The 108,638-nt window shown below is 44.7% G+C and carries 90 protein-coding genes, 2 tRNA genes, 1 rRNA gene and 2 pseudogenes; 65 read left to right on the forward strand and 30 right to left on the reverse strand.

Translation table 11 applies throughout. The features are described 5' to 3' along the window. The 6 genes from rrf to der all read left to right on the forward strand — a co-directional run. Window positions 1-100: ribosomal RNA gene (gene rrf / locus KG118_RS15115) — 5S ribosomal RNA — on the forward strand; the annotation flags it as partial. A 181-nt stretch (window positions 101-281) separates the two neighbouring features. Further along, window positions 282-863 carry a DUF177 domain-containing protein gene (locus tag KG118_RS15120; RefSeq protein WP_117712271.1) on the forward strand — a complete coding sequence of 194 codons (582 nt, stop codon included), beginning with the start codon at window positions 282-284 and terminating at the stop codon, window positions 861-863. A 12-nt stretch (window positions 864-875) separates the two neighbouring features. Further along, window positions 876-1,061, forward strand: coding sequence for a 50S ribosomal protein L32 (rpmF, locus tag KG118_RS15125; RefSeq protein WP_004288267.1), 186 nt, complete (start codon window positions 876-878; stop codon window positions 1,059-1,061). Window positions 1,062-1,181: 120 nt separating this feature from the next. Then, complete coding sequence (locus KG118_RS15130) at window positions 1,182-2,186, forward strand: beta-ketoacyl-ACP synthase III (RefSeq protein WP_117712269.1); 1,005 nt, start codon at window positions 1,182-1,184, stop codon at window positions 2,184-2,186. Window positions 2,187-2,275: 89 nt separating this feature from the next. Further along, a complete protein-coding gene (gene era / locus KG118_RS15135; protein ID WP_117712267.1) occupies window positions 2,276-3,157 on the forward strand; it encodes a GTPase Era in 882 nt (293 codons plus the stop codon). A gap of 45 nt (window positions 3,158-3,202) precedes the next feature. Beyond that, entirely contained in the window at window positions 3,203-4,516 is a 1,314-nt protein-coding gene (der, locus tag KG118_RS15140; RefSeq protein ID WP_117712265.1) for a ribosome biogenesis GTPase Der, read from the forward strand. A gap of 120 nt (window positions 4,517-4,636) precedes the next feature. Here the strand turns inward: der and KG118_RS15145 are convergent, their stop codons facing one another. After that, entirely contained in the window at window positions 4,637-5,407 is a 771-nt protein-coding gene (locus KG118_RS15145) for an ABC transporter ATP-binding protein (RefSeq protein ID WP_117712263.1), read from the reverse strand. A 63-nt stretch (window positions 5,408-5,470) separates the two neighbouring features. After that, window positions 5,471-6,214: an MlaE family ABC transporter permease gene (locus KG118_RS15150; protein WP_117712262.1), complete on the reverse strand. Its 744-nt coding sequence runs from the start codon at window positions 6,212-6,214 to the stop codon at window positions 5,471-5,473. Window positions 6,215-6,419: 205 nt separating this feature from the next. On the opposite strand from KG118_RS15150, the gene lptB reads away from it, so the two are divergent. The 5 genes from lptB (at window position 6,420) to KG118_RS15175 (ending at window position 11,967) form a co-directional block, all read left to right on the forward strand. Then, entirely contained in the window at window positions 6,420-7,178 is a 759-nt protein-coding gene (gene lptB, locus KG118_RS15155) for an LPS export ABC transporter ATP-binding protein (protein ID WP_117712260.1), read from the forward strand. Between the two features lie 5 nt (window positions 7,179-7,183). Then, window positions 7,184-8,965 (forward strand): tetratricopeptide repeat-containing sensor histidine kinase, encoded by a 1,782-nt coding sequence (locus KG118_RS15160; RefSeq protein ID WP_117712258.1) that lies wholly within the window; start codon window positions 7,184-7,186, stop codon window positions 8,963-8,965. Between the two features lie 81 nt (window positions 8,966-9,046). After that, window positions 9,047-9,694, forward strand: coding sequence for a response regulator (locus KG118_RS15165; protein ID WP_117712256.1), 648 nt, complete (start codon window positions 9,047-9,049; stop codon window positions 9,692-9,694). Window positions 9,695-9,778: 84 nt separating this feature from the next. Then, complete coding sequence (locus KG118_RS15170) at window positions 9,779-10,141, forward strand: hypothetical protein (protein ID WP_117712254.1); 363 nt, start codon at window positions 9,779-9,781, stop codon at window positions 10,139-10,141. 32 nt (window positions 10,142-10,173) lie between these two features. Next, on the forward strand, window positions 10,174-11,967 hold the full coding sequence (locus tag KG118_RS15175; protein ID WP_117712252.1) for a fasciclin domain-containing protein: 1,794 nt from the start codon (window positions 10,174-10,176) through the stop codon (window positions 11,965-11,967). A gap of 95 nt (window positions 11,968-12,062) precedes the next feature. Here KG118_RS15175 and KG118_RS15180 read toward each other — a convergent pair whose 3' ends face one another. After that, complete coding sequence (locus KG118_RS15180; RefSeq protein ID WP_117712251.1) at window positions 12,063-12,311, reverse strand: RNA recognition motif domain-containing protein; 249 nt, start codon at window positions 12,309-12,311, stop codon at window positions 12,063-12,065. A gap of 569 nt (window positions 12,312-12,880) precedes the next feature. Here KG118_RS15180 and tig point away from each other — a divergent pair. The 12 genes from tig to KG118_RS15240 all read left to right on the forward strand — a co-directional run bounded on the left by tig (window position 12,881) and on the right by KG118_RS15240 (window position 29,375). Then, window positions 12,881-14,236 carry a trigger factor gene (tig, locus tag KG118_RS15185; RefSeq protein ID WP_117712249.1) on the forward strand — a complete coding sequence of 452 codons (1,356 nt, stop codon included), beginning with the start codon at window positions 12,881-12,883 and terminating at the stop codon, window positions 14,234-14,236. Between the two features lie 133 nt (window positions 14,237-14,369). Next, the gene (gene clpP, locus KG118_RS15190) at window positions 14,370-15,032 is read left to right on the forward strand and encodes an ATP-dependent Clp endopeptidase proteolytic subunit ClpP (RefSeq protein ID WP_005658378.1); all 663 of its coding nucleotides are present in this window, start codon (window positions 14,370-14,372) and stop codon (window positions 15,030-15,032) included. Between the two features lie 2 nt (window positions 15,033-15,034). After that, complete coding sequence (gene clpX / locus KG118_RS15195; RefSeq protein WP_117712247.1) at window positions 15,035-16,279, forward strand: ATP-dependent Clp protease ATP-binding subunit ClpX; 1,245 nt, start codon at window positions 15,035-15,037, stop codon at window positions 16,277-16,279. A gap of 174 nt (window positions 16,280-16,453) precedes the next feature. Beyond that, window positions 16,454-18,637: a DNA helicase RecQ gene (gene recQ / locus KG118_RS15200; protein ID WP_117712246.1), complete on the forward strand. Its 2,184-nt coding sequence runs from the start codon at window positions 16,454-16,456 to the stop codon at window positions 18,635-18,637. Between the two features lie 106 nt (window positions 18,638-18,743). Then, window positions 18,744-20,219: an IMP dehydrogenase gene (gene guaB / locus KG118_RS15205; RefSeq protein ID WP_117712244.1), complete on the forward strand. Its 1,476-nt coding sequence runs from the start codon at window positions 18,744-18,746 to the stop codon at window positions 20,217-20,219. Between the two features lie 177 nt (window positions 20,220-20,396). Beyond that, window positions 20,397-21,953 (forward strand): peptidylprolyl isomerase, encoded by a 1,557-nt coding sequence (locus KG118_RS15210; RefSeq protein WP_249671499.1) that lies wholly within the window; start codon window positions 20,397-20,399, stop codon window positions 21,951-21,953. Window positions 21,954-22,010: 57 nt separating this feature from the next. Then, window positions 22,011-22,853 carry a peptidylprolyl isomerase gene (locus tag KG118_RS15215; RefSeq protein ID WP_117712241.1) on the forward strand — a complete coding sequence of 281 codons (843 nt, stop codon included), beginning with the start codon at window positions 22,011-22,013 and terminating at the stop codon, window positions 22,851-22,853. A 15-nt stretch (window positions 22,854-22,868) separates the two neighbouring features. Beyond that, on the forward strand, window positions 22,869-24,236 hold the full coding sequence (locus KG118_RS15220; protein ID WP_118323410.1) for a peptidylprolyl isomerase: 1,368 nt from the start codon (window positions 22,869-22,871) through the stop codon (window positions 24,234-24,236). Further along, on the forward strand, window positions 24,221-25,846 hold the full coding sequence (locus KG118_RS15225) for an OstA-like protein (protein WP_117712238.1): 1,626 nt from the start codon (window positions 24,221-24,223) through the stop codon (window positions 25,844-25,846). The genes KG118_RS15220 and KG118_RS15225 overlap by 16 nt, the downstream gene beginning before the upstream one ends. A 4-nt stretch (window positions 25,847-25,850) precedes the next feature. Then, entirely contained in the window at window positions 25,851-26,141 is a 291-nt protein-coding gene (locus tag KG118_RS15230; protein WP_117712236.1) for a hypothetical protein, read from the forward strand. A gap of 42 nt (window positions 26,142-26,183) precedes the next feature. Further along, complete coding sequence (mutL, locus tag KG118_RS15235) at window positions 26,184-28,076, forward strand: DNA mismatch repair endonuclease MutL (RefSeq protein ID WP_117712234.1); 1,893 nt, start codon at window positions 26,184-26,186, stop codon at window positions 28,074-28,076. A gap of 108 nt (window positions 28,077-28,184) precedes the next feature. After that, on the forward strand, window positions 28,185-29,375 hold the full coding sequence (locus KG118_RS15240) for an OmpA family protein (RefSeq protein ID WP_117712295.1): 1,191 nt from the start codon (window positions 28,185-28,187) through the stop codon (window positions 29,373-29,375). 74 nt (window positions 29,376-29,449) lie between these two features. Here the strand turns inward: KG118_RS15240 and trpS are convergent, their stop codons facing one another. After that, a complete protein-coding gene (gene trpS / locus KG118_RS15245) occupies window positions 29,450-30,544 on the reverse strand; it encodes a tryptophan--tRNA ligase (protein ID WP_117712232.1) in 1,095 nt (364 codons plus the stop codon). Window positions 30,545-30,806: 262 nt separating this feature from the next. Here trpS and KG118_RS17585 point away from each other — a divergent pair, with 262 nt between their 5' ends. The 14 genes from KG118_RS17585 to tsf all read left to right on the forward strand — a co-directional run bounded on the left by KG118_RS17585 (window position 30,807) and on the right by tsf (window position 45,228). Then, on the forward strand, window positions 30,807-30,932 hold the full coding sequence (locus tag KG118_RS17585; protein ID WP_262898366.1) for a hypothetical protein: 126 nt from the start codon (window positions 30,807-30,809) through the stop codon (window positions 30,930-30,932). Between the two features lie 378 nt (window positions 30,933-31,310). After that, window positions 31,311-34,538, forward strand: a complete 3,228-nt coding sequence (gene carB, locus KG118_RS15250; RefSeq protein WP_117712293.1) for a carbamoyl-phosphate synthase (glutamine-hydrolyzing) large subunit — start codon at window positions 31,311-31,313, stop codon at window positions 34,536-34,538. A 486-nt stretch (window positions 34,539-35,024) separates the two neighbouring features. Next, window positions 35,025-35,654 (forward strand): HAD family hydrolase, encoded by a 630-nt coding sequence (locus tag KG118_RS15255; RefSeq protein ID WP_117712230.1) that lies wholly within the window; start codon window positions 35,025-35,027, stop codon window positions 35,652-35,654. A gap of 44 nt (window positions 35,655-35,698) precedes the next feature. After that, window positions 35,699-36,259: a sugar O-acetyltransferase gene (locus KG118_RS15260; RefSeq protein ID WP_117712228.1), complete on the forward strand. Its 561-nt coding sequence runs from the start codon at window positions 35,699-35,701 to the stop codon at window positions 36,257-36,259. Window positions 36,260-36,389: 130 nt separating this feature from the next. After that, window positions 36,390-36,467, forward strand: a tRNA-Val gene (locus KG118_RS15265). 27 nt (window positions 36,468-36,494) lie between these two features. Beyond that, window positions 36,495-36,569: transfer RNA gene (locus KG118_RS15270), tRNA-Val, on the forward strand. Between the two features lie 158 nt (window positions 36,570-36,727). After that, window positions 36,728-38,074, forward strand: a complete 1,347-nt coding sequence (purB, locus tag KG118_RS15275; protein ID WP_117712227.1) for an adenylosuccinate lyase — start codon at window positions 36,728-36,730, stop codon at window positions 38,072-38,074. A gap of 134 nt (window positions 38,075-38,208) precedes the next feature. Continuing rightward, window positions 38,209-39,693 carry a pseudouridine synthase gene (locus tag KG118_RS15280; RefSeq protein ID WP_117712225.1) on the forward strand — a complete coding sequence of 495 codons (1,485 nt, stop codon included), beginning with the start codon at window positions 38,209-38,211 and terminating at the stop codon, window positions 39,691-39,693. A 29-nt stretch (window positions 39,694-39,722) separates the two neighbouring features. After that, the gene (gene asnS, locus KG118_RS15285) at window positions 39,723-41,126 is read left to right on the forward strand and encodes an asparagine--tRNA ligase (protein WP_117712223.1); all 1,404 of its coding nucleotides are present in this window, start codon (window positions 39,723-39,725) and stop codon (window positions 41,124-41,126) included. Window positions 41,127-41,282: 156 nt separating this feature from the next. Then, window positions 41,283-41,774, forward strand: coding sequence for a DUF4488 domain-containing protein (locus KG118_RS15290; protein ID WP_117712220.1), 492 nt, complete (start codon window positions 41,283-41,285; stop codon window positions 41,772-41,774). Between the two features lie 465 nt (window positions 41,775-42,239). Beyond that, a complete protein-coding gene (gene rplM / locus KG118_RS15295; protein WP_004288303.1) occupies window positions 42,240-42,701 on the forward strand; it encodes a 50S ribosomal protein L13 in 462 nt (153 codons plus the stop codon). 6 nt (window positions 42,702-42,707) lie between these two features. Then, a complete protein-coding gene (gene rpsI / locus KG118_RS15300; RefSeq protein ID WP_004288304.1) occupies window positions 42,708-43,094 on the forward strand; it encodes a 30S ribosomal protein S9 in 387 nt (128 codons plus the stop codon). 177 nt (window positions 43,095-43,271) lie between these two features. Beyond that, complete coding sequence (gene rpsB, locus KG118_RS15305) at window positions 43,272-44,108, forward strand: 30S ribosomal protein S2 (protein ID WP_005658322.1); 837 nt, start codon at window positions 43,272-43,274, stop codon at window positions 44,106-44,108. 127 nt (window positions 44,109-44,235) lie between these two features. Beyond that, entirely contained in the window at window positions 44,236-45,228 is a 993-nt protein-coding gene (gene tsf, locus KG118_RS15310; RefSeq protein WP_117712217.1) for a translation elongation factor Ts, read from the forward strand. An 89-nt stretch (window positions 45,229-45,317) separates the two neighbouring features. Here the strand turns inward: tsf and KG118_RS15315 are convergent, their stop codons facing one another. Continuing rightward, window positions 45,318-45,677 carry a translation initiation factor gene (locus KG118_RS15315; RefSeq protein WP_117712215.1) on the reverse strand — a complete coding sequence of 120 codons (360 nt, stop codon included), beginning with the start codon at window positions 45,675-45,677 and terminating at the stop codon, window positions 45,318-45,320. Window positions 45,678-45,845: 168 nt separating this feature from the next. Here KG118_RS15315 and KG118_RS15320 point away from each other — a divergent pair, with 168 nt between their 5' ends. Genes KG118_RS15320 through ispF form a run of 3 tightly spaced genes read left to right on the forward strand, consistent with a single transcriptional unit; the run spans window position 45,846 to window position 47,645 of the window. Further along, window positions 45,846-46,502, forward strand: coding sequence for a redox-sensing transcriptional repressor Rex (locus KG118_RS15320; protein ID WP_117712213.1), 657 nt, complete (start codon window positions 45,846-45,848; stop codon window positions 46,500-46,502). After that, a complete protein-coding gene (locus tag KG118_RS15325) occupies window positions 46,502-47,119 on the forward strand; it encodes a fumarylacetoacetate hydrolase family protein (RefSeq protein WP_117712211.1) in 618 nt (205 codons plus the stop codon). Before KG118_RS15320 ends, KG118_RS15325 begins: the two co-directional genes overlap by 1 nt. A 46-nt stretch (window positions 47,120-47,165) precedes the next feature. Beyond that, complete coding sequence (ispF, locus tag KG118_RS15330) at window positions 47,166-47,645, forward strand: 2-C-methyl-D-erythritol 2,4-cyclodiphosphate synthase (RefSeq protein ID WP_117712210.1); 480 nt, start codon at window positions 47,166-47,168, stop codon at window positions 47,643-47,645. A gap of 40 nt (window positions 47,646-47,685) precedes the next feature. On the opposite strand, the gene KG118_RS15335 is transcribed toward ispF, so the two are convergent. From KG118_RS15335 to KG118_RS15350, 4 genes are all read right to left on the reverse strand, one after another. Beyond that, window positions 47,686-49,044, reverse strand: a complete 1,359-nt coding sequence (locus KG118_RS15335) for a glycoside hydrolase family 28 protein (RefSeq protein WP_117712208.1) — start codon at window positions 49,042-49,044, stop codon at window positions 47,686-47,688. Between the two features lie 29 nt (window positions 49,045-49,073). After that, window positions 49,074-49,925 (reverse strand): exodeoxyribonuclease X C-terminal domain-containing protein, encoded by an 852-nt coding sequence (locus KG118_RS15340; RefSeq protein WP_117712205.1) that lies wholly within the window; start codon window positions 49,923-49,925, stop codon window positions 49,074-49,076. Between the two features lie 37 nt (window positions 49,926-49,962). After that, on the reverse strand, window positions 49,963-51,018 hold the full coding sequence (locus KG118_RS15345; RefSeq protein WP_117712202.1) for a porin: 1,056 nt from the start codon (window positions 51,016-51,018) through the stop codon (window positions 49,963-49,965). A gap of 83 nt (window positions 51,019-51,101) precedes the next feature. Next, entirely contained in the window at window positions 51,102-51,575 is a 474-nt protein-coding gene (locus KG118_RS15350) for an HU family DNA-binding protein (RefSeq protein WP_117712200.1), read from the reverse strand. Window positions 51,576-51,851: 276 nt separating this feature from the next. Between KG118_RS15350 and mnmA the strand changes: the two genes are divergently transcribed. The 9 genes from mnmA to KG118_RS15395 are packed head-to-tail and all read left to right on the forward strand — an operon-like array spanning window position 51,852 to window position 61,236. Beyond that, complete coding sequence (gene mnmA / locus KG118_RS15355) at window positions 51,852-52,940, forward strand: tRNA 2-thiouridine(34) synthase MnmA (protein ID WP_187120014.1); 1,089 nt, start codon at window positions 51,852-51,854, stop codon at window positions 52,938-52,940. A gap of 30 nt (window positions 52,941-52,970) precedes the next feature. Then, window positions 52,971-54,341 (forward strand): S8 family peptidase, encoded by a 1,371-nt coding sequence (locus KG118_RS15360; RefSeq protein WP_117712197.1) that lies wholly within the window; start codon window positions 52,971-52,973, stop codon window positions 54,339-54,341. Between the two features lie 41 nt (window positions 54,342-54,382). Beyond that, window positions 54,383-55,630: an exodeoxyribonuclease VII large subunit gene (xseA, locus tag KG118_RS15365; RefSeq protein WP_117712195.1), complete on the forward strand. Its 1,248-nt coding sequence runs from the start codon at window positions 54,383-54,385 to the stop codon at window positions 55,628-55,630. Window positions 55,631-55,637: 7 nt separating this feature from the next. Beyond that, complete coding sequence (gene xseB, locus KG118_RS15370) at window positions 55,638-55,853, forward strand: exodeoxyribonuclease VII small subunit (protein ID WP_117712289.1); 216 nt, start codon at window positions 55,638-55,640, stop codon at window positions 55,851-55,853. A 52-nt stretch (window positions 55,854-55,905) separates the two neighbouring features. Further along, on the forward strand, window positions 55,906-56,925 hold the full coding sequence (locus KG118_RS15375; protein WP_117712193.1) for a branched-chain amino acid aminotransferase: 1,020 nt from the start codon (window positions 55,906-55,908) through the stop codon (window positions 56,923-56,925). 3 nt (window positions 56,926-56,928) lie between these two features. Continuing rightward, window positions 56,929-57,735: an MBL fold metallo-hydrolase gene (locus KG118_RS15380; protein WP_117712191.1), complete on the forward strand. Its 807-nt coding sequence runs from the start codon at window positions 56,929-56,931 to the stop codon at window positions 57,733-57,735. A gap of 9 nt (window positions 57,736-57,744) precedes the next feature. Beyond that, complete coding sequence (trmB, locus tag KG118_RS15385) at window positions 57,745-58,503, forward strand: tRNA (guanosine(46)-N7)-methyltransferase TrmB (RefSeq protein WP_117712189.1); 759 nt, start codon at window positions 57,745-57,747, stop codon at window positions 58,501-58,503. A 48-nt stretch (window positions 58,504-58,551) separates the two neighbouring features. Then, window positions 58,552-59,652: an Mrp/NBP35 family ATP-binding protein gene (locus tag KG118_RS15390; RefSeq protein ID WP_117712187.1), complete on the forward strand. Its 1,101-nt coding sequence runs from the start codon at window positions 58,552-58,554 to the stop codon at window positions 59,650-59,652. Between the two features lie 36 nt (window positions 59,653-59,688). After that, window positions 59,689-61,236: a Gfo/Idh/MocA family protein gene (locus KG118_RS15395; RefSeq protein ID WP_117712185.1), complete on the forward strand. Its 1,548-nt coding sequence runs from the start codon at window positions 59,689-59,691 to the stop codon at window positions 61,234-61,236. A gap of 134 nt (window positions 61,237-61,370) precedes the next feature. On the opposite strand, the gene KG118_RS15400 is transcribed toward KG118_RS15395, so the two are convergent. From KG118_RS15400 to KG118_RS15450, 11 genes and pseudogenes are all read right to left on the reverse strand, one after another. After that, complete coding sequence (locus KG118_RS15400; protein ID WP_117712182.1) at window positions 61,371-63,260, reverse strand: TlpA family protein disulfide reductase; 1,890 nt, start codon at window positions 63,258-63,260, stop codon at window positions 61,371-61,373. Between the two features lie 148 nt (window positions 63,261-63,408). Then, window positions 63,409-64,676: pseudogene (locus tag KG118_RS15405) on the reverse strand (sugar MFS transporter). 12 nt (window positions 64,677-64,688) lie between these two features. Further along, complete coding sequence (locus KG118_RS15410) at window positions 64,689-65,633, reverse strand: ROK family protein (protein WP_117712287.1); 945 nt, start codon at window positions 65,631-65,633, stop codon at window positions 64,689-64,691. 5 nt (window positions 65,634-65,638) lie between these two features. Next, complete coding sequence (locus tag KG118_RS15415; protein WP_187120013.1) at window positions 65,639-67,267, reverse strand: CehA/McbA family metallohydrolase domain-containing protein; 1,629 nt, start codon at window positions 67,265-67,267, stop codon at window positions 65,639-65,641. 19 nt (window positions 67,268-67,286) lie between these two features. Beyond that, a complete protein-coding gene (locus KG118_RS15420; protein WP_117712179.1) occupies window positions 67,287-68,897 on the reverse strand; it encodes a sulfatase family protein in 1,611 nt (536 codons plus the stop codon). 29 nt (window positions 68,898-68,926) lie between these two features. Then, the gene (gene hepC / locus KG118_RS15425; RefSeq protein WP_117712177.1) at window positions 68,927-70,927 is read right to left on the reverse strand and encodes a heparin-sulfate lyase HepC; all 2,001 of its coding nucleotides are present in this window, start codon (window positions 70,925-70,927) and stop codon (window positions 68,927-68,929) included. A gap of 28 nt (window positions 70,928-70,955) precedes the next feature. Beyond that, window positions 70,956-72,233 carry a DUF4995 domain-containing protein gene (locus KG118_RS15430; protein WP_117712175.1) on the reverse strand — a complete coding sequence of 426 codons (1,278 nt, stop codon included), beginning with the start codon at window positions 72,231-72,233 and terminating at the stop codon, window positions 70,956-70,958. 212 nt (window positions 72,234-72,445) lie between these two features. Next, on the reverse strand, window positions 72,446-74,116 hold the full coding sequence (locus KG118_RS15435; protein ID WP_117712173.1) for a RagB/SusD family nutrient uptake outer membrane protein: 1,671 nt from the start codon (window positions 74,114-74,116) through the stop codon (window positions 72,446-72,448). Between the two features lie 18 nt (window positions 74,117-74,134). After that, window positions 74,135-77,275 (reverse strand): SusC/RagA family TonB-linked outer membrane protein, encoded by a 3,141-nt coding sequence (locus KG118_RS15440; RefSeq protein ID WP_117712171.1) that lies wholly within the window; start codon window positions 77,273-77,275, stop codon window positions 74,135-74,137. Between the two features lie 23 nt (window positions 77,276-77,298). Beyond that, on the reverse strand, window positions 77,299-79,539 hold the full coding sequence (locus KG118_RS15445) for a surface glycan-binding family protein (RefSeq protein WP_117712169.1): 2,241 nt from the start codon (window positions 79,537-79,539) through the stop codon (window positions 77,299-77,301). 251 nt (window positions 79,540-79,790) lie between these two features. Continuing rightward, window positions 79,791-83,855: a hybrid sensor histidine kinase/response regulator transcription factor gene (locus KG118_RS15450; protein ID WP_213388563.1), complete on the reverse strand. Its 4,065-nt coding sequence runs from the start codon at window positions 83,853-83,855 to the stop codon at window positions 79,791-79,793. A 170-nt stretch (window positions 83,856-84,025) separates the two neighbouring features. Here KG118_RS15450 and KG118_RS15455 point away from each other — a divergent pair, with 170 nt between their 5' ends. After that, the gene (locus KG118_RS15455) at window positions 84,026-85,210 is read left to right on the forward strand and encodes a heparin lyase I family protein (protein WP_117712166.1); all 1,185 of its coding nucleotides are present in this window, start codon (window positions 84,026-84,028) and stop codon (window positions 85,208-85,210) included. Here the strand turns inward: KG118_RS15455 and KG118_RS15460 are convergent. From KG118_RS15460 to KG118_RS15480, 5 genes are all read right to left on the reverse strand, one after another. Then, the gene (locus KG118_RS15460; protein WP_117712164.1) at window positions 85,180-86,418 is read right to left on the reverse strand and encodes an ABC transporter permease; all 1,239 of its coding nucleotides are present in this window, start codon (window positions 86,416-86,418) and stop codon (window positions 85,180-85,182) included. The two genes, KG118_RS15455 and KG118_RS15460, sit on opposite strands and share 31 nt — an antisense overlap. Beyond that, window positions 86,418-87,599, reverse strand: coding sequence for an ABC transporter permease (locus KG118_RS15465; protein ID WP_117712162.1), 1,182 nt, complete (start codon window positions 87,597-87,599; stop codon window positions 86,418-86,420). Before KG118_RS15465 ends, KG118_RS15460 begins: the two co-directional genes overlap by 1 nt. Before the next feature lie 44 nt (window positions 87,600-87,643). Beyond that, window positions 87,644-88,630 carry an HlyD family secretion protein gene (locus tag KG118_RS15470; protein WP_117712160.1) on the reverse strand — a complete coding sequence of 329 codons (987 nt, stop codon included), beginning with the start codon at window positions 88,628-88,630 and terminating at the stop codon, window positions 87,644-87,646. Between the two features lie 39 nt (window positions 88,631-88,669). Then, a complete protein-coding gene (locus KG118_RS15475) occupies window positions 88,670-90,157 on the reverse strand; it encodes a TolC family protein (protein WP_117712159.1) in 1,488 nt (495 codons plus the stop codon). 189 nt (window positions 90,158-90,346) lie between these two features. Continuing rightward, window positions 90,347-91,225, reverse strand: a complete 879-nt coding sequence (locus KG118_RS15480; protein WP_117712157.1) for a hypothetical protein — start codon at window positions 91,223-91,225, stop codon at window positions 90,347-90,349. A 202-nt stretch (window positions 91,226-91,427) separates the two neighbouring features. Here KG118_RS15480 and mdh point away from each other — a divergent pair, with 202 nt between their 5' ends. The 9 genes and pseudogenes from mdh to KG118_RS15525 all read left to right on the forward strand — a co-directional run bounded on the left by mdh (window position 91,428) and on the right by KG118_RS15525 (window position 99,887). Continuing rightward, window positions 91,428-92,369, forward strand: coding sequence for a malate dehydrogenase (gene mdh, locus KG118_RS15485; protein WP_117712156.1), 942 nt, complete (start codon window positions 91,428-91,430; stop codon window positions 92,367-92,369). 236 nt (window positions 92,370-92,605) lie between these two features. Then, window positions 92,606-93,178, forward strand: a pseudogene (locus KG118_RS15490) (S41 family peptidase); the annotation flags it as partial. Window positions 93,179-93,743: 565 nt separating this feature from the next. Next, window positions 93,744-94,277, forward strand: coding sequence for a UpxY family transcription antiterminator (locus KG118_RS15495; protein WP_004292395.1), 534 nt, complete (start codon window positions 93,744-93,746; stop codon window positions 94,275-94,277). A 55-nt stretch (window positions 94,278-94,332) separates the two neighbouring features. After that, the gene (locus tag KG118_RS15500; RefSeq protein WP_117712154.1) at window positions 94,333-94,815 is read left to right on the forward strand and encodes a UpxZ family transcription anti-terminator antagonist; all 483 of its coding nucleotides are present in this window, start codon (window positions 94,333-94,335) and stop codon (window positions 94,813-94,815) included. Window positions 94,816-94,852: 37 nt separating this feature from the next. Next, entirely contained in the window at window positions 94,853-95,488 is a 636-nt protein-coding gene (locus tag KG118_RS15505) for a sugar transferase (protein WP_115615955.1), read from the forward strand. Between the two features lie 88 nt (window positions 95,489-95,576). Beyond that, a complete protein-coding gene (locus KG118_RS15510; RefSeq protein WP_117712153.1) occupies window positions 95,577-95,870 on the forward strand; it encodes a nucleotidyltransferase family protein in 294 nt (97 codons plus the stop codon). A 131-nt stretch (window positions 95,871-96,001) separates the two neighbouring features. Further along, a complete protein-coding gene (locus KG118_RS15515) occupies window positions 96,002-97,546 on the forward strand; it encodes a lipopolysaccharide biosynthesis protein (protein WP_117712149.1) in 1,545 nt (514 codons plus the stop codon). A 125-nt stretch (window positions 97,547-97,671) separates the two neighbouring features. Then, window positions 97,672-98,799, forward strand: coding sequence for a glycosyltransferase family 4 protein (locus KG118_RS15520; RefSeq protein ID WP_158561001.1), 1,128 nt, complete (start codon window positions 97,672-97,674; stop codon window positions 98,797-98,799). 11 nt (window positions 98,800-98,810) lie between these two features. Continuing rightward, on the forward strand, window positions 98,811-99,887 hold the full coding sequence (locus KG118_RS15525; protein ID WP_117712145.1) for a glycosyltransferase: 1,077 nt from the start codon (window positions 98,811-98,813) through the stop codon (window positions 99,885-99,887). A gap of 37 nt (window positions 99,888-99,924) precedes the next feature. Here the strand turns inward: KG118_RS15525 and KG118_RS15530 are convergent, their stop codons facing one another. Genes KG118_RS15530 through KG118_RS15540 form a run of 3 tightly spaced genes read right to left on the reverse strand, consistent with a single transcriptional unit; the run spans window position 99,925 to window position 100,950 of the window. Then, complete coding sequence (locus tag KG118_RS15530) at window positions 99,925-100,338, reverse strand: N-acetylmuramoyl-L-alanine amidase (RefSeq protein WP_117712143.1); 414 nt, start codon at window positions 100,336-100,338, stop codon at window positions 99,925-99,927. Then, complete coding sequence (locus KG118_RS17670; protein WP_158561000.1) at window positions 100,335-100,442, reverse strand: smalltalk protein; 108 nt, start codon at window positions 100,440-100,442, stop codon at window positions 100,335-100,337. Before KG118_RS17670 ends, KG118_RS15530 begins: the two co-directional genes overlap by 4 nt. 37 nt (window positions 100,443-100,479) lie before the next feature. Beyond that, window positions 100,480-100,950 (reverse strand): HU family DNA-binding protein, encoded by a 471-nt coding sequence (locus tag KG118_RS15540; RefSeq protein ID WP_117712142.1) that lies wholly within the window; start codon window positions 100,948-100,950, stop codon window positions 100,480-100,482. Between the two features lie 202 nt (window positions 100,951-101,152). Here KG118_RS15540 and KG118_RS15545 point away from each other — a divergent pair, with 202 nt between their 5' ends. After that, on the forward strand, window positions 101,153-101,371 hold the full coding sequence (locus tag KG118_RS15545; RefSeq protein WP_117712283.1) for a DUF4248 domain-containing protein: 219 nt from the start codon (window positions 101,153-101,155) through the stop codon (window positions 101,369-101,371). Between the two features lie 133 nt (window positions 101,372-101,504). Here KG118_RS15545 and KG118_RS15550 read toward each other — a convergent pair whose 3' ends face one another. Then, window positions 101,505-103,295, reverse strand: a complete 1,791-nt coding sequence (locus KG118_RS15550) for a DUF3987 domain-containing protein (protein ID WP_233514902.1) — start codon at window positions 103,293-103,295, stop codon at window positions 101,505-101,507. A gap of 8 nt (window positions 103,296-103,303) precedes the next feature. Further along, window positions 103,304-103,957 carry a BT4734/BF3469 family protein gene (locus KG118_RS15555; RefSeq protein ID WP_117712139.1) on the reverse strand — a complete coding sequence of 218 codons (654 nt, stop codon included), beginning with the start codon at window positions 103,955-103,957 and terminating at the stop codon, window positions 103,304-103,306. Between the two features lie 113 nt (window positions 103,958-104,070). Between KG118_RS15555 and KG118_RS15560 the strand changes: the two genes are divergently transcribed. The 5 genes from KG118_RS15560 (at window position 104,071) to KG118_RS15580 (ending at window position 108,278) form a co-directional block, all read left to right on the forward strand. Continuing rightward, complete coding sequence (locus tag KG118_RS15560) at window positions 104,071-104,274, forward strand: helix-turn-helix transcriptional regulator (RefSeq protein WP_117712138.1); 204 nt, start codon at window positions 104,071-104,073, stop codon at window positions 104,272-104,274. A 99-nt stretch (window positions 104,275-104,373) separates the two neighbouring features. Further along, complete coding sequence (locus KG118_RS15565) at window positions 104,374-105,120, forward strand: glycosyltransferase family 32 protein (protein ID WP_117712136.1); 747 nt, start codon at window positions 104,374-104,376, stop codon at window positions 105,118-105,120. Next, on the forward strand, window positions 105,120-106,136 hold the full coding sequence (locus KG118_RS15570) for a glycosyltransferase family 2 protein (protein WP_117712134.1): 1,017 nt from the start codon (window positions 105,120-105,122) through the stop codon (window positions 106,134-106,136). The genes KG118_RS15565 and KG118_RS15570 overlap by 1 nt, the downstream gene beginning before the upstream one ends. After that, window positions 106,129-107,196, forward strand: a complete 1,068-nt coding sequence (locus tag KG118_RS15575; RefSeq protein ID WP_117712132.1) for a glycosyltransferase family 4 protein — start codon at window positions 106,129-106,131, stop codon at window positions 107,194-107,196. Before KG118_RS15570 ends, KG118_RS15575 begins: the two co-directional genes overlap by 8 nt. Continuing rightward, entirely contained in the window at window positions 107,196-108,278 is a 1,083-nt protein-coding gene (locus KG118_RS15580; protein ID WP_117712130.1) for an EpsG family protein, read from the forward strand. The genes KG118_RS15575 and KG118_RS15580 overlap by 1 nt, the downstream gene beginning before the upstream one ends. Window positions 108,279-108,638: the final 360 nt, after the last annotated feature.

A 108,638-nucleotide genomic window follows, 5' to 3' on the forward strand; every position in this document is an offset into this window, starting at 1 on the left:
TAGCACCGGGGTTCCACCTCTTCCCATTCCGAACAGAGAAGTTAAGCCCGGTCACGCCGATGGTACTGCGTAACAGTGGGAGAGTAGGTAGTCGCCGTTTTAGAAGAAGCCTCCGTATCGGATGATACGGGGGCTTTATTCGTTTTAAGAACTTGGTTTCGGCAGGTATTGCCGGACAGAATGGGGTGAAATGAATATAAAAAAGTGAATATTTTACCCTAAATGCTACATAATGAGGATAATTATTTGTATCTTTGTCGCCCGAATAAATAAAAGAAGCTTTGGGAAAGTTTGATAAATACAAAATAGATTTGAAAGGTATGCAGGCAGATTCATGCAAATATGAATTTGTATTGGACAACCTTTTCTTCGCTAATATTGATGGCCCGGAAGTACAGAAGGGCAAAGTCAATGTTGTTTTGGTTGTAAAGAAAACGTCTCGTGCTTTCGAATTGAACTTTCAGACAGACGGAATAGTGTGGGTTCCATGCGACCGCTGTTTGGATGATATGGAACAGCCTGTAAGCTCCACAGATAAGCTACTGGTGAAGTTCGGACATGAATACGCTGAGGAAGGTGATAACCTTATCGTAATCCCCGAGGAAGAAGGGGAAATCAATGTAGCGTGGTTCATGTATGAGTTTATAGCGTTGGCTATCCCGATGAAGCATATACACGCTCCGGGTAAGTGCAACAAAGCGATGAGCAGTAAATTGAGCAAGCATCTGCGTACTACTCCGGATGATGAAATGGACGAAGAAGGTTTTGTACCGGAGGAGAGCAACGAACTTGTAAACGATGATACGGAAACTGCGGTAGACCCGCGTTGGGACGAATTAAAGAAAATATTAGATAACAATTAAAGATTAAAGAAAATGGCACATCCTAAGAGAAGACAGTCAAAAACAAGAACTGCAAAGAGAAGAACTCATGATAAAGCAGTAGCTCCTACATTGGCTATTTGCCCGAATTGCGGTGAATGGCATGTATATCACACTGTATGTGGTGCATGTGGCTACTATCGTGGTAAGCTGGCAGTAGAGAAAGAAGCTGCGGTTTAATTAGCAGTTTGACTAAAACTTATACTTGAATATCGGGCGTCTAAAAAGATTTGTAGCATTCAATGAACAAAACTTTTTAGACTGCCGTTGTTTAAGTGTCCTTATAAGTAAACAAGATTAATGGAAAAAATAAATGCAGTAATTACAGGAGTCGGTGGATATGTACCTGATTATATCTTGACGAACGACGAGATATCGAAAATGGTGGATACCAACGATGAATGGATTATGACCCGTATCGGAGTTAAGGAAAGACATATTCTGAACGAAGAAGGGCTGGGCACATCATATATGGCGCGTAAAGCTGCAAAGCAGTTGATGCAGCGCACCGGTTCCAATCCGGATGATGTTGATCTGGTGATTGTCGCTACTTCTACTCCGGACTATCAATTCCCCTCTATTGCATCTATCTTGTGTGACAAGCTCGGACTGAAAAACGCTTTTGCATTTGATATGTCGGCAGCTTGTTGCGGTTTCCTCTATATGATGGAGACAGCGGCGAACTTTATCCGTTCGGGTAGATACAAGAAAGTGATTATCGTAGGCGCAGACAAAATGTCGTCGATTGTGAACTATACAGACCGTGCCACTTGCCCTATTTTCGGTGACGGTGCAGCGGCCTTTATGTTGGAACCGACTACTGAAGAACTGGGCGTTATGGATGCCATGCTGAGAACGGACGGAAAGGGATTACCTTTCTTGCATCTGAAAGCCGGCGGTTCTGTTTGTCCTCCTTCTTATTTTACGATAGATAATCATATGCATTACCTTTATCAGGAAGGTCGCACGGTATTTAAATACGCAGTGTCCAATATGTCGGATATAAGCGCCGCAATCGCGGAAAAGAATAATCTGACAAAAGATACTATTGACTGGGTGGTTCCTCATCAAGCCAATCTGCGTATTATCGATGCTGTGGCACACCGCCTCGAAGTTCCCCACGAAAAGGTGCTGATAAATATCGAACGCTATGGCAATACAAGCGCCGGTACGCTTCCGCTCTGTATCTGGGACTTTGAAGAGAAGTTGAAAAAAGGTGATAACCTTATATTTACGGCATTCGGCGCAGGATTTACATGGGGGGCCGTTTACGTGAAATGGGGCTATGACGGCAAAAAACAGTAATGTGAACGTTACTGACAAAATATGATAAAAAGACGCATCCTATTTCGATTCGATGCGTTTTTTTGTCTCAATTCAAATACGTGAAGATTATGCATAAAGCAGGTTTTGTCAACATTGTGGGAAATCCCAATGTAGGTAAGTCTACATTGATGAATGCACTGGTAGGTGAGCGTATTTCAATAGCTACCTTCAAGGCGCAAACCACCCGTCACCGGATTATGGGTATATATAATACGGATGATATGCAGATTGTGTTTTCGGATACGCCGGGCGTACTGAAACCTACCTATAAATTGCAGGAGTCTATGCTGAACTTCTCCACTTCGGCACTGACGGATGCGGATGTGTTGCTGTATGTGACGGATGTGGTTGAAACACCTGACAAGCATAATGATTTTGTGGAGAAAGTGAGCCATATGGAAGCGCCGGTACTGTTGCTCGTTAACAAGATTGACTTGAGCAATCAGGAGAAGCTGGTGGAACTGGTGGAGGCATGGAAAGAGCTGTTGCCGAATGCGGAGATTATCCCTATCTCGGCTGCCACCAAGTTTAATGTGGACTACGTGATGAAGCGGATAAAAGAACTGTTGCCCGATTCGCCTCCTTATTTTGATAAGGACCAGTGGACGGACAAGCCTGCCCGTTTCTTTGTAAACGAGATTATCCGCGAAAAGATATTGTTGTACTATGACAAGGAGATACCTTATTCGGTAGAGGTCGTTGTGGAACAGTTTAAGGAAGAAGAAAAGAAGATACATATCAATGCTGTGATATACGTTGAACGTGATTCGCAGAAGGGTATCATTATCGGTAAGCAAGGAAAGGCTTTGAAAAAAGTAGCTACCGAAGCTCGCCGCGATTTGGAGAGGTTCTTCGGGAAGACAATATTCTTGGAGACATTTGTGAAGGTTGATAAGGATTGGCGTAGTTCAGACAAGGAACTGCGTAATTTCGGTTATCAGCTGGACTAATATTCATACGACTGTGACAGTCGCAAAAAAACAAAGAGTGTACCTATGGGAAATTTAGTTGCAATCGTAGGACGCCCCAATGTGGGAAAGTCTACATTATTTAATCGTCTGACCAAAACAAGGCAGGCTATTGTAAACGAAGAGGCGGGGACAACACGCGACCGCCAATATGGAAAATCCGAATGGCTGGGACGTGAATTCTCGGTTGTGGATACCGGTGGCTGGGTAGTGAACTCGGACGATATTTTCGAGGAGGAGATACGCAAGCAGGTATTGATGGCGGTGGATGAAGCGGATGTGATTCTGTTTGTGGTGGATGTGATGAACGGGGTTACTGATTTGGACTTGCAGGTGGCTTCCATCTTGCGCCGTGCCAAGAAACCTGTGTTGCTGGTTGCGAACAAGACCGATAATAATGAATTGCAATATAATGCTCCTGAATTTTACAGTCTGGGCTTGGGAGATCCGTATTGTATTTCTGCCGTGACCGGTAGCGGTACGGGCGATTTGATGGATCTTATCGTTGAGAACTTTAAGAAGGAGTCTGATGAGATTTTGGACGAAGATATTCCTCGCTTTGCGGTGGTGGGTCGCCCGAATGCCGGAAAGTCGTCTATCGTAAATGCTTTTATCGGTGAGGATCGCAATATCGTGACGGAAATAGCCGGGACGACACGTGATTCAATCTATACGCGATACAATAAGTTCGGTTTCGACTTCTATCTGGTGGATACGGCAGGTATTCGCAAGAAAAACAAAGTGAGTGAAGATTTGGAATACTATTCGGTAATCCGTTCTATACGTTCCATCGAGAATTCGGATGTATGTATCTTGATGCTGGACGCTACGCGTGGTATCGAAAGCCAGGACCTGAATATCTTCTCGCTTATCCAGAAAAACTCCAAAGGATTGGTAGTGGTTGTGAACAAGTGGGATTTGGTGGAAGACAAGACTGTGAAAGTGATGAAAACTTTTGAGAATGCCATTCGCACCCGTTTTGCTCCTTTTGTGGACTTTCCGATAATTTTTACTTCGGCACTGACGAAACAGCGTATCTTGAAAGTACTGGAAGAAGCGCGCTCTGTGTACGAGAACCGTATGGTGCGCATACCGACCGCTCGCCTGAATGAAGAGATGCTGCCGCTGATTGAGGCTTATCCGCCTCCTGCCATCAAAGGAAAGTATATCAAGATTAAATATATCACGCAGTTGCCGAATACGCAGGTTCCGTCTTTCGTTTATTTCGCTAATCTGCCGCAATATGTGAAGGAACCGTACAGACGCTTCCTTGAGAACAAGATGCGCGAGAAATGGAATCTGACAGGAACTCCGATAAATATATATATAAGACAGAAATAAGTCTCTTGCAGACGCTCAAAACGTACTTAATGAATTTTTAGGCACGAATTTCATAGATTTCACGGATTTGCTCTATTATTCCGTGAAATCTATGAAATTCGTGCCTAAAAATTATCGCCTTTAGCCTTCGATGTTCTGTATCTCCACTTCTTTTACCTTGCGGAAGAGGTCGGAGGCAAAAATAAAGTTGTTCAGACGCTCGTTGGTGGAGGTAAAGATGTCGTCTTTGCTGCCTTCCCACTCTTTATGGCCTTCATAGATGTAGATGATTTTCTCTCCGATGCCCATTACGGAATTCATGTCGTGGGTATTGATTAGCGTAGTCATGTTATATTCGCGGGTGATGTCCTGTATCAGTTCGTCGATGACGAGAGATGTTTTGGGGTCAAGACCGGAGTTTGGCTCGTCGCAGAACAAGTATTGCGGGTTCAGGGCAATGGCCCGTGCAATGGCTACACGTTTCTGCATACCTCCACTGATTTCACCGGGGAACTTGTCTTTTGCCTCGATAAGGTTTACACGTTCCAGGCAAAACATGGCACGGCGTGTACGGTCGCGCAGGGTGTCCGAACTGAACATATTGAGGGGGAACATCACATTGTCCAGTACCGTCATCGAGTCGAACAAGGCGGCGCTCTGAAATATCATTCCCATTTCGCGGCGCAGGGCTTTCTTCTCTTTCTTGCCCATCGTGAGGAAGTCGCGGTGGTCGTATAGCAATTCTCCCTTTTCGGGGGTCAGCAAGCCTACGATGCACTTCATCAGTACGGTCTTTCCCGAACCGCTTTGCCCGATGATGAGGTTCGTCTTTCCGTTTTCGAATGTGGCATTGATGTCTGTCAGCACCTCTTTTTCTTCAAATGACTTGCAAAGTCCTTTCAGCTCAATCATTAGTATGGAATTATCTATTTTGAATTATCAATTATGAATTTAGCACTCACAAGCGTCATGGTTTTATCCCATTAACAGTTGTGTCAATATGAGGTCGGCAAACAGAATCAGTACGCTGCTGCATACTACCGAGTCCGTAGATGCTTTGCCCACCTCAATGGAACCTCCCTCGACCGTATAGCCGAAGAATGCCGACACGCTGGCAATGATGAAGGCAAAGAACAGCGACTTGATAATGCCGCACCAGATGAACCATTCTACGAACATATATTGCAACCCGTATTCTAAATCGACGGCCGACATGATGCCACCGAACCAGCACGTGCAAAACGCACCTATGATTCCGGCGAATATACTGAACGTTACCATCAGAGGGATTGTTGACACCATTGCCGCTATTTTGGGTAATATCAGGTAGTTGGCGGAGTTGACCCCCATAATTTCAAGAGCGTCTATTTGCTGGGTGACCCGCATCGTTCCAAGCTCGGAAGCGATGTTAGACCCCACTTTGCCTGCCAATATCAGGCACATAATGGAAGATGAGAACTCCAGCAACATGATTTCGCGGGTGACATATCCTACCGTCCAGCGCGGCATGAAGGGACTCTCTATGTTCAGCTTGATTTGTATGGTGATAACAGCTCCGATAAAAAACGATATTAGCAATACGATGCCGATGGAGTTTACTCCAAGCTGCTCTATTTCATTGATGTATTGGCGGAAGAACATACGCATACGTTCCGGGCGTGCAAAAACGCGGCCCATCAGTATCATATATTTCCCGACTGTTCTAAGTGCTTTAATCATGACTCGTAAGTATTTGTCTGCAAATGTACACTATTTCGGCTTATTTTTGCTACATTTGCGCCAGTTTCACCACAGATTACGCCGTATGGCACAGTATTTTTTCATAAAACAGGATGAGAACATTGTAATTTGCGGGAGAAACGGTAAACTTGCAGATTGATATCAATCTGTGTAAATCTGTATAATCCTGTGGTGATATAGCGTTATGGAAGAAGAAAGCAAAATGGTACTCCGGACAGAAGATTTGGTGAAAAAGTACGGTAAACGTACGGTAGTGAGCCATGTTTCTATCAACGTAAAGCAAGGGGAAATCGTTGGATTGCTGGGCCCGAACGGGGCCGGCAAGACTACTTCATTCTATATGACCGTAGGATTGATTACTCCCAATGAAGGACGTATCTTCTTGGATGACTTGGATATTACGAAATATCCCGTGTACAAGCGTGCGCAGACGGGTATCGGCTATCTGGCACAGGAAGCGTCCGTATTCCGCCAGATGAGTGTGGAAGATAATATCGCCGCTGTATTGGAAATGACGGACAAACCGCTGGATTACCGGAAAGACAAACTGGAGAGCCTGATTGCGGAGTTCCGCTTGCAGAAGGTTCGTAAGAATAAGGGCAACCAGTTGTCCGGTGGTGAACGCCGCCGTACGGAGATTGCCCGTTGCCTTGCCATCGACCCGAAATTCATCATGCTGGATGAACCGTTTGCCGGTGTAGACCCTATTGCCGTAGAGGATATCCAACAGATTGTATGGAAACTGAAAGACCGGAATATCGGTATCCTGATTACCGACCACAACGTGCAGGAGACATTAAGCATCACCGACCGCGCTTATCTGTTGTTTGAGGGGAAAATCTTATTCCAAGGTACACCGGAAGAACTTGCCGAGAATAAGATTGTACGTGAAAAGTATTTGAGTAACAGCTTCGTACTTCGTCGTAAGGACTTTATGGTATAGGTAGAATGAAAAGGGTGCTGTTGTTTATAGGAGCGGTATTTCTTTTTGTTTCAGCTATAGGACAGAATACTGCGGAAATTAAGCGTATTCTTGAAGTTACGGATTCGCTTTACTCACTTGGTAAGGTAGATTCCGCACTGGCTGTTTGCCGGGAAGCGGTTCCGCTGGTTCGGCAAGAAAAAAATGCCGGTGTGATTGTTTCATTCTACACTTCGCAGGGAGTATATCTGCGGTCATCCGGTATGCTGCCGGATGCGGTGGAGTCTTATGATACTGCGTTGGAATATGTGGACCGGCTGGATATGGCTTCGGAAGATGACAGGCAGAGCGCCGTGGTGTTGTATAATAACCTTTCGACCCTGCACATGGATATGAAGTCGCTTGATAAGTCCGAAACATATGCGTTGCGGGCGGCCGTATTGGCTGACAAATGCACCGATAAGTCTTTCCGTGCACAGATTTATACAGTAACTTCTTCTGTTTTTATTGTCAGGAAATTGTATGATAAAGCGAAAGAGTATTTGTTGAAGGCGATAGAATTGTCACACGAAGAGGAACTGTTTGACGGGGAACTGAACGCCCTTACCTATTATATGCTGGTTCTGCAGCGAACCGGTAGTCCGCAAAGCGAGATAAACCGCTATGCCGGAAAAGCCGACTCTATCCTTCCTCAGGTAAAGTCGGTGATGACCCTGATAAATTATTATCAAATACTGTTTGTAATCCGGCAGGATGGCAAACAGTATCGGGAAGTTATTGCCATCGCCGATAAACTGCTGAGTTTGGATGGAATTAAAAACTATCCTTTCCTTTTGTACGATATTTATAATAATCTGCATTCGGCGTATAAGAATGTACATGATTATGAAAATGCTTATACGGTCCTAACACAGGCGCAGGAGTTAAACGACTCTCTGTTTCAGAAAGAAAAGGCGAAACAGCTGGAAGAGCTTTCCGTAAAATATGAAAGCAAGGAGAAAGAACTTGAGATACAAAAGTTGAATGAGGAGAAACGGGGGGCACGGCAACGTCTGTTCATTGTTTTAGGCGGTTTGGTATTTGTGTTAGTGCTTTCGGGGTTGTTTTTCGCTTATTTCGTACAGCGGCAGAGGTTGCGTGTAGAGCGTCAGAAGCGGGAGATGGAGGCTCAGCGGCATGAGTTTGAACAGTTGCAGCGTGCCACGGAACAGAAACTGACCCGTAACTATCTGGATAAACTGGAGAATGAACACGCGCGTTTGGCAAAAGAATTGCATGACGGTGTCTGCAACGATTTGTTCTCTATGGAAGTGAACGCCGCTTCGGACCCGGTTGCACCAACGAAGGACTGGATTGCGAATCTGCGGAGGATAAGGGAAAATATCCGCCTTGTTTCCCATGAATTGCTTCCGCCCGTATTCCGGGAAGCTACCATCAATGAAGTAATATCCAACTACTTGGAAAGTCTTTCCACACCGGAATGTCCGATACGTTTTGAGACCCTTCCGGAAGATGTGGAATGGACGGGGTTGCCGGATGCAATGTCATTAAATATTTATCGAATTATTCAGGAGGCGGTAGGCAATTCGCTGAAGCATGCCCGTGCCTCCCGTATCTCGGTTGTGATGGAGTGGAAGTTGCCCAATCTGGAAATCAGGGTGTCTGACAATGGAAACGGGGCTGCAACGGACAGGCCGGGCATAGGAATACAGACGATGAAAGAACGGGTGACCGCTTTAAAGGGGACTTTCACAATGAAATCAACCCGGTCGGGAACTACGATTATTGTACTTATTCCTGTTTTTTGACGCAAAAACTACGGTTTCCCGTAGGGTATATGTCGGCGTGTATGTCTAATTTTGTCAAAGATAATATAAAACAGACTGCAAATGAAGTTCGACATAGTTCTGATAGATGACCATTCTTTAGTGTTGGAAGGGCTGAAAACTCTATTGAGAGATATTGCCGACGTAAACAGTGTTTGTACGGTGACGAACGGCACTGAATTACTGAATCTAATAAAATCACATACATTCCATATATATATTACAGATCTTGAATTACCGGATATTGACGGCTTCGAACTGATACGCAACATAAAAGAGAATGATCCTCAGGCTAAGATTGTGGTTTGTACCATGCACGAGGAGATATGGATTGTGAATAAGCTGAAGCATCCGAATATCAACGCCGTTGTCTTCAAGTCTTCGGGAACCGAGGCTCTGCGTGAAGCGGTACGTGCTGTTATGCTGGATGAAAACTATTATTGCCAGCGTTATCAACAACTATATAAAGAGAAAAGCCGGACGGAGGATGAAACGGAGTTGCCGGATATGCTGCCCACTTCACGCGAGTTGGATGTCCTGAAGGCAATAGCTCAGGGCATGAATACCCATGAAATCTCCCGGCATCTTTTTATTTCTGAAAATACAGTTGAATGGCATCGGAAGAACCTGATGTTGAAATTTGCTGCGCGTAATGCGACCGATTTGGTTATTAAAGCATTAACTAAAGGTTACCTGACGATTCCACTTTAACGCTACATACGGAATAAGCCCTGCCGCTTGTAGGTAGTTTTGAGAAATTTGAATGTAGGGCTGTACTTAAAACCATTAAATATCATGAAGAAAGTTGTTTTCGCATTTGGAATGTTGTGTCTGTTTCTGATGACACAAAGTGCTTGTTCGGGTAAAAGTGCTAAGGCGGAACAGATTACGGAACAGTTGGCCGGAGAAAGTGCTGCTTCGCAAAATGAACTTCTGGATAAAATCCTCGGTCTGATTGAGGATGGTACGGATAAAGTAAAGGATTGTTCCGATCCTAAAAAGGCATTTACTATTATGGCAGAAACCAGTAAGGCCATTGATAAAGCTTGTGAAGATGCCGGTACTTCTTTGCCGGCTTGGAAAAAAACGCTTAGCGATGATGACTTGAAACGGTATGAAGATGCCACAGCTAAATTTCAACAAACGGTGAAAAAATAAATTGCACACGGATTACTAAAAATGAGAATATTATGAAAAAACTTTATTATTATGTAATGAGTTTGGCTTTTCTGTTCGCACTCACTGCTTGTAGCGACGATGATGAGCCTACTCCGGCTCCTCCACCATCCAAAGGGGCGGAAGCTGTGAATAAGATTGTAGAAGTGCTGGAAGAGGAAGCCGAGATCAGCACCTTTGTGGAAATTCTGAAATCGGTTGATGTTGCCAATCTTGAAGAGGATAAATTGACTGTTTTTGCAGTACGCAATGCTACCCAGACACGGGCATCGGGAGAGGTCTTGGATTCTGCATCCATTAAACGCCATATTGCAGTGGGCAGTTATCAGAAAGCGGAACTGAAAGACGGTATGGTACTGAAGAGCATAAACGGTGAAAGTCTCCATGTGTCGCATTCCGGTGACGGAGGAGTGTATATAAATGGAGTACCTATAGAGGGTGATGCCATAGCGGCAGGTAACAGTTATGTGTATATTATTCCGGAAGTCCTGACGGAACAGTTGGAAAAGAGATATACCACTACGATTGAAGTACAGGAGTTGTGGGCTGATAAGGAGAACCCGCTTACACCGCTGGCGGGAGTTACTGTGACGGTGCAAGACGGATCCGGCACTCAGCTGGGCGAGTGGACTACCGGTGCCGAGGGAACTGTCGTGATTAAGCACGATGCGGATTCCATTATGTATCAGATAAAGAAGGAGGGATATTCCGAGGGACATGACGGTTATTTGCTGAAAGGCCTTAATGCAAACGGTGATTATGCCTATGCAGACCTGAATGGTGACGGCAAATATGATGCACTCGATAAGGTGGCATCTTTCCCTTACCCGTACTTCCTGAGCTATAAAGATATGGAAGATACGAAAACGACACAAACGTGCTATATGCTGGCTATAACGCCTGAAACGGATTTGGCAAAAATAGCGACTGAGTGGGATGCGGCAACTGAGGAATATTTTAAGAAGGTTCTTGAACTGGAGTCGGCTTTGGTTACCGGTTCTGGTGGGTTTGCCTATACGGAAGAGGAATTTGTATTCTACTCAAATCCTGTTTGGAATATAGCTTATGATATGTTGGATAAGGGGGCGGAATATGCGAAGCAACTTGCCTCCATGGAAGTGGAAGCACAGGAGCTGCTTACCGACATTAATGTGGATATGGCCATAATCCGTTGTCATCTATATGGATATTACGGACAATTACTTGGCGACAAGGTTAGTTTGCCTGTTGAGCAGTTAATTCAAGACCTTAAGAAAGCGAGAGACGAATATCCTTCTGCCGGTTCACACGCCGTGACCCTTTTGCTGGCAAAGGTGTATGCGGATGAAGAACGTTGGAATGAGGCTTTGGAGTGCTGTGAACGTATAGCGAACAGCGGTGAGTATCAGTTGACTAATCTTGGCTATCCCACAGAAAAAGAAGCAATATGGAGCGGGCATAAATATATGACCGGTGATGGTAGCGAAGTTCGAACTCCCTTACTCCTTTATCGCGAAGTTTATTTGCTTGCTGCTGTAGCTAATTACGGACTGGGTCGTCAGGCTGAGGTCGCCAAATATATCGAATTGCTGAAAGAACTTTTTCAGGAGGATGCTGGGTTTGCTTCTACTCCTGAGAGCTTAGCAGATATGGCACAAAGGCTGTTGCAAGGTCACGGCGGTTGGGTATATCCTTATTATAGGATACTGAATACTCCTATATCATCTGTAAACAACGGCTTTGATGCGTCAAAAAACTATCTTCTTCCTATCCCTCAACAAGTGTTGGATGAAAATCCGAATATAATGCAGAACCCCGGTTATAATTAAGAGACTCTCTCTTATCTTTCTATAAATAAGAAGGAGGATGTGTCAATCTAAATCTCGACACATCCTCCTGTTTTTTCTCCTTTTAATCTATATGATTAGAATTTCGGAGGTCTTGCTTCTTTTACTACCATCTGGCGACCGAAGAATTCAGCGCCATCGAGTTCAGAGATAGCCTTGGCGGCAGCAGCGCTGTCTTCCATTTCTACGAATGCAATGCCTCTGAAACGTCCGGTTGCACGGTCCATGATAAATTTAACAGAAGATACTGTACCGTAATCTTCCATAACCTTCTGCAGGTCATCTTCCTTAACACGGTAGTTAAGGTTTCCAACATAAATGTTCATAATGAAAAATGTAAATAAATAAAAATAAATAAAACTCTCTTTGGAAAGACAGCTGAATAATAAAAAGATAACAACGACAGAGAGTTTACAAATACGTTTTTTCAACGGAAGTAAAAACCATGTAATGGAAATCGAGAAACTAATGTGCCATCATTCCGCGACAAAGGAACACATTAATTTCGGAACCGCAATACTTTTTCTCAATTATTTTTATTTTTCTTGTTTCAAAGCACAAAAGATAATTCTTTGATTTATGCCTTTAAATAATTTATTTACTTGGTAGCTGTCGTACCATAGTAGGGTACGACAGCTACCAAGCTAAGGTACGACGACTACCTAACAGTGGTACGAAAGATACCACCCGGTGGTATTCTCGCTACCCAACAGTGGTATCGGGAATATTGCCCGGAGGTATCTTGTATAAGAATCGGGATGGAAAAGTTTTTGGTGGGTGGGGAGGCAGAGGAAATAATTGCCTGTGTTTTTTGATAATTGAAAGATTAACGCTAATTTTGCACGCTCAAATTGGAGAATGAAATAAAGTATAAATCAAATAAATAATTGTCAGAATGAACGTTTCATTGCAAAACATTGATAAAGTAAGCGCCTTGCTTACTGTAAAGCTTGAGAAAGCAGACTATCAGGAAAAGGTAGACAAATCATTGAAGAACTTCCGTCAGAAAGCTCAAATCCCCGGTTTCCGTAAAGGTATGGTTCCGATGAGCCTGGTAAAGAAGATGTATGGTAAGTCGGTATTGGCTGAAGAGGTTAATAAGCTTCTTTCTGATTCCGTATATAAGTATATTCAAGATAACAAAGTGAATATACTTGGCGAACCTCTGCCTAACGAAGACAAGCAGAAGGAAATCGACTTCGATACAATGGAAGAGTTTGAATTCTTGTTCGACATAGCTTTGGCTCCGGAATTCAAAGCTGAGGTTGCTGCTGATGATAAGGTAGATTACTATACGATTGACGTAACCGAAGAAATGGTTAACAACCAAGTAAAGGCTTACACACAACGTAACGGCAAATACGAAAAGGTAGATGCTTACGCTGACAACGATATGCTGAAAGGTTTGCTCGCCGAATTGGATGCGGAAGGCAATACCAAAGAAGGCGGTATTCAGGTAGAAGGTGCTGTGATGATGCCGGCTTATATGAAGAACGATGAGCAGAAAGCTATCTTCGCTAATGCTAAGGTAAACGACGTGCTCGTATTCAACCCTCATACTGCATGGGACGGTAATGCTGCCGAACTTGCTTCTCTCTTGAAGGTTGACAAGGAAGTTGCCCCTGAAATGAAATCTAACTTCAGCTTCCAGGTAGAGGAAATCACTCGTTTCGTGGAAGGCGAACTGAATCAGGAAATCTTCGACCAGGTGTTTGGCGAAGGTGTTGTCAAGACCGAAGAGGAATTCCGTGCTAAGGTAAAAGAAATCATTGCTAACCAGTTTGTAGCTGACAGCGATTATAAGTTCCTGTTGGATGCTCGCAAGATGTTGATGGAAAAGGTTGGTAAACTGGAATTCCCGGATGCATTGCTTAAGCGTATCATGCGCCTGAACAACCAAGACAAGGACGAAAAGTTCGTAGAAGACAATTACGACAAGAGCATCGAAGAGCTGACTTGGCATCTGATTAAAGAACAGTTGGTGAAAGCTAACGACATCAAAGTTGAACAAGACGACATCCTCAACATGGCAAAAGAATCTACCCGTGCACAGTTTGCACAGTACGGTATGTTGAGCGTGCCCGATGAAATCCTCGACAACTACGCCAAAGAAATGTTGAAGAAGAAAGAAAGCATCGAAGGATTGGTGAACCGCGTTGTTGAAACGAAGTTGGCTTCAGCTCTGAAAACTCAGGTAAAGCTGGAAAACAAGAACATCTCAGCTGAAGAGTTCAATAAAATGTTTGAATAAGATTTTGACGGATAACCGTTGACTTTTATAAAGAAACACAGAGTTTGACAAACTATAACTCTGTGTTTTTTTGTGTCTCTGTGTTCTTTTTCGTTTCTTTGCATTCACATTAAAAATTAAAAACAGAAAGAAAATGGATGATTTTAGAAAATACGCTACCAAGCATTTAGGAATGAACAGCTTGGTGCTGGACGACGTGATTAAGTCACAAGCCGGGTATTTAAATCCCTATATCTTGGAAGAACGCCAACTGAATGTAACCCAGCTGGACGTGTTCTCCCGCCTGATGATGGACCGTATCATTTTTCTCGGTACACAGATAGACGACTACACGGCCAATACTTTGCAGGCCCAGTTGTTGTATCTGGACTCCGTAGACCCGGGTAAGGACATCTCTATCTATATCAACTCACCGGGCGGCTCGGTATATGCCGGACTGGGTATCTATGACACCATGCAGTTCATCAGCAGTGATGTCGCTACCATTTGTACCGGTATGGCTGCCAGTATGGCTGCCGTGTTGCTGGTGGCCGGTGCGGAAGGCAAGCGTTCTGCGCTGACCCACTCGCGTGTGATGATTCACCAGCCGATGGGCGGTGCACAAGGACAGGCTTCGGACATTGAAATCACAGCACGCGAAATTCAAAAATTGAAGAAAGAACTTTATACTATCATAGCCGACCACTCGCATACTTCTTTCGACAAGGTGTGGGCTGATTCTGACCGCGACTACTGGATGACGGCACAGGAAGCTAAAGAGTACGGTATGATAGACCAAGTCTATACGAAGAAATAAATATGGCAGACTCTAAACGAAACAAAAACAGATGCAGTTTCTGCGGGCGTTCGGAGGATGAAGTCGGTTTCCTCATAACGGGGATGAACGGTTACATCTGTGACAGCTGTGCTACTCAAGCCTATGAGATTACTCAGGAGGCTTTGAGTGCCGGGAAAGGCGATGGCGCAGCGAAACTGAACCTGAAAGAACTTCCTAAACCTGTAGAGATAAAGAATTTTCTCGATCAGTATGTTATCGGGCAGGATGATGCAAAGCGTTTCCTGGCGGTATCTGTGTACAACCATTATAAACGTCTGTTGCAGAAAACGGGCGATGATGATGTCGAGATTGAAAAATCCAATATTATCATGGTGGGCAGCACCGGAACCGGCAAGACCTTGCTTGCCCGTACCATTGCCAAACTGCTCCATGTTCCTTTTACGATTGTAGATGCAACCGTATTGACGGAAGCCGGTTATGTAGGCGAGGATATTGAAAGCATTCTTACCCGCCTTTTGCAAGTGGCCGATTATAATGTGGCGCAAGCGGAGCAAGGCATTGTGTTTATAGATGAGATAGACAAAATTGCCCGTAAGAGTGACAATCCTTCCATCACCCGTGATGTGAGCGGTGAAGGCGTGCAGCAGGGATTGCTGAAGTTGCTGGAGGGCTCAGTTGTGAATGTTCCCCCTCAGGGCGGGCGCAAGCATCCCGACCAAAAGATGATTCCGGTGAACACCAAGAATATTTTGTTTATTTGCGGTGGTGCATTTGACGGCATCGAGAAGAAAATAGCGCAACGGCTCAATACTAATGTCGTAGGATATGGTGCAGTGCGCAGTACGGCTGCCATTGACAAGAATAATATGATGCAGTACATTGCTCCGCAGGATTTGAAGTCATTTGGTCTGATTCCTGAGATTATCGGCCGCCTGCCGGTACTGACTTATCTGAATCCGCTGGACCGTACGGCATTGCGTGCCATTCTGACGGAACCGAAGAATTCCATAATCAAGCAATACATCAAACTGTTTGAGATGGATGGAGTGAAGCTGACTTTTGAAGATGCGGTGTTTGAATACATCGTAGACAAAGCTATTGAATACAAGCTGGGAGCTCGTGGTTTACGTTCCATAGTAGAAACTATTATGATGGATGTGATGTTTGAAATCCCTTCCGAACACAAAGATAGCCTTGTAGTAACTTTAGATTATGCCCGTCGCCAGTTGGAAAAAGCCAATATGGCAAGGCTTCAAAGTGCTTAAAATCAAAAGGTAATACAAATAAAGCTGACTTTTTTGTGTTTTATTGAAAAATATTCGGCGGATTATGCTTGAAATTTAAGAAGTTGTTTATAACTTTGTTAGAGTTCTTGAAAACAAAAATGCCTTATAGTGGGCATGATTAATTGCTTAACTCAATAAACAACCTAATGAATCATGGCAGGGAAGAAGATTAATTTGATAGACCAGCTGAAGAACTACTTCGGGTTCGACACTTTTAAAGGAAATCAGGAAGCAATCATACAGAACCTGTTGGCAGGTAACGATACTTTCGTATTGATGCCCACCGGCGGTGGAAAGTCTTTGTGCTATCAGTTGCCTTCTTTGTTAATGGACGGTACGGCTATCGTGATTTCTCCTTTGATTGCCTTGATGAAGAATCAAGTCGACGCGATGCGTAACTTCAGTGAGGAGGACGGCATAGCCCATTTCATTAATTCTTCCCTCAATAAAAGCGCGATAGACCAAGTGAAGTCTGACATTCTTGCCGGAAGGACGAAATTGCTGTATGTGGCTCCGGAATCTTTGACAAAAGAAGAAAACGTAGAGTTCCTGAAAACAGTGAAGATTTCCTTCTACGCTGTAGATGAAGCCCATTGTATCTCAGAATGGGGGCATGACTTCCGTCCGGAATATCGCCGTATACGTCCCATTATCAATGAAATCGGAAAAGCTCCGCTTATAGCATTGACCGCGACCGCTACACCGAAAGTGCAGCACGATATCCAGAAGAATCTGGGTATGATAGAGGCACAAGTGTACAAGTCGTCGTTCAATCGCCCGAACCTTTATTATGAAGTACGTCCTAAGACTGTAAATGTGGATAAGGACATCATCAAGTTCATCAAGAACAATCCGGAGAAGTCGGGCATCATCTATTGCCTGAGCCGGAAGAAGGTGGAAGAACTTGCTGAAATACTTCAGGCAAACGGCATTAATGCCCGTGCCTATCATGCCGGGATGGATTCGGCCACACGAACACAGAATCAAGATGATTTCCTAATGGAAAAGATTGATGTAATTGTGGCTACCATTGCTTTCGGTATGGGTATTGACAAGCCTGACGTGCGTTATGTGATTCACTATGATATACCGAAAAGCCTGGAGGGATATTATCAGGAAACCGGACGTGCCGGCAGAGATGGAGGCGAAGGACAGTGTATTACGTTTTATACTAATAAAGACCTGCAGAAACTGGAAAAGTTTATGCAAGGCAAGCCTGTTGCAGAGCAGGAAATTGGCAAGCAGCTTCTGTTGGAAACAGCTGCGTATGCCGAATCGTCCGTTTGCCGCCGAAAGACGTTATTACACTATTTCGGTGAGGAGTATACGGAGGAAAATTGTGGAAATTGTGACAACTGTTTAAATCCGAAAAAACAAGTGGAAGCTCAGGAATTATTGTGCACCGTAATAGAAGCGATTCTTGCGGTAAAAGAAAATTTTAAAGCAGACTATATTATAGACATAATACAAGGAAAAGAAACTTCTGAAGTGCAGGCGCATCTGCATGAAGATTTGGAAGTGTTCGGCTCCGGTATGGGAGAAGAAGACAAAACTTGGAATGCTGTTATCCGCCAGGCATTGATTGCCGGTTATTTGACTAAGGAAGTTGAAAACTATGGTTTGTTGAAGGTGACAGAGGAAGGAAAGAAGTTCCTGAAGCATCCTAAGTCTTTTAAGATTACGGAGGATAATGATTTTGAGGAAGTGGAAGAAGAAGCACCGGCACGCGGTGGTGGCGCTTGTGCGGTAGACCCTGCACTCTACTCCATGCTGAAGGACTTGCGTAAGAAACTCTCCAAGAAATTGGAAGTACCACCCTATGTTATATTCCAAGATCCTTCTTTGGAAGCAATGGCAACTATCTATCCGGTGACTTTGGATGAGTTGCAGAATATTCCGGGCGTGGGAGCCGGCAAGGCAAAACGCTATGGTGAAGAGTTCTGCAAGCTGATTAAACGTCATTGTGAAGAGAATGAAATAGAACGTCCTGAGGATTTGCGTGTCCGCACCGTAGCCAATAAGTCTAAGATGAAAGTGGCTATTATCCAAGCTATTGACCGTAAGGTGGCTTTAGATGATATCGCCATGTCGAAAGGTATAGAATTTGAAGAGTTGCTGGATGAAATAGAAGCTATTGTTTATTCCGGTACGAAATTGAATATCGACTACTTCTTGGAAGATATTATGGACGAAGACCACCTGCTGGATATATACGATTATTTTAAAGAATCTACTACGGACGATATTGATGATGCCTTGGATGAATTGGGCGATGATTTCACGGAAGAAGAAGTACGTTTGGTACGTATCAAATTTATCTCTGAAATGGCAAATTAGTCTCCGGACTGTGATTTAAAAAAAGAAAAAAAATATTGCGTGTAAATATACGAAATGGAATAAAAACCGTATATTTGCACGCAATAAATTTTAAACGCATAGCCCTATGTCATTTATTGCTGATAAGATTGTAATGGACGGATTGACTTATGATGATGTTTTGTTAATCCCTGCTTACTCTGAGGTACTTCCTAAAACAGTCGAGCTCTCGACTAAGTTTTCACGCAACATCGAGTTAAAAATCCCGTTTGTAACAGCCGCAATGGATACTGTTACCGAAGCGAAAATGGCTATTGCCATCGCTCGCGAAGGCGGTATCGGTGTTATTCATAAGAATATGTCTATTGAGGAGCAAGCTCGTCAGGTTGCTATTGTAAAACGTGCTGAAAACGGTATGATTTATGATCCGGTAACTATCAAGAGAGGCTCTTCGGTTGCTGATGCTTTGGGGCTGATGGCAGAGTATAAAATCGGTGGTATTCCGGTGGTGGACGATGAGAAACGTTTGGTGGGAATTGTTACCAATCGTGACCTTCGCTTTGAGAAAGACCACAACAAGCGCATTGATGAAGTGATGACTAAAGAAAACATTGTTACTACTAACCAAACAACCGACCTGGAAGCTGCCGCTCAAATTCTGCAAGAACATAAAATAGAAAAACTGCCGGTTGTTGATAAAGACAATAAGCTGGTAGGTTTGATTACTTATAAGGATATTACCAAAGCCAAAGACAAACCGATGGCTTGCAAGGATAGCAAGGGGCGTCTTCGTGTAGCTGCCGGTGTTGGTGTAACGGCCGATACGTTGGAACGTATGCAGGCGTTGGTTGATGCCGGAGCGGATGCTATTGTGATTGATACGGCTCATGGACATTCTATGTTTGTAATTGAGAAACTGAAAGAAGCCAAGAAGCGTTTCCCGGACATTGACATCGTAGTGGGTAACATTGCTACCGGAGAGGCTGCGAAGGCATTGGTTGCCGCCGGTGCCGACGGAGTAAAGGTCGGTATCGGTCCGGGCTCCATCTGTACCACTCGTGTGGTAGCCGGTGTGGGCGTTCCTCAGCTGTCTGCCGTGTATGATGTGGCTAAAGCGTTGAAAGGTACGGGCATTCCTTTGATTGCCGACGGTGGTCTGCGCTATTCCGGTGACGTTGTGAAGGCTTTGGCTGCCGGAGGTTATTCGGTAATGATTGGTTCTTTGGTTGCCGGAACGGAAGAGTCTCCGGGCGAAACGATTATTTTTAACGGACGTAAATTCAAGTCTTATCGCGGCATGGGCTCTTTGGAGGCTATGGAACATGGTTCTAAAGATCGTTATTTCCAAAGTAGTACAAGTGATGTGAAGAAGCTTGTTCCGGAAGGCATTGCAGCCCGTGTCCCTTACAAGGGAACTTTGTATGAGGTGATTTATCAGTTGACCGGAGGCTTGCGTGCAGGTATGGGGTATTGCGGTGCAGCCAATATTGAAAAGTTGCATGATGCTAAATTCACCCGTATCACCAATGCCGGTGTGCTTGAGAGTCATCCGCATGATGTTGCTATCACCAGTGAGGCTCCGAACTACAGCCGCCCTGAATAGAGAATTTTCATTCATGAAGATAATATGCCCGGAGAGTAAACTGTACTTTTCGGGCATTGTTTGTTTCTTCTTAATACACTTGTTGCGTGCATTTGATATACTTGCTATTTGTTTTTGATATACTTGAAACGCTTTTTTGATGTACATGCTATTTGATTCCGCTTATTTTAATAAAATATGATGAAGATGAGAAGTTTTTGGATGATGCTTTTTCTGTGGTTGAGCTGGAATGCTTCCTCTCAATCGGATTTGGTGTTGATGCGTATCAATGGAAAGGATGTGATGCGTTCAGAGTTTGAGTATAGCTACAACAAGGATAAAGTATCGCTTACTCCCAAACAGACTATGCCGGAAAAATATGTGGAGCGGTTTGTGAATTTCAAACTGAAAGTAGCCGCTGCCGAAGCTGCCGGATTGGATACGGTTCTTGTTCTCCGCGAGAGAGTGGAAAACTATCGTAATCGATTGATAGAATCATATCTGACCGATACAATTGCAGCGGAGCGTGCAGCCCGGCAGTTGTATGATAAAATGAAAGCCGGCCATCGCGTTGGACAGGTGCGTGTGAAGCATATTTTTAAATATCTTTCTCAGACAATCTCCGGTCATGCGCTTCGTGATGCAGTAGCCCATATGGATTCCATTTATGAATACCTCCGGAGGAATCCTGCGAGTGAGGTTTTTGATGCCTGTGTAGAGCGCTACTCTGATGATAAACATACATTTTGGGTAAGTTGGTTGCAGATGCCGATGGAGTTTGAAGATGTCGTTTTCGATTTGTCGGCGGGAGAAATATCGCAACCTTTTTTTACTCCGCAAGGTATTCATATTGTAAAGGTCCTTGAACGGAAAGGAATACCTCCTTTTGAGGACGTGAGGGAAGAAATAATGGCTCGTCAGGCGCAACGCCACGGACCGGACCGGGGAGCGAAGGCGAAGGTTGAGAAATTAAAGAAAGAGTATCAATACATCCCCGATAAAGTTGGTATGGATGAGCTGGTGAATTCAGGACGAACAAGCCGCACACTGTTTACGTTGGCAGGTAAAAACTATACGGGGAATGATTTTGCCCGTTTTGCTGCAGCATATCCGGCGGGCGTTCGCAAACAATTGGATGCTTTTATAATGAAAACTGTATTCGATTATGAGAATACACGTTTAGAACAAAAATATCCGGACTTTCGTCGGTTAGTGCAAGGTTACAAGGAACAGCTGATGTTAAATAAAATCACAGAAAAAGAAGTCTGTGAACGGGCTGCAACGGATGAGGCCGGATTGAAAAACTACTTTGAGAAATATCGTTCAAAGTATCAGTGGAAAGAACCACGTTATAAAGGCGCCGTCCTGCATGGTGTAAGTAAACGTGTTGTCAAACAAGCGCGTAAGTTCTTGAAAAGCTTGCCGGAAGAAGAATGGAAGGATGCAATCCGTCTGACTTTTAATGCCGGTGCGCAACCGCAGATACGGTTGGAACAAGGGACGTTTGCTCCCGGTGACAACGTGTATGTTGATGATGTGATATTCAAAGGGAAAGAGGCAATGCCTGTGGTGTCATTTCCTTTTACCGTTGTGCTGGGTAAGAAAGTGAAAGGTCCGGAAGACTATCTGGAAGTGAAAGACCGGCTTGTCACAGATTATCAGAGTTATTTGGACAGCCAGTGGATAGCTCGTTTGCGCGCTTCTGCTAAGGTTGAAATAAACCAAGAGGTTTTAAAAACCGTTAATAATCACTGATGCAACCGATTAAAGCCGTATCTTCGTACCTTAAAATATAGTAAATATCAGTTGGTGATGCGAACAACCTGTTTGGGGCTTTTTATTCTTCTTTTCTGTGGGGCATGCAAGGAACAGCACGACCATGGAGGGCGGACACCGTTGGTGGAATTGGATGGCAACTTCCTTTACTACGAGGACTTGCAGACGGTACTTCCTGCGGATTTGTCGAAAGATGACAGTCTGTTGTTTGCGGAGCATTACATTCGTAACTGGGCGGAAGATGTGCTGCTGTACGAGAAAGCGCAAAGCAATATTCCTAATAGCGGTGAGATTGACAAGTTGGTGGAGAACTACCGGAAAGCGTTGATTATGCATACCTATCAACAGGAATTGATAAATCAAACCCTTTCCGAAGAAATCTCGGAAACAGAACTGACCGATTATTATGAGAAACATCAGGAACTTTTCAAGGTAGAGCGTCCTTTGATGAAGGGATTGTTTATCAAAGTCCCTCTGACGGCTCCCCAGCTGAGTAATGTTCGCCGTTGGTATAAGACGGAAACCCGCGAAGCCGTAGAGCATCTGGAGAAATACAGTTTGCAGAATGCTGTAAAGTATGAGTACTTCTATGACAAGTGGGTACCGATAGCCGAAGTTATGGATTTGATGCCGCTGCAAGTGCCCGATGCGGGAGAATACCTGAATAAGAACCGCCATGTGGAATTAAAAGATACAGCTTTTCATTATTTTCTGAACGTAAGCGACTATCGTGCGGCGGGCGAACAGGAACCGTACGAGTTTGCCCGTACCCAAGTGAAGGACATGATGCTGAATATGAAGCAGGTGGAGTTTATGAAACAAGTGAAAGAAGACTTGTATCAACGTGCTGAGAAAAGAGACAAGATTAAATATTATTAGTATAAGACACCAAGAATGAAAAAGTGTATGAACTTTAAGTTTGTAGTTTTATTTGCCTTGACGCTGTTAGCCGGTTCTACCGTTTATGCACAAGACAATGTGATTGACGAGGTTGTATGGGTAGTAGGCGACGAGGCTATATTAAAGTCTGAAGTGGAAGAGGCGCGTATGAGTGCTTTGTACGAAGGACGTAAATTCGACCGAGACCCTTATTGCGTGATTCCGGAAGAAATAGCCGTACAAAAGTTATTCCTGCATCAGGCGGCACTCGATAGTATTGAAGTTTCCGAAGCCGAGGTTATCCAGCGCGTGGATTATATGACGAATATGTATATTACCAATATCGGCTCTCGCGAAAAAATGGAAGAGTACTTCAATAAGACCTCCAGCCAGATTCGCGAGACTTTGCGCGACAACGCCCGCGAAGGTTTGAAAGTGCAGAAAATGCAGCAGAAGCTGGTTGGTGAAATTAAGATAACGCCCGCCGAGGTGCGCCGTTATTTCAAGGATTTGCCTCAAGACAGTATTCCCTATATCCCGACTCAGGTAGAAGTGCAGATTATCACTCAACAGCCGAAAGTCCCTTTGGAAGAGATTGAAAACGTAAAGAAGCGTTTGCGCGATTTTACGGAACGTATCACGAAAGGAGAAACCAGTTTCTCTACGTTGGCGCGTATGTACTCTGAAGACCGTATGTCGGCAATCCGGGGCGGAGAAATAGAATTCTCCGGTAGAGGTATGCTCGACCCCGCTTATGCCAGTGTGGCTTTCAACTTGCAAGATCCCAACAAAGTGTCTAAAATCGTAGAATCGGAATATGGTTTTCACATCATACAGCTGATAGAAAAGCGTGGAGATCGTATCAAGACACGTCACATCTTGTTGAAACCGCATGTGCCCGAAGAGGCGCTTACGGCAGGTATGGCACGTTTGGACTCCATAGCCGATGATATTCGTAACGGAAAGTTCTCTTTTGAGGAGGCTGCGTCGGTACTTTCACAGGACAAGGACACGCGCAACAATCACGGTCTGCTTCCTAATCCCAACAATAACACTTCTAAATTCGAGATGCAGGAATTGCCGCCTGAAATAGCCAAAGTGGTGGACAAGATGAAAGTAGGGGAAATCTCCGAAGCATTCACCATGATTCCGCAGAAGACCGGAAAAGAGGAGTGCGTCATTGTGAAGTTAAAGAGCCGTACCAACGGCCATAAGGCAACCGTTGCCGACGATTACCAGAACCTGAAAGAAATTGTTTTGGAGAAACGCCGTGACGAAATGCTGGACAAGTGGATTCGTGAAAAACAGAAACACACTTACGTCCGTATTAACGAAAATTGGAGAAACTGTACATTCAAGTATCCGGGATGGATAAAAGACTGATATTTGGTTTGATATGCTTGTTCGGCGTTTGTTTGTTAAGTGCGCAGGACAGGAAAAGTGAGCCTGACAAGAAAAAGAAACGTGTAGATTTGCTTTATGCCGATGAGGCGCAGGCGGATAAACAGTTGCGTCCCGATGTGCAGGTACTGATCGGTTCTGTCCGGATGAAGCATGACAGTATGTATATGTTTTGCGACAGTGCTCTGATTTACGAAAAAATCAATTCCGTAGAAGCATTCGGCAATGTCCGTATGGAGCAAGGGGACACCTTATTTATATATGGTGATTACTTGTATTACGACGGTATGTCGCAACTGGCCATGTTGCGCGAGAATGTCCGTATGATTAACCGCAATACAGAGCTTACTACGGACAGCTTGAACTATGACCGTCTTTATAATTTAGGATATTACTTTGACGGCGGTACGCTGACCGATGAAGAGAATGTGCTCACTTCCGAATGGGGCGAATACAGTCCGGCAACCAAACTGGCTGTTTTCAACCATGAGGTGAAGCTGGTAAATCCGAAGTTTGTCCTGACCTCCGATACCTTGAAATACAGTACGGAGTCCAAAATCGCAACAATTTTGGGCCCTTCCGACATTGTTAGCGACAAAAATCATATTTACTCGGAGCGTGGAGAATATAACACCGTTTCCGAGCAGGCGGAATTGCTGGATCGTTCTGTTTTGACAAACGAAGGCAAGAAACTTACGGGTGACAGCCTTTTCTACGACCGCAAGTTGGGATATGGCGAGGCTTTCAACAACGTCCAGATGAATGATACGGTCAACAGGAATATGCTTACCGGCAATTATTGTTTCTACAATGAGCTGACGGGCAATGCCATTGCCACCCAGCGTGCCGTTGCCGTAGACTACTCTCAGGGTGACAGCCTTTTCATGCATGGCGATACCCTGCGGCTGGTAACTTATAATATGAATACCGACTCCGCCTATCGTGAGATGCGCGTCTATCATAAAGTGCGTGCTTATCGTACGGATGTGCAGGCGGTATGTGATTCTTTGGTCTACAACTCCAAAGACTCTTGTATGACGATGTATACAGATCCTATCCTGTGGCATGGTGCGCAGCAGTTGCTCGGTGAGGAGATAAAGGTCTACATGAATGACAGCACCATTGACTGGGCTCACATCATCAATCAGGCTTTGGCTGTGGAGCGGAAAGATTCCGTCCATTACAATCAAGTGACAGGAAAGGAGATGAAAGCCTTTTTCGAGAATGGAGATATGCGTCGTGTAGATGTGAACGGTAATGTCTTGATAATCTTCTATCCAGAGGAAAAAGACAGTACGATGATTGGTATGAACTATGCCGAGGGCAGCTTTCTGCGTATTTATCTTAAGGACCGCAAGATGGAAGAAGCCGCATTGATAGGCAAGTCCAATGGTATATTGTATCCCATGGATCAAATACCGGCGGACAAGATGAGGCTGCCTTCATTTGTATGGTTTGATTATATCCGTCCGCTGAACAAGTACGACATCTTTGAGTGGCGAGGTAAAAAAGCGGGTGAAACATTGCAGAAAAGTGACCGGAAACCTTTAACTTCGCCAAGAGATATGCATATAAAACGAACTAAAAAATAACGCTATGGGAATGTTTACAATGCGTAAGCCGCGAGGTTTTCACCATTCATACATCTATGTGAATGAACGGAAAGAGAAGCTGGCTAAAATGGAAGAAGATGCCAAGCGCGAATTAGGTATGTTGCCGGAAAAGGAGTTTTCGCCCGAAGATATCCGGGGAAAGTTCGTCGAAAGCACCACCCACCTGAAGCGCCGCAAGGAAAGCGGACGTAAACCTGTTCATTTGGGGATAATACTGGTGGTCATTGCTTTGCTGATATACCTGTGGTATGCCATAACCAACGGTATCATTTAAGTTCCTATATCTTAACTTTATATTTTATACTTTATACTTATCATGAGCGATATCATTCATTTGCTGCCCGATTCGGTTGCAAACCAGATTGCTGCCGGAGAGGTGATTCAACGTCCGGCATCTGTCATCAAAGAATTGGTAGAAAATGCGATTGATGCAGAAGCCGGAGAAATACATGTTTTGATTACGGATGCCGGGAAAACCTGCATTCAGGTCATTGACGATGGAAAGGGAATGTCCGAGACTGATGCCCGCTTGTCCTTTGAGCGCCATGCCACATCCAAGATACGCGAAGCCTCCGATTTGTTTGCCTTGCGCACAATGGGATTTCGCGGAGAGGCGTTGGCATCTATTGCTGCGGTGGCAGAGGTGGAGTTGAAAACCCGTCCGGCTAATGAGGAATTGGGCACGCGCTTGGTGATTGCCGGTTCTAAGGTGGAGAGTCAGGAGGCCGTATCTTGTCCTAAGGGAAGTAACTTTTCCGTAAAGAACCTCTTCTTCAATATTCCCGCCCGCCGCAAGTTTCTGAAAGCAAATTCAACGGAATTGAGCAACATCCTGACCGAGTTCGAGCGTATTGCTTTGGTGCATCCGGATGTGGCTTTCTATCTGTACAGCAATGATACCGAACTGTTCAACCTGCCCGTCATGCCGTTGCGCCAACGTATTCTTGCCGTATTCGGTAAGAAGTTGAACCAGCAATTATTGTCGGTAGATGTAAATACGACGATGATAAAAGTTTCCGGTTTTGTTGCGAAGCCGGAAACATCCCGGAAGAAAGGTGCGCATCAGTACTTTTTCGTAAACGGGCGTTATATGCGTCACCCATATTTCCATAAGGCGGTTATGGATGCCTACGAACAGCTGATTCCCGCCGGGGAACAAATATCCTATTTTATCTATTTTGAAGTAGACCCTGCCAACATAGATGTGAATATCCATCCTACAAAGACGGAAATCAAGTTTGAGAATGAACAGGCTATTTGGCAGATACTCTCGGCTGCCGTTAAAGAATCGCTTGGAAAGTTCAATGCCGTGCCGTCCATAGACTTCGATACGGAGGGTATGCCCGATATTCCGGCGTTTGAACAAAACCGTCCTATCGAACCGCCTAAGGTGCACTATAATGCAGATTTCAATCCTTTTAAAACCTCGTCCGCCTCTTCCTATGGCGGTGGAGGAAACTATTCCCGTCAGAGTGTGGAGTGGGAGGGCTTGTATTCCGGTTTGGAGAAAGCGAGCAAGATGAACGAACCTGCCGAGGAAGAACCGTTTGATTTTGAGGAGGCAGCTTCCGCCGTAACAGAACCGGTTGCAGCATCCCCGCAATCTTCTCCTTTGTATTCGGGTGAGCCTTCTACTATGGAGAAAGGTGCGCAGCACTTGCAGTTCAAGGGACGTTTTATACTTACTTCCGTAAAGTCCGGTTTGATGCTTATTGACCAGCATCGTGCGCATATACGTGTGCTGTTCGACCGATACATGAATCAGATTTGCCAGAAACAGGGGGTGTCTCAGGGAGTGCTGTTCCCGGAGATAATCCAATTGCCGGCTTCCGAAGCGGCGGTGCTGGAAAGCTTGTCGGATGATTTGGCGGCGGTAGGTTTCGACCTCAGCCCTTTGGGAGGGGGCAGTTATGCTATCAACGGTATTCCTTCCGGCATCGAGGGACTGAACCCCGTAGAACTGGTGCGCAGTATGGTGCATACCGCTATGGAGAAAGGCAATGATGTGAAGGAAGAAGTCCAGACCATCCTTGCGTTGACTTTGGCGCGTGCGGCGGCTATCGTTTACGGGCAGGTGCTGAGCAATGATGAAATGTCCAATCTGGTAGACAGCCTGTTTGCTTGTTCCACGCCCAACTATACGCCTGACGGACGTACGGTTCTTTCTACCATTAAAGAAGAAGATATTGAGAAACTGTTCCTGAAGTGATAATTTAAAAAAAATTTCCTCTTTTCAGAACCTTTTAGTTTTGCCGGTGTTAATTAATCAGTTTGAATGATAAAGAATTTAATTAACCAACTTAACTATTTTAGGTATATGAAAAAGATTCTAATGTTGCTGGCGTTGGCCGGCGTTTCTTCTGCCGCTATGGCACAGCAAAAACCTGTTGTTGTAGAACAGGTCGATATTATTCAGGTACAGGATAAGTACCAAGTGATAACAAATCCATTCTGGAGCAACTGGTTCTTCTCCATCGGGGGCGGTGCATCGGTGATGTATGGAGATAATGATCAGCAATTGGGCGATTTCGGTAAGCGCATCAGTCCTACGATGAATATCTCTGTCGGCAAATGGTTTACTCCGGGGCTGGGATTGCGTTTGCAGTATAGCGGTCTTCAGGCAAAAGGTTTCACGATGGATCCGTTTGCCGATTATGTAAAGGGTACTCAACGTGAAAACGGTTCGTACAAACAGCGTTTCGATTATATGAACTTCCACGGTGATGTAATGTTCAACCTGAATGCCCTGTTTGGCGGTTACAACCAGTACCGTGTATATGAAATCATCCCCTATTTGGGAGCCGGTATCACTCATAACTATACAAAGCCTCACCGCAAAGCTCTATCTGTAAATGCCGGTATTATCAATCGCTTCCGCGTTTCGAATGCAATAGATATTAATCTGGAGCTTAGTGCAATGGGCGTTGAAGATAAATTCGACGGAACAGTTGCCGGCAAGGGTTATGACGGTGTGTTCAGCGCTACTCTCGGTTTGACTTACCACTTCCCGAAACGCGGGTTCAACCGTCCGATGCCGCAGTTGATTTCCGCTCTTGAATTGTCTGCCATGCAGCAACAGATTGCCGAGATGGCTGCCGCCAACCAACAGTTGGAGTCAGCTCTGACCGCTGCACAGAACAGACCGGTAGAAGTTGCCGAAACCGAAGTGGTCGTTACCGATCCGAATATCGCACCGCGTACCGTATTCTTCAAGATTGGTTCTGCCGAGTTGTCACCTCGTGAGGTTATGAACATTTCTTATCTAGCAAAACAGATGCAAGAGTTCCCGAACGCAACTTACACTGTAAACGGTTATGCCGACTCTGCAACAGGTACTCCTGAGTTCAACAAAGAGTTGAGTTTGAAGCGTGCACAGGCTGTAGTGGATGTTTTGGTAAAAGATTACGGTATCTCTGCCGACCGCTTGACGATTTCTGCCGACGGTGGTGTTGACAAGTTCGGACAACCGATTCTGAACCGTGTAGTATTAGTGAAATCTGCCAACTAACAGATAAATAGAAAAGAACAAGGGCTGTATCCGGCAACGGGTACAGCCCTTATTCTTATGCTTTGTGATGAATATTATTCCGCGCTGAATTTCTTTATCTGTTCTGCAATGAGTTCCGCATCATCGAAGTAGTTAATCTTCATGGCGCGACGCACATCATCCAGCGTTGCTGCGGCTGTTTCACGTGCCGTTTCACAGCCTTTCTTCAGCATATCGTAGATGGCGGGAATATCTTTCTCGAATTCCTTGCGGCGATTGCGAATCGGTTCCAACGTTTCCTGCATGATGTTGTTGAGGAAACCTTTCACTTTCATGTCGCCCAAACCGCCGCGTTGATAATGAGCCTTCAATTCTTCCAAAGAAGGATAGTCGGGCAGGTAACGTTCAAAGTGTTCGGGACGGCAGAAAGCATCCAAATAAGTAAATACGGTATTGCCCTCAATCTTGCCCGGGTCTTGTACACGCAAGTGGTCGGGGTCGGTGTACATACTCTTCACTTTCTTCTGAACCTCGTCGGCGGTATCGGAAAGGTAGATACAGTTGCCCAAAGACTTACTCATCTTGGCTTTTCCGTCCGTTCCCGGCAGACGCAGGCAGGCTGCATTGTCCGGCAGGAGGATTTCCGGCTCTACCAGTGTGTCGCCGTAGATGAAGTTGAAGCGGCGTACGATTTCACGGGTCTGTTCAATCATCGGTTCCTGGTCTTCGCCGACGGGAACGGTAGTGGCGCGGAACGCTGTAATGTCCGCAGCCTGGCTGATGGGGTAGGTGAAGAAACCTACCGGAATGCTTGTTTCAAAGTTACGCATCTGGATTTCCGTCTTTACCGTCGGGTTGCGTTGCAGGCGCGATACGGTGACAAGGTCCATATAGTAGAAAGTCAGTTCGCACAGTTCCGGTATCTGCGACTGGATGAAGATGGTGCTCTTCATCGGGTCCAGTCCGCAAGCCAAATAGTCGAGGGCCACCTCAATAACGTTCTGACGTACTTTTTCCGGATTCTCCATATTGTCTGTTAATGCTTGCGCATCGGCGATGAACACGAATGTCTTGTCATACAGTCCGGAGTTCTGCAACTCCACTCTTCGTCTCAATGAGCCTACATAATGTCCGATGTGCAGGCGTCCTGTGGGGCGGTCGCCCGTGAGGATGATTTTTTCTTTTGCCATATCTGTATTTATTATTCTTATTCTTTCCTTATAAAACTCTGTCCGTTGTAACGGAATGCAAAGATACCATTATTTTCATCTAATGCAGTGCATTGCTGTGAAAATTAGAGGAGGAAAGTAGGTGGAAAGTTGCGGAAATGGTACGAATTGGTATCCGAAATGCCGTTTTTAGCATATTTCTTTGTGTTTTAGCCGTTTGTAGACAACACTTTTTTGGCAGTTCATTGCATATAATCTAATTTTCGCGCATTAAAAAAAAATTATGAAATTTAAAAAATTACTCCGTTTTTTGGCAGTCATTGCGGCGGCTGTGATTGGAACACCGCTGCAAGCGCAAGAAATGCCTACTACTGCCAAACTTCACGCAAACAGACATCAAGACCATTAGCGACAATGCGCTCCACATCAAGGGCGGCAACCGATGGGACTTGGCAAAGATGACTCTTTGGAAGATGCCATTCGGGAGCTTGCGGACAATGCCCGCTCCGGCAACCCGGAAAAATAAGAAATTTATTCTTTTGATTAATTTGCTCAAATCGTAAATAAGTCGTTTCTTTGCAAAAATTTTAGAGACAACTATGCAACCGCAGGAAAAGAGAAGTACATACAACCTACGTTCGAATGAATTTCATTCGCTGGCTGACGGTTTCTCTTTTTCCGAAAACAATATTTTTAGTTCTTTGGTAATGCGTTAATCCTTATTCGGGTAACGCATTTTTTTTGTGCCGGGACGTAAAGAATGAACTTATATAGACAACAAGAGAATATGGAAAAGAATTTGAAGAAAGTGCTTGTCTTGGGCTCAGGTGCGCTCAAGATTGGTCAGGCCGGGGAGTTTGACTATTCCGGTTCGCAGGCTTTGAAGGCTTTGCGTGAAGAAGGTGTGGGTTCGGTATTGGTAAATCCGAATATTGCTACAATCCAGACATCGGAAGGTATTGCCGATAAAGTTTACTTCTTGCCGGTAACTCCTTATTTCGTAGAAGAAATCATCAAGAAAGAACAGCCGGACGGCATCCTGTTGGCTTTCGGCGGACAGACTGCACTGAACTGCGGTACGGAGCTTTACCTGAACGGAACTTTGCAGAAATATGGCGTACGTGTGCTGGGTACTTCGGTAGAGGCTATCATGTACACGGAAGACCGTGACCTCTTTGTGAAGAAGCTGGATGAAATACCCATGAAAACTCCGAAGAGCCACGCTGTGGAAAGCATGGAAGACGCCTTGAAGGCTGCCCGCGAAATCGGCTACCCGGTAATGGTGCGCTCGGCATACGCTTTGGGCGGCTTGGGCAGCGGTATCTGTCCGGACGAGGAAGCATTCATCAAGCTGGCCGAAAGCTCTTTCACTTTCTCCAAACAAATATTGGTGGAAGAATCCCTGAAAGGCTGGAAGGAAATAGAGTTCGAGGTAATCCGCGATGCCAACGACCACTGTTTCACTGTGGCAAGCATGGAAAACTTCGACCCGCTGGGCATCCATACCGGTGAGTCTATCGTGGTTGCCCCCACTTGCTCGCTTACCGACGAACAGGTGAAGATGTTGCAGGAACTTTCTACCAAATGTATCCGTCACCTCGGCATCGTGGGCGAATGTAACATTCAATACGCGTTCAATGCCGAGACCAACGACTACCGCGTAATTGAGGTGAACGCCCGTCTGTCCCGCTCTTCTGCATTGGCATCCAAAGCCACCGGTTATCCGCTCGCTTTCGTTGCCGCCAAGATTGCATTGGGCTATACGCTCGACCAAATCGGCGAAATGGGTACTCCAAATTCCGCTTACGAGGCTCCGCAACTGGATTATCTGATTTGTAAAATCCCTCGTTGGGACTTGACGAAGTTTGCGGGTGTGTCTCGTGAAATCGGTTCAAGCATGAAGTCGGTGGGCGAAATCATGTCTATCGGCCGCTCTTTCGAGGAGATTATCCAGAAAGGTCTGCGTATGATAGGTCAGGGTATGCACGGCTTTGTGGGCAATGACGATGTGGAATTCGATGATTTGGATCACGAACTGTCTCACCCCACCGACCTGCGTGTGTTCGCCATCGCCCAAGCTTTGGAAAAAGGCTACACAATCGACCGTATCTTTGAACTGACGAAGATTGACCCTTGGTTCCTCGGCAAGCTGAAGAACATCGTAGACTATAAGAATAAACTCTCGCAATATAATAAGGTGGAAGATATTCCGGCCGACGTGCTGCGCGAAGCGAAAGTGCTCGGTTTCTCCGATTTCCAGATTGCACGTTTCGTGCTGAGCCCGGAAGGCAATATGGAGAAGGAAAACCTTATGGTACGCGCCCGTCGTAAGGAACTGGGTATTCTGCCGGCTGTGAAACGCATCAATACCATTGCTTCCGAACATCCGGAACTGACGAACTACCTCTATATGACGTATGCCGTACAGGGTTATGATGTGAACTATTACAAGAATGAGAAATCGGTGGTTGTGCTGGGTTCGGGTGCTTACCGCATCGGCTCTTCCGTAGAGTTTGACTGGTGCTCGGTGAACGCCATCCAGACTGCACGCAAGCTGGGTTACAAATCTATCATGATTAACTATAACCCCGAAACAGTGTCTACCGACTACGATATGTGCGACCGTCTGTACTTCGACGAACTGTCTTTTGAACGTGTGCTCGATGTTATCGACCTCGAACAGCCGCGCGGCGTAATCGTGTCCGTAGGCGGGCAGATTCCCAACAATCTGGCCATGAAACTCCATCGCCAGTCCGTTCCCGTGTTGGGTACTTCTCCTATCTCCATTGACCGTGCAGAGAACCGTAACAAGTTCTCGGCAATGCTCGACCAGCTCGGCATCGACCAGCCGGCTTGGCAGGAACTTACCAGCCTGGAAGACGTGAAGGGCTTCGTTGAGAAAGTGGGTTATCCTGTATTGGTTCGTCCGTCGTATGTGCTCTCCGGTGCTGCGATGAACGTATGCTACGATGAAGAGGAGTTGGAGAACTTCCTGAAAATGGCAGCCGAGGTTTCCAAAGAATATCCGGTAGTGGTTTCTCAGTTCCTGCAGAATACGAAGGAAATAGAGTTTGATGCTGTGGCTCAGAACGGTGAGGTTGTGGAATATGCCATCTCCGAGCACGTTGAGTTTGCCGGTGTACACTCCGGTGACGCTACGCTGGTGTTCCCGGCACAGAAGATTTACTTCGCTACGGCACGCCGCATCAAGAAAATCAGCCGTCAGATAGCGAAGGAACTCAATATCTCCGGTCCTTTCAACATCCAGTTCTTGGCACGCAACAACGAAGTGAAGGTTATCGAATGTAACCTGCGTGCTTCACGCAGCTTCCCGTTTGTATCTAAGGTGCTGAAGCGTAACTTCATCGAGACCGCCACGAAGATTATGCTGGATGCTCCTTACTCCCGTCCGGATAAATCGGCGTTCGACATCGACTGGATTGGCGTAAAGGCTTCCCAGTTCTCATTCTCCCGTCTGCACAAGGCAGACCCGGTATTGGGCGTGGATATGTCCTCTACGGGTGAAGTGGGCTGTATCGGTGACGACTTCTCCGAAGCATTGCTGAACTCCATGATTGCTACCGGCTTCAAGATCCCGCGTCCGGAGAAGGGTGTGATGTTCTCTTCCGGTGCAATGAAGTCAAAAGTGGATTTGCTGGATGCAAGCCGTATGCTCTTTGCCAAAGGATATAAGATTTACGCTACGGCAGGTACAGCCGCGTTCCTCAACGCGCACGGCGTGAATACCGAAGCTGTGTTCTGGCCCGATGAGCGTGCAGATGCGGAGAACAATGTAATGACTATGATTGCCGAGCATAAGTTCGACTTGATTGTAAATATTCCGAAGAACCACTCCAAACGCGAGTTGACCAACGGTTACAAGATTCGTCGCGGAGCTATCGACCATAACATTCCGTTGATTACAAATGCCCGTCTGGCAGGCGCTTTCATTGAAGCATTCTGCGAGATGAAGATGGAAGATATTCAGATAAAGAGCTGGCAGGAATATAAATAAGCCGGTTGATATGTTATTGTAATAGAGAGGGGTTGTGTCAAAATGTAAAAGTCCTATCATTCTGTCATTCTGAACGCAGTGAAGAATCTCTTCTCTGCATACATAAGAGAGGAGCTTCTTCGTCGCAAGCTCCTCTGAATGACAGAATGATAGGACTTTTACATTTTGACACACCTCTCTCTTTTTTGTATGGAGGTAAACAGGTGTTCTTGTCGAGGTATGTTCTCAATACGACTGAAGCACCTTCCCTATACGACTGAATGAACGTCCCACTATGATTGAAAAGGGTGGGACATCAACCATTCAGTCACTCAGCTACTTACCTTATCCTATATTAATTCCTTAACTCCCGAATATGAATAAAGCAAGTCCGTGCTTAGCCTAAAGAAAAGAAGTAAAACTTTTCATATCCGTTGAATAATCAGTATTTTTGCGGTATAATGAGTGGGAATGCCTGATAGGGACTCCTTAAATGACAATTTGCGTATGATAAAGAATATATTATTTGATATGGGCGGTGTGATATTCCGTCAGAATTCGGAGGAGGCTTATCGTCGCTTCCGGTCAATGGGAGTGAATACGGATGATTATATGGGAGAATACGGGCAGAAAGGTTTTTTCTTGGACGTTGAAACGGGAAAGATTGATGCTGACGAGTTTTGCCGGAGAATGGCTGAGGCTGTCGGACGCGAGTCTGTCAGTTGGGAGGAGGCACAGTATTGCTGGTTGGGCTTTATACGTGATGTTCCGGTGGACAGGCTGCGCAATCTGTTGAAGCTGAGGGAGGAATACCACATCTGTTTGCTCAGTAATACTAATCCGTTTATTATGGCTTTTACCCGCAGTGATAAGTTCAGTGACGAGCGCAAGCCGATAGGCGATTATTTCGATACGCTCTTTTGCAGTTATGAGATGCAGGCTTACAAGCCCAATCCGGATATTTATCTTAAAGCGCTGGCCGCTGACGGCATGAAGGCGGAGGAGACGATATTTGTGGATGACAGCTTGAAGAATGTCAAGGCTGCGGAAGCGCTTGGCATACACGGGTTGCACGTGGCTCCCGATGAGGACTGGATGGAAAAGCTGACAGAGTTGTTGCGGGTGTGCAATGGATAATAGCGGGACTGCAAATAAAAAAAGAAACTATTTAGATTGACGATATGAATGAGGTAGACAAAATGCGCAGTTCGCAATTGGCGAATACCGCTTCTCCGGAAATTCAGGAGAGATTCAAGCGTGCAAAAAAACTGTTGTTGAGGCTGAACGGCATGAGCGGCTATGATGAAGAATGCCGGAGCGTATTGGAAGAACTGATACCCGGTATTCCCGCTTCTGCCACTGTCTGGCCGCCTTTTTGTTGCGACCACGGTGACGGAATCCGTCTTGGAGAGCATGTTTTTATTAATTCCAACTGTACTTTTCTGGACGGAGGCTATATTACTATCGGGGCATATACGCTGATAGGACCTTGTGTGCAGATTTATACGCCCCAGCATCCGTTTGATTATTTGGAGAGGCGTGTGGAGCAAGAGCACGCTTATCCGGTGACGATAGGTGAGGATTGCTGGATTGGCGGCGGTACTGTTATTTGTCCCGGGGTGACAATCGGCGACCGTTGCATTATTGGTGCGGGGAGTGTGGTGACTAAAGATATTCCGTCCGATTCTGTGGCTGTTGGTAATCCGGCAAGGGTAATCCGTAAAAATGAAACAAAAAAGTGATAAGGCTAATTGCTTGAAACTCAATAATGGTTGGCATTGCTTGAAAAAAAACTTGAAAAATAGACGACCAAAGTTTTGGTAGTTTCAAAATAAACCGTACCTTTGCATCGCTTTTGAAACGAAAGTGTAAGGGCGTTTAGCTCAGCTGGTTCAGAGCATCTGCCTTACAAGCAGAGGGTCGGCGGTTCGAATCCGTCAACGCCCACCAAATTCCAAGCACTTTCGTTCATCAAAAGGGCGTTTAGCTCAGCTGGTTCAGAGCATCTGCCTTACAAGCAGAGGGTCGGCGGTTCGAATCCGTCAACGCCCACTTTTAAGTTGTTTGTACTTTTATAGCTTTGTGTGTGGTGCGCAAGGCTATTTTTTTGTCCTGTAACTTCATTTTTGTAATTTATTTCTTCTTTATACCTTATTACTCAGAAAAAAGCCGTAATTTTGCACCCCGATAATTATCTATAAATACGACGTATGGAACTTGATTTACTTACCGCAATCTCTCCGATTGACGGTCGATACAGGGGCAAGACAGATGCTTTGGCTGCCTATTTCTCAGAATTCGCACTGATAAAATACCGTGTACAGGTTGAAGTGGAATATTTTATAACCTTGTGTGAACTGCCTTTACCTCAGCTGAAAGGGGTGGACAAGGGCGTGTTCGAGACATTGAGGAACATCTACCGTAACTTTTCCGAAGCCGATGCCGGACGCATCAAGGATATTGAAAGCGTGACGAATCATGACGTGAAGGCTGTGGAATATTTCCTGAAAGAAGAATTTGACAAGTTGGGCGGAATGGATGATTACAAAGAATTTATCCACTTCGGGCTGACTTCACAAGATATTAACAATACTTCTATTCCATTGTCTGTGAAAGAGGCTTTGGAACAGGTGTATTATCCTCAAATAGAGGAACTGATAGCTCAACTCCGTGCGTATGCGGAAGAGTGGGCGAATATCCCGATGCTTGCCAAGACGCACGGGCAGCCGGCTTCTCCCACTCGTCTGGGAAAAGAGGTGATGGTGTTCGTGTACCGTTTGGAACGTCAGTTGGCTGCGTTGAAGGCTTGCCCGGTAACCGCTAAGTTTGGTGGCGCTACGGGCAATTACAATGCGCATCACGTGGCTTATCCGGAGTATGACTGGAAAGCCTTCGGCAATAAGTTTGTCGCAGAGAAGTTGGGCTTGGAGCGTGAAGAATATACGACTCAGATTTCCAACTATGACAATCTGTCCGCCATCTTCGATGCGATGAAGCGCATCAACACGGTGATGATTGACATGAACCGTGACTTCTGGCAGTATATCTCTATGGAGTATTTCAAACAAAAGATTAAAGCCGGAGAGGTTGGTTCAAGCGCAATGCCGCATAAGGTAAATCCGATTGACTTTGAAAATGCCGAAGGTAATCTGGGCATAGCAAACGCTATTCTTGAGCATCTGGCTGTGAAGCTGCCGGTGTCACGTCTGCAACGCGACTTGACGGATTCTACCGTATTGCGTAACGTGGGTGTTCCGTTCGGGCATATTGTAATTGCCATTCAGAGTTCATTGAAGGGATTGCGCAAGCTGTTGCTGAACGAACCGGCTATCTGCCGCGATTTGGATAATTGCTGGAGTGTTGTGGCCGAGGCTATTCAGACAATCCTGCGCCGTGAGGCATATCCGCATCCTTATGAAGCGCTGAAGGCGTTGACGCGTACTAACCAGGCTATCACAGAGGCTTCCATCAAAGAATTCATAGAAGAATTGAATGTAAGCGAAGATATTAAGAAAGAATTACGTGCAATTACCCCCCATACATATACGGGGCTTTAAGAAGTGAAAAGAGAGTCCGGAGGTTCTCAACTTTTTTAATCCGGAATTTGTTTATAAGCTGAAATAAAAGAAAGGTAATTAGAGATAAAGAATGGCCGTGAGGCCAGTAGGTTTAATTTTATTCGAATAAAACAATGAGTACAGAAAATGAAACTTGGCGTGATGCTTCTTCCTCAGAGGAGAACTCAGGCGCCGGCCGTGATGGTAACCAATTTAACAGAGAGGGAGGTTATAACCGCCCGTCTTACAACCGTGAAAATGGCGACCGCCCTTATCGTCCGAGATTTAATAGTGAAAATGGCGATCGTCCGCAACGTTCTTACAGTAGTGACCGCCCTTATCGTCCTCGCTTTAACCCGAATGCGGAGAATGGCGACCGTCCGCAGCGTTCTTATGGCAACAACGATCGCTCTTATGGCAACAATGCCGGTGGCGACCGTCCTTATCGTCCTCGCTACAACAGCGAAGGTGGCGACCGTCCACAACGCTCTTATGGCAACAATGATCGTTCTTATGGCAATAATGCCGGTGGCGACCGTCCTTACCGTCCTCGCTACAACAGTGAAGGTGGTGACCGTCCTTATCGTCCTCGCTACAACAGCGAAGGCGGCGACCGTCCGCAACGCTCTTATGGCAACAATGCCGGTGGCGACCGTCCTTACCGTCCTCGCTACAATAGCGAAGGTGGCGACCGTCCGCAGCGTTCTTATGGCAATAATGCCGGTGGCGACCGTCCTTACCGTCCTCGCTACAACAGTGAAGGCGGCGACCGTCCGCAACGCTCTTATGGGAACAGAGACAGCTATAGCCGTCCCATTCGCCGTACGGGAGACTACGACCCCAATGCCAAATATAGCAAGAAGAAACAGATAGAATATAAGGAACAGTTTGTTGACCCGAACGACCCGATTCGTCTGAATAAGTTCCTTGCTAATGCAGGTGTATGCTCGCGTCGTGAGGCGGATGAATTTATTACAGCCGGAGTGGTGTCTGTAAACGGAGTGGTGGTTACTGAACTGGGTACTAAGATTAAGCGTGGAGACGAAGTGAAGTTCCACGACCAGGCGGTCAGCATCGAACGTAAGATATATGTCCTGTTGAATAAGCCGAAAGATACGGTGACAACTTCCGATGACCCGCAGGCACGCCGTACTGTAATGGATTTGGTGAAGGGCGCTTGTGATGAACGTATCTATCCGGTAGGTCGTCTGGACCGTAATACTACGGGTGTGCTGTTGCTGACAAATGATGGCGACTTGGCTTCCAAGCTGACTCATCCCAAGTATCTGAAAAAGAAAATATATCATGTGCACTTGGATAAGAATCTGACTAAAGCCGATATGGAACAGATTGCAGCCGGTATTCAGTTGGATGACGGTGAAATCCATGCAGATGCTATCAGCTATACTGATGATTTCAAGAAAGATGAAGTGGGTATAGAAATTCACTCCGGCAAGAACCGTATCGTGCGTCGTATTTTCGAATCGCTGGGATATAAGGTTGTGAAGCTGGACCGTGTATTCTTTGCCGGCTTAACCAAGAAAGGCTTGCGCCGCGGCGAATGGCGTTACCTCACAGAGCAAGAGGTGAACTTCCTGCGCATGGGCTCTTTCGAATAATATATATAATAAGGTATAATAACTGTTTTATGGAAAAGATTAGTAGAACAAAGATTGTTGACCTGTTGAAGCGTGAAGACTTTGGCGCTATGGTCAACGTGAAAGGCTGGGTTCGCACCCGCAGAGGTAGTAAGCAAGTTAATTTTATCGCGCTGAACGACGGTTCTACAATAAATAATGTGCAGATTGTGGTAGATTTGGCAAACTTCGATGAAGAGATGCTGAAAGATATTACCACAGGCGCTTGTTTGAGCGTGAACGGCGTGCTGACTGAATCGGTAGGCTCCGGTCAGAAAGCTGAAATCCAAGCTCGTGAAATCGAAGTGTTGGGAACTTGCGATAATACATATCCTTTGCAGAAAAAAGGGCACTCTATGGAGTTCCTTCGTGAGATAGCCCATCTGCGTCCGCGTACGAATACATTCGGCGCTGTGTTCCGCATTCGTCACAATATGGCTATTGCCATTCATGAATTCTTCCATAAGAAAGGGTTCTTCTACTTCCATACGCCTATCATTACGGGCTCTGACTGCGAAGGTGCCGGGCAAATGTTCCAGGTTACTACGATGAATCTGTATGATTTGAAGAAAGACGAAAACGGTTCCATTATCTACGATGACGACTTCTTTGGCAAACAGGCGAGTCTGACGGTTTCCGGTCAGTTGGAGGGTGAGCTTGCCGCTACGGCATTGGGTGCTATCTATACATTCGGTCCTACGTTTCGCGCCGAGAATTCCAATACTCCCCGTCACTTGGCAGAGTTCTGGATGGTTGAGCCGGAAGTTGCATTCAATGACATTACCGACAATATGGACTTGGCGGAAGAATTCATCAAGTTCTGTGTGCAGTGGGCTTTGGATAACTGCGCCGATGATGTGAAGTTCTTGAACGATATGTTTGATAAGGGCTTGGTAGAGCGTCTGCAAGGTGTCTTGAAAGAAGACTTCGTTCGTCTGCCTTATACGGAAGGTATCAAAATTCTGGAAGAAGCCGTTGCAAAGGGGCATAAGTTCGAGTTCCCCGTATACTGGGGCGTTGACTTGGCTTCCGAACACGAACGTTATTTGGTGGAAGAACACTTCAAGCGTCCGGTTATCCTGACGGATTATCCGAAAGAAATCAAGGCGTTCTACATGAAACAGAATGAAGATGGCAAGACGGTACGCGCCATGGATGTGCTCTTCCCGAAGATTGGCGAGATAATCGGCGGTTCCGAGCGTGAGGCCGACTATACCAAACTGATGAACCGCATTGATGAACTGCATATCCCGATGAAGGATATGTGGTGGTATCTCGATACCCGTAAATTCGGTACGTGTCCGCACTCCGGTTTTGGGCTGGGCTTTGAGCGTCTGTTGCTGTTTGTAACCGGCATGACTAATATTCGTGACGTGATACCCTTCCCGCGTACTCCGCGTAATGCAGAGTTCTAACTGCCGGGAAGTGACATAAAATATCCTAAACGGAGAAGCCCGCATAAATTTGATTTATGCGGGCTTTTTTTATGCAATAATTTGTTATATTCTCAAAATAAATCTTTATATTTGTGTCAATAGGAATGACATAACGTTAACCAATATCATACGAATATGAAAAAGAATTATTTCTTTACCATGCTGGCAGCGGTGCTGCTCGCGGTAACAGGAGTCCGGGCGCAGGATAAGGCAGCTTTTGAACCTGCGCATCTGCAAGGTATTTGGCAGTTGTGTCATTATGTGTCTGAGAATCCGGATATTCCCGGAATGCTGAAGCCGAGTAATACATTTAAGGTACTGAGTGATGACGGACGTATCGTTAACTTCACGATACGCCCGGGTACGGATGCCATTATCACAGGATATGGCACGTATCAGCAAATATCGGGCAATGCTTACAAAGAGAGCATCGAGAAGAATATCCATCTGCCCATGCTGGATAATAAAGACAATGTCCTTGAATTTGAAATGGGTGAGGGAGGTGTGATGTATCTGAAATATTTCATTGCAAAAGATTTGAACGGAAATGAACTGAACACGTGGTTTCATGAAACATGGAAACGGGTGAATATGCCGCCGGTATTCCCGGAAGATATTGTCCGGTAGCAGGTTTTCAAGACTATTCAATGCTTCTTACATAGTTCCTGATTACACAATTCTTGAAAAACGCTGCCTATAAGCGTTTGCATATATAAGCGGGCGTTTTTTGGATAGGTGGTGTCAAAATGTAAAAGCCCTATCATTCTGTCATTCTGAACGCAATGAAGAATCTCTTCTCTGTATACATAAGGGAGGAGATTCTTCGTCGCAAGCTCCTCTGAATGACTGGATGATAGGGCTTTTGCATTTTGAATTCAACCTCTTTCTTTTTGTTGTATATCAGCCAAGTGCAATTTAAAAAAAAGAAGAAAACGTTTGCCAGTTATAAGAAAATCCGTACCTTTGCAAGCCGATTATTATCTCATAAGGATAAGCATTTAATTCATAGCGAGTTAATCTCCCTTTGTCCGAGGTGGTTAATTCGTGGTGAAGCAAAACATTTAGTAGTAACATTTAAAAAAACAATTAAGAGTGGATACTTTAAGTTACAAGACCATTTCTGCAAACAAAGCTACAGTGACTAAAGAATGGGTCATTGTTGACGCTACAGACCAAGTATTAGGTCGCCTGGGCGCAAAAGTTGCGAAACTGTTGAGAGGAAAGTATAAACCAAACTTTACTCCTCACGTAGATTGTGGCGATAATGTAATCATTATCAATGCCGACAAAGTAAAATTAACCGGTAACAAGTGGAATGACAAGGTATATCTGTCATATACAGGCTATCCCGGCGGTCAGAGAGAAATCACTCCTGCTCGTTTGCAGGCAAAACCGAACGGTGATGACAAGTTGCTGAGAAAAGTAGTAAAGGGTATGTTGCCTAAGAATAAACTGGGTGCTCAATTGTTGGGCAATATGTACGTTTATGCAGGCAGTGAGCACAAACATGAAGCTCAGAGCCCGAAAATGATTGATATTAACGCACTTAAATAAGAGATAATGGAAGTAGTAAATGCATTAGGCAGACGTAAAAGTGCAATTGCACGTATTTTCGTAAGCGAAGGTACTGGAAAGATTACTATTAACAAGAGAGACCTCGCAGAGTACTTTCCATCAAGCATTCTTCAGTATGTAGTTAAACAACCGTTGAACAAGCTGGGTGTTGCTGAAAAGTACGACATCAAAGTAAACCTCTGCGGTGGTGGTTTTACCGGTCAGTCTCAGGCATTGCGTCTTGCAATTGCTCGTGCACTGGTGAAAATCAATGCTGAAGATAAGGCTGCTCTCCGCGCTGAAGGTTTCATGACTCGTGATCCTCGTTCTGTTGAACGTAAGAAACCGGGACAGCCGAAAGCTCGTCGTAGATTCCAGTTCAGTAAACGTTAAGAGTTAGAGAACGGTTGGGGCGGACAAGTTGCTTAATTCTCGACTTTCACCTCTCAACTCTCAACTGAAAAAGCGTTTAGTATCTAAACTACCGGGACTCTTCATTTGGATAGGCTACCCGGCGGTTGGTTTAGAAAAAACAAAAAAGAAAGTAAACGATTTAAAGATTAAAACAAAATGTCAAGAACAAATTTTGATACATTATTGGAAGCCGGTTGCCACTTCGGCCACTTGAAAAGAAAGTGGAACCCTGCAATGGCTCCTTATATCTTCATGGAACGCAATGGTATTCATATCATTGACCTCAACAAGACGGTTGCTAAAATAGACGAAGCTGCTGAAGCTTTGAAGCAAATCGCTAAGTCAGGAAAGAAAGTCCTGTTTGTTGCTACTAAAAAACAAGCTAAGCAGGTGGTTGCCGACAAGGCTGCATCTGTAAATATGCCTTATGTAATCGAGCGCTGGCCGGGTGGTATGTTGACTAACTTCCCGACAATCCGTAAGGCTGTGAAGAAGATGGCTACTATCGATAAATTGACTAACGATGGTACTTATTCTAACCTCTCTAAGAGAGAAATTCTGCAAATCTCTCGCCAACGTGCTAAATTGGACAAGACTTTGGGCTCTATCGCTGATCTGACTCGTCTGCCGTCCGCTTTGTTCGTTATCGACGTAATGAAAGAGAACATTGCAGTTCGTGAAGCTAACCGTTTGGGTATTCCGGTATTCGGTATCGTTGATACTAACTCCGATCCTACAAACATCGACTTCGTTATTCCGGCAAACGATGACGCTACTAAATCGGTAGAAGTTATCTTGGATGCTTGCTGCGCAGCTATGCAGGAAGGTTTGGAAGAACGCAAGGCTGAAAAGGTAGATATGGAAGCTGCCGGTGAAGCTCCTGCCAACAAAGGCAAGAAGAAAGCTACAAAAGCAAGACTCGATAAGTCTGACGAGGAAGCAATCAACGCAGCCAAAGCTGCCGCTTTCATCAAGGAAGACGAAGAGGCTTAATCATAGAACTGAGAGTTGAGAATTGAAAGTTGAGAGTTACTTTACGGCAATTCTCAATTCTCTATTCTCAGCTCTTTTTCGCTTTTTAGAACGATATTTATTAACTAAAATATAAAGGAAAGATATTATGGCTGTAAGTATGGCTGATATAACCAAGCTCCGTAAAATGACCGGTGCTGGTATGATGGACTGCAAGAATGCATTGAATGATGCTGAAGGCGATTTCGACAAGGCAATGGAAATTATCCGTAAGAAGGGACAGGCTGTTGCCGCTAAGCGTTCAGACCGTGAAGCTTCTGAAGGTTGCGTTTTGGCTAAGACTACTGGTGACTTTGCAGTTATCATTGCTTTGAAGTGTGAAACTGACTTCGTAGCCCAGAATGCTGACTTCGTGAAACTGACTCAGGAAATTCTTGATCTTGCTGTTGCCAACAAGTGTAAGACTTTGGATGAAGTGAAAGCGTTGCCGATGGGTAGCGGTACTGTACAAGATGCAGTAACTGACCGTAGCGGTATTACAGGTGAAAAAATGGAACTCGACGGTTATATGACTGTAGAGGGTGCAACTACCGTTGTTTATAATCACATGAACAGAAACGGTCTTTGTACTATCGTTGCTTTCAACAAGAATGTTGACGAACAGTTGGCTAAGCAAGTAGCTATGCAGATTGCTGCCATGAATCCGTTGGCTATTGATGAAGACGGTGTTTCTGAAGAAGTTAAGCAGAAAGAAATCGAAGTTGCCATTGAAAAGACAAAAGCTGAGCAAGTGCAGAAAGCTGTTGAAGCTGCTTTGAAGAAAGCAGGTATTAACCCGGCTCATGTAGACAGCGAAGATCATATGGAAAGTAATATGTCTAAGGGCTGGATTACAGCTGAAGATGTAGCAAAGGCAAAAGAAATTATCGCTACTGTTTCTGCTGAGAAGGCTGCAAATCTGCCTGAACAGATGATTCAGAACATTGCTAAAGGTCGTCTGGGTAAATTCTTGAAAGAAGTTTGCTTGCTGAATCAGGAAGATATCATGGATGCCAAGAAGACAGTAAGAGAAGTGCTGAAAGAAGCCGATCCTGAATTGAAGATTGTTGACTTCAAGCGTTTCACTTTGCGCGCTGAATAATTCGGTACAAATAAAAATATATAGAAACGGTCGCATGGAGGTATCCATAGCGGCCGTTTTTTGTTGAAATTTTCAGGTATAAGGTGTGTTCATCCCACCGGCTTAGTCTGTGTATACCCTTCCTTCTTCAGCAACTCCAGTACTTTCTGTTTGAAATCACCTTGTACAATGATTTCTCCGTCTTTGGCGCTCCCGCCCACACCGCATTTGCTTTTGAGGAATTTGCCTAATTCTTTCAGGTCGTCTTCCATGCCGACAAAGCCGGTGATAAGGGTTACGACTTTACCACCCCGGTTTTTGCGGTCCAGTTGTACGCGCAGACGTTGTTGGGAGGGTTGGGGAGTGGTTTGTTCTTCGTCATCATCTACCTCGTATTTAAAGTCGGGATTGGTGGAGTACACTACATTCAGTCTGTCTTTCCAGTCGTTGTCTTTGGAATTTTTAGCCATATATATCTATTTTATATTCTGTGAAAAGGAGTTCAAAAATACGGTTTTGCAGGGAACTTTGCAATCATAGGTAGAAATAATGTTAACCTTTTGTCATAGATATGTTACAGATTAGAAAAAAAGCACTACTTTTGTCAGTCATAATATTGAGAACTTAAAGGGAAGACTATGAACAATCAGTTACAAAAGAAAGACTCCATGAAAGTGCCGGAACCTACCCTGCGCCGTCTTCCGTGGTACCTTTCCAATGTAAAGTTGCTTAGAAAGAAAGGGGAGCGTTTCGTTTCTTCTACTCAAATCTCCAAAGAAATCAATATTGATGCTTCTCAGATAGCAAAAGATTTGTCGTATGTCAATATCTCAGGCCGTACGCGTGTGGGGTATGATGTAGATACGCTGATTGCTGTGCTGGAAGATTTCCTTGGATTTACCAATATACATAAAGCTTTTCTTTTCGGTGTCGGAAGTTTGGGCGGCGCGTTGCTGCGTGACTCCGGTTTGAGCCATTTCGGTCTGGAGATTGTGGCGGCATTCGATGTGAACCCTGAACTGGTAGGGACAACCCTGAACGGTATTCCTATCTACCACTCCGATGACTTTGAGAAGAAAATGCGCGAGTACGATGTCAATATCGGTGTACTGACAGTGCCAATCGAGATTGCACAGAAGATAACGGACACTATGGTGGCAGGCGGCATTAAAGCTGTTTGGAACTTTACCCCGTTCCGTATACGGGTGCCGGAAGATATAGTAGTCCAGAACACCTCATTATATGCACATCTGGCAGTTATGTTTAACCGTTTGAACTTTAACGAAATCAAGTAATGAAGATTATAGCAGTAGGGATGAACTATGCGCAGCACAATAAAGAGCTGGGGCATACTCAGGTAAACCGGGAACCCGTTATCTTCATGAAGCCCGATTCGGCTATTCTTAAAGACGGCAAGCCATTCTTTGTTCCCGACTTTTCCAATGAAGTTCATTATGAAACGGAAGTTGTAGTGCGTATTTGCCGGTTGGGCAAGAATATTGCTCCGCGCTTTGCGCACCGCTATTATGATGCGGTGACAGTAGGCATTGACTTCACCGCACGCGACTTGCAACGGAAATTCCGTGAAGCCGGCAATCCGTGGGAACTCTGCAAAGGATTCGATAATTCGGCGGCTGTCGGCACATTCATTTCTTTGGAACAAGCCGGCGGTGACTTACAGCAACTGGATTTTCATCTCGACATCGATGGCAGCGAAGTGCAGCGTGGCAATACGGCGGATATGCTTTTCAAGATAGACGATATAATAGCCTATGTCAGCCGTTTTATGACCTTGAAGATTGGTGACTTGCTGTTTACAGGTACGCCTGCCGGTGTAGCACCTGTCAGTATCGGGCAACATCTGCAAGGTTATTTGGGGGAAGAAAAATTACTCGATTTCTATATTCGCTGATTCCGGCGGGTGCTTGCGGACACATCCATTCTATAATTAAGAAAAAATGAAGATACGTGTAGGCTTTGGCTTTGATGTTCACCAATTGGTGGCAGGTAGAGAACTTTGGTTAGGCGGCGTGCGTCTGGAACATGAGAAAGGTCTGTTGGGGCACTCGGATGCCGATGTGCTTATACATGCCATTTGTGATGCACTGTTGGGAGCGGCTAATATGCGCGATATAGGTTATCACTTTCCGGATACGGCAGGTGAGTTTAAGAATGTGGATAGCAAGATATTGTTGAAAAAGACGGTGGAGCTGATAGGAACCAAAGGCTATTCTGTCGGCAATATTGATGCGACCGTCTGTGCCGAACGCCCCAAGCTGAAAGCTCATATTCCCGCCATGCAGCAAACCCTCTCCGCAGTAATGGGGATTGATGAAGATGATATCTCCATAAAAGCCACCACTACGGAGAAACTGGGCTTTACCGGACGCGAAGAAGGTATGTCGGCTTATGCGACCGTATTGATAACGAAAGGATAACCGACTCTCTTCAGTCGCTTTGGGCAAGGGCAACCCCGTTTCAGGGAGCGGCTACTTTTTCTCCGTTTACCACCACATTGTCCAGTGTCAGGTTTACGACATTCTCCATTTGTATGGCTTTGGGCGCTTTCTTTACGCTGATGTTCCGCAGGGTGATGTTGTACAGTTTTGCCTCGGGCAGTCCGTTTGCCATGAGCGCCACGCTGTCTACCCGGTTGCAGGTTACGTCTTCGATGCAGATGTTGCGGAACAATGTAGGGTGATTGCCGCCCCGGTATCCATGATAGTTTGTACGGAAATTAATTACTCCCCACAGGCAGACGTCCGCCTCAATGCGTCGCATATTCAGATTTTCGAAATAGCCGCCTCTGTCCAGATTGGATTTGAAGTAGATACCGTTACGGCAACTGTCTATCTTGCAATCTTCGATATAGATATTCCGCACTCCGCCCGACATTTCGCTGCCGATGGTGATGGCCCAGCGTGCAAAGTGGCAGTTGCGTATAATGACGTTCTCCGTGGCCTGGCCGATGCGCCACCCGTCTTGGTCGCGTCCCGATTTGATGGCGATACCGTCATCGCCTACGTTGAAGTCCATGCCTTCTATCAGTACATTGGTGCAAGATTCCGGGTCGCAGCCGTCATTGTTGTAGTTATTGCTGTCTATGTATACATTCCGTACGGTTACGTTGTCACAGAATACCGGGTGGATAATCCAAAAAGGAGAATCGTATATCTTTAAATCTTCCACCAGCACATTCTTGCAGCCATAGAACTGTATCATGCAGGGGCGCAGATAATGCCCCTCTCCGAATACGCGCTTGTATACCGGGACGGAGTCAATACCCATTTGGCGCAGACGGTTCACTGCGGGACCTTGTATGGCGTGCCAGTCATTGAAGGTTACCGAGCCGTTGCCGTCGATGACACCTTTGCCGGTTACTGCAACGTTTGTACATTGGTAAGCGTAGATGAAGGGGGAATAGTTGAAACATTCCGTCCCTTCCCATTTGGTCAGCACCATGGGCAGATAGTCTGCGGCTTCGGTAGAGAATTCCAGACGTGCACCCTCGGCGATGTGCAGGTTTATGTTGCTTTTCAGTGTAATGGCTCCTTTGATGAAGTAGTTTCCGGCGGGGATGAGTACGGTTCCGCCACCATTTGTATTACACAGGTTGATAGCTTTGAGAATAGCGTGCCGGCTGTCGAAGGTGGTATCGTCCTTTGCTCCGTAATCGGCTACGTTGTAAACCGTATCGGCAAATGTGGGTGGTATGATATTTTTTAGTATTTCGGGTACTTTGGCCCATTCTCCGGCTTCCTTCCGGGGAGATGTAGTGGTGCATGCTCCTATCGTCAATAAAAGGGACAGGCACCAGAGTGCAGATTGTTTTTTCATGGTATTACAATATTTAAAATGGTATTATATTATTGGTGGAGCTTCACGTAATTCAGCCGTGTCCATTTGTTCTTGCCGATGGTATATGTGTTGGCAACGCGTGCCGAGACTATATGTATTACTTCGTCTGTCCGGTAAGCGTGCTCCACAGCGGGCAGTTGGCACGAGTGCCGGCTTGCGGTTCGGGAGTTGACGCGGAAGGTTACAAGATTTCCGGAAGCATCTTTCAGCCTTAATACTTGGCGGACATAGAAATAAGGAGTCGTACCTCTGACTTGCGTCTTGTAGGGGTCATCCTCCAGACGGACACTGAGAACAGTCAAAGTAAGATTCTCCACTTTCTCCCCTTCCTTGCCGAGGAAACGTCCGGCGGGAGGTTGCTTGGCTTTCCGTTGCAGGATGTCGATGTGGACGGAATGGTATATTCGGGCGATTTGCGCGAAACGTTCCTGTTTGGGTATCTGGGGAGTAAACTTGAAAGCTATCCAAGTGAGATAACCGGGATCCACTTGCAGGATTTCGTGCAGATAATGCCCGCGATATTTGCCGAATGAGATAATATCGTCACCCCTGTTCTGCATCCGCTTGGCGTTGTATTCCACTAAGAGCAGGGGGCGCAAGGAGTAATAGCACAGGGTGCTTGCTATCCGTAAGGTTTCGTGTATGTCCTCGTTCAGGTCGAACAGATAAAATATGGACTGCCTTTCGGGCAAGGGAGAATAAATCCATAGGGAATACCGGGGATGTCCCGCCCTCGGCAGGACCACAAGATAAGCGCCCGCCTCTTTGAAAGAAGCTTTCTTCAAGTTGTATTCATTTAACTTTTGATACAACGAGTCTTGCTCTGTGGCAGTGATGCCCGGAATAAGCGGATTTGCCATACATCGATTTGCTTATTCCAAATATACGGAATTTTATTTAGAATCGCACCATTAATTCCAGTACAATTTTGTCTTGTTCGGATTCTTTTGCAATGCTGTTTTTGGCGTAGAAGTATTTCTCGTAATTCAGGCGCAAGTCTGTGCGGAATGCTTTGCTGAGGCTGAAAGTGATGCCGCCCGTCAGGCGTTGGCGTTTGTAGTCGGTGACGGTTAGTGCGCCGGTTTCTTCATCGGTGGTTTTGGCGTCGCTTTGATCCGTCATCATGTCGTAACGCAAGAGGAAGGACATTTTATTGAAAACTTTTCGCAGGGGCAAATCGTAGTTGATGAATATATTCACCGCCTGTACGTCTCCGAAGGCATTGTCCGAATACTGCTTGTACAGATACTCGCCTTCGATGTGGAAACGGTTGAACTCATAGTAAGCGCCGATGTCGTACGATTGTACCCGTACTTCTTCCGGCTGGATGCTTTGTACGCTCAGTGTCAGGTTCAGACCTTTGGTGAAAAGGAACCGGGCCTTGGCGGAGTAGTTTATTTCTTTGTGCCATTCCTTCTGGTTGGTCAGTCCCGAACCGTTGTAAAGCCCGCCTTCCACCGTTATGGGGAGGTCGGTGGGCAGCGTATATCCCAGTGTGATACCCACGTCGCGCACGTTGCCCACCTGTTTGGCGATGAATGAACGGTTGGCGAAGTACTGCTGGTGCGGCGAGCGGTGGGCGTCGATGGTAAACGGTACGCGCATTTGTCCGGCGGTCACCGTCAGCCCCTTGACAGGAAAGAGACGTGCATAGGCATCCAGCATCTTGATGTTCCCTTCGTCCGACAAGTCGATTTCGGCTTTGTAGGCAACAATCGGCAATACATTGCCGGTGAAGCTGACACGTGCGTTGCGCACTTCAAAACGTCCGGCTCCCATTGTGGTCTGGTATTCGTATTTGGCGCGGATTGTTCCATGTATTTCGGGCAGGTAATCCTTTGTTTCCAGTTTGTCCTTGTCTATCTTTTTTCCGTCCTCGTTGTTATAGGAACTTTGGGCTTTTGCTGCGAATGGCAGTAAAGCAATGAGTAGCATCAATGCGCTTTTTTTCATAATTTGTTGTTGTCGATTTATTTACGGCGGCAAAGATACAGTCATATGTGTTGTGTTTTTATGTCATACGTGTTTCGTTTCTATTACAAAAGACCTTGTTCTTCCATTTTTCGCTCTTCTTCCAAAATCTCGGGTGTCAGTAACTCTGCCGGGAGGTAACTGCTGAGAGGGATACGGAATGCTTTGGTCTTTTTGAGGCGTTGCATCAGGTTGCGGTCCGGCACGAAGTATAGTTTGGACACCTGTACTTTGCCGGGGGTAACATCTGCCGGATGTTCGTAGCCTTCACTGCCCAGTGCGAGGTGGAACGAGCCGAATTCGCGTATTGTGACCGATTCTCCTTTGCTCAGTTCTGTTTCTATCACTTCACTGATAGCGGTCAGCACGCCTTCCACTACGCCGCGGCTGAAACCGCCCCGCATGGCAACGAGGTGTCCCAACTCTTTTTCGTTTACTCCGCCGCGTTTTTGCAGCTTGTGGGTTACGGCATACCAAAGTCCGCTTTTCTTCTTGTTGAGCAGGTTCTTTTTTTGTCTTACAAGGTATGGAATTGACATGGTTTTCTTTCTCCTTTCATTATTTTTTATCGTTATTTGCGGGGATGCCGGTCTTGTTCTTTTCCCCTTATGGCGGAAAACTTACGAGTTGTACAACCGGGGCATGACGAGTTGTACAACTGGAACGTGACGAGTTGTACAACCCGTAAATCTTTCGTAGGTACAAATGTAAGCAAAGAAAAGGAGAATAGCGGTTTTCTTTTGTGAAGGCATGCTAAAAAGCCGTACCTTTTCTCTGTCTTCTACTTGAAAACCCGTATTTTTGCAAGCTAAACGATGAATATCCAAGATATGAACAAGGCAGAGAAGCGAGTGTTGGTTGGCATGAGTGGTGGCATTGACAGTACTGCCACCTGTTTGATGCTGCAGGAACAAGGTTACGAGATAATCGGCCTTACGATGTGGGTGTGGGGAGACGAACCGTCAGAGGCTCGCGAACTTGCACGGAGTATGGGCATTGAACACTACGTGGCGGACGAACGCGAGGCTTTCCGCAATGTGATTGTACGGAACTTCATCGATGAATACCGGCAAGGACGGACGCCTAATCCCTGCGTGATGTGCAATCCGCTGTTTAAGTTCCGTATTCTTACGGAATGGGCGGACAAGCTGGGTTGCAGGTATATCGCCACCGGACACTATACCCGTCTGGAAGAATTGAACGGGAATATATACATAGTGGCGGGAGATGACGACAAGAAAGACCAGTCTTATTTCCTCTGGCGATTGGGGCAGGATGTTTTGAGACGTTGCCTTTTTCCGTTGGGAGCATATACAAAACTGCAGGTGCGCGACTACTTGCGCGGCAAGGGTTATACGCTGAAAGCCGAAGAAGGGGAGAGTATGGAAGTTTGTTTCATTAAAGGAGATTATCGGGACTTCTTGCGCGAACACTCTCCGGAGATGGACAACGAAGTAGGGCCGGGATGGTTTGTCAATTCGGAAGGGGTGAAGCTGGGCGAGCATAAAGGCTTTCCTTACTATACCATCGGGCAGCGCAAGGGACTGGAAATAGCTTTGGGCAAGCCTGCCTATGTCTTGAAAATCAATCCGCAAAAGAATACGGTGATGCTGGGCGATGCCGAACAGTTGAAAGCGGAGTATATGCTGGCGGAACAGGATAGTTTGATTAATGAGGCGGAGGTCTTTGGAAGCAAGGAACTGACGGTTCGCATACGCTATCGCAGCAAGCCGATTCCTTGTTCGGTGAGACGTCTGGAAGACGGACGCCTGCTGGTGCATTTCCGGTCGGACGCATCCGCCATTGCTCCCGGACAATCTGCCGTGTTCTATATAGGGAAACGGGTGGTAGGCGGTTCGTTCATCGCTTCGCAGCGCGGCATCGGTATGTATTTGAATGATTAAGAACTAAAAAAATAGAAAGTAAGAGAGATAATGAGAAAGAGATTGTTGATTCTTTCAACTTTAGTGTTGCTTGCAGCAGGCGCTTCGGCACAACAGGATACGTTGAAGTATCGTATTAGTTTAAGAGACAAGGCGGCCACCGCTTATTCGTTGGAACGTCCGGAACAGTTCCTTTCACAAAAGGCTATTGAAAGGCGCCGGAAACAAAATCTGGCAATTGATTCCACCGATTTGCCCGTTTGCCGCAAATATGTCGATGAGATACGCAGGCAGGGGGTAAATGTGATTGTCACCGGTAAATGGGAGAATTTTGTCACAGTTTCCTGCAACGACTCTGCCTTGATAGACCGTATTGCGGCATTGCCGTTTGTACGCACTGCGGAGAAAGTGTGGACCGCCCCGAAAACAAAGGGAGAGATGATGTCTGCAACACGCGATTCGGTAGTCAATACCCCCAAAATATATACTGACAGCATTTATGGCCCCGCCATTACTCAAATCCAGTTGAGCAATGGAGACAAATTGCATGATGCCGGGTTCAAGGGACAAGGAATGACGATTGCCGTAATTGATGCCGGATTCCATAATCTGGACAAGATAACGGCGATGCAGAATATCCGCGTTTTGGGAACGAAAGATTTTGTCAACCCTCAGGCGGATTTGTTTGCCGAAAGCAGTCATGGGATGAGTGTGCTTTCCTGTATTGGTATGAACCGGCCGGGAATAATGACGGGAACTGCACCCGAGGCCTCTTTCTGGCTGCTTCGCAGTGAGGATGAATATTCAGAGAATCTGGTGGAACAGGATTATTGGGCGGCGGCTGTTGAGTTTGCCGACAGTGTAGGGGTGGATGTGATCAATACCTCTTTGGGATATTATGCTTTCGATGATAAGTCGAAAAACTATAAATACCGCGATTTGGACGGACACCATGCCTTGATGTCCCGTCAGGCATCACGCATTGCCGATAAGGGCATGGTGTTGGTGTGCAGTGCGGGTAATTCGGGAATGGGTTCTTGGAAGAAAATAACTCCGCCGGGAGACGCCGAGAATGTGTTGACGGTAGGCGCTGTGAATAAGCGGGCGTTGCTGGCTCCGTTCTCTTCTATCGGCAATACCGCCGACAACCGGATTAAACCGGATGTAGTGGCTGTAGGTGAGGGGTCGGACGTAATCCGTACGGACGGCAATCAGGGTAAGGCGAACGGGACTTCTTTCTCTTCGCCTATCATGTGCGGTATGGTAGCTTGTTTATGGCAGGCATGCCCCAAGCTGACTGCGAAAGAACTGATTGAACTGGTCCGCTCTTCCGGTGACCGTGCCGATTGTCCGGATAATATCTACGGTTACGGTGTACCGGATATTTGGAAAGCGTATAATAGTTACAAGCAAAAGAAGTAAAAAAACAGAAGCCCTCAACCATATACTTTATCTTTAAAAACATGGATGCATTATCACTATACGACCTGAATGCCCTGGTGCGCCGCAGCTTGGAGCAATGCCTGCCCGACACCTATTGGATACAGGCGGAGCTAAGTGATGTGCGCACCAACAGCACCGGGCATTGCTATCTGGAGTTTGTGCAGAAAGACCCTCGCAGCAACAACCTGATAGCCAAAGCGAGAGGAACGGTCTGGTCGAATGTATTCCGCCTGTTGAAACCCTATTTTGAAGAAGCTACGGGGCAGGCTTTCGTGTCGGGCATCAAGGTGTTGGTGCAGGTCACCGTCAGCTTTCATGAACTTTACGGGTACAGCCTTACGGTGCAGGACATAGACCCTACTTATACCGTGGGCGACATGGCACGCCGGCGCAAGGAGATTCTGAAACAGTTGGAAGAAGAAGGGGTGCTTACGTTGAATAAAGAGCTGGCAATGCCCCGCTTGCCGCAACGCATTGCCGTTATTTCTTCGTCAACCGCTGCCGGATACGGTGACTTTTGCCATCAGTTGCAGAATAATGCGAGGGGTTTTTACTTCCATACGGAACTTTTTCCGGCGTTGATGCAAGGTGAGCGTGTAGAGGAGTCTGTCCTGGCCGCTTTGGATAAGATAAATTCTCGCTTGGATAGTTTTGATGCAGTAGTTATCATCCGGGGCGGTGGAGCCACTTCCGACCTTTCCGGTTTTGATACTTATCTGCTTGCAGCGGCTTGCGCGCAGTTTCCCCTACCTGTCATAACGGGCATCGGACATGAGCGCGACGATACAGTGCTCGATTCTGTCGCCCATACCCGTGTCAAGACTCCTACTGCGGCTGCGGAATTCCTGATAGATTGTATGAATGATGCGGCCGATGAACTGGATGTGTTGGCTGACCGTCTGTATGGAGGGGTTCAAAGCCTGTTGTCACAAGAGTATCAAAAATTGGCGTCGTACAAAAACCGTATTCCTTCTGCCGCTTACAGGTACATATCGGATGCGAAATTTGCGTTGCTTGCAGAGAGGAAAGATATGGCGCAGGCTGTGACATCTTCTTTGTCCGGTCATCGTCATCGGTTGGAATTATTGCAACAACGGCTGGCAGACGCTTCGCCCGAGAAACAACTGGCACGCGGCTACAGCATCACGTTGAAAAACGGGAAAGTTGTAAAGAACGCTTCTCTCTTGAATGAGGGAGATGAAATCATTACCCGCCTGCATAAGGGGGAAATCACTTCAATAGTAACCAATGAATCGTCAAAAAAATAATAGCCCTATGTCTACACCCAAGAAAAAAGAAACGTATTCCCAAGCGATAGAACGGCTGGAGAAAATTGTAAGCCAAATAGACAATAATGAACTGGAAATTGATGCGCTTGCCGAAAAAATTAAAGAGGCGAACGAAATAATTGCGTTTTGCAGTGACAAACTGACGAAAGCTGACAGGGAAATTAAAAAATTACTGGCGGAGAAGCGGGAATGTGAAGAATAAAAACTATTTTTGTTGCTGATTGTACATAGTAGCAACTAATATTTTAAGAGATATGAAAGAACTGGATTGGGCTAATCTGCCGTTCGGCTATATGAAGACAGATTACAATGTGAGAATTTACTATCGTAATGAACAGTGGGGCGCATTGGAAGTATGCAGCGAGGAAACCATTCCCATGCATATGGCTGCCACTTGTCTGCACTATGGCCAGGAGGCATTTGAAGGCTTAAAGGCATTCCGTGGCAAAGACGGCAAGGTGCGTATCTTCCGTTTGGAAGAGAATGCGGCGCGTTTGCAGTCTACCTGTCGGGGCATCCTGATGCCAGAACTGCCGACAGAACGCTTTAAAGAGGCTATCCTTAATGTTGTGAAGCTGAATGAACGTTTTATTCCGCCTTACGAATCGGGAGCTTCCCTGTATATCCGTCCGTTGCTGATTGGTACGGGAGCACAAGTTGGAGTGCATCCGGCAAAAGAATATCTGTTTGTGGTATTTGTAACACCGGTAGGCCCTTACTTCAAGGGGGGATTCTCAACTAATCCGTACGTTATTATTCGCGAGTTCGACCGCGCCGCACCTTTGGGTACAGGTATCTATAAGGTAGGCGGTAACTACGCCGCCAGCCTGCGTGCCAATAAGAAAGCGCACGATTTGGGTTATGCTTGCGAGTTCTATCTGGATGCCAAGGAAAAGAAGTACATCGATGAATGCGGTGCTGCCAATTTCTTCGGTATCAAAGACAATACATACATCACTCCGAAGTCTACTTCTATCCTTCCGTCCATTACCAACAAGAGTCTGATGCAATTGGCGGAGGATATGGGCATGAAGGTGGAACGCCGTCCGGTTCCGGAAGAAGAGCTGCTGACTTTTGAGGAAGCGGGCGCTTGCGGTACTGCTGCCGTTATCAGTCCGATAGAACGCATTGACGATGTGGAGAACGGCAAGTCGTACGTGATTGCCAAAGATGGAAAGCCGGGACCTGTTTGTACGAAGTTGTATAATAAGCTGCGTGCCATTCAATACGGTGACGAACCCGATACGCATGGTTGGGTAACTATCGTAGAATAACGCATGAGCGTAAAGATTACAACCCTTGTCGAGAATTCGGTTTACGGCAAGGGACTACAGGGAGAGCACGGGCTTTCCCTGCTTGTTGATACGGGCGGACATCGCCTGCTGTTTGACACGGGGTCTTCCGACCTCTTTATGCGCAATGCCCGGATACTTGGGATTGATTTAAAGGAAGTGGATTTCTTGGTGCTGTCGCATGGACATCGTGACCATACAGGCGGGTTGCATCACTTTCTCAGAGTGAACCGGACGGCTAAGGTAGTCTGTAAGAAAGAACTTTTCATTCCGAAGTTCAAAGAAGAACGTGAAAACGGCGTGCTGCATCCTGATGCGTTGGATAGTGCGCGCTTCCGTTTTGTAGACGAGGTCACCGAGTTGTGCTCCGGGGTGTTTGTTTTTCCGCAGTTGCCCGTTACGGATGAGGGCGATACGCATTTTGAACACTTCTTCACGTTGGCGGAAGGGAGAAAAGAAGCTGATACTTTTGCGGATGAACTGGCATTGGTGCTGAAGCAAGCTGATGAAGTGTCTGTTTTGAGCGCCTGTTCGCATCGGGGAATTACGAATATCATCCGCACGGTGCAGGAATATTTTCCGCAGGCATCGTTGAAGCTGGTATTGGGCGGTTTTCATATCCGCAATACTGCAAAAGAGAAATTTGATGTGATAGCCCGTTTCTTTGAAAGCCATTTGCCGCAACGGCTGGGCGTTTGTCATTGTACGGGTATTGATAAATATGCATTGTTTCATCAATGCTTTGGCGACCGGGCTTTTTATAACTATACCGGTCGGGTAGAAATACTTTAATACATACGAATGGGAAAGAATAAATTAGAGAAGTTTGCCGATATGGCGAGTTATCCGCACGTTTTTGAATACCCGTACTCGGCAGTGGACAATGTTCCGTTTGACATGAGAGGGAACTGGCATCAACAGTTTTTCAAGAACAATCATCCGGTTGTGCTGGAACTGGGTTGCGGACGTGGAGAATACACAGTAGGGCTGGGACGTATGTTCCCCGACAAGAACTTCATCGGGGTGGATATAAAAGGAGCGCGTATGTGGACGGGAGCCACCGAATCTCTGGAGTCGGGCATGAAGAATGTCGCTTTTCTGCGTACCAACATCGAAATAATAGACCGCTTCTTCGCACCGGGCGAGGTGAGCGAGATATGGCTCACATTCTCTGACCCGCAGATGAAAAAAGCCACCAAGCGCCTTACGTCCACTTACTTTATGGAGCGTTACCGCAAGTTCCTGAAAGACGGCGGCACCATTCACGTAAAGACCGACAGCAACTTTATGTTTACCTATACCAAATATATGATAGAGAAGAACGGACTTCCGGTAGAGTTTATCACCGACGACCTCTATCATTCCGGTCTGGTGGATGACATCCTCGGTATTCGCACCTATTATGAACAACAGTGGCTGGATCGCGGTTTAACCATAAAGTACATCAAGTTCAGGCTTCCCCAATGCGGAGAGCTGCAAGAACCCGATGTAGAAATAGAGTTGGACGAGTATCGCAGCTACAACCGCAGCAAGCGCAGCGGTCTTCAAACCGGCAAATAAACAGGGACTATCAAATAGTAAATAGTAAATCGTAAAATAGTAAATAACATGACTCTCTATCCTAAATTGATTTTGGATGCACTGGCAACAGTGCGCTATCCCGGCAACAAGAAGAACCTTGTTGAGGCGGAAATGGTTGCCGATAATTTGCGTATTGACGGGATGAAAGTCAGTTTCTCGCTGGTTTTTGAGAAGCCGACCGATCCCTTTATGAAGTCAATGGTAAAGGCTGCTGAAACAGCAATACATACCTATGTCTCACCGGAAGTGGAAGTGACGATTGCCACCGAAAGCCGTCAGGCTGCACGGCCGGAGGTGGGCAAACTGTTGCCGCAGGTGAAGAATATAATTGGCGTGTCTTCCGGTAAAGGCGGTGTGGGCAAGTCTACCGTTTCCGCCAATCTGGCGGTTTCTTTGGCTAAGTTGGGTTATAAGGTAGGTTTGCTGGATGCCGATATCTTCGGACCTTCCATGCCCAAGATGTTTCAGGTGGAAGATGCCCGCCCGTATGCCGAGAACATCGGCGGACGTGATTTGATTGTGCCTATTGAAAAATACGGTATCAAACTGCTGTCTATCGGTTTCTTCGTAGATCCCGACCAAGCTACCCTATGGCGCGGCGGTATGGCAAGCAATGCGCTGAAACAGTTGATAGCCGATGCCGACTGGGGTGAACTGGATTATTTCCTGATAGACCTTCCGCCCGGAACCAGCGATATTCATCTTACCGTAGTGCAGACACTTGCCATGACCGGGGCTATCGTTGTCAGCACACCGCAGGCGGTGGCTTTGGCGGATGCCCGTAAAGGCATCAACATGTTTACGAATGATAAGGTGAACGTGCCTATTCTCGGTCTGGTAGAAAATATGGCTTGGTTTACCCCTGCTGAACTTCCGGAGAACAAGTACTATATCTTTGGTAAAGAAGGAGCCAAGAAACTTGCGGAGGATATGAATGTTCCGCTATTGGGACAGATTCCTATCGTGCAGAGTATCTGCGAGAGTGGGGACAAGGGTACTCCCGTAGCTTTGGATGAGAATACGGTGACAGGACGCGCCTTCTTGCAATTGGCGGCAGCCGTTGTCCGTCAGGTAGACCGTCGGAATATGGAAATGGCGCCTACCAAGATTGTAGAGACACATAAGTAAAAAATACCCGTATTATTAACTTTGAATTTGAAAAGCATGAAGAGTTTAAAGGTATTGCTTTTTGGAATATGCATTGCATTGTGCGCATGTTCGTCGCAGACATCTGCTGTGCATACCAATGACAAGGGAACTCAATGGCAATGGGAAAACGGAACGATTGTTGTTGAAACTCCCCAGCGTCCGGCAGACCGGAAGAGCGTGGTAGGGCTGGCACTTCCTAAAATGGAAGTGGTACGCGTAGGATTTGTCGGTCTGGGTATGCGTGGTCCCGGAGCGGTAGAACGTTTTACCCATATCCCCGGAACGCAAGTTGTGGCACTTTGTGATTACGAACAGGAGCGTGCGGATAAGTGCCAGAAATATCTGGAACGGGCTTCTATGCCGAAAGCTGCCGTATATTCCGGTGAAAAGGGCTATGAAGAACTGTGTAAGCGTGATGATATAGACTTGGTTTATATCGCTACCGACTGGTTGCATCATTTCCCCGTAGCCATGTGTGCTATGGAGAATGGAAAGAATGTGGCTATCGAAGTTCCTTCCGCTATGAATCTGAAAGAGTGCTGGGATTTGATTAACATGAGTGAGAAGACTCGCAAGCACTGTATGATTCTGGAGAACTGCTGCTACGACTGGTTTGAAATGAATACGCTGAACATGACACAACATGGTGTGTTCGGTGAAGTGATTCGTGCACAAGGTGCGTATATCCATAATCTGAGTCCGTTTTGGAATCATTACTGGAAAGACGGCGAGGGTGACAAACTGGGTTGGCGTCTGGACTATAACATGAGACATCGCGGTGACGTGTATGCCACTCATGGTCTTGGCCCTGTGGCGCAGGCACTTGATATTCACCGAGGAGACCGTATGCAGACCTTAGTTGCTATGGATACTAAATCGATAGTAGGAAAGTCTTTGGTTGAGGCAAGAACGGACTCCGCTTGCAATAACTTCCGCAACGGTGATCACACTACGACATTAATCCGTACTGCTAACGGTAAAGTAATTGAAATACAGCATAATGTTATGACACCACAGCCATACAACCGCTTGTATCAACTGACCGGCTCAAAAGGATTTGCCAATAAATATCCCGTAGAAGGCTACGCGCTTGATGCCGACCAACTGGCAGCTTCGGGTGTGGAGCCTAAGGTGGACGACCTGAATTCACATGGTTTCTTGCCGAAGGCGGAGATGGAAGCGCTTGTCGCTAAATACCAGCATCCTATCTTGAAGAAATACGGTGATATGGCGAAAGAAGTGGGCGGTCACGGCGGTATGGACTTTATCATGGATAGCCGTTTGGTTTATTGCCTGCAAAACGGTTTGCCTTTGGATATGGATGTATACGATTTGGCGGAATGGTGCTGTCTGGCAGAGTTGGGTGAGCTTTCTATGGACAACAATTGTGCTCCGGTGGCATTTCCCGATTTTACCCGTGGCGAGTGGAACGTTGTGAAGGGGTATAAGCATGCTTATGCAAGCCCGGAAGAGGAAGCCGTTACAATGAAAAAGGCGAAAGCGTTTACGGCTGAATTGAAAGAACAAGGCGCTAAAGAATGGGCACAGGCTGAAAAGAAGTAATTACTTGTCAATGATAACAGGTGACCTTTCCGGAAACCTGTCTGATGATAAAAAGGTGTATTACAACTTGAACTATCCTATGGGATGTTCAGTATTGTAATACACCTCTTTATATTGGTCTTTGTACGTTAAGCTTAGTCGGTAACTTTCAATAACTCTTCTTTCATCTTTCCAATACCGGGAAAACCGGTCTGCTTGAATTTAATGTTTCCTTCACGGTCAACAACAAAGTATGTAGGAACTCCTCTGATTCCAAAACTTTTGTTTAAATACTCCCATTGTGCATTTGTCAGGCGGTAGTGCTCTCCATGAATATCGGGAATCATATTTTCCCAAGTTTTTAGCGGGGAAGTTTCTCCGGTGATGTATAGGTAAACGATGTCCTTATTTTTCAGTTCTTCTTTCATTGGAACCATCGCTTTGTTTGCCATGCGGCAAGGACCGCACCAAGTTGCCCAAAAATCCACTAAAAGAACCTTACCTCTGAATTTACTGATAATGGAGGCAAATAAATCTTCATTGGCTATCTGACCTGCCTCATTAATGGTAAAGCCTGACTTCTTCTTGTTATTCTCAATAGTCTGCAACAGCTGTTTGTTGGCTTGCAGTAATACTTGTTGATAAGCATCGGGCAGGGTACTGATTTCGGCTTTTTGGGTATCGGTCAGCGGGTTGAAATCTTTTATACCCTGATAAAGCAATGCCGTACGGGAAATGTCGAAAAATACGCCTTTATCTGTTTCCCATGCCCGGGCATAATCATCTTTGTGGCGCGCCGATACGATAACAGCATATGTATAAGGTTGTACAAGAGTAACTTGTGGCGTGTTCAGGTGTTTCAGTAATTCGGCAGGAATATAGTCTTTCGGCATGTTCTGATCTATTTTTCGGAAATAGTCTTCGGCTTCATTTCGTTCCAGTTTTTTTTGTTGCAGGGCGGCTTGTGTCAGCAGTCCCGGAGCTTGTGTTAAAACCTCGATGATATTCAAGTCCTTTTCAAAAGAGAGCAGTTGCTTGGCTCCTGCACTGAGATTGGCATTGTCTATCTCCTGTTGTATGCCTTTTGCTGTTTCTAATATATAACTTTTATAGGATGTTATATCCATATCACCGGCCTTTTCTATCAGGCTTTGGTAGTCGGTGATGATAGCTGTGTTGATGCGGTTTCTGTTTAGTTCCTCAGACAGGCTCGCCATCGGACCGTTGATGTAGGCGGGCTCCCCATAGGGCTTTTTGTTCTTGTGGAAAGTAGAATTCTTTCGGGATATCTCACGCAGGTTGATGTATAGTTCGCTGGTTTTTCCCGGTTCTACAAAGAAGTTGATGTTTGTGCCGAAGAGACTGAAGGCTGCCGGTGTGGTTCCTGTTATAGGGAAAGCAGTGCTGAAGCTTCCGTCTTGCTTGACTTCTACTGTCATGGGTTCCGTATAGCCTTTTATCGGTTCGTATAAGTACAGGGAGAGTTCCTTTGCCATGCTGGGATGATAATCCAGTAGTTTTCCTTTCACGGTAGTATTGCCATATTGAATGAGGGGAACGGGGAGTGTGGCTTCCTTATCCGCCGGATGGACCACAGCTTCTTTGGGTAATATCAGCTTCGGCAGTTCCTTGCTCTTCAACTGTATGCCCCAAATACTGAAAGCACCGTCAATGCCTTCTCCTTCTGTGAAGTCGATGGCAGTAACTTTGGCAGGCAGTGGCGGAAATACTAACTGGAATTCAGCTTCACCGGATTCCGGCATCCAAAATTCTTTGTCAGGAGTGATGCCTATACCCGAACGTAATAAATAGGTTTCTCCATTATTGTCTTGCAAATAACTGCCCGAAGCAATCCGTATCCAGTTTTTAGGACGGTATTTGGCATAGATGTGCAATACCGTAGCTGTGTCGCTAAGTATTATTTCACTTACTTCAATAGAAGTTGTGTTACGTACACAGAAAGGAGGTTTTTCAATAACCCGGTTCTTGGCTTGAATAGTACAACATAGCAACAAGCCGATGAGAAGAGATAGTGTTTGTCTCATAATGTATTGATCTTTTGTACCAAAAATACGGTTATTTTGTAGAAATGCAAGTTTTTGTGGGTTAATTGATGCAAAATGAAACAAAGAAAGAGGATATCTCAATACAAATATTGAGATATCCTCTTGTACTATATTCTTCTTTTATACCTTATTTATTTTTCTTGAAAAGTTCTTTCAGGCAAATCGTTTTGTTGTTGATGAGCGGATGTGCCCAAAAACCGATGAATGTGATATAACCTGCGAATACCAGAATAATCAACATACCGGTGCGTAGTGAAGTTGCGTCTGCCAGCATACTGATAATCATCGGGCCACCGGCTCCGCCTACGATAGCGGAACACAAGATACCCGCAAACGAACCGTGATGTTGCGATGCCGAGTTCAGGGCCAACGAGAATACAATGGAGTACATCATGGAAATGCTGAATCCGATAGCCGGGAAAGCAATGAGAGAAATCTCTTTATTTCCGAAGAGGGCGGTCAGCAATAAGATAATGGTTAATACTCCTGAAATTTGGAGCAAGCGCTTACTGTCAATCAGTTTCAATAATACCATACCTACCAGACAGCCTGCCGTCATCAGTCCCCAAAAGTAACTTACAGCTTGCGCACCTTCTGCCTGCGGGTTTACTCCGTGATATTGTTCAAGGAATGTGCTCATGAAGATAGAGGTTCCTTGTTCCGTGCTCACATAACAGAAGATGCCGAGGAAAAACAGCCATACATATTTCTGTTTGAATAGCGCCACGTAGGAATCTTTGGAACCGCTTTTCTCATCTTCTTTCAATTCGATTTTCGGGAAGCGGGAAAGCCCTACGGCAATCAGCATAATCAGTAACAGAAGAGTGAATACCCAATATAGTGAAACCCACGGCATATCAGCCGGAGTCATATCGGCTAAAAGGTCGATAAAGAAGCTCTTTCCCTCTGTATATATATCCGGATTGAGTTCGTGAATCAGGTACGTGTATACCAGAGGACTCAAGAAAGAAGCGATACCAAATACAAATTGGGCGACTTCCGCTACGAAGGCATAATTTTCTTCTCCTCCTACAACGCGTTGTAGCGGATTAAGTACGGTTTGTAACATAGCCATACCCAAGCCTATGATAAAAGAAGAAGCTAACAGGATAGGGTAGGTATGCACACAGGCGAACAGCGTGGTTCCGATGAACGGCATCAGGAATCCCAGAAACAATACCGGTTTCTCACCGAAACGGTCAATCATCAATCCGGCAGGGATGGACATGATGGCATAGGCAAGAAAGAAGTCGGGATAAACCCTGCCATTGCCAAATCGCTCAGATTAAAATTATGAATAATGTCCGGAATGAGTGGCCCCAGAATGTTAGTAATAAATGATATGGTAAACCAAAACGCCATGATGAGCGCCAGCATTCCTAAATTCTTTTTCATATTGTTTTGTGTTTAATGGGAGAATACCAGTGATGCAGCACCGATACTTCCTGCTTTGTTTCCTAAAGATGCAGCCATGATTCGGGTATTCACGGCACAATCCGCCATGGCGTAGCGATGTGCTTTCTCACTGACTTTCTGAATATAGAAGTCGCCGGCTTCGGATAGTCCGCCGCCTATTACGATACGTTGCGGACTGAAGATATTGATAAACCCGGCAATGCCGTGCCCCAGAAAATCGCAATGTTCCTCCAGACTCTCTGTTGCCAGTTTGTCTCCTTCTTTATAAAGACGTACAATAAGTTCTCCGTTGATTTCTTCATTCGGAAATGAAATACCGGATTCACTTGCCCGTTTGCTGAAACGGCGTACCAATGCAGAAGTAGATGCGTAATGCTCCAAACAGCCTACAGAACCGCATGCACAAGGTTCACCGTTGGCGATAAGAGGTACATGACCCAGTTCAGTACCCCGGTTGGCAAAACCATTGAACAGTTTACCATCAATAACGACTGCGCCGCCGATACCTGTACCTATGGTCAGGAAGACTACATTTCTTGCACCTTGCCCGGCGCCATACATTGTTTCTCCCAATCCCATCAGGTTGGCATCATTACCCATTTGCACAGGCAAGCCGGTTTCCGCTTCGATACGGTCGGCAAGATTCAGGTTTTCCCAGCCTTTGATGTTTTCTGCTCCGCCCAGTACGATGCGATTGGTTTCGTCTACAATACCGGGAGTGCCTATACCTATACCTTCTACTGCCACGCCAAGTTGTTGTGCCGAAGCCATTGTTTCTTTGCTGGCAGCTACTAATTGGCCGATTACTGCTTCTGCAGATACATCGGCTTTTGACGGTAATTTTCCTTGAAAGTGAAATACGCCTTCATTGTCAATAAGGGCGTATTTCACAGAAGTACCGCCAAGGTCAATTCCTATAGCGTATGTTTTACTCATAATCATCAAACTCTTTCAGCCCAAATCGGAGAACTCCATGCCCATTGTCCGTCACGCTGACGTACGCGTACGTAATAATAGTCTGTGTCACGTTGAGGCTCTTTGTCTTCCATATAATGTTCCACAGTGTAGCAGCTTTCAGGCATGGCGCGGTTAAAGAGGATGGCTTCGCTCAACCAGCCAATCATGAAGTGAGAACGAGAACCTTCAAGCAGTTCACCCAATGAGTGTTCGAACTTCTTGCCATTGAAGTCGGCAGTTAGTATTCCGTCTTTCGGCATTTCCAAGTCGAGGATTACTGCTTGCATAGCAGGAGTGGTGGTGTTAGGGTTCTTGCTGCTGTACAAATCCAGTTCCGTTTCTTTTTCACCAGCGGAGAGGATGCGGTTGACATGTGTCTTGAATTCTGTTTCACCTTCTTGGGGAGAAGTGAAAGCTGCACCGCGGAAACAGGGAGTAACACTTACGATACGACCTTTATTTATAGCTAATTTTCCTTGCCAGTGTACGTATTGCTCCTCGCGGTTCCAACCGAAATCAACTTTTACTTTGCAACGGATGGTATCACCTTCCGGTGCAATCGGGGTCAACGGACCGTTCATGCGAGCCAGTATCTGGCCGTTTTTTACAATATCTACATAATCTATGCAGCTTTCACCGGTTACATTCAAGTAAATACGGCGGCTGTTGCCACGAACGACATCACCCATGAAAGCATCGTTGAGGCGGAAGTCTATTAATATTTTGTCACCGGTAGCGGCACATACATGGCGGGTGCGAAGAGCTTCCCAAATAGCATCGCGAGTCAATGACGGTGCCATAACACCGATACGTCCGTCACCGTAGCTGCCCGGATAGCCGGAGTGTTGGTCGGTAGAAGCCATGATGCCGAATTTATGACCTTGGTCCAAACCGTATTGGATTGTTCCTTCCCATTGGCGCGGTCCCATGTCGTGCAGATACGGATAGTCGCCTTGGTCGCTTTCCGCCAAACCATGACGTGAGTACATTTCTACGAACGGAGTAATATCTCCTTCTGTAAAGCATTTCCAGTTGTAGCCGCGATAACCACCCTGATAACCCATATGGTGTGGAGTGACGAATACTTTATGCCCTTTGGCTTTCTCTTTCCAATCCTCGATAGAAGTACATTCCACAAGCGGTGCATCCAAATCATAGTTTAATGCTACGTGGTCGCCATGTTCCATGCTATGAGCCTCGTATCCGACGAAAGTGAGGAATTCTCCTTCTTTATTGTATTCGTTGCTCATCTTTACATACTTTTCATAGCCTCCCTCGCGTAAACGTTTGAAAGCTCCGGTGTGATAGTCGATTACCCACTTCAGACGCGGATCGTTTGCACCCGGAATATCCGGCCACATGGCGTGAGGCGTTACACTGACAAAGTCCAGTTGTCCTTTGGCGGCTTCAAAAGCATCGCGCATATCACCGTGTCCATAAGTGATGTTACAGTGATTGTGTAAGTCGCCCCAAAACATCTTGAGATTACTGGCTGACGGCATAATCTTTTTTGCTTCCTTACTTCCAGCTGCACAAGAACCGAGCAGGCTTCCTGAAGCTGCTAATCCAAGAAAAGACCAGCCTGTGTTTTTTAGAAAACTTCTTCTATCCATGATAATAAATTTAATGGTTTTATCTGTTTTTCATTAATCTTCTGTCACCTTTGAAAAGTACATTGACTTTTTCATCAGGGTCGTTGTCTTTATATTGCTTTTGAGTATCTTGCAACAGTTGCATTAACTCTTTCTGTTTTTCAGCGTATTCCGGTTTGCCAAACACATTGTTCATTTCGCGAGGGTCTGCTTTCATATCATACATTTCCCATTCATCAATGTCATTGTAGAAATGAATCAGCTTGAAGTCCTGTGTGCGAATACCGTAGTGGCGTTTTACCGAATGTTCTGCAGGATATTCATAATAATGATAGTAAGCTGCCTTGCGCCAGTCGGCAGGGATCTTGCCTTCATTTTCCAATATCGTTTTCATGGAAGCTCCCTGAATATCCGAAGGAATTTCCACTCCGGCAAAATCAAGGAAAGTCGGGGCGAAATCCACATTCATACAAATTGCATAGCTTGTGCTACCGGCTTTTATAGCTTTGGGATAGCGGATGATGAGCGGCATACGTTGACATTCTTCATACATAAAGCGTTTGTCAAACCAGCCATGTTCACCGAGGAAGAATCCCTGATCGGAAGTGTAGACTATGATTGTATTGTCCAATTCACCGGTTTTTTCGAGATAGTTCAGTAAACGGCCGATGTTTTCGTCTACGGACAATACCGTAGCCAGATAATCACGCATATATTGCTGATATTTCCAGCTGATTAACGCCTTGCCTTTCAGGTTGCCCTTGCGGTATTCGGAAATACGTTGCGCATATACCGAATCCCATTTGTCTTGCACCTCGGCGGGCATACGTTTGTACACACTGTAAAGTCTGTTGGTGGTATCTTTCAACATCTCTGCACGAGTCAGCAGCTTCAAGTCCCAGTCATTTGTCAAAGTATGCTCAATAGACATATCTTGTTCGCGGGCAGCTCTCCCACGTCCTTCGTAGTCATCAAACAAATTGGCAGGTTCAGGGAATGTCGTATTATTGAATATACCCAAATGGCGTGGAGCCGGCATCCAGTTACGGTGCGGAGCTTTTTGGTGATACATCATACAGAAAGGTTTGTTCTTGTCCCGGCTTTCCAGAAACTTGATGGCTTTGTCTGTTATGATGTCCGTGGCATAGCCCTTTTCTACAATATGCTTTCCGTCTTCCCAGAAATCGGGATCATAATAGTCTCCTTGTTCATGCTGACCGCTTAGAATACTCCAATGATCGAAACCTTGCGGCTCACTGATAAGATGCCATTTACCAATGATAGCGGTTTGGTAACCGGCTTGTTGGAGTAATTTAGGGAACGTCTGTTGGTCACCGTTGAAGGTGCTTGCATTATCTGTAAATCCGTTTTCATGGCTGAATTTGCCGGTGAGGATACATGCGCGCGACGGACCGGAAAGAGCATTGACAGCGTAACAATTGTCCATACGGATACCCTCATTAGCTATACGGTCCATGTTGGGGGTTTGCAGTAGATTTCCACCGTAGCAAGACATGGCTTGCGTGGTGTGATCATCCGTCATCATAAAGATTATATTCGGACGCTTGGGCTCTTCTTTTTTCTGGCCGGCACAAGAAGCAAGGCTTAATGTAGCTAACGGAAGAAGCAAATTGGAGAAATTGTTTTTCATAACTGGATTGATTTGCTGTAATTCGTATATTATAATTTGTAATTTAAAGACTGTTTCTTGCCATTTACTTTCACCTCTATTTCCAGTCCGTTTTCATTGAAAGTTTTGTTTTTGAACTTAGCGGATAATTTGGGGGCATCTGCGCTGTTCTTAATCGGACAGATAACGGTAATATAACGTACAGCATCTTCGCTATCTTTTTTAACATTGAATGATACGTTCATACGTTTGTAACGTTTGCGGTAGGCGGTTGAGCACCATCCCGGTTCTTTCTTCATCGTCATACCTTCGGGACCGAAGCATTGCAGTTTCATGTTGCTTCCTTCTTCAAACTGGGTGATGAAAGTCATGTCTTCGCGATTGTTGGCGATTTCACCTTTCGGCATCTGATAGTGCAGGTTGATAAAGCCTTTTTGGCTTCCTGCCATTTCGTCTACAATCACAAAGTAACTGTTGTTTACGAAGAATATGGAACGACGGTGTTTTAGATTTTTGTAACTTGGATTTTCGGTAACTAATATCTGTATATTACCTTCCGGTTGCCAAAGCTTAGTTACGGATTCAGTTTGTTCCAGATTCTTGTCATTCAGAGTAACAGTATTATGCACACAAGTCTGGCGATGCCAGTTGCGTTGTTCCATTACTTCTCCTTCACCGGCATATACATAAGAACCGGAATCAGGGAACAAGTTTTTGCCGTTGAACCAGAGTTCGAAAGTCCCGTTATCCGGTTGGCAATGCCAAAAGGCTTTCGGACCGGCTTTTACTACCATCTGTGTTCCATCCATTCCCCAAGAGTTACGGAATACAAAGAATCCGGACTTTAAGAACCCTTTGGAGAGATAATCGGGCAATGCACCTTCTTTACCCTCAGTGGCTAAATACTTGATGAACTGATTTTTCGGGAACATTTTACTCCAATTGCGATAATCTTTCAGCATTTCAGATTTAGAAGTCAGTTTTGCATCACTGAAACAGGGGTTGGTGTAGTCCGGGAAAGAAACATTGGCATAGAATACAATCATTTTTTCAATGGTATTCAGGTATTCTTTCGGAAACTCATTGCGAAAACCGTTCAAGTCGGCTATATTTAATGCTTTGCAGAATATATTGATTGCAGCAAGATGGTAGTGCGGGTCAAGCTCAAATTGTCCACCGTCATTGTAAACCTGTACATTGATTTCACGATTCATGATGTTGATGCCGCTCTTTCTCCAAGCGGCCGCTTCCTTAAATTCTGGGAAGAAAGCGCCGGCATAAATCATGCGCTGTGCTTCAAATAGCAGGTGATTACCTTGTGCGGAGTAATTACCTAATATGTGGATGGCATGTTTATGATAGTTCACAAGAAACTCGGTCAGGAATTCCGGAGTGAACGAGGGAGACGCGACAAACAGCTGGAATTGTGAGGTCTGGTCTTGCAGACGGTTACTTACTTCCAACGGACGCCATGCAAAACGCATATTTTCTACGTCACCTTTCAGTTGGCTGTCACCGGTCATTTCATATTCTTTCTTATCTATCTTTACTAACGGATTTTTTCTGATCCAGTCAATATATTGTTTAGTCCATTCTTTGGCATATTTTTCGTCACCACTCAGACGGTAAGCCTTACCCATGGGGGTAAACCATTTGTGGCGGTGCAGCTGCCAGCGCAATTCATTGTCCTTTACCGGCCAGTATTTCCAGTCGATGTCTTCACCGTAGTTGAATGACGGTTGATAGCCTTTATGGGCAAAGAATGTGTGTTGCAGAGCCTCGTCCGCCATTTTCTGTTCATCCTTGCTGATAGAGAGTTTCTTCAGATTGATGTCGGGCGTTTTCACGTTGGTGCGTGTACGATAGTAATTGAGCAATGCTTGGGCAGCTTCTGTATCCTTACCCTCTTGGTGTAAGGCTTTTACCTTCTCCAATCCGGGATAATCCAAATTGAGGAGTGAAAAAGCCTCTACTTTGAGCTCTTGGGCATTGGCTTTTCCGATGAAACAGACAAATGCCAACAGGAGTATATATTTAAAAGTCTTGTTCATAATGCTTGCAGATATATTATCGGGAATATTAGAGGCTGTTGTAACTGATACCTTCCAAATCCATAAAGCGCTTTAATGCTTCCAGATAGTAATAGTCGGCATAGTTCAGCGGAGTGTCAATTTCAGAACCGTTGGGCAATGAACCGGTGGAGTGCATTAGAATGAATCCTTGGTTTTCACCAGTTTTAGCCAGATAAGCATCGCTTGACAAACTCTTTAGAATTTTTTCTGCATAATCCAAGTATTTCTTTCCATCAGGTACCATTGTACTCAACTCTATCAGCGCAGAAGCTGTTACAGAAGCGGCAGATGCATCGCGGGGAGTTTCATTGGTAACGGGGGCGTCATAATCCCAGTATGGAATCGCATCATCAGTCTTGACACGTGCCATAATCATGTCGGCCACTTTTACGGCAAAATTTAAGAAAGTGGTATCTTTTGTTTCGCGATAGCAGGCAGTGTAGCCATACACAGCCCATGCCTGACCGCGTGCCCATGAAGAGTCGTCATTCTTACCCTGAAATGTTTGTCTTTTCTCTACTGTACCATCGTTGTTGTAACTAACGACATGCCAGCAAGTATAGTCAGGGCGGAAATGATTGTGCATGGTAGTCATGGCGTGTTTAACGGCAATGTCCTTGTAGGCGTTGTTACCGGTTTCTTTAGCCACATTAAACAGTAAATCCAAATTCATCATATTGTCGATGATAACAGGAAAATTCCAGGTACCGAAATCCCAAGAACGGATAGCTGCGATAGAATCGTTGAAACGTCCGCACAAATTATCAGCTGTTTCTTTCATTACGGCAGCAATTGTATCGTTAGGAGCCAGACGCTCTGCATTACCATAACTGCAATTTACCATGAAACCTAAGTCGTGTGTACCGGTGTAATAACGTACAGGATTCAGTAGGTTAGTATATTGGATAGCCCGTGCTTTTAGTGTATCGTTACCTGTCATCTCATAAGCATACCATAAAGAGCCCGGATAGAAACCGCTGGTCCAGTCGTAAACACTGCATAGGCGGCGTTTTCCCATTTGGTCGGCTGTCGGATGAGCACGGAGCGAGTCTTTAAAGGTTAGTGAGTCTCTTTCCAATTGCCTGCACAGAAAATTCATATCATAGCCAGTGCGGATGGAACGCGGCAGCATATTGGTGGATGAAATTTCTTCTGCGGTTAATTCTAATTGGGCGGAAGCTACATCCAGACCTTTTTTTATCCAACTGTAGTCTTTCTTAGGCTGTGTCTGGCATGATACTAAAGTCAGTGCACCCAAAGCTAAGAGAACAAGTTTCTTTTTCATGTTATTTGTTTTTTATGTAATTGATTTTAGTAGGTTTTGTAACGAAAGCAAAGCTAATGGATTCTTTATAGATTCAGTAGTAAGAATGTTGAAAAGGAGAATAATCCGTCTTTTCGGAATGTCACTTTTGTTGAAAAGTGTTTAGATAATCTCCAATATACCCCTTGGGGAGGTATATTGGAGATTTTATTAGAGGATAATCAGCAAGCTGATTACCATTTAGGGTTTTGTTTGAATTGGGTACATAAGTCCATTTCACGTTGCGGGATAGGCATCAATTCATGCTTGCCTTCTTCTGTATATTTTGCAACAACATAGTTGGCGCTTGAGTACCAGTTGGACAATTCATTAGATGTCTCCTGAATAGTCTTGTAGTAGATTCCCCAACGTACCAAGTCTAAGCGGCGATGTCCTTCGAATGCTAATTCGTAGGCGCGCTCTTTGCGAACGGCTTCGCGGAAAGCGGCTTCGTCCAGTCCTTCCGGCAGATCGCAGACCGAAGTATCGTCCGGATTGCCAAAACCACGGCGGCGAACTTTATTGATTGCGTCATAAGCCTCATCGGTAGGCCCGTGTTTCCATTCGTTTAATGCTTCTGCGTAAAGAAGCAATACATCTGCATAACGCAATACATACCAGTTTACATTGGATTTGTCATTATTAACGAAGCTGACAGTTTTGACATATTTCTCGATATCCCATTTTGCGGGAGTATAGTTCTGCTTTTCCTTTTGTGACTTTTCAGGGTCTTGATCTTTATCTAAAGCGGTAGCCTCGTCATCTGTTATTTTGGCTGCCCAATAGAAACGTCCGTTGGTTTCTTTATCACCATATTTGTAGTTGGCAACAGATAAATCGCGACGTAAATCACCGGCATTATTACCTTCTCTCCAATCTAACACGAAGGTATGAACCACTTTCATATTTCCGGCACAACTGCCGCTTTTACCCATGTTGACAGTGGTTTTTACTCCGTTCCATTTACCGATGCGTCCCACCGGGTCGCTGTTGTTTGAGTAAGTAGGTGAATAGAATGAGATTTCAATCAAGCTTTCGGTAGGATCCCAAACGCTGTTGCAGGTATTTTCCCACAGCTTTTTATAATCCGGCAATAAATCATGTTTGCCCGATTCAACAAGAATACTTGCTGTGTTGGCTGCATTCTCCCACTTGCTTGCATCTTTTGAAGCCCAAGTTGCATACACTTTGGTAAGTAAGCCTAAGGCTGCGCCTTTGGAGAAGCGGAAGCTGTTATCTTCCCGGTAAGTATCGTCTTTTGCATAAGGCAATACTTCGCTGGCATAGGTCAAATCATCTTCAATGAATTTGTATACATCTATCGGGTCTGCCTGTACAAAAGTGTTCGGGTTTTGGTTGGACATTTGGGTACTGGTCATCAGAGGTATATTTTCATAGCGGCGTACCAACTCAAAGTAATACATGGCTCTCAGAGCTCTGGCTTCTCCCATATAGATGGTAGCCAGTGCTTTATCTTTCTCTGAGTAGGTGTTTATCTTGGCAGAGACACCTTCCAGAAAGTCATTGGCTCTGTATATGCCGGTGTAGAGAGACTCCCACGTTTGTTGTACTTCTGCTTGTGTAGTGGGGTAGGCATTGGTAGGCAGAATACGGAAGTTCTCCGTCGTGCTTCCTTCTACTTGTGCGATGTCTGTTCCCATTGAGAAGTAAATGGACATATTGTATCCATACATGGCGTCTCTTACGTTGGTAAGGTAGATACCAAGCAAAACATTCTGCGCTTCACCCGCATCGTTCAGGTAGTTTTCCTTTTCTACTTCAGTGCTGATTTCTTCTTCCAACGAACAGGCGGCAGGAAGCAGACACATTGCTGAAAGAGCTATATAGTATATTAATTTTTTCATATTATCTGTTTTTATGAATTAGAATTGAAGATCTATACCGAATGTAAACACTCTACTCTTAGGATAAGCACCCCAGTCCAGTCCCGGTCTCATCGGGTCGTTCAAACTGTTTACTTCCGGGTCATATCCGCTATAATTGTTCCAACAGAACAGGTTTTGGCCTGTTGCGTAAACACGCAGTTTGGATACATAGAACTTGCTGGTCCATTTTTGGGGCAGGGTATATCCTAAAGTGATGTTCTTGAGACGCAGGAACGAGCCGTCTTCAATGAAGCGGGAGTATACGTCGTTGGTGATGTAACCGTCGAATGCAGGTACCAAGTTGGAAGCATTGGTCGGGCTCCAACGGTCTGCTACTTCGGCAAGCATATTTCTGCGCGAACTTCTGGATTGGGTAGCATACAGGCGTGTAGCGTTATAAATGTCATTGCCATAGTTAAATTGGAACATGAAGCTGAAGTCGATTCCTTTATATTCCAGTGTATTGGTGATACCGCCAAACCATTTCGGCATGGCATTACCAATTACGGTACGGTCTGCCGTCGTAATTTTGCCGTCACCGTCCTGGTCTTTATATTTCACTACACCGGGTCTTACGCCACCTGTGTAACGTGTGTTATTGGTGATTCCGTCTTTCAGTACTAACTGACCGTTCGTGTTGGTATAGAAATCGTCAGCCTGATAAATTCCATCGAATTCATAACCGTAAATCAAGCCTAACGATTCACCTACTTTGGCTATATAATCATCACCGGTAAAGTTTGAATCAAAGCCGGAGCGGGCAAGTCTGTACTGTTCACCGGAAGAAAGCGCTTCCAATGTATTCTTGATAAATGAAATGTTGAAGTTGGTCTGCCAGTTGAAATCCTTGGTCTGGATGTTGGTAGAGCTTAAGCTAAGTTCGATACCTTTATTCTGGATTTTACCGATGTTCTGCCATTGTGAGCTGAACCCGGTAGCGTGTGCCAATGACTGTGCCAGCAATAAGTCTTTGGTGTTCTTGATGAAGAAGTCGGCTGTTACATTCAGACGGTTGTCAAAGAAACCTAAGTCAACACCTAAGTTCACAGTGCTTGAACCTTCCCATTTCAAATCGGAGTTTTTGAGTTGCTTCGGAGTCAATACAGTTACGGTATTGGTTCCCACACCGTATTTATTATCCGTGTACAGGTCCATAGACAGATAGTTGGTGATACGGTCGTTACCGACAACACCCCAACCAAAGCGGACTTTGAAATTGGACATCCATTCGAGGTCTTTCATGAAGGCTTCTTCGGATACACGCCATGCGGCAGAGAAAGAGGGGAAAAAGCCCCATTTGTTCTTTTGTGAGAATACGGTAGAACCGTCGGCACGTACAGTGGCAGTCAGCAAGTATCGGTTGTTGTAGCTATAGTTGGCACGGGCAAAGAAAGAAAGCAACATCTTTTCGTTGTAGCCGCTTTCTACCTTACTGGGAACAGCTCCTAACCCTAAATTGTTATTTCCCAAATTGTCAAACGGGAAGTCCATAGCTTCACCCAATAAGTGTTCACTATTTCTGTAAGATACTTCATGACCTAACATAATGTCGTAATTATGCTTTTGGATTTTTTGTTTCCAAGTCAGGGTGTTGTTATTACTCCAACGTACGTCACGTCCCATTTGGGTACGTCCGTATGGCTTTTGACCGTTACGGTAAGCTTCTTTTGAACCGTCTCTGTAGAAGATGTCTATGCGGTTATTGGTGGTATTGTAAGTCCCGGCAGTTTTGAAGGTTAATCCTTTGATGATATCCCAAGTAAGAGCACCGTTTGCCGACCACATTTCGGCACGCTTGTTATTGGTTACGGATTCTGTTTGCTTCACTGGATTTACCTGTGCCAAACTTTCACCGGTTTCCAGCATTTCGGGGTCGATGGCAGAGTTCAGCAATGCTTCGTCAGTCAGTTTAAGACCGCCGGTAGGGCGGGCGCTCAATATTTGTGCCAACATATTGAAACGTCCTGAATCGGCAGAAGTACCCGCACCTTTACGGTTGGTTTGCGCATAGTTTACGGTTACGTTGAATGAAACTTTCTTATTGATTTTCTGATCGAGACGGAACTTGGCAGTTGTTTTGTCGAAACCGCTGTTTTTGAAAATTCCGTTTTCAATATAACGTGAGAATGAAGCATTGTACTTGGTGTTATCATTACCGCCTATCAATGACAGGTTATGGTCTTGTGACCAAGTAGGGTTGAAAGTTTCGCCCTGCCAGTCTACACCGCCAAGACCGATATAGTCTTCAAGTGACTGATAGCGGTAAGGCGTACCATCCTCATCGTTTCCTTCTTTATAGTATCCGGTACTCAATTCCGGTTTTACTTCCCCTTGTAATTTTACGAATTCGTAGGGAGAGAGCAAATCCAATGTTTTTGAAATCTTGCGGTAAGTAGCGGAACCGTTGTAGGTAACGACGGGCTTGCCTGATTTACCGGATTTGGTTGTAATCAATACTACGCCATTGGCGGCACGCGCACCGTAGATAGCCGAGGAAGAGGCATCTTTTAATACTTGGATAGATTCAATATCGGAGTTGGACAGATAGTCTATGTCCGATACTTCAAAACCGTCTACAATGTAAAGAGGGGAGGCATCACCGGTCAATGTACCCACACCGCGGATGCTGATGTTGAAACCTGCACCCGGAGTACCGTCGGTAGAAGTGATTTGTACACCGGCAATCTGACCGCCTAATGCTCCGGCAATAGAACTTGTCTGAAAGCCTTCCACGTCTTTGGCAGATACCGAAGACACGGAACCGGTAAGGTCGCTTTTCTTCATTGTGCCGTAACCTACCACTACAACTTCATCTAACGTTTTGCTGTCGGGAACCAATTTAATGGTAAGTTGGGTTTTACCTTGTATTTTTACTTCTTGTGTCAGATAGCCAATGTAGCTGACAACTAAAGTTGCGTTCTTGTTTGCTGTCAGGGTAAAGTTACCGTCTAAATCGGTAGCTGCACCGGCCTGTCCGCCTTTAACTTGAACAGTTGCACCGATAAGGGGAATATCGGTTTCGTCAATGACAACTCCTTTCACGGTCACACCTTGTGCAAAGGTGATAATGGAGACGAGGAGAGCCAAGAGGGTGATATACCCTCTTTTGCTCAATGTATGATATGTTGGTTTATACATAATTATATTATTGTTTTGTTAGATTAAAAGTTTTCGTCGAACCAGATGGCAACAGGATTGAGCTTAGTTCCTGCATTGAGTTTAGATTCATCTCCTTGAGGTTGGCATGTCATACTACCTATAAGCACTCCATTTGCATAAGTTCCGTCTGCAGATTTCCATTTATCAGGGTTGATAACTATAGCTTTGGTTTCAGGATTTACATATCCTAATAATATATCAAGATGTTCTCTATTGATATATTTAGAAATATCATAGTACGACATAGGCTTTTTAGCACCATAGTTGGGTGTAAGCCCCATCTCATTCCAGCAGGCTGTCCAAACATCTCTCATGAAGTTATCAGGTTGCTGTGGGGTGCAACTTGTTTCTTCTATTAAATCGATTGTGTAGAAATGGAAATCTCTGCGATAATCTACTTTTAAAAGATTTTGGTCAGGACATTGAATTGTGAGTTTTCCAGCAGAATACTTACCAGTCTTAGAATTGACTTGAAGAACAAAAGGACGATAGTCTAACATAACTCCATCTCTGTTGCTGATATTGGATCTAATGAATATGGGTGCTGTTACAGAGTAAGCTAAATCTCCTTCACCGCAAGTCGCTTTTACAACAAGCATACCGATATTCATCATAGGTACACTTCTACCATCTGGATTTTTTTGGCTGAAGTCATAATACTGAAATTTTGCATTTGAGAAATTTATTGCTCCTGTATTGGCGTCTATTGTAGCTCCAATTCCAGTAACATAATCATTTATGTCGGTTTCTTTTGATTTAACTGGCTTCTTGACAAGAATTTCCCATTTAGCCGATTTCCCAGCTGGAAGAGTTGTTTTTGGCATTAATATTGTTCCATGGAAGGCTTCTTCTGTATCATAGGCAAATTGATTGGCATAATCGTTTTCCGGAGACAATCCTATGTTATTGCCATAATGGAATGTAAACTTATTCGGATTCGCCTTTATTACTAATGGGAAAGAAATTGTAACTTCCCCTTTCGGATTAGTTGCTTTTACCTTAACCGTATAATCATTAGGTACTAATGTGTTATTCTCTGCAATAGTAATGCTACCGCTAACCTTATCAATGCTTATTCTTTTCTTTTCAATTTGGTCTTTGATAGCACCTTCATTATCAGAAAAGTCAAATATTACCTCGTCTCCAATAAAACCGTCGGCTAATGGTATGGTATATCCTTTTCCTTCGTAAGTTTCGGGAATCTCGTATTTGAATTTTTCCGGGACAATAGGAGCAATAAAATCTACTACTGTAACAATATAGGCTTCGGGGAAGTCTGCATTTCCGTATTCATTCGTAACGGTAACATCTACTTTATATATATTACCGATAGTAGTCAGAACATTCTCCGCAATGGTAATCTTACCGGTTGTTGCATCTATCGTGAACCCGGATATTTCGGGGGTAATGGATTTGATAGCATAAGTTCTACCTTCCAAAGAACCTTGTATAGTCGGTAATTCTGATTCGTGTGCTGTCATTCTTTCTACTCTTACCTCGTTTGGAGTGTACAGTAAGTTCAGAGGTTTGGAGATGACATTGAAAGTTACAGCATCTGCATAGAGGTGTTCGCCGGCTTTTGTCTTTAGCTTTAAGCTTATTACATACTTCTCTCCCGGAATGATATTGTCTTTCTTGTCAGGATTGAACGTGATAATGCCGTCGTTAGAGATAGTGAAGTACTTTAAATACTCTTTGCTTTCATCTTCCGCAATAGAATATCCGGTGATGCTTACATGCTTTTCTGTGTCGGTTGTGACTTGTGCACCGGCTTCCCACCACTTTTTATCTTCCATTTTTACAACTACTTCGGCAGGAGTAACTGTTACACCTTCGGGTACAGCCAGTAGCATATTAATCTGGACTGCATCTTTAAATTCAAAGTACTTGCCGTTAGAGTAGCAGCCTACACTGATGGCGTAAAGTCCGGTAGCAAGATTCTCTGTGTTCTGGATGTTGATAGCACCGGTTTCGGCATCTATTACAAAACTTTCGGTTGTGCAGGCTTCGTCATTGAGCGTAATGCCTGTGATAGTGAAGTCATAGGGAGCGCTACCTTTATAAGTAGGTGCTTCCAGTGTGTACGCCATAGAAGGACCTATGTCCGTTACACCATAATAATGAAGAATAAATCCCGTTGAGTCCGTTGTCTCCGTTTTGTCACAAGAGGCGCAGACTAAGGCCAATGCTATTATAGCAAAGACCTTTAGTGACCTTGAGATGGTTAACAATTTGGTTTTCATGTTAAAAACAGTTGTTGGTTTTTATTAGTAAAAATTCGATTTTTATGCAGCAAAAATATAATATTTGCTCGTGGATGTTAACACGCTTTGTTTCAGCTTTCTTTGAAAACCGAATATTATTATCAGAGTTGTTGAATGAAATATTAGATTTGTTGAAAACCGCCGTTCAAACCATTCTAAGTGAAAAAAATATGAATAGAGGAAAAAAATTTTTGATGTACATCAAACGGAATTATCTCCCCTTTCATCCGCTATCCTTTCGATTTCTTTATGTATTCTGTCGGTAGGCAGCCTATGTATTTCTTGAAGCAAGTAGCAAAATAGGAAGATGAATTGAACCCTACCATGCTGCTGACTTCGGCTACCGTATAGCGTCCGCTCTTTAGCAGTTCCGTTGCTCTTTTGAAACGCACCTTGCGGATAAAGTCGATGGCGGATTCTCCTGTGATTGCTTTCAGCTTTAAGTGCAGGTTGGAGCGGCTCATGTTCATCTTTTGTGCAAATTCGTCGGTAGAGAATTCTATATTGTCTATGTTCTCCTCCACAATTTTCACGGCACGTTTCAGTAGCTCTTCGTCCATGACATTGAAAGTAATTTTTTCCGGTTCCACTTCCAGTGACTTAGCATATCGTTCGAGCATGTGGCGGCGGGTACGCATCATGTTCTGTATCTTGGAGGTGATGACGGCTATGGCGAAAGGTTTGGGGATATAATCGTCCGCTCCTACTTGCAATCCTTCCAGCTGATCTTTTATGTCGGTTTTGGCGGATAGGATAATAACCGGGATATGGCAGGTACGGATGTTTTGTTTTACATTCTTGCATAACTTGATACCGTCCATTACGGGCATCATGACGTCAGTGATGATGATGTCTATTTCATTATCTTTCAGCTTTTCCAATGCTTCTTCACCGTTGCCGGCTTCCAGTGTGTTGAACAAATCAGACAAGCCGCTGCACAGATAGTGGCGGATTTCCTGATTGTCTTCTACTATAAGGATGGTACCCCGTTTCTTATCGCCGGTTTCCAGAACTTTATTTTCCACTTTCTCCGTATCGATGAAGTACATGTCTTTGGAGTTGGTGGAGTAGACTTGCTCTTCTTCCTCCGGGCGGTTGGAGTCAGCCCGTTCGGACAGTTTGTAAGCCGAAGGGTCTTGTGGCAGATAGACGGAGAAAGTACTGCCTTTGCCTTCTTCGCTTTCCAGTTCAATACGTCCATGATGCAGCTCTACCAGACGTTGAACCAGTGAAAGGCCTATTCCGCTTCCTATATGCTGACTTTCTATCTGATAGAAACGCTCGAATACCTTTCCCTGTTTGTTGATGGGGATACCGATACCGGTGTCACTGACTTGCAGTATCAGCCAGTTCTCCTCTTCTTTCAGGGTTACGGTAATGCTTTTTCCGTTGTCCGTATATTTAAAGGCATTGGATAGAAGGTTGTTGATAATCAGCTCCAAATAGTTAGGGTCGAAAAGCTCCTCTCTGTCTTCCAGTTCCGAATGGAAAGCATAACTGATTTCTTTGTGGCGTGCCAGCTTATCGTAATACAGGAAGTTTTCGCGTATCAACCGGTAAGCATTTCCTTTCTTTACTTTCAGTTCGAATACTCCGAGTTCCGCACGGCGGTAGTCCATGAGTTGGTTGACCAGATGAAGCAGGCGGTTGGCGTTTCGTTGGATATATTCCAGTTGATTACGGGTCCAGCGGTCGTTGATTTTACTGATGACCTCCTGCAGCGGTGCTAATATCAGGGTTAGCGGAGTACGGAGTTCGTGTGAGATATTGATGAAGAAGCGCATCTTCATCTGGTTGATTTCCTCCCGATGTTCTTTGTCGCGACGTTCTATTTCGAGTTCAGCTTCCATGCTCTTGCGTAGCCAGAAGAAGCGGAATACAAAAGTTATGAAGCCGATGAATGTGGCGAAGAACAGGAGGATAGCCCACCAAGTTTTGTACCATACGGGCAGTATTACGATTTCCAGTACGGTTGGTGTGGCATTCCATTTGCCGTCGTTGTTGGCGGCTTTCACCATAAAGTTATAAGTGCCTTGCGGCAGATTGGAGTAGGAGACAGTACGTTTGTCCGTGAGGTAGTACCATTCTTTGTCGTACCCGTCCAATTTATAGGCAAAGGTGTTGTGCTGCCCGGAGATATAGTTTGATACGACAAACTCCAGCGAGAAGGCCGTTTGCCAAGATTTCAGCGTGATGCTCTTTGTGTCGCTGATATTCTTGGTGAGAATACCGGTTTCATCGTCCGGGCGGACAGTTTTGTTGAAAAGTTCCAGTTTGGTGATTACAACCGGGGGCGTATAGGGATTGTCTAACAATAATTCCGGGCGGAAAGTGGTGAGTCCGTTTATGCCGCCAAAGTACATTTCACCATTGGAGGTGCGGCAACAGGAAGAGGTGTTAAACTGGTTGCTTTGCAGACCGTCAGCTTCCGTAAAGCTGCGAAATTTCTCGGTTTCCGGATTGAAGCACGAAATGCCACGGTTGGTACTCATCCACAAGCGGCCGTAAGAATCCTCAAGTATGCCATAGACCACGTTGTTGGGCAGACCATTGGCTGTGGTGTATCGTTTTATCTGCTTGTCTTTCTCGTTGAAGCAATAAACGCCTTCGCGCGTACCTATCCAGATTATACCGTTGGTAGCTTCGTAAATATAGTTTGTGAATGCTTTGATAGTAGCGGATGAAGGCAAAAGCGATATGTGCTGTATATCTGTGCCGTGTTGCCTGAATACGGATACACCTTCCTCGCTCCCTACCCAAAGGCGTTTCTGTGAATCGCGAAATAAGGTTGTAATCTTTTGGAAAGAAATCGGTGTCCCGTCATTTTCTTGGTTTATGGTAATAAAGTTCCGTTTCTCCGGGTCGAAGTGCACTAATGCACTTAATGTACCCAGAAGGAAGTTATTGTCTTGGTCGGGGAGAATGGCATACACGTTTTCGTTGACCAGCTTGCTGTTGCTTTGGTTGAAGTTTTCCATGCGTCCGTTGCTGCGGTGCAGGATACTCAAACCACCGGCATGGGCGCCTATATATACTAATCCTCTCTGTTCGTCTACGTATACGGATTTGATATTGTTGGAACCGAAGCCGTCTTCACGCTGGCTTTCTTGCAGGGCGTAGTGAACGAACTGTTGGGTGGTGGGAATGTAGAGATTCAGTCCGCCGTCATTGGTCCCTATCCATAAGTTTTTTTGTTTGTCTTCAACGATGCAGCTTACGACATTATCGCTTAAAGAATTCTTGAAAGGAATACTTTTTATATTCTTAAAACGGTTGCGGATAGGATGGTAGTAGTTTAGTCCGCCGAAAAAGGTGCCTAACCACATACCGCCTTGCGAATCCATGAAGATGCTACGTACCGAGCGTTGCGACAGGCTGCCGCTTTCTATGGGATTGCTGCTGTAAGACATGAAAGAGTCGTTCCCTTCATGGTAGATATTAAGATCGTTGAAAGTGCCTATCCACAAGCGGTTTTGTGAATCCAGCGCCAATGAACGGATGTAATTGGAACTGATGCTTTGCGGATTGGAAGGAGAATGTTTGTAGGCCTTGACTTCCCGGGTCTTGGGATTGACAAGGAAAAGGCCTGACCCTTCTGTTGCCACCCATATGCGGGTGGGCGATTGTTGAAGTATGCTTTGAATCTGCTTGCTGTTTGGTATGTAAGTGAGCTTTTCAAACTTCTTCTGTGAAATGGAATAGTTGTATATCCCGTCTTTGGGTGTGCCAATATAGATTTGCTCGCCATATCTGTAAAGGGTAGATGCGACTATTTGGCGCATTGTGGAGCTGAGGGCGTTGTCTGCAAATTGGGAGGAGGGGATGTCGAACATGGTCAATCCCTCTAATGTGCTGACAAGCAACAGCTCCGGCGATACTTCTACAATACCGGTGATTTGCAAACGCTTGTCGTTCTTTTCATAGAAGAAGTTTTGAAATCTGTCTTTCTCCTCATCGTAATAGGACAAGCCGTCACGAGTGCCTATCCATACGCGTCCTTTACTGTCGGTCATAACAATGCGGGCTATGTCGTTGGCGATACTGTTCGGGTCGCTCTCATCGTGCTGATAAACAGTGAATGCGTATCCATCGTATTTATTGACACCGTCGTAAGTGGCAAACCACATATTGCCGAGCTTGTCTTGGGCTATGGAGAATACAGTGCTCTGCGACAAGCCGTCATTAATGGAAATATAAGAGAAGTTTATCTGTCCCCAAGCTTCTGAATAAGCATAAGAGACTCCTGCCGTACATAAAAACAACAGGAGGGCTGCTATCTGTTTAAGATTACTCATTATAAAACCGTAAAATTTATGATGGACCAAAGATAGTGATATCTTTCAAAATTTCTGTTAGGTTATGGATGATTTGCACAAATATAGGGTTTTCTGAAACAAATGGGGGGAAGTATGAGTGATAGCTTTCGTACTTTTGCGATATAATTTAAGTTTAATATCAAAATAGGATGAAGAAAAACATTTTTATTATCTGTATGGTGGTGGCTACAGGTTGTATGGCAACACTGACTGCACAAACCAAAGGCACTAAAGCATTGGTCCCCTTGACTGAACGGGTAAATGTGCAAGCCGACTCTGCACGCCTCAATCAAATTATAGATGGCCGTTGGGTGGCTGTCGGAGCTAAAAAGGAACATGCCATTCAACGGGATTTTACGTGTCTGTTCAACGGCAAGCCTTCTTATCGTTTTGAACTGCGTAAGGAAGACAATACTTTGGAAGGATATGGAAAGGGAGAAACGAAAGGTCGTGCCGAGTTTTCTTATTGTTACGCTACTTCAGCGGATTTTAACGGATTGCCGGAAGACACTTACCGGAAAGCACAAATCACGAAAACCGTTTATCATCATGGAAAAGGTATTTGTCCGCAAGGCGCCTCACGGGATTATGAGTTCTCAGTATACATTCCGTCTACTCTGGACAGCAATGTCTCTACCATTTTCGCGCAATGGCATGGTATGCCCGATCGTACACTTGTCCAGACTCCTAATGGCGAAGTGAAAAAGCTGACGGTTGATGAGTTTATAGAGTTGGAAAAGACCACTATCTTCAAAAAGAATACAGGCCATGAAAAGGTAGCCAAGTTGGACAAAGAGGGGAACCCAATGAAAGACAAACAGGGAAATCTCATCTATAAGGCCGGAAAGAAGAATGGCTGGTTGGTAGAACAGGGCGGTTATCCACCGTTGGCTTTCGGGTTTTCCGGAGGTTGGTTCTATATCAAGGCTAATTCGGATCGCAAATGGCTGACGGATAAAACCGACCGTTGTAATGCCAGTGCTGAAAAGACCCCGATAATGAAGTCGGTAACTTCCGATTACAAGTCGTCTACGATAGCCTATAAGATGCCTTTTGCAGATTTTCCTAAGGATTGTTGGGTTACTTTCCGTATTCATATCGACTGGACTACATACGGCAAGGAAGCCGAAACCATCGTGAAGCCGGGCATGCTGGATGTACAAATGGAGTACACCGACAAGAAGAAAGCCGTTAAAGAGCATATCGTGAATAATGAGAAAATTCAGATAGGACGTAATGATGATGACGGCTACTACTTCAAATTCGGTATATATCGTGTTGGCAACAGTACCGTGCCGGTATGCTATAACTTGGCAGGATACGAGGAGAGGTAATTCTCTATCATATGCTTCCTGCTTTGTATGATTTGCCAGCGATAGACGAGACAAGTGGTAAGGAAGTATACTCCGGTTTGTACCCATAAAGCCTGATACTCAAATGAGACTTCATTGAGAGTGGCTCCCATGCTGTTGATACGTACATAGCCATTGATTCCGAAAGTGGAAGGGAAAATATAGGAGAAATATCTCCAGAATGCGGGCATTGCCGCTCCCGGCCAAGATATGCCGGACAGGAACAGTAGGGGCACGGAAGTAAATACGAATAATAACATACAGGTTTCCCGGTTGCGTATGGCAATGGATGCCGTCATTGCAAAAAAGATGCAAGCTGCCAGGTAGGGCAGGGCAAACAAAGTCAGCACACCGGGAATCGCTATTTGGTTGAGGCTGAAAAGACGGGGCACTACACATAGGATGTATACGGCTACCAGTGAATAGACCATAAAATAACTTAACCCTTTTCCCATAACAATGCGGAGTGTACCGTTATAATGACGGTTGATAGGAACTAAATCTTTGAAACGATTGTGCTCGCGGGCGGTTCCGGCAGATAAGCCGATGCCAAGTAGCAAAGTTTGCTGTATAATCAGTATGAGTACGGCTGGTATCAGGAAGGCGGCAAACCCGTTTGTTGGATTGAAAATGGCTACATCTTCGTATTCAATGGGGTAAGCTGTTATTTCATCTTGGCGTGCGGTGGTGTTGCCGGCGCGTTCCATCTTAATAGCTGCATTCATGGCGAGCGATACATTTGTATTGGCTGTCAATAACGCTTTGTAGTAGAGCAGTCCGCTCATATCGCAGAAAATGCTGACTTGTGTCTGTTTGCCCCGGGTTATGTCATCACTGAAATGGGTGGGTATGTAGATAATGCCATAGGCTTTACGATCCTTAAGCATGAGTTTGGCTTCTTCCATGTCGGCGCAATGCGCCACGATGCTTGTTTCGGGGCTGGCATCCACTTTCCGCAGATATTCCCGGCTTAGTGAACTGCGTGAATTGTCTACGACTACGGTAGGTACTTCACGGATTGTTTCGTTTGTGTAGATGAAAGAGTATATCAACGGATAAACCAACGGAACAAGTACAAAGAAAATCAGCACCCCTTGATCGCGGAAGGTTGTGCGAAATTCCAGTTTCCATATATAGAACAAGTCATATATGCCTTGTACGACTTTCTGTTTGAACGTCAGTTGTTTCATTAGGGTACGTATTTATAGGATATCAATGCTCCTTTCAGCCTGTGGGCTACAAGGAAAGGAAGCATCATGAAAATAAGCAATGCTACATAATTCATCCATGAATAAATCATTGGATAGCCGTTCAGGGCCTGATCTACATAGATAAGGAAATAGTGACGCAGGGGGAATAAATTTGCCAAACCTTGCAGTACGGGGTGCATAGCCATAGCCGGGAATGACAGTCCGCACATGGAGAACGACAATACTCCCCATAAAGATGCGAAGCTCAGTCCCAACCGCAGTGTGGGAAGAGTGCCTATCATCAGTATGCCCATGCCTTGTGAAGCCAGTACCAAGCAAAGCGTGGCAAGTAACATCGGCAGAATTCCGCTATTGCAGGGAAAGTGCAGGAAGCCGTATAGATATACATTATATAATATACCCATAAGGAAGAAGACAGCTGTATGAGGCAGTAATTTCCCGGCAAGGGAAATCCAGATAGAGTTATTACCTGTGCGCAACCATTCGCGGGCGGTGCGGTCTTTAATTTCTACACCGATGGAGTAAACGGTTATCATAAAGATGAGCAACATCAGTACACCCGGAGCAAATGTGTTGCACAGATATACGGAATAGTTCAGCCAGGGATTGTTCAGTGGGTGGGTGTCGATGACAATCGGTTGCAGAAATGCCATTGCCTGGTCTTCCGTAGCACCTTTGGCGTACAATGCAGTGCGTGCGGCGGCTCCTGATGCCAGTTCGCTCATCATCTTCATATCCTTAAAAAGCAATGAACCGGCTATAAGTAATGTATTGTTGGTGTAAAAAGAAACTTTGGGCTGACGTTGGGCTTGTACTTTGGCAGTTATTCCATCGGGGATGTAGTAGAAACCGTAAATCTCTCCCTTTTGCATGGCGATGCGTGCATCGCCAATATTAGGGTAATGGGCTATGACTGCTGTTTGCTCGAAAGCATCCAGATTGCGTATCAATTGGCGGGAGGTGGTAGTCATGTCTTGGTCTACTACGCCGACCGGCATATTGGTGGGCAGACCGGAATCCATTAATGTCGTGAAAAAGACATAACAGAACAGAGGCGCCACTATCATACAAAACAGGTATAGCGGACGTGAAACGAGGCGGTGGAACTCACGTTTCATCACATTCCACAAAGCTATGTATTTATTGTTCTTCTTCTCCATTATTACTCCATCACTTTATCATCTTACCGCTATCAGTCATTTTGTCACTTTTTCAATATCACACTCATGCCCGGACGCAGTCTTTCTACTTTTTCCTGCGGAGACGCTTTGACTTCGAATGTCTTTAAATCGAATTGCCCGGTAGTTTTGGTAGCTTTCCAGGCGGCATATGTACCGAGGTCTTTCATGTAGTATACTTTCAGGCGGATGTTTTTGTCAAGAGCGGGAATGAAGGCTTCGAATTCTGTTCCCATGCCTAACCCTTGTAATAAATCCTCGCGTACATTGAAAGTAACCCACATATCTTTCATGATGGCAATATTCATAATGGGAGCGCCTGTACCTACCAGTTCGCCAACTTTAGGGAATATTTCGGAGACTTCTCCGGCTGTCCGAGCTATCAGATAAGTTTCTTTGATGTACGATTCCACCTCGGCTACAGCGCCTTTTGCCCGTTCTACCAAGGCGGCTGCGGCGGCTTTGTCTTCGCGTTCGGCACCGTTCTTAGCCATGGTATATTGGGCTTTGGCGGCTTTCTCGGTGGCTTGTGCGGCATCACGTTGTGCGGTTACTTCATCCAGCTTTTGTGCGGACATCACTCCTTGGTCGTGCAGGTTCTTTACGCGTTTGTACGACTTCTCCGCTATGGCAAGTCCGGCTTGGGCTTTCTGCCACATTTCGTAAGCCGCCTGTATCTGCTCTTGGCGGGCGCCTTTCAGGGCTTTTTCGTTCTGGGCTTGTGCGGCGGTTTCGGCAGCACGTGCCTGTTCCAGCTTGGCTTGTACATCCGGAGCCTCAAGAATGGCAAGCGTGTCTCCGGCTTGTACGTTCTGCCCTTCCTTTACCCGGAACTCCAGGATACGTCCCGGAACTTTGCTTGATACTCGATACTCCGTTACTTCCGCCTGGCCTTGTATGATTTCCGGTCCTTTACGCAGCATGAAGAAACCGACCAAAGCTACGATGGCAATTACCCCCGTTAAAGTGAGGAATGCCAGCAGCATGTTACTGTTTTGTGATTTTGTATCCATTTTATGATCTATAATTTGTCGATTTTAAAATTCCGCACCTTAATTTTCAATCCTCAGTTCCCCTGTTGCTTTCTTTAGATAGATTTCTGTCAGTTTCACGTCAATCTGTGCATCTATCTTTTCCGATTGGGCGGATAGCCAAGCGGTATGTGCTTCCAGTACATTACTTGCCGGGATAACTCCTTCTTCGAATCCGAGGGTGGCATAGCGTAAGTTCTCATTCGCCTTTTCCAGATTCTTTTCAGCCATGATGAGCTTTTTGGCTGCTTCGTTTACTTTGAAAACCGATTGATTGACTTGCAGCTCTATCTTTTCTTTGGCATCATCCAGTTGATATTGGGTGATACGTGCTTCGGATTTGGCGGCTTTTACTTTATAAATGCCTTCTCCCCAATGCCAGATAGGCACACTGACCATAACACCTACATTCCACATCCCTTTGAATTTGTTTTCAAAGCTGTTGAAAACGGAAGGATTGGTTGCCATATAGTTTCCAACGAAGGCTACGGACGGCAGGAATTCCGAGCGGGTGACGTTCACTTTCTGTTTGTATATTCGAGTGGCAAGTTCCAGGCTGCGGACTTCCGGACGAGTGGCATACACATTGTTTAAATCAATGTTGTTGCTGGCTACAGGAGTGGGAACTAAGTCGTCTTCCTTTTCATCCGCTAAAATGATAGGGCTGCTAAGATCTAATCCGCATAACTGGCATAGCAGCATTTTGGAAAGGCTTAAACCGTCATTCACTTTTGTCAGAGTCATCTCAGCTTCGTTTACTTTTACTTTGACCGATAGCCCGTCCGCTTTAGTGGCAACTCCTTCAGCTATCATTTTGTCTACATCGCTCTCCAATTTTTGTAAAAGCTCGAGGTAACCTTCTGCCAGCTTTTTTTTATTGGCGAGAGATACTACTTGCCAATATGCTTGGTCTGTGCTTAGAATGACTTCCTGCATTCCGCTGTTGTGCTGTTGGCGTGCCAGTTCCTCGGCATATTTGGTGATTTTGTTGTAAGCGCGTATCTTACCTCCCATATATAGCGGTTGGGTCAATGTTAATGCTCCGGCGTACATATTACGTGTATCGGTACGGAACGCATCAACAAGCGATTGCCCTAATCCGTTCAGAGGAGTGGCGATATCTACATTGCCCAATGATTGGACAAGTGCCATAAATTGTGGGTTTTGTGCCAGTTGCGGATACTGGGTTATCATCCCCTGAATACCATTCTGCAACGCATCGCTTACTTGCGTCCCTGCAGAGCTGAGTGCACCTTTTTGTGCATCATTTAGCAGGGAAAACTCTTTTTGGTTGCGTATATACCCGCCGGTAGCGGATATGTTGGGCAGATAGTTTGTGAATGCCGCTTTTTTTCGGTAATGTGCCGCTTTGATTTTTTCCTGACCGATTAGTAAGTCTTTGTTGTTGGTAATCGCCAATGCACGGCAACTATCCAAACTCAGAATACCCTGTGCAACCGTTGGAAGCGTCAGGCAGGTCAAACAGATGAAACAGAAGAACTTTTTCATTATATCTATACATTAGAATAGCAGTGGAAACGTTGTTTAATAAAGCAACAACAATTGCATAAACAACGATGCAAATGTATAGGGTTTCAGTGATATTGCAAAATAAATCGAGGCTTTTTTGATTTAAGATGATAAATATGGCGGAAAGAAACGTAAAACAGGCTGTTCTTCTGTCTGAAGAAGTATTACTTAATCCAGATTGAATGATTGAGAACCGATGAGTGTTCCGTCAGAGAATATATCTACACGATAACTTCCTGCATAAAGGAACTCCTCGACATCCCAATAAACCGTTATATTCTGTTCTTCACCGTTATACTCTATATATTTTTTGATAGAGTATGCCAATTCCCGATTTTCATAAGGAAATGTGTTGGAAGCGCTTTTGCTTAATACATCATTATCCGGTTTGGTAATGCGGACGTAGAGCGTACGTTCTCCCGTTTCGGCGGTTATGTTCTTGACGATTGTAAAATTGATTTTCAGTTTAACGACGTCTTTCACTTTTTTGGCGGTTTTGCCTCGCTTGTTGGTGGCTTGGATATTGATGTTCGTAGCATCCAGCTGGGCGGCAAGCGTCACCTTCTTATTCAGATTCTTCTTTTCTTCGGAAAGGTTGCTTATCTGTTGCGAAGCGACGTTGTACTTGCGGGTGACATCGGCTATCACTTCCTTTTGGTGGGTGGTGAGACGACTCAGGGAGTCTATTTGGTTGATATAACCGATCATTACTTTACGCAAGGTCGCCAATTCTTTTTTCAAACGGCGTATTTCGGTAGCATTGGTGCTTTTTACAGTACGGAGTTCTTCCAACAGGCGCTGTGTCTTTAGCTGTTCTTGCTCCAACAGTACGGAAAGAGAGTCGTTGGAAACGGTAAGCTTCAACTCATCGTATTGTTTGGCAAAGTCGGTGTACTGATTTTCCAAATCCTCTTTTTCCAGATTAAACTCTTGTACCAATTCGCTGTTGGTTCGCTTTTCTGAAATCAACAATATGGTTACACCTATTAGTAATACTATCAAAAGGCTTCCGATAACAATCTGGGGCGTATTTTTTTTATTGGTCATTATTCTTATAACTCTTAATTTTAACTTGGTTAGGTTCTATTCCGCCGCAAAAATAAGCATTTATCACTAATCACTGACCACTAACCACTATCAAATTCTTCATTTAACTAAAATTATTACGGAAATATTTCTTTAATTAGGAATGTCGTTGTACTTTTGTGGCAACTTTATAGAACACTTATAAACAAAAAAATTAGAAATTATGTCAAAAGTAACCGTAGTAGGTGCAGGTAACGTAGGTGCTACATGCGCTAATGTGTTAGCCTTTAATGAAGTGGCTGACGAAGTGGTAATGCTGGATGTTAAAGAAGGCGTTTCAGAGGGTAAAGCAATGGATATGATGCAGACTGCTCAACTGTTGGGCTTCGACACCACTGTTGTAGGTTGTACCAACGATTATGAGAAGACTGCTAACTCTGATGTTGTTGTTATCACTTCAGGTATCCCTCGTAAACCGGGTATGACTCGTGAAGAGTTGATTGGTGTGAATGCAGGCATCGTTAAGTCGGTTGCACAGAACATTCTGAAATATTCTCCGAATGCTATCCTCGTAGTTATTTCTAACCCGATGGATACTATGACTTATTTGGCATTGAAGTCTTTGGGAGTTCCTAAGAATCGTATCATCGGTATGGGTGGTGCTTTGGACAGCTCTCGCTTCAAATATTTCTTGTCTCAGGCTTTGGGCTGCAATGCTAACGAAGTAGAAGGTATGGTTATCGGTGGTCACGGTGATACTACCATGATTCCTTTGGCTCGTTTGGCTACTTACAAAGGTCAGCCGGTAAGCACACTGTTGAGCGCGGAAAAATTGGATGAAGTAGTTGCTTCTACTATGGTAGGCGGTGCTACTCTGACTAAGCTGCTGGGTACTTCTGCATGGTATGCTCCGGGTGCGGCAGGTGCTTATGTAGTTGAATCTATCATCCACAACCAGAAGAAGATGATTCCTTGTTCAGTATATTTGGAAGGTGAATACAGTGAATCGGATATTTGCATCGGTGTTCCTGTTATCCTTGGCAAGAACGGTATCGAAAAGATTGTAGAATTGGAATTGAACGCTGACGAAAAGGCTAAATTTGCTGCCAGCGCTGCTGCTGTTCACAAAACTAACGCTGCTTTGAAAGAAGTAGGTGCTCTCTAATTGAGGGGGTAACTTTAAAGTATAAGCAAGGCCTCACGTACTTTTACCGAAAAGGAAAAGTCGTGAGGCTTTTTTATTACCTATTATATAAAAAAATATTATTAGCTTTTGCCGCTGTCTGCATGGCGAGCTTCGCTTTTGCACAAGATGCCCCGCTTTGGATGCGTCATTGTGCTATTTCTCCTGACGGAACGACGATTGCTTTCACTTACAAAGGAGATATTTATACAGTGCCGGTCAATGGTGGACACATCGGCTATGTTCATATCAAGGGAACGGATAGCCCGAGTTTCCGCAAAATATATTCTGAATTGTTGGGACGTAACCGCAATAAGGAAGCGGTAGTGGTGGATGTTCGTCATAATGGTGGCGGATGGCTGCATGATGATGTTGTTACGTTACTTAGCGGTAGAGAATACGAGTGCTTCGTTCCGCGTGGGCAGTATATTGGCAGTGATCCGTTTAATAAATGGTTGAAACCGTTTTGTATGTTGGTGTGTGAGGACAATTACAGTAATGCCCATGGCGCTCCTTTTGTTTACAAGACTTTAGGCATTGGCAAGTTGGTAGGTACGCCTGTTGCCGGAACAATGACGGCTGTGTGGTGGGAACGTCAGATCAATCCCAGCATTGTATTTGGAATTCCTCAGGTGGGTTGCATGGATATGCAAGGCAATTATCTGGAGAATCATACTCTGCAACCGGATATTTTGATATACAATACGCCGGAAGAGATGATAAGCGGAGATGATGCACAATTGAAAGTTGCAGTGGAACACCTGCTAAAACAGTTGCCTCGGAAAAAATAATTAGTACAGATTACAGTTGAGAAAGAGAACCCTGTCAAGTATGCAAAAATACCTCCGATAGGGTTCTCTTTTTATATTCCGAGTTCGCTGAAATCGTTTCAGATTCTGCTTGATACAGAAGAAATATACTTGGAAAGGGAATATTATTGTAGCAACGAAGAGGCTGATTTTATGCTTTGTAGCTATGTGGAAAGTGTTTTTTGAACGTTCGTTTAATAAACGCAAAGATACGAGTGTTTTTATTATTGGCAAAATATTTGATGTAAATAAATGGATGATTTATTTTTATTTAGATACATTGCTTTGATTATTAATGCATTGCTTCCGTAGTGCTCTGAAATAAATGCGTTTATATTTTAACAATTTCACGTGTTGGAGAAATCTGTAAAAGAGGTGTTTTTTAAACGAACGTTTAAAAAACACTTTTTGCTTTTAACTCATTCGTTTGCAATACTTTATAGAAGCTAAACTAACATCGTACGGTTTGAATGGTCAGAAATGTCCCGTTCAAACCGCGAAGCGCACCCTAACCCGAAGGATCCCCTTTAAATTATATTACTTTTAAGTGTCTGAAACACAGAAATATTGGTTTGCTGCCCGCACTCGTGACAAGCAGGAGTTTGCCATATGCAAATCCCTTTCCCGGTTGAAGTCTGAGGAGCATTTGGATGTCGATTATTACCTTCCCACCCGTATTGTGGTTTCCCAATTGAAGTACCGCCGCAAGCGCAGTGAAGTCCCTGTCATCCGCAATCTGGTCTTTATCCGTACCACCAAGCAGACGGCCTGCGACCTTTCCAATGTCTATGGCGTGCGTCTTTTCTATATGAAAGACCTCTTCACCCGTTCCATGCTTGTGGTTCCGGACAAACAGATGTCCGATTTCATGTTCGTGATGGACCTGAATCCCGACGGTGTCAGCTTCGACAATGGCTCCCTTGTTGTAGGCGACAGGGTGCGTGTTGTCAAGGGCGATCTCACCGGCGTTGAAGGCGAGGTTGCCACAAATGCCAACAGGACGTATGTCGTTATCCGTATCAAGGACATCCTGACCGCAAGTGTCAAGGTTCCCAAATCTTATTTGAAGATAATCAAGTAATAATTCAAACATTGTTTTCAAGAAACAATAATATTCCATCAAAATCCCTTTCTCAATGAATAATTTGACTTCTCGTGCTCTTGAGCTCCAGCGTTTGGCTCACGAGCTGATGTATCTTGGTGTAGACGGTGAGCCGATCTATTCAGACACCTTTTGCCGTTTGAATAAGGATGTCCTTCTGCAGTGCGATTCTCTTTTCTTGCTCCGGGGGAGCACCTCCGATGAAGAGGCCAATCTCTGTCTGGCTCTCCTTTTAGGTTATAATGCCACGATTTATGACTACGGTAATAAGGAGCGTAATAAGCAGTCTGTGCTTGATCGTGCTTTTGAGGTACTCGAACAGCTTCCCGCCTCCTTGCTGAAAGTGCGCTTGCTCACTTATTGCTATGGTGAGGTCTATGAAGAGGCCCTGCTTCGTGAAGCCCACGAGATAATAGGGAGTTGGGACAATACCTCGTTGTCCTCCGGGCAGGCCGAGATCATTGAAGAGCTTCGTAACATTGAGGAGAACCCTTATCCTTACGAAGTGATAGAATAGGAAGAAAATAGAACTAAACTAAGACTTTTATATTTTTATGGAACCAATTGAGAAAGATGATCATTTCATTCCCGACGGAATGAATGCCTTTGAGCGTAATGTAAAGCGCATCGGCGACTGTATTCTGGCCCTTGGCGCGCTCATTGTTTTTTCTCCTTTATTTTTACTCTGTTATATAGCGGTGAAGCGTGAAGACGGTGGTCCCGCTATTTTCAAGCAGGAGCGTATCGGCCGTTTCGGTCGTCCTTTCAACATCTATAAGTTTCGCAGTATGAAGCTGGATGCGGAGAAGCATGGCCCGGCCCTGTATGCCGGTGAGGGAGACTCCCGTATGACTAAAGTAGGCCGTTTTCTTCGCGACCACCACTTGGATGAGCTTCCCCAGCTTTGGAACGTGTTCTGTGGTGATATGGCCTTTATCGGTCCCCGTCCCGAACGTCAGTTCTTTATCGACCAAATAATGAAGGAGGATCCTCGCTATCGTTATTTGTTCCAGATCCGTCCGGGCGTCACATCGTATGCCACTCTTTACAATGGTTATACCGATACTTTGGAGAAAATGCTCCGCCGCCTGCGTTACGATTTGTTCTATCTGGAACACCGTTCTTGGGGCTTTGACATCAAGATACTTTTTATGACGTTTATGAATATAGCGTTCGGGAAGAAATTCTAAGAAAAATAAGGGAACTAAAATAAAAATGCCTGTTTTTGCATAGAAACATCTGAATGTCTCAATTCATTATGTATGATTGAATGTAAAAATGAGGAGTACAACTGAAATAATAAATTTACTGAAACGCTTTAAGAGTACGTCTGCCCATAAATACGGAATCTGTTCTTTGGGTATTTTCGGTTCGTTCGCTCGTAATCAGCAAGATGAAAAGAGCGATTTGGATGTATTTGTCACTTTGCAAGATTCTGATTTCTTCACTTTGGAGAAAATCAAAGAAGAGTGGGAACAATTATTACACTTTAAGATTGATGTAGTAAACTTTAGAGATACATTGCGTGATTCCTTTAAACAAAACATTTTGAAAGATGCGATTTACATCTAAAGCAATCGTAATAGAGTACTTGGGGTTGATAATTGAAAAGTCGAACTTAGTCATTGAACGTAATGTTGCCATAGTGAACGTTCATGATTTCCTCATATTTCAATATATATATATCCTTAAATAACAAACACGTGCCTGAATCTTCCCGGACTGCCAAGAGCATCAAAAATGCGAAGGTAGCCCTTATCTTTTATTTCATTAATTTAGTTCTCCAATTCTTCTCCCGCAAAGTCTTTCTTGACTATTTGGGAGCGGAAGTACTGGGACTGAATACAACTGCACAAAACCTGTTGGGCTTCTTGAATTTGGCAGAATTGGGAATTGGAAGTGCCATTTCTTATGCACTTTATAGGCCTCTTTTTAATAAAGATTCTCAGACTATCAATGAAATCGTTTCCGTACAAGGCTGGCTCTATCGAAAAGTTGCGATTGTGGTAGTTGTTGCTGCTTGTGTACTGATGTGCTTTTTCCCGTTAATCTTTGAAAAAGCGAAAGTTCCTTTATGGTACACTTATGCATCCTTTTCCGTTCTTCTGTTTAGTGCTTTGTTAGGATATATTTTTAATTATAAGCAAATTGTTCTGACAGCCGATCAAAAGGAATATAAAATCACTCTGAATATACAAGGTGTTAAGGTCGTGAAAGTCGTAGCCCAAATATTGGCTATCACCTATTTGGCAAACGGCTATGTTTATTGGTTGATACTTGAGTTTTTAATGGGTATAGCAACTACAGTGGTTATAGAATATGTGCTACATCGCGAATACCCTTGGTTGCGTCCGCAACCTCAATTGGGCGGATTGCTCCACAAGAAGCATGAGGAGATTATCAGGAAGACCAAGCAAATTTTCTTTCATAGAGTCGGTGGATTTGCTTTTACCCAATCCAGCTCCATTATTATTTATGCATACGCTTCCCTTTCGCTGGTTGCTGTTTACGGTAATTATATGTTGGTTGCCACCGGATTACAAATGTTGGTAAGCGCTATTTTCAACAGTATTAATGCGGGTATCGGCAATTTGGTGGCGGAGAATAATAAGGAACGTACCGTTTCCGTTTTTAATGAATTGTTTTCTCTCCGCTTTTATATTGTAGCGGTGGTGTGCTATGGTTACTATATGCTGGTTGGTCCTTTTATTTCTCTGTGGATTGGTGAGGAATATATATTGGATCATACAACATTGTTATTGATTACTGCCATTCTTTTTGTAGACTTGGTGCGTAATATTATAGATTCTTTTAATAATGCTTACGGACTTTTTCAGGATGTATGGGCAACAGTGGTAGAAGCGTGCATCAATATCGGTTGCTCCATTTGGTTTGGCTATCTGTGGGGATTACCCGGTATCCTGGCAGGTGTTCTACTGAGTTTGTTATTGATTATCTTCCTATGGAAACCTTACTTCTTGTTTGGTTGGGGATTCAGAATCTCCGTACTTCACTACTGGAAACTCTATTTCAAATGTTTTGTGGCCGGAGCGGTAGCAGTGGTGATTTGTATGATTATGTTTTCTGTGATGCCAACAAACTTTGGGGGAAACTATCGACTCTTAATTTTATATACAGTTGTGCCTGTGATGATTTTTAGTGTATTATTCCTGCTTATCCTGTGTGGCATTAATAGCTCAATGCGGCAAGGAATAGGCAGAATACTAAGCCTGATACATAAATATTAATTGGTGGATTCTGAAAATATAAAAATGGTTAGCATCCAAAAAAGACGTATAGTATACTAGTTTCAAAATCCTAACCTTCGCTGCTGTAATCCAAAAATTCAAAAACGATGTACATAGAAAATAGTATGAAGATTTTATTTGATTTGTCGGGGCATGATTCTATCTATTCCGGCGTTACGATATATGCACTGCGCACTCTTTCCGGTTTCGTAAAGAATGGATATAAAGATGTAACGATATTATGTGAGCCAAAACTGTACGATTATGTAACAAATACATTCCCTGATTATGAGAGTATAAAGTGTGAATCTTTAAAAGTATGCAGATTTCGTTTGGTAGTAAAAGGGTATTACTGGTCTCGTTTGGTAAACCAGAGTGATGCAGATGTTGTATTTTCACCGCATCCGTCTTGTCTGGGCTATCTGTTTACAAAAAAGAAAATTGTTCAAACAGTCCATGACCTTCAGCCGCTGAAAGTGTATAAAGGATTACCACGCGTGGTATATGCTTTGCTTTTTCCGTTTATCTTGTTAAGAAGCGAAAGAATTATCACTATTTCCGATTATGTAAAAAAGGAGATTGAGAGAGTATATCCGTTTATATCCCGGTCTAAAATAGAAACAATCTATAACAGCGTGGCGGTTGATGATACATACTATGGCACTTCTCCTTTGCAAGCAGGATATTTGCTTTATGTGAGTTCACTGTTGAAGTATAAGAATGTGCTTACTTTATTGAAAGCGTATAACCTGATAAAGGAACAGATTAACCGGAAACTGGTGATAATCGGTCGCGTTATCAATCTTGCGGACGATTCTTGGGAAAAGGAGGCGCTTCCTTTTATTCAGAAGAACCATTTGGAGCGTTTTATCATTCATATTTCACAGCCATTGGCAGACGATGAGTTATCTCGTTATTTCCAGTTTACCGATCTCTTTATCCATCCATCCTTATTAGAAGGATTTGGTTATACTCCCATTGAGGCGGCCATTCATAAAGTGCCTGTTTTAACTACTAAGGAAACCGCTTTATACGAAACGACTATGGGGTTACTGAACTACTATAGTCCAGCTACGGATGAGCATGCTTTAGCGGAAAAGATATTGCTGTTATTGGAGAACAAGGTCGCTCCGGAGGAGTTGGAAAGAATATCAGAAACGTTGAAAAAACAATACGATTACTGTAACCAGTCTCGGAAAATCTATGATTTATTGCTTAAAACATTTACATCTGGAAGTTTCATGGGACGCTAACAAAATATTTAATGAAAACAAAAGTATACATAGACTTCCGCTGTGACCGTGTTTATTCTTCTTATTATATAAAGGGGTTATGTCAGGTGTTTGGCAGTCAAAACGTGATATATACCTTGAAATATTTTCGAGAGGTTGATATGACTAAACTTATCCCAAGCGATGACCCTGCCGGAGGTGAAGATCCCCGCATGCTTTTGTTTGTCGTAAAAAACGGAAATCGTATCCGGAAGTTTGTGGTTGACTACAATGATAAAACTTATATCAGGGATAAAATGTATGAGTGGTGTGATGTCTATGCCAAAATTAATTTTGAAAAAGATAAACTTCCCGAAAAATACAAGGCGAAAATTTTGTCAATACCGCCGGGTACAGCTACTCCGGCTCACGGATATTGTAGGACTGTATTGAATGCACTGCATAGTACCATTGTCCTGTTTCTGCTCCGTAGAAAGATACTTAAGAAGCCCCTGCCATTTCTCAAAGAGTGTGTTTCCGCCAGATTCAAACGCATCAACATGTCAGAACTGGAAAATGCAAGCCCGGCTGTCCGGCCGTTTTATCTTTTCTTTATTTCCTCTTTGTGGAAATATAGGAATCATCCGCAATACGATGCTTATATCGATGCAGTGAATGATGGGAGACTGATATATTTGGATGCGGTTTCGTCAATGGATTCGGTTTGTTTTGAGGGCGGCTTATGGTCTGTGGAAAAACCATTGTATAATTCAAGCGGTAAGAATATCAGTTATAGTACTCGATATAGTTACAGAGATTACATCAATAAAAGCAAACAGTCGGTGTGTGTGTTCAATCTTCCTGCCGTATGGGGATGCCATGGCTGGAAGATGTGTGAGTTTCTTGCCATGGGTAAAGCCATTATCAGTATGCCAATGAAGAATGAGTTGCCGTCTCCTTTAATCGATGGCGAAACTGTCTACTTTGTTCATAATGAAGCGGAGATAAAAGAGGCGGTGGAGCGTATTATGAATGATGAGTCTTTCAGAAAAAAGTTGGAGAAGGGAGCGCGTGATTATTATCACAGATGGTGTGCACCTGATAGTGTGATAAAGTTGATAACGGGTTAGTGTGTTAGCATCCCCCAAGACGTATAGTATAATAGTTTCAAAGCCCCCTGTACTCCGCCACTGTATTGAAGCAGGGGCATGGTTTCATCGGATTCAGGTCATGATGTCCCACAATCAGCGCTTGTGGAAAAAGTTGTTTCAACTCCCGCAGCAACGCCAGTAGTGAAGCCTTTTGCAGCAGCGTGCGGGTGTCGGCAGGTTGTCCCGAGGCAGTAAGGCCGCCCTCGTAGCAGATGCCTATGGAATAGCGGTTATGCCCTCGGCAATGCGCACCCATCTTTTCTATCGGACGTCCTCGGTGAATTTCTCCGTCACGTGTCACGTAGAAGTGATATCCGATGTCCCGGAATCCCCGGTGCAGGATGTGCTCCCGTCGGCAATCTTCAAAGCTCAGGCTCACGCCCTGAGGCGTGGTCGAGCAGTGAATAACAAGCAGGGTAACGGTTCTCATCGTCCTATGCAGGAACTGATACCGAATACTCCGGCAAGGGCGGTAGCTACCGCCACAAGTGCTTTGAGGACGATGCCCCATACAGATTTTGATTTTGTGCTCATGTTGTTTAAATATGAATTAATATTTAATGCTTAATATTTATCCCAGCGGATTCTCCTCTTGTCCCTCTTCTAAGTCGCTTCCGCCTCCGGTGGGCGTATCTTCCCCGGTGGTGTACTTGGAAGCCTCTTTCAACTGGCCTTCCAAGTTGATTTGGGCGTTGCTCAACTCTCCGGTGGCACGGGCACGGAGCTTCAGCCCCTTTACATTGTCCGCCAGCGTGAAGTCGGCAGCCGAGGCAGCGCCTTTCTTGCTGACGATGCCTACGGAAAAAATGGCGAGGTCGTCCAGCTTCACGTTCTTGCCGTCCAAGATAAGCTCCTTGATGCAGGAAATCATGTCGGTGAGCACGCCTTTGATTAACCCGGCGGAATAGGGCGTGTTGTGGTTTGCCATGTGCTTGGCAAGCTTTTCGGTGTCGAAGGTGTCTTCAATGAGAGGACGGGCATACCAAAGACCGTTGTGAGAATTGTTCTCTCCTGTAATTTGATACTTTTTGTAACGAATCATACTTTTTTGAATTTTAAATTATGAATTGTCAATTGTCAACTATTTTGTGATCACATGGCAAAGATACGACACGGTAAAAGCTGGTTTGCAGGTTTCTGTCCGTTCGGGTTCATTATGGTTCGTTATAGTTGAATAAATGTTCATTTGTATGAATGTTTTTATGTACCTTTGGAGTATAATAAGAACTGAAACTCAAAAAGATATGGGAGAATTCAAGACACATATGTATGGCCGTACCGAACTGGCGCAGACCTATTTTCCCGACCTGTGCCCGCAGGCGGCTTTTCGTAAACTGAACCAATGGATAGATTTTCACCCCACCTTGCGGAGCGAACTCCGGGCGCTGATGCCTTCGGAGAAGACAAGGACGTATACCCCGGCACAAGTGCGGCTGATTGTAGAGGTGCTGGGAGAGCCGTGATTTCAACTGTAAAGAGCTACTTGGAAGAGCCGGAGTTGAACTTTAGCTCTCTGAAGTGGCTCTTTACAGGGACAGGACGGATAGTGGCACTGAAAAATGCACTAAATGCAGAAAATGCAGAGGTCTCGCTTCCTCACACACGCGTGCGTGTATATATATGGGCGTCTTCCTGTAAGGCACCCTGTTTCAATAGACGCCTTAGCCAGCTCAGCACGGTATTGGGGTTAACGCCCTTTTGGGCAGCGTGTTCCAACAGTTCCGTACGGTTGAAGGCTTGCGGCATATCGTGGAAGAAATTGTCCCGGTCGGCGTTGGTGCGTCGGCTTACTTCTGTCTTTGGCAGGAAAGACAGGATGTGCGTAGCGTGCTGGTAAAACGGTTCCACGAGTCCGATTACCGCCTCGAAGTCGACTGTGGAGAGGTGGATGTCCCAACGGGTGATGATACCGTCTTTCAGGTTGTCCGTGGGGAGCTCGGTATCAGGGGTGAGGTTTCCTCGCAGCAGTCCGACGATGGTGGCTATGCGGCAGATATTTACTGCCATACGTGCCACGGAGCTGCTCATTTCGTTGCCCTGATTGGCATAGGCATGCCGGAAGAGGGCGGCGAAGCGGCTGTTGAACTCGCTGCGCTGTTCTTCGGTAAACTTCAGGGTGTAGAGGCCTCCCTGTTTCAATTTTTCCAACTGCCGCTTCCATTCCTCGCCCATGGTGGCAAAGAGGCTTTCCATGTCGGTGTCGTGGTTGTCGAACTGATCCTTCCACTCATGTATGGCAGGCATATAGTAGAAAATCTGTCGGGAGAAAAGCCCGTTCTCTACCGAGGGTATGAGTGGTTTCACTTGCGCCGGCGTTCCGGATAGGAGAATGGAGAGGTAGGACTTCTTGATTTCGCGATATTCCTGCTCCGTGCGGCGGTTGTACGAGAGGAAATCGTGGTCGAAAGCCCTGCGCAGCGTGTCACTCCAATGACCGTAGTCCGTGCCGATGGCAGTGGAAATGGTGTCCGCCTCCGTTTCAAAGATAATTCCCGTGCCGTTGGCATCCATGATATTTTGCAGGATTCCCGTGCCTGTGTTGTTGCCCGATATGATGAACATCTTGTTGGGGGGCATCTGTGGTTCTTCCACTTGTCCGCGCTCTTTGCCCAAGGCGTTGTAGCTGTTTTTCGCTTTCTTGTAGACGTCCATCTGCTGTCCCACTTGCTGGCGTATCTCGTCGTGTATAGGCTCTATCAGCAGGCGTATGAATCCCAGTACCCCTTTGCCCGCAGCGGGGGGCGCCACGATGAAGGTCTGGAGGCAGGGCGATTGCATTTTGCCCCCGTATAGGCAGCGGGCCTTACGTTCCATGCAGGCTCCCAATGCGGTGAGAGCTCCGAGCAGCAATACGTCGCGTTGCGGCCCTGTGGCGTCGCAGTCGCGGATGCGTTGCAAGGGCTGCGGCCATTCGGCTTCGGGCAGCAGGGGGAGGGGCAGCAAGGGTTCGCTGCCGGGTGTCTTTTCTTCTTCACGCTCCGGGAAGTCGTCGGTGCCGGACTGTAAGTCTTTGTCCGCAATATAAGGTACGTGCGCGTGTGTGTGAGGAAGGGGAACCGGTGCATTTTTGGCATTTTGTGCATTTTTTGTCTGTTTTGTCAGTTTCTCTTCGCAGATGTTCACACCTACCGCTTGGGCAAGGTGGAATGCTGTACCCAAGTGTACGCTTCCTTTCCCGTTCTTTAAGGCGTTGGTGTATAGGCGGTCGGCATGGGCTGACTGATATTTGGGCGAGAGACGGCAGATGCGGTGGAATCCAGCTCGCCCTCCTTCACCGCAATCGGTGGCTATCGCCATGGCAAGTTGTACGTATTCGGCATAAGAGGGCGCGATGTCTGCGCAGGCTGCTTCGATGGCAGCTGTGAGTTTTTCTAATGATTTAAACATGTTGTGATTTATAAGTTGTGATTTATGGGGCATGGAAGAGGTTTTTTCTGTTCTCTGAACAAGGCTTCGGGATCATGGCACAGGAAACAGGCACGCACGATGTCCTTGCCTGAAGTGTCCACGCCTTTGCCTGTGGGCTTGTCTTGCGTATCGCCTCCGTAGGCCATCTCTACGTAGTTCATTGCCCAATACATGCTTTCTGCGGCATTTTGTGCGGCATCGGCGGCATGTTCCTGCCGATAGGGCACAAAGGCTTTCACTCCTCGTCCGCCGGGACTTACAAAGCAGAGTACGGGACATAGGAACGGATCATCGAAGAGTGTCCGGCGCATTTGCTCGGCCTCTTGGAGGGAGTCCAAATGGTCGATGTCCACCACTACCAGTCCGGAGGTTTTCAGCAACGAGCGGCAGTTGCGGCGGGTGAATACGCCGCAGGGAGTGACGTAGGGCAACAGGGAGGCTTTGGCGGCGCGTATGTCGGCGGCGTTCCGCACCTGTAAGGTGGCAAGGCGCAACGGTTCGTTGCAGGTGATGAGTTGATACACATCGGCAGGGGTCACTTCCATGGCGGGAGTCAGTGTGGCAGCTTTTAGGATTCGTCCCTGCGGGTTTCGCTGGGGTGCGATGGGGTTTTGGAACAGTGACATTTTACATTCGTTCATTATTTCTTTGGGTTTTGAAATTTCCGGTGAAGTTAGAGAGAATAATCCGTAGTGGATTACACGTATAGGTGTAATCCTAATACAATAATTTGTTATAATTCAATAAAGTTAACATGAAACAACTGACAAATGATGTCATTACTCCTCTTAACTGGGGAAAAAAGATTGAAGAAGTGCGTAACCGTTTGGGTATTCACCAGATTGACTTATGCATAGAAGCAGGGATAAGTCCCTACACCTACCAAAAAATAAAAAGGGAAGAGGGGCGAGGCACGACAGCCTGCTGCGACTTTTGGCATGCCTGCGCCGCGCAATGACGGAAGAAGAATTCAGGGAGTTCTGGATGGGGCTGGTAAACTGTTAGGAATTATGAGAGTGGCTTACAGAAGAAACAACGTAAATAAAAATATAATAGTATGATACCTAAAGTTATTCATTATTGTTGGTTGAGCGGTGATCCTATTCCCGAAAAGTTACAGCGTTGTATGGATAGCTGGAAGAAATTCCTTCCGGACTATGAGTTTGTATTGTGGGACTTGGAGCGTTTTGATATCAAGACCTCTCAATGGGTAAAGGAAGCATTTGAAGCGCAGAAGTATGCTTTTGCTGCTGATTATATCCGCTTATATGCGGTTTATAATTACGGCGGAATTTATATGGATATGGATGTAGAAGTAGTAAGACCTTTTGATGATTTGTTGGCATCGCCCTATATTTTGGGCTTGGAATCGGAGAAAGGGGTGGAGGCTGGTGTATTTGGAGCAGAAAGATACAGCCTTTTTTTGAAAAAAATTTTGTCTTATTATGAAAGACGATCTTTTTTGAAAGAAGATGGAACGTTTGACATGCGTCCTTTACCTTCTGTTTTGTTCGAAATACTGACTGATAATTATGTTTTGAGAGAAAGAAATTCTGTCGGTATTCCTTTTGATTCCAGCATGATGTATTTATTCCCTTCGGATTACCTTACCGCCAAATCTTATCTCAACGGAAAAATAGAAGTAACGAAACATACCTATACTATTCATCACTTTGCGGGGTCGTGGTTGACTCGAGGGCGCAGAGTCAGGGTCGCTTTTTTGAGGTTGTTGGGAGAGAGTAATGCGAATTTACTTGTACGAATTAAAATGAGTATTTTTAAGAAACTAAGGATAATTAGATAATGAAAAATTATGAAGTGACATTGAGTATACCTGTCTATAATGTTGAAAAGTATATTCATACAGCATTGTTTTCTGCTTTGAATCAAAACTTTGAAAGTATAGAGTTTCTTATTGTTGATGATAAAGGTACTGATAGAAGTATGGAACTTGTGAACGAGATAGTTACTACTCATTTACGAAAAAACGATATACGGATTATAGATAATTTAGTAAATAAAGGATTGAGTGAATGTAGGAATATTGCAGTAAGAGAAGCGAAGGGGAAATATCTGTATTTTATGGATAGTGATGACGAAATTGTGCCTGAATGTATTTCTATTCTTCATAAAAGAATATTAGAGACAGATGCAGATATGGTTGTGGGTTCTTATGTTAGGAAAAAAGAGAATAAAGTCGTTAGTAAAGATTGGGTATATGAAGATATGTTTACAGGCTTCTCGGATGGATTAAAAAAACTTTACTTGTCTCGTAAACTTAGAAAAGTACATACTCCTTTATGGAATAAGCTATATAACTTAGACTTTTTAAGAAGAAATGAAATATTATGTGCGCCCCAAACTAGACTAGTTGATGATATGTACTTTACATTTTTAGTAATGTGGAATATAAAAAAACTTTGTTTCGTTTCTGATATAACTTATTTATATTATGAGCGCTCGGGCGCGCTTACTGATATGAGGATTAAAAAGAATGATAAACACAGCAGAATTGCATCGGAAGGAATGTGCATTATTGATTTAAAGAAAAAATTTCTATTTAAGACAACGGATCCTATTATACAGTCTCTTCTATCTGATTATATTATTCGGGAAATTTTGTTTTTAGCTAGTGTACAATGTAGTTATAGATTACCGTTGAGGAATAAGATAGAATCAATAGACAGGCTATTGAAACCTTTCGAACGATGTACGGGTAAATATAAAATTATCTATAGTATCCTTTGTTCTTTATTTCCTGTGTTTAAATATATAGTTGTAAGTTCTTTTATAAAAATAAAAAAACTGATTCATGCGTAAGTTAGTGTTTTTGATAAATTCTTTGCACAATACAGGTGGTACTGAACGTATGACCACCTTGTTAGCAAATTATTGGGCAAATAAGGGAGGTGTGTCTGTTTGCATTGTTTCTATTCATAAGGGAGAAAAACCTTTTTTTGAATTGTCTAATGAAGTGAAAATATATTATATAAAGAAGTCAAGGAAATCTAATATATACATAGGATATCTCCCTAATTTATTTAAAGTAAGAAAGATAGCTCGGAATATCCAACCGGATTACTGGATTGATGTATGCAGTGCGATGTCTTTAATTAGTATTCCTGCTTTGATAGGTATGAATATACGTATTTTAAGTTGGGAACATTTTAATGCTAATGTTGAGTGGAATCCTATAACTTCAAATTTGGCTCGTAGATTGGCTGCTCGCTATGCGGAGAAAATAGTAGTATTAACACAAGATGATAAATCTATTTTCAAGATGCGTTATCATGCTGATAATGTCGTTTGCATCCCTAATCCTATAACTATTAGGGTAGACAAACCTTCTCCATTGGATGTCAGATGCGTGTTGGCAATAGGACGTTTTACTTACCAAAAGGGTTTTGATATGCTTATTGATGCGTGGGCTTTGACTAAATGTCGAAAGGAAGGCTGGCAACTTCGCATTGTAGGTGGAGGTGAATTGGAAAGTAGTCTGAGAAAGCAAGCTTTATGTTTAAATTTAGATTCTATTGTTTTTGAACCTTTTTGTCAGGATGTTATATCTCTTTACCGAAATGCATCTATGTATGTAATGTCATCACGATTTGAAGGTCTGCCATTGGTTCTTATTGAGGCTTTGGCTATGGGATTGCCTATCGTAAGTTTTGATTGTGAAACAGGTCCTAAAGATATAGTTGATAATGGTGTTAACGGTGTATTAGTACCTACTGGTGATGTTGAAATGCTTGCGAAAGAGATAGATGAGTTAGCTGGTAATGTTGCACGTCAGCATTTATATGCAAAGCATGCTTTGACGAAAAGTGAAGAGTTTAAAGTGGAAAAGATAATTCATTTGTGGGAAAAACTCATTAAATAATGAGTGCTTATCTTTTGCTTTTTTCATGGCTTGTTTTCATGTCTTTTTCCGGTTTGTATAATTCTGGTAGGAAGATAAGGCTTTTAATTTATTCCCTTTCTGTTCTTGTTCTTATTTTGTTTGCTGGATTACGAGGACATAATGTAGGTTTTGATTATGAAAGCTATGAAAACATATTTGAGGATTCAGATGATATTCTTCAAGTGTCATTGTTGGAGCCAGCTTTTAAATTATGGGTATGGTTTTGGAAACCTTTCGCTAGCTTTCAATTGTTCTTATTGGCAACAGCTGTTTTGGCAGTCTCTTTGAAAGTTTTTTTTATTCACAAATATTCTTTTTATCCATTAGTTAGTCTGGTAGTTTATTTTGTCACGATTCTGCTGATAAACGATATGGGGCAAATTCGCTATGGGCTGGCGATGAGCCTTATGTTATTGTTTTTTCACGAAATAGTGAGATCGCATATAAAAAAAGCATTTTTCTTTTTTTTTCTGGCTGTTCTTTTTCACTATTCTGCTCTTATAGCGCTTCCGGCACTGCTGTTGAGAAGACACGTATTTACCAGAAAACAGGTACTGTTTCTGTTCTGTGTTTTCTTTAGTTTCTATATATTTAGTATTAACGATTTGTTACAGTGGAGTATGGCATACATTCCGTTTCCGCATATACAGTCAAAAATCCAGTTTTATACGGCTTATACGGATACTTATGGGAAAAGTTTGGGGCTGAATATTTCTTTCTTATTGCGAAGCATCATCTTATTCATGCTTTTTGGGTGTAAAAGTAATGCCAAAGTAGATTCCTACACATGGAATTTTCTGTTTAATATGTATTTCTGCGGTGTACTGATTTATATGATGTTTAATTCTAACTCCGAATTTGCCACTCGTGGGTCTGGATATTTCAAGATTTTGGAATTGGTTATTTTACCATTATTCATTTATGTGTCCCGCGGTTTCCGCAACAAGCTATTGATATGGCTTTTTATTATGATGTATTGTCTTTATTCTTTAAGTAAGATACTTTTCGATACCGAGTTTGGTGGTCCTTATCTGCCTTATTCCAATGTTTTATTCGATTGAACTGATATGTGTAAATCTCGTATTCTTCTGGTAGAAGGCAGAAGAACGGTGGGTGGTGGACAAATTATGAGCCGTAGAATTTGTGATGTACTTTCTACGAATTATGACATAGCCGTTTTTTTGCCGGATGGTGAAAGTCCGTTAGCTGAGTTGTTGCAAGATTATTCCTTACATCGTTACCCAATGCTGGAATATCACAGCGGGAAAAAAGGAGTGAGCGATGTGTGCCGTTTTATATATACCTCAAATCCGCAACTAAGCTCTTCAGCGTCCTTCTTGCGTCTAAACGTCCTCTCATCACTGAATTAGCAGATAAATTGAGGCTGAAATACCCACTTCTGCCCACAATATCCCCTTGCC

Origin of the sequence: Bacteroides propionicigenes (genome assembly GCF_018390535.1) — a bacterium.
Classification (GTDB): domain Bacteria; phylum Bacteroidota; class Bacteroidia; order Bacteroidales; family Bacteroidaceae; genus Bacteroides; species Bacteroides propionicigenes.

Bases quoted from the DNA above. Each gene is read 5' to 3' on its own strand.
- rpmF (WP_004288267.1), top strand. From the start codon at position 876: ATGGCACATCCTAAGAGAAGACAGTCAAAAACAAGAACTGCAAAGAGA.
- KG118_RS15130 (WP_117712269.1), top strand. From the start codon at position 1,182: ATGGAAAAAATAAATGCAGTAATTACAGGAGTCGGTGGATATGTACCT.
- era (WP_117712267.1), top strand. From the start codon at position 2,276: ATGCATAAAGCAGGTTTTGTCAACATTGTGGGAAATCCCAATGTAGGT.
- der (WP_117712265.1), top strand. From the start codon at position 3,203: ATGGGAAATTTAGTTGCAATCGTAGGACGCCCCAATGTGGGAAAGTCT.
- KG118_RS15145 (WP_117712263.1), bottom strand. From the start codon at position 5,407: ATGATTGAGCTGAAAGGACTTTGCAAGTCATTTGAAGAAAAAGAGGTG.
- KG118_RS15150 (WP_117712262.1), bottom strand. From the start codon at position 6,214: ATGATTAAAGCACTTAGAACAGTCGGGAAATATATGATACTGATGGGC.
- lptB (WP_117712260.1), top strand. From the start codon at position 6,420: ATGGAAGAAGAAAGCAAAATGGTACTCCGGACAGAAGATTTGGTGAAA.
- KG118_RS15160 (WP_117712258.1), top strand. From the start codon at position 7,184: ATGAAAAGGGTGCTGTTGTTTATAGGAGCGGTATTTCTTTTTGTTTCA.
- KG118_RS15165 (WP_117712256.1), top strand. From the start codon at position 9,047: ATGAAGTTCGACATAGTTCTGATAGATGACCATTCTTTAGTGTTGGAA.
- KG118_RS15170 (WP_117712254.1), top strand. From the start codon at position 9,779: ATGAAGAAAGTTGTTTTCGCATTTGGAATGTTGTGTCTGTTTCTGATG.
- KG118_RS15175 (WP_117712252.1), top strand. From the start codon at position 10,174: ATGAAAAAACTTTATTATTATGTAATGAGTTTGGCTTTTCTGTTCGCA.
- KG118_RS15180 (WP_117712251.1), bottom strand. From the start codon at position 12,311: ATGAACATTTATGTTGGAAACCTTAACTACCGTGTTAAGGAAGATGAC.
- tig (WP_117712249.1), top strand. From the start codon at position 12,881: ATGAACGTTTCATTGCAAAACATTGATAAAGTAAGCGCCTTGCTTACT.
- clpP (WP_005658378.1), top strand. From the start codon at position 14,370: ATGGATGATTTTAGAAAATACGCTACCAAGCATTTAGGAATGAACAGC.
- clpX (WP_117712247.1), top strand. From the start codon at position 15,035: ATGGCAGACTCTAAACGAAACAAAAACAGATGCAGTTTCTGCGGGCGT.
- recQ (WP_117712246.1), top strand. From the start codon at position 16,454: ATGGCAGGGAAGAAGATTAATTTGATAGACCAGCTGAAGAACTACTTC.
- guaB (WP_117712244.1), top strand. From the start codon at position 18,744: ATGTCATTTATTGCTGATAAGATTGTAATGGACGGATTGACTTATGAT.
- KG118_RS15210 (WP_249671499.1), top strand. From the start codon at position 20,397: ATGATGAAGATGAGAAGTTTTTGGATGATGCTTTTTCTGTGGTTGAGC.
- KG118_RS15215 (WP_117712241.1), top strand. From the start codon at position 22,011: ATGCGAACAACCTGTTTGGGGCTTTTTATTCTTCTTTTCTGTGGGGCA.
- KG118_RS15220 (WP_118323410.1), top strand. From the start codon at position 22,869: ATGAAAAAGTGTATGAACTTTAAGTTTGTAGTTTTATTTGCCTTGACG.
- KG118_RS15225 (WP_117712238.1), top strand. From the start codon at position 24,221: ATGGATAAAAGACTGATATTTGGTTTGATATGCTTGTTCGGCGTTTGT.
- KG118_RS15230 (WP_117712236.1), top strand. From the start codon at position 25,851: ATGGGAATGTTTACAATGCGTAAGCCGCGAGGTTTTCACCATTCATAC.
- mutL (WP_117712234.1), top strand. From the start codon at position 26,184: ATGAGCGATATCATTCATTTGCTGCCCGATTCGGTTGCAAACCAGATT.
- KG118_RS15240 (WP_117712295.1), top strand. From the start codon at position 28,185: ATGAAAAAGATTCTAATGTTGCTGGCGTTGGCCGGCGTTTCTTCTGCC.
- trpS (WP_117712232.1), bottom strand. From the start codon at position 30,544: ATGGCAAAAGAAAAAATCATCCTCACGGGCGACCGCCCCACAGGACGC.
- KG118_RS17585 (WP_262898366.1), top strand. From the start codon at position 30,807: ATGAAATTTAAAAAATTACTCCGTTTTTTGGCAGTCATTGCGGCGGCT.
- carB (WP_117712293.1), top strand. From the start codon at position 31,311: ATGGAAAAGAATTTGAAGAAAGTGCTTGTCTTGGGCTCAGGTGCGCTC.
- KG118_RS15255 (WP_117712230.1), top strand. From the start codon at position 35,025: ATGATAAAGAATATATTATTTGATATGGGCGGTGTGATATTCCGTCAG.
- KG118_RS15260 (WP_117712228.1), top strand. From the start codon at position 35,699: ATGAATGAGGTAGACAAAATGCGCAGTTCGCAATTGGCGAATACCGCT.
- purB (WP_117712227.1), top strand. From the start codon at position 36,728: ATGGAACTTGATTTACTTACCGCAATCTCTCCGATTGACGGTCGATAC.
- KG118_RS15280 (WP_117712225.1), top strand. From the start codon at position 38,209: ATGAGTACAGAAAATGAAACTTGGCGTGATGCTTCTTCCTCAGAGGAG.
- asnS (WP_117712223.1), top strand. From the start codon at position 39,723: ATGGAAAAGATTAGTAGAACAAAGATTGTTGACCTGTTGAAGCGTGAA.
- KG118_RS15290 (WP_117712220.1), top strand. From the start codon at position 41,283: ATGAAAAAGAATTATTTCTTTACCATGCTGGCAGCGGTGCTGCTCGCG.
- rpsI (WP_004288304.1), top strand. From the start codon at position 42,708: ATGGAAGTAGTAAATGCATTAGGCAGACGTAAAAGTGCAATTGCACGT.
- rpsB (WP_005658322.1), top strand. From the start codon at position 43,272: ATGTCAAGAACAAATTTTGATACATTATTGGAAGCCGGTTGCCACTTC.
- tsf (WP_117712217.1), top strand. From the start codon at position 44,236: ATGGCTGTAAGTATGGCTGATATAACCAAGCTCCGTAAAATGACCGGT.
- KG118_RS15315 (WP_117712215.1), bottom strand. From the start codon at position 45,677: ATGGCTAAAAATTCCAAAGACAACGACTGGAAAGACAGACTGAATGTA.
- KG118_RS15320 (WP_117712213.1), top strand. From the start codon at position 45,846: ATGAACAATCAGTTACAAAAGAAAGACTCCATGAAAGTGCCGGAACCT.
- KG118_RS15325 (WP_117712211.1), top strand. From the start codon at position 46,502: ATGAAGATTATAGCAGTAGGGATGAACTATGCGCAGCACAATAAAGAG.
- ispF (WP_117712210.1), top strand. From the start codon at position 47,166: ATGAAGATACGTGTAGGCTTTGGCTTTGATGTTCACCAATTGGTGGCA.
- KG118_RS15335 (WP_117712208.1), bottom strand. From the start codon at position 49,044: ATGAAAAAACAATCTGCACTCTGGTGCCTGTCCCTTTTATTGACGATA.
- KG118_RS15340 (WP_117712205.1), bottom strand. From the start codon at position 49,925: ATGGCAAATCCGCTTATTCCGGGCATCACTGCCACAGAGCAAGACTCG.
- KG118_RS15345 (WP_117712202.1), bottom strand. From the start codon at position 51,018: ATGAAAAAAAGCGCATTGATGCTACTCATTGCTTTACTGCCATTCGCA.
- KG118_RS15350 (WP_117712200.1), bottom strand. From the start codon at position 51,575: ATGTCAATTCCATACCTTGTAAGACAAAAAAAGAACCTGCTCAACAAG.
- mnmA (WP_187120014.1), top strand. From the start codon at position 51,852: ATGAATATCCAAGATATGAACAAGGCAGAGAAGCGAGTGTTGGTTGGC.
- KG118_RS15360 (WP_117712197.1), top strand. From the start codon at position 52,971: ATGAGAAAGAGATTGTTGATTCTTTCAACTTTAGTGTTGCTTGCAGCA.
- xseA (WP_117712195.1), top strand. From the start codon at position 54,383: ATGGATGCATTATCACTATACGACCTGAATGCCCTGGTGCGCCGCAGC.
- xseB (WP_117712289.1), top strand. From the start codon at position 55,638: ATGTCTACACCCAAGAAAAAAGAAACGTATTCCCAAGCGATAGAACGG.
- KG118_RS15375 (WP_117712193.1), top strand. From the start codon at position 55,906: ATGAAAGAACTGGATTGGGCTAATCTGCCGTTCGGCTATATGAAGACA.
- KG118_RS15380 (WP_117712191.1), top strand. From the start codon at position 56,929: ATGAGCGTAAAGATTACAACCCTTGTCGAGAATTCGGTTTACGGCAAG.
- trmB (WP_117712189.1), top strand. From the start codon at position 57,745: ATGGGAAAGAATAAATTAGAGAAGTTTGCCGATATGGCGAGTTATCCG.
- KG118_RS15390 (WP_117712187.1), top strand. From the start codon at position 58,552: ATGACTCTCTATCCTAAATTGATTTTGGATGCACTGGCAACAGTGCGC.
- KG118_RS15395 (WP_117712185.1), top strand. From the start codon at position 59,689: ATGAAGAGTTTAAAGGTATTGCTTTTTGGAATATGCATTGCATTGTGC.
- KG118_RS15400 (WP_117712182.1), bottom strand. From the start codon at position 63,260: ATGAGACAAACACTATCTCTTCTCATCGGCTTGTTGCTATGTTGTACT.
- KG118_RS15410 (WP_117712287.1), bottom strand. From the start codon at position 65,633: ATGAGTAAAACATACGCTATAGGAATTGACCTTGGCGGTACTTCTGTG.
- KG118_RS15415 (WP_187120013.1), bottom strand. From the start codon at position 67,267: ATGGATAGAAGAAGTTTTCTAAAAAACACAGGCTGGTCTTTTCTTGGA.
- KG118_RS15420 (WP_117712179.1), bottom strand. From the start codon at position 68,897: ATGAAAAACAATTTCTCCAATTTGCTTCTTCCGTTAGCTACATTAAGC.
- hepC (WP_117712177.1), bottom strand. From the start codon at position 70,927: ATGAACAAGACTTTTAAATATATACTCCTGTTGGCATTTGTCTGTTTC.
- KG118_RS15430 (WP_117712175.1), bottom strand. From the start codon at position 72,233: ATGAAAAAGAAACTTGTTCTCTTAGCTTTGGGTGCACTGACTTTAGTA.
- KG118_RS15435 (WP_117712173.1), bottom strand. From the start codon at position 74,116: ATGAAAAAATTAATATACTATATAGCTCTTTCAGCAATGTGTCTGCTT.
- KG118_RS15440 (WP_117712171.1), bottom strand. From the start codon at position 77,275: ATGTATAAACCAACATATCATACATTGAGCAAAAGAGGGTATATCACC.
- KG118_RS15445 (WP_117712169.1), bottom strand. From the start codon at position 79,539: ATGAAAACCAAATTGTTAACCATCTCAAGGTCACTAAAGGTCTTTGCT.
- KG118_RS15450 (WP_213388563.1), bottom strand. From the start codon at position 83,855: ATGAGTAATCTTAAACAGATAGCAGCCCTCCTGTTGTTTTTATGTACG.
- KG118_RS15455 (WP_117712166.1), top strand. From the start codon at position 84,026: ATGAAGAAAAACATTTTTATTATCTGTATGGTGGTGGCTACAGGTTGT.
- KG118_RS15460 (WP_117712164.1), bottom strand. From the start codon at position 86,418: ATGAAACAACTGACGTTCAAACAGAAAGTCGTACAAGGCATATATGAC.
- KG118_RS15465 (WP_117712162.1), bottom strand. From the start codon at position 87,599: ATGGAGAAGAAGAACAATAAATACATAGCTTTGTGGAATGTGATGAAA.
- KG118_RS15470 (WP_117712160.1), bottom strand. From the start codon at position 88,630: ATGGATACAAAATCACAAAACAGTAACATGCTGCTGGCATTCCTCACT.
- KG118_RS15475 (WP_117712159.1), bottom strand. From the start codon at position 90,157: ATGAAAAAGTTCTTCTGTTTCATCTGTTTGACCTGCCTGACGCTTCCA.
- KG118_RS15480 (WP_117712157.1), bottom strand. From the start codon at position 91,225: ATGACCAATAAAAAAAATACGCCCCAGATTGTTATCGGAAGCCTTTTG.
- mdh (WP_117712156.1), top strand. From the start codon at position 91,428: ATGTCAAAAGTAACCGTAGTAGGTGCAGGTAACGTAGGTGCTACATGC.
- KG118_RS15500 (WP_117712154.1), top strand. From the start codon at position 94,333: ATGAATAATTTGACTTCTCGTGCTCTTGAGCTCCAGCGTTTGGCTCAC.
- KG118_RS15505 (WP_115615955.1), top strand. From the start codon at position 94,853: ATGGAACCAATTGAGAAAGATGATCATTTCATTCCCGACGGAATGAAT.
- KG118_RS15510 (WP_117712153.1), top strand. From the start codon at position 95,577: ATGAGGAGTACAACTGAAATAATAAATTTACTGAAACGCTTTAAGAGT.
- KG118_RS15520 (WP_158561001.1), top strand. From the start codon at position 97,672: ATGAAGATTTTATTTGATTTGTCGGGGCATGATTCTATCTATTCCGGC.
- KG118_RS15525 (WP_117712145.1), top strand. From the start codon at position 98,811: ATGAAAACAAAAGTATACATAGACTTCCGCTGTGACCGTGTTTATTCT.
- KG118_RS15530 (WP_117712143.1), bottom strand. From the start codon at position 100,338: ATGAGAACCGTTACCCTGCTTGTTATTCACTGCTCGACCACGCCTCAG.
- KG118_RS17670 (WP_158561000.1), bottom strand. From the start codon at position 100,442: ATGAGCACAAAATCAAAATCTGTATGGGGCATCGTCCTCAAAGCACTT.
- KG118_RS15540 (WP_117712142.1), bottom strand. From the start codon at position 100,950: ATGATTCGTTACAAAAAGTATCAAATTACAGGAGAGAACAATTCTCAC.
- KG118_RS15545 (WP_117712283.1), top strand. From the start codon at position 101,153: ATGGGAGAATTCAAGACACATATGTATGGCCGTACCGAACTGGCGCAG.
- KG118_RS15550 (WP_233514902.1), bottom strand. From the start codon at position 103,295: ATGTTTAAATCATTAGAAAAACTCACAGCTGCCATCGAAGCAGCCTGC.
- KG118_RS15555 (WP_117712139.1), bottom strand. From the start codon at position 103,957: ATGAACGAATGTAAAATGTCACTGTTCCAAAACCCCATCGCACCCCAG.
- KG118_RS15560 (WP_117712138.1), top strand. From the start codon at position 104,071: ATGAAACAACTGACAAATGATGTCATTACTCCTCTTAACTGGGGAAAA.
- KG118_RS15565 (WP_117712136.1), top strand. From the start codon at position 104,374: ATGATACCTAAAGTTATTCATTATTGTTGGTTGAGCGGTGATCCTATT.
- KG118_RS15570 (WP_117712134.1), top strand. From the start codon at position 105,120: ATGAAAAATTATGAAGTGACATTGAGTATACCTGTCTATAATGTTGAA.
- KG118_RS15575 (WP_117712132.1), top strand. From the start codon at position 106,129: ATGCGTAAGTTAGTGTTTTTGATAAATTCTTTGCACAATACAGGTGGT.
- KG118_RS15580 (WP_117712130.1), top strand. From the start codon at position 107,196: ATGAGTGCTTATCTTTTGCTTTTTTCATGGCTTGTTTTCATGTCTTTT.